The organism is Bradyrhizobium sp. PMVTL-01 (assembly GCF_051861855.1).
Taxonomy (GTDB): Bacteria; Pseudomonadota; Alphaproteobacteria; order Rhizobiales; family Xanthobacteraceae; genus Bradyrhizobium.
The window spans coordinates 7,917,706-8,028,255 of record NZ_CP193982.1; the positions used below are offsets into that span (position 1 = coordinate 7,917,706).

The following is a 110,550-nucleotide window of genomic DNA, read 5'->3' on the forward strand; positions in this document are numbered from 1 at the left end:
GCCGCCGGTCAGCACATTGATGAAGGATTGCGCCTGCGCGCAAGGTGCCGACGCCGCCAGAGCAAGAGCCGCGGCCACGCCGAAGAACGTCCGTTTCATGATTTCCGTACTCCCCAAACCGGCGGCGAAATTGGCCGGACGTGGGATGCGGGTCAACCCATCCGAAAGGCAAAACAGGACTGCGGTAAACAGTCGTTCCGGCTGGACTTTGGGGAACCGGGCGGGTGCGGCGAGGTGGCGCAGCCGCCCGCAGCACATCCTCGAGACGCCCGCTTAACGGCGGGCCGCCCTCAGGATGAGGACGGAGTGCGTGGCAACAATTTCCACAAGCAAAGTTGCCGCCCAGCCTCCTCCCGAGGAGACCGCGGTGCGGTCGTCTCGAGGCGCACGCGCAGGCCCCCGCAAGCGGAGAGGGAGTGCACCGTCAAACGGTTACTGGAACGTCATGTCCAGGCACTTGGAGATGTCGGAGCCGAGCCCGGAGGAGATGATGATGCAGCCGCGCACTTTCTGCGCGGTGACGTCGGCGGCCCAAACCGAGTAGCCGCCGGGACCGAAAAAGGAGTTGGTGTTCGGCGGCTCGGTCTCGGTGGCGTCGAAATCGTACTTGCCGTCGGTCTCGAAGATGCGCGGCTTCTTGGTGCAGCCGCCGTCGGTCTGGACGTTGATGACCTCCTTGTTGTCCCGGGTCAGCGCCAGCGAAACCTGGCAGCGGAAATATTCCGAGGTCCTGGTGTTGAAGAGATAGGTGTAGGACTTGCAGGTCGCCGTGTTGAGCTTGCCCGGAGCAAGGCCGCGGCTGCAGGAAATCCGCTGGTTGTGGCTGAGCTGGTAGTCGTCGGCCTGGGCAGGCGGCGCCAGCGCCGTCAGCGACAATGCAGCAGCCCAGCAAAGTTTGATCACATGGCGCATCCGAATCATCCCCACCAATATTTTTGTCGAATTGCGTTCTAGACGGAAAGCGGAACATAGTCGCGAGGGGACGAAGGGAAAATCACAAACCGCTGGGCGAGACGTGATGCGCCGCGGCGCTTTCGCGAATTGACCCGGAAATACCGTTCGTGATTTGTTCAAAAGGACATCCCGAGGATGGAAGCATGGCATTTTCACTGAAGACATTTGCAATCGCAGCCGCGCTCGCGGCACTCGCAGCTCCCGCATGGGCGCAATCTCAGCCGACGCCCTGGGAGCTCAAGCCCGACACGGGCTACGCCTATGACAAGGACGGCAAGACCTATTCCTACAAGATGGGCACCAGCAATGCCGGCGAGCTCTTGAAGGGCGCCAAGAAGGTGCCCAGGGGCACGCTGTTCTTCATCGGCCACAACGGCCAGCTCTACATGCGCAGCGGCCCGTATCTGGAAGGCGACGGCAAGTTCAAGTTCGGCCCGGATCAGTAGGAGCCGCCGTCACGGTGCGCTCCCCGTTCTCTCTCCACGCATGAGATTGTCGAGGCACCTGTAACCCTCACCCGGACTGCATCTGACGATGCAATCCGGACTCTCCCCGCAAGTGGGGAGAGGTGAAGAAAGCGGCAGCGCCTAGAGCGGTTCACGGATTTATTGAATCGGAAGGGATTCCGGGTCTGGGACGAATATGATTCAAGATGCTGGCTGGGCTGGAGGCCAGCATCCGATGGTCCGACCAATTTCCAACGATTTGCGTAAGCGTGCGGTATCCGCTGTTGCCAAAGGTGAGAGCTGCCGATCTGTGGCGGAACGGTTTGGCGTTGCTGTCTCGTCAGTTGTGAAGTGGTCACAGCGTTATCGAACGACCGGCTCGGTAGCGCCTGGCAAGATGGGTGGTCACCGCAAGCCTGTGCTTGATCCGCACCGCGCCTTCATCGTCGAGCGGATCACTCAGACGCCGCACCTGACGCTGCATGGTCTGAAGGCGGAACTGGCAGCCCGTGGGGTCAAGGTCTCACACAATGCGGTCTGGCTGTTCCTGCGCCGGGAAGGGCTGCGGTTCAAAAAAAACACTGTTCGCCCTCGAACAGGCTCGCGCCGACGTCTCTCGTAGGCGCTTGCGTTGGCGAGCCTGGCAGGCCGGGCTCGATCCGGGCCGGCTCGTCTTCATCGATGAGACCTGGATCAAGACCAACATGGCCCCTTTGCGAGGCTGGGGACCCAAAGGGGCGCGCCTGCGCGGCTTCGCTCCGCACGGTCACTGGCGTACCCTCACATTCCTCGGCGCGCTCCGCCATGACCAACTCACGGCACCCTGCGTCTTCGATGGCCCGATCAACGGTGAATGCTTCCGTGGTTACGTAAAGCACATTCTCCTGCCAACCCTGCGTGAAGGCGACATCGTCATTCTCGACAATCTCGGAAGCCATAAGTCGAAAGCCGTCAGGCAAATGATCAAGGCTGCTGGCGCCAGACTCTGGTACCTGCCGCCATACTCGCCCGACCTCAACCCAATCGAACAGGCCTTCTCCAAGATCAAACACTGGATGCGGCAAGCTCAGAAGCGCTCAATCGAGGAGACTTGGCGCCATATCGGTCACCTCGTCCAAGACATCCAGCCTCGCGAATGCGCCAACTACTTCGCCAGCGCCGGTTATGCTTCAATCAAAATGTGAAACGCTCTAAAACGCCGCCGCCAATTCCCTGGCGCCGGGTTTGCTGCTGTTCGAGTCCATCCGATCATCGGTCACCGCAAGCAGCTTCGCCACCGTGTTGTGGCGGATTGCGACCGGGTTGCGCTCGTAGCCGCCGCGCTGGAAGAAGTTCGAGGTCGGCACCTGCTCGCGCATGGCCTGCGGCATGGTCACCATGTCGAGACCGGTGCCGTCGCCGGTGAGGTTCATCATCTCGAGCTCGGCCGCGGTGAGCGGGCGCGTGTAGCCCTTGGCGCGTGCGAACAGCACCGAGGTGAGCAGCTTGTGGGTCTGCAGCATCGGCCCGACGTCGACGTCCAGCACCATGGCGTGCATGGCCCAGCCCTGCGCGGTGTTGCCGATCTTCTCGTGCTCCGACCAGGTGTCGGGCACCGACTTGGCATGAGCCACCATCTTCTTGAGCACCGCGAGCTTGTACTCGAGCGCCTGGCGCGCAGGCCCCGACGTCCGCGCCACCTTGTCGGAGAGCGCACGGATGAATTCGTGACCCTGCTCGGCGAGCAGCTCGACACTGTTGGTGGTGAGCAGCTGGTTGTAGCCGATAGCCGTCGAGATCGCGCGCTTGCCGCCATGCTCGATGCCGGCCTGCACGTCGTAGCTGCCGGTGCCGCCGGTCTCGAATGAATAGACCCGCACCGCCTGCTCGCGCGTCAACCCGGAGGCCAGCGCATAGCGCGCATAGGCGCGCTTGAACTCGACCTCGCTGGATGGCCGCTGCGGCGTGAACTGGTAGAGATCCTGCGCCGCGCGCAGCAAGTCCGCAACGACGGGAATCGGCTTCTTGGTCGGTCGATCCGGCGTTTCCTCCGGCTCCGGGTCCACCGGACGCTTCGGCCCGGTATAAACAGGCGGATGCTCCAGCACGTAATCGTCGAGCGTGATCTGCTGCCCGCTGCGCCGCTTGGCGTTGCGGCCTTTCCGCTTCTCGGAGATCTGGCTCCAATAGGCCCCGGCCTCCTCGTCGAAGGCCGCGCGCGCGGCCTGATATTCCTGCAGCTTGCGGCGATATTCGAGCACGGCGGGCGAGGCGCCACCTTGCGCAAAGAACTGCGACAGCAGCTGGGCCCTGGCGTTGCTGATGGAAGGCGGCAGCGCGTCGGCCTCGCCACGCGCGGCGGGCACGAGCAGAACGAGCGCGAATGGAACCGCAATCAGGCTTTTTCGAATCGATTGATGCATGCTGCCCTCTTAGCAGGCATCCGGTAACCGTCACGTTAACGTGCCGTTTACCATCGTCACTTCCAGGCGAACACCGGCTGTTCCAGCTCGGCCACGCGGGTCTGCCGCCCCGCCAGCACCTCGCGGAACTGGTAGATCAGCGCCGCCGTCGGCGCGTGGATCAGGCTCGCCTGGTGATGGAAGCGGATCACCCGGCGGCTGCTTTCGGGGATCGCGACGAAGTCGAAGGCGTCATCGCGCTCGATCGTCGCGAGCGCGATGCGGTGTACCGAGGCGACCTCATCGGGGTTCGGTTGGATCGCAGCGCTGCCTGCGGCCCAGACCACGACCGGGGTGATCAAATAGCCGGAGCGGGTCGGATAGTCATCGAGCGTGCCGAGCACGTCAGTGCCGGTGAGGCGAAGGCCGAGCTCCTCGTCGAGCTCGCGCAGCGCCGCCTCGACCGGCGTCTCGCCGGCATCGCAGCGCCCGCCGGGCAGCGCCCATTGGCCGCGATGGGCGCGCAAGCGCGACGTGCGCAGCGTGAGCAGGAACGCGGTGTCGTCGCCCTCGCCCGCCGCGGTCAGTGCGACCGCCACCGCGGCGCGCTTCAGCGCCGGCGCCGCATCGTCTTCCGGCAACCGCGTGAAGGCCGCGCAGGCAGCCGCGATATTCCGCCGTGTGGCATCGTCGAACGGTCTCATCATGCTTGACTACACCACGTCCGGCCCCGATGAAATGAGAACGAAAGCTCGCACGGGAATGGACGACGAGATGACCAACAAGGCCGCCGCCGCAAGGCTCAAATCAGAGGGCTGGAGCATCCTGGAGACCACGGGCTTCATGCACCTGATCGGCCCGTTGTGGGAGCGCAAGGTCGACGGCCAATACGAATTCGCACTCGCCACCGAAGACAAGCACCACAACCGCCGCGGCATGGTCCAGGGCGGCGTCATGATGACCTTCGCCGACCGCACCTGCGGCATGACCGCCCGCTACACGTCCGGCAAGGAATTCATGGCGACGGTGCAGCTCGACACCCATTTCGTCGAAGCCGGCCAGATCGGCGACATCCTGATCTCCCGCCCGCGCGTGGTGCGCTCGACCCGCAGCCTGATCTTCATGAGCACCGAGGTGACGGTGGACGACCGCTGCATCGTGATGGCGAATGGGGTGTTCAAGATTCTTAAGGGGCCGAGGTAGAGAGGTTGCCACTATCGCAGCCACATACTCGCGTCATCCGGTGAAGGCCGGGACGACGTCGAGGAGATACCGCGCCGCCTCCAACCTCGTCATTGCGAGCGCCAGAAATCTCTCCGCGGATGCATCTCTGGATTGCTTCGCTGCGCTCGCAATGACGGCGGTGGCTGGCTATGCTGCCCTCCATCAAAATATCAAGGACTCGCCCATGCAATACCGCCAGCTCGGCCGCACCGGCCTGAAAGTCTCGCCGATTTGTCTCGGCACCATGATGTTCGGCGGGCCGACCGATGAAGCCGCATCGAAGCGGATCATCGACAAGGCGCGCGGCGCGGGCATCAACTTCATCGACACCGCGGACGCCTATTCGAAGGGCGCATCCGAAGAGGTCGTGGGACGCGCGATCGCCGGCAACCGTCACGCCTGGGTGCTCGCGACGAAACTTGCCAACCTTATGGGTGACGATCCCAACCGCGGCGGCCTGTCGCGGCGCTGGGTGTTGCAGGCCGCTGATGAAAGTCTCAAGCGGCTCGGCACCGACCACATCGACATCTATTATCTGCACAAGGAAGACCATGCGACGCCGCTGGAGGAGACGGTGCGCGCGATGGGCGATTTGATCCGATCAGGCAAGGTGCGTTATTTCGGCGTCTCGAACTATCGCGCCTGGCGCGTCGCCGAGATCTGCAACATCTGCGACCGGCTCGGCATCGACCAGCCCGCGGTGAGCCAGCCCTATTACAACGCCATGAACCGCATGCCCGAGGTCGAGCACTTCCCGGCCTGCGCCTATTACGGCCTCGGCATCGTGCCCTACAGCCCGCTGGCGCGCGGCGTGCTCACCGGCAAGTACAAGCCGGATGCGGCCCCGGACAAGGATACGCGCGCCGGCCGCAACGACACCCGCATGATGCAGACGGAGTGGCGGCCGGAATCGCTGCAGCTCGCGCAGGAGATCAAGGCCCACGCCGAGACAAAAGGCATCACCGCCGGCGAGTTCGCTGTCGCCTGGGTGCTGAACTCGGCGTTCGTGACCTCCATCATCGCCGGCCCCCGCACCGAGCAGCAGTGGGACGACTATGTCCGCGCACTCGACTATCGCTTCACCGCGGAGGACGAGGCGCTGATCGACCGACTGGTCGTGCCGGGCCATCCCTCGACGCCGGGCTACAACGACCCGGCCTATCCGATCGAGGGCCGCCGCGCGCGAACGAGCTAACAGCAGGAGACGACGATGCCGCATGAAGATCGCTACGGTCTTCCGCTCTCAACCGCATCCCACGATGCGGCATCCGCTTATCGCGAGGGCATCGACCTCATGCTCTCGGGCTGGACCGGTACGGCAGAGACGCTGGAGCGCGCGATTGCGGCTGATCCGGGCTTCGCGCTGGCTCACATTGCCCGTGGCCGTGTGCACGCTTTCTACCAGCAGGGCGATCTGGCGCGGCAGAAGGCGGCGACGGCGCGCGAGCTCGTTGGCGGGCGCGGCACCGAGCGTGAGCGCTCGCATGTGGAGACGTTGGCGCTCGCGATCGAAGGCCGACTGCCCGAGGCGATCGCGACGATGTTGAAGCATGTCGAGAGCTGGCCGCGCGATGCCGTGGTGCTGTCGCTGCCGCTCGGTGCCTTCGGCCTGTTCGCCTTCTCCGGCATGGCCGATCATGACCGCGCGCGGCATGAGCTGTGCGAGCGGGTCGCACGGCACTATGGCGAGGACTGGTGGTTCCTCACCATGTCCGGCTGGGCGATGACGGAGAACGGCGACGTCGCGCGCGGGCGCGCCGTCACCGAGCGCGGCTTCAACCTCCGCCGCGCCAACGCCCACGCCGCGCATGCGGTGCTCCATGCGATGTTCGAGGACGGTTCGATCGAGGAGGCCGATCGTCTCGTCGACGACTGGATCTCCTCTTACGACCGCGCCGGCATCCTGCACGGCCATATCCTGTGGCACCAGGCGCTTGGCGCACTTGAGCATGGCGATGCGGCACGCGCGCTCAGGATCTATGCCGACGTGCTCCAGCCTTCGGCCACGCAGGCGCCCCCGCTCAACGTCGTCACCGACGGCGCCTCGCTGCTCTGGCGCCTGTCCGCCTACGGCCACGCCGTGCCCAAGGCGCTGTGGCTCGAGGCCGACACCGCCGCGCAAAAACTGTTTCCGAAATCGAGCCTGCCGTTCGCCGACGTCCACATGGCGCTGTTCGCTGCGGCAACGCAAAACAATGAGGCGCTGGCGGCGCGGCTTGCCGTGATCGAGCAGCGGCTCGCCGACGGCAAGCTGCCCGCCGGTCCCGTGGTCCCCACGATCTGCCGCGCACTGGCCGCCTTTGCCGACGAGGACTATGCGGTCTGCGTGCAAATGCTCGCGCCCGTCCTCGGCGAGGTCGTGCGCATCGGCGGCAGCCACGCCCAGCGCGAGCTGATCGAGGATACTTTCATCGTCGCGTTGATGCGCAGCGGCGACCTCTCTCGCGCGCGCACCCTGCTCGACGCCCGCCTGCACCGCCGCCCCTCCCTGCGCGACATGCGCTGGCAGGCCGCGATGGCTTAGCTCCGCCACGAAAAAACACCGGCCTGACCATCGTCACGGCAGACGAGGTGATCGCATCTTTCGCGCCGAAGTGATGGCAACAATGCCATCAAGGCGGATGATGCGACAATAAATCTCACGACGCGCGATCATCATGACGCGCCAGACATCGCACGCTGCGTCGTTTCGACGCCCGCACTGGCCGGAACGCAGCCGGCACCTACGTGTTGTCACACGACATTCAACTGGAGTGACGACATGAAGTATCTCATTGCCGTGATCGCCGTCGGTGCTGCGGCGCTGGCCGGCGGATCGGCGGCGAAGGCGGGCAACACCACGAGCGCGAGGCCGAACGCGCCGACCGACATCAGCGCGCAGCACCGGCACCATCACGGCTACCGCCATCATCACTGGCGCCATCACCACAACGGTTATTATCGCCCGCACTATCGGAGCTATGGCTATTACCCACGCCACCACGGCTATTATGGCGGCGGACCGTACGGCTATTACGGCGGCGGCCCAAGCGTCACGTTCGGCTTTGGCGGCAGCCGCTGGTAAATTGGCCGGCACGGACCAACGAAAGGCCCGCGAGTCCGCGGGCCTTTTTCATCCGCGCAACATGATCTCCGCCGTCGCCAGCCCGCTCGCCAGCGCGGCCTCGACCGTACCCATGTCCCGGCCGCGATAGAGCGCTTCGCCCGAGAACAGCACGGCACCATCGGCGCGCGCGAGAATCGCCTGCGCCTCGCGCGTGCGCGGCGTCGCCCAGGAATAGGCGCCGCGGGCGAAGGGATCATGCGTCCAGTTGGTCGCCGCCGCCGCAACGAGCTCGCGCGCGACCTCCTCGCGGGGCTGGCCGAAGATCGTGGCGAGTGAGTCCAGTCCAGCGTCGACCAGTCCTTGCGAATCGAGATGCGACAGCTCCGCCGTCCGCGGGCCGCCGAACCAGCCGGTGAGCACGGGATGCGCGTCCGGATAGCGCGTCCACCACACCGGAATGACCTGGTCCGACAGCAGGAAGGTCATGTCGGCGAGGTCGGGCTTGAGCTCGCGCCACCATGGCCGCGCGAAGCGCAGCAGGATTTTGATCACGCTGCCGAAGCCGATGTCTTCGGCGGCAACGGCCTTCGTCCGCGCAGCCGCGGGCAGAGCGATGTCTGGCAATAACGGCAGCGGCACGGTGACGATCACGCGATCGCAGCCGTGCGCATCGCCCTTGGCGCAACGGACGACGAGGGCGCCGCCCTCTTCGATGATGGCCGTCACCACGCAGCCGAAGCGGATCGCGGCGCCATGCCCGCGGCACTCTTCCGCAAGGAATTCGGTCAGCGCGCCATAGCCGCCGACGATCCGCGCCTGGGTGTGGTGCCCGCCGTCCATCCATTCCTCGCGCAGCGCCAGGATGGAGGCGCGCGCCGGATCGGCCGCATCGTAACCTTCGACCATGCGCTCGATGGAATGGCGCAGCCGCTCGTATTTTGGTCCGGCAAAGTACCGCCGCAGGAAATCGGCGACGGTGAGATCATCCTTCAACGCCCCGAGCACGGCTTGCAGCTCCGCCTCGTACTGATCGTGGCGCTCCTCGCGCGAGAGCCCGATGCCGTCAAAGCTCCATTGCGTGCCCGCGATCTCCCGAAGGGCCAGCCCCGCCTCGCGCAGCAGGGCGCGCGTGACCGGCGCCTCGCCATGGATGAATTCGGCGCCGCCATCGGCGGGATAGCCGAACTCCGCTGCCGGCAGCGGATGAATGCGACCACCGCAGCGCTCGCGCGCCTCCAGAATGGTCACCCTCTTGCCGGCGCGCGCGAGTTCACGCGCCGCCATCAGGCCGGCCGCCCCCGCGCCGACGATGACAATGTGCTCTGGCATATCGGGCATGACGGCGCTTTACCTGGCCGCGCATTGCGGATCGTTCTTGATCTGATAGCGCAGCAGCAGGACGCCACCGCCAAGCTCCCGCACGCTCTCAAGCGTCATGGCGGCAAGCGGCGCGCGCTTGTCGCTGTCCGCTTCCGTCGAGTCGAAAACGAACGGTGCGCCCTTGGTGCCGTCGATCGCGGGACTGAGGATCAGATTGAATTCGTCGAGCAGGCCGGCGCGCAGGAAGGCGCCATTGGCGACGCCGCCGCCCTCCACCAGCAGCCGCTTCACCCCCAGCTCGTGATTGAGGATGTCGAGCGCCAGCGCCAGGTCAATTTCGGACTTGCCGGCGAAGATGTAGGACACGCCATCGCCGCGCAACCCTCCGAGATGCGAATCCGGCACGCTCTCGGCCAGCACCACCACGATCGGATCGCCGCCGATGTCCGAACGGCCCCAGCCGATCTTGCCCTGCGCATCGAGTACGACGCCGTAAGTCTTCGCGTCGCGCCGCGCGAACCAGTTCTGACGCGGAAACGTCTCGCCCGACATTTCGGGATAGGGCTTGCCTTTGGCGAACTCCGAGCCCGTGACGCGGCCGATCACCCAGGCATCGCCGCCGAGTTCCTCGTGGATCTTCTCGAACCAGTCCGTGCCGGCGCCCTTCGGACGCCAGCGGCTGGGATGCGTGCGGCCGTCGAGGCTCGAATGCATCAGGCAAATGACATACGGCTTCATGCAAATCTCCGGATGAGGCTCACGCCGCCGTTCCGCCCCCGCCGTCGGCCTTGGCGCGATCGTTGACGATCACCGCGAGCGGATTGAGCTTGGGCGGCGCAACGAGCTGCAGCGTGTTGGTGTCGTGATGATTGAACGGCGCGCCGCGCACGAACAACTCGGTCTGGATCAGATAGGTCCAGCTTCCGTCGTCGTTGAAGATGATGTCGCAGCGGTAGGAATCGGTGCGGAAGGCCTGTTCCAGGAAATCGGTCGAGCAGATCCCGTAAGTGGTATCGCCGCGCTTGGCGGTGACGGAGATCTTGCGGTCATCCGGCGCTGCCTTGCCCGAGGCCAGCAGCACCTGCCCGCGCGGGATCGCCAGCGTCTGCATGATCAGACCGGTCGCAGGCTCCCACAGCCAGTAGCCGACCTGGTCGTGGAAGGTGATGTCTTCTTCCGGCGTGTTGATGTGAATGTGATAGCGCAAGCCATAGAAAAGCTGCGGGCCGTTGGCCTGCGGATCGATCGCGTCCATCCTGATGCGCTCGATGAAGGTGCGCCGCTCCGGCCCCTCCGCCTTCGGATTGATGTCGATGCCCTTGTCCGCCTGCCACGTGCCGGCAAGTCGGCGAAGCGGGCCGAGATTGGCGAGGGCGTCGGGCGAGACGTCCTCCGGCTCGGTGAAGATGTCGGCGGGAATGGGCAGCATGGGAACCTCGCGTCGTTGCGGGAGGCAGCAATAGCACAAGGCCAGCGCAAAACTACCGGGAGGGAACCGGAAGCCGTGCCGGACGTTGTCGGCCGTCGAGTCCTCGAAACCCGGGCTCGGTTGGGCAACGATGCCCATGTCACGCGTCGCGGGGAGTCCGGTGCTGTCTGAGAAAGCCGCTCGACAGTCAACTGACCTGAGCTTCCTTGCCGACGGCGGCGAGCTGGGCGCGATGATGCGCGCCCTGGACTGGTCGGACTCGCCACTCGGCCCCCCTCATCGTTGGTCCCAGGCCCTGAAGACGACGGTCGGCATGCTGCTGGCGGCGCAAGCCCAGATCGTTCTGTTCTGGGGGCCCGATTTTGTCGCGCTCTACAATGACGCCTATGCGCCGGGCATCGGCGCCAATCATCCCCGCGCCCTCGGCCGCCCGGCGATCGAGAATTGGGGAGAGCTGTGGGACGATCTCGAACCGCTGCTGGCGGGCGTCCGCCGAACGCGGACGACATTCGCCGCAAAGGACCGCCCCTTCTACGTCGAGCGTCACGGCTACGGCGAGACGAGTTACTGGGACGTCTCTTATTCGGCCATCCCGGATGACGATGGCTCGGTCGGCGGCGTCCTCTGCATCGTCTCCGAGACGACCGAGCGTGTTCTCGGCGAGACCCAGCTGCGGGCCAGCGAAGCGCGCTACAGGGAGCTGAACGCCACGCTCGAACAGCGCGTGGCCGAGCGCACCGCCGAGCGGCATTTGCTTGCCACGATCGTGGAAACCACCGACGGGCAGATTCAGGCCCTCGATCTCGACTACCGCTGGCTCGCCATCAACGCGTCCTGCGCCGATGCCTATCAGCGCATCTTCGGCAAGCGGCCGAAGGTCGGCGATTCCCTGCACGAATTCCTCGCCGACCGGCCGGAGCATCTTGCTGCGGCCACGGCGATCTGGAGCCGCGCGCTGAGCGGCGAAGCCTTCACCACGATCGAGGAATTCGGCGATCCCCGCTTCGACCGCCGCGTCTACGAGATGAAGTTCGAGGCGCTGCGCGCGCCGGACGGCACACGTATCGGAGCGTTCCTGACCGGGATGGACGTGACCGATCGCCTGGAGGAGCAGGCGCGTCTCGCACAGGCGGAGGAGGCGCTTCGTCATGCCCAGAAGATGGAGGCCATGGGCCAGCTCACCGGCGGCGTCGCGCACGACTTCAACAATCTTCTCACACCGATCGTCGGGCTGCTCGACCTGTTCCAACGCAAGGGCATCGGCGGCGAGCGCGAGCACCGCCTGATCGCCGGCGCAGCGCAGGCAGCCGAGCGTGCCAAGACGCTGGTGCAACGCCTTCTCGCCTTCGCGCGCCGGCAACCCCTTCAGGCCGTCCCGGTCAACATCAGCCGGCTCGTTGCCGAGATGGGCGACCTGATCTCGAGCACGACCGGACCGCAAATACAGGTGACGGTGGATGCGCCCGCAGGACTTCCCGAGGCGATGGCCGATCCCAACCAGATCGAGATGGCGATCCTGAACCTCAGCGTGAATGCACGGGATGCCATGCCGGACGGCGGCAAGTTGCGCATCTCGGCCAAGGCCCGCACGGTTGAGCGCGCGCACACATCGGGACTGACGCCGGGAACCTATGTCTGCATCTCGGTCGCCGATACCGGCGTCGGCATGGACGAGGAGACACTGGCTCACGCCGTCGAGCCGTTCTTCTCGACCAAGGGCGTCGGACAAGGCACCGGTCTCGGACTTTCGATGGTCCACGGCCTCGCGTCCCAGCTCGGCGGCGCGCTCACGATCAGGAGTGCCGTGGGAGCCGGGACGACGGTGGAGTTATGGCTGCCGGTGAGCCAGATAACCGCGGGCGCGATCGACAGCGTCCCTCGGCCGAAACTGCAGCCGCTCCCCGCCGGCACCGCGCTTCTCGTGGACGACGAACCGCTGGTGCGCATGAGCACCGCCGAAATGCTGGGCGAGCTCGGTTACACGGTCGTCGAGGCAAGCTCGGCGGAAGACGCCCTTCAGCGCGTGAGGGAGGGCCTTCGGCCGAACCTGCTCATCACCGACCATCTCATGCCGGGCATGAGCGGAACCGACCTCGGCCGTATCCTGCGCAACCAATATCCCGAACTCCAGGTCCTCGTCGTCTCAGGCTACGCCAACAGCGAAGGCATCGCGCCGGACCTGTCACGGCTGACGAAGCCATTCCGCAGCGACGAGCTGGCGGCGAGCCTTGCGAACCTCACCAAGGTGGCGCAGTAGGCCGCCAGGCGCGACCAGCGCCATTGGAGATCACGAGCCAATGGCCTGCATCAGCGAAAGAGGCACGCAAGGGCCGCAATCGCGCGCCTTCAGCCCGCCTTCGTTCCCGTGACGGCCACAAGCGCCTGGACGAGACGATCGAGATCGGCCTCGTCGGTGTAGAGCGCCGGCGTCACGCGAATGCATTGGCCCTACGCGACGCCCGCCCGGCGAACCGTCAGGACCTTATGCGTGTCCCTGAGCTTCGCACGATGGCGTCGCGCGGGCGGTCGCGGGAATGAGGGCGGTTGATCGCCGCCCTCAGACGGAGACCGCGCTCAAGCCGCTTGCGACATTGATTTCGCACGCTTCTCGAGCAGGCCGATCGTCGACACCAGATTGTCGCGTCGCGCGCGAAGATTGGCCGCGAGCAGCGGATAGGTCGGCTGCTTCACGTCGAACACCCCGGCTCTCGCTTCTTCCTCGAGAATGTCGGTGTTCAAGAGCCGAACACGCCACCACAAATCCGCGATCAATGCATCGAGCTGGAGTTCACCAGCACCAGAACGGGACACTTCCTGCATGGCTTGCCTCAACCTGAAACGGCCACCTCTGTTGGGGCCTGGACTGGTCCTGACTGAGCAAGCGGAGTGCCAGGAATGGGCGGGCCGAGATCCGGGTCAGGAGCGAGCTGCGCGATGGTCCGGTTGCCCGCATGAACCGTTGAACGCAAGCCAGGCGCAGCTCGCGGCCGTCGTTCGGCTGCGATGAGGATTGGGGAGATTCAGCGGGCAGGCTGGATGTTGCGCCAGTCAGAAAGGCTACGAACTCGTATATTGTTGAAATTGCTGCATAAATTTAAATTGCGGGGAGCATCGGCTAGCTTCGTCCTCCCAACGGGTTTCCGCCGAGTTTACGATGGACGCAGCTTGGCAGCTGCGCAACGGGCGCGCTCCGAGCTGCCCATCGCCAAAGCCACGCAGGATTCGAGACCAGACTTCGAGACTGGCGTAGGCCCCGAGGGCGGCTCGCTGGCGGACCGCACTGATTCGGATAATGATCGTTGCCGGTCGTCTTGGCTTCTTCGGCGACCACGCCCATCTCGTCAAATCCCCAATGCTTCGCAGCCTTTCTGACGCAACTGGTTTACCGCGGGTAAGCTTTGTGCAATGAACGATGTCACCGCTCGAACGAACGCCGATGCCTTGACCGAGAGACGCCTCGCTCACACAAAGACTCGAGAAAGCCCGCCACGCACCGATGTCGGGACGATCATCCTCCATTGGGCGACCGCGCTCGCGTTCGTCGTAAGCCTCGTTACCGGCATACGCATCGCAGCGGACGCGCTGCACGCCCCCTTCTCGAAATGGCTCGCTCCGGTCCTGCCGCAGGGCGAAATCTTTTCCTGGCATTTCCTCGCGGGGCTGGCCCTCTTTTTCTGCGGGGCGGCCTACGTCGCCTACCTCGCGCGCAGCGGCCTCCTCGAGCGTAACAGCCCCAGGAAGACGCGGATCCTCGCGTTGCGCGCCCCGGCTCGCCTCAAGTGGGGAGCCGTCAACGTCATCCTGCATTGGTTCGTCTATGCGCTCGTGATCTTCCTCACGGTGACGGGCGTCATGATGTATCTCGGCTATGGCGGCTGGTGGGCTTATCTCCACTCGACGGCCGCCTTCGTCGCGCTCGTCTACATCTTCGCGCATGTCGCCGCGCATTATCTCCATGGCGGCTGGCAGCAGATTTTCCGCGTGTTTCGGCCGACGCCGCTCGCGATCACGAAGGCCGTGCGGCCGAGGCCTCTTCTCGTCGCCGCTGCAATCGGGGTAGCCGTCGCGTGCGGCGTCGCCGGGCTCGACTGGGCGACGCGCGATACGCTCGTCATCGCGCGGGTAAGCGCCGCGCCCAAGCTCGACGGTGCCATGGGAGATCCCGCCTGGTCGCGCGCGCTCCCCGTCTTCATTCGCACGCAGCAAGGTGCCAATCTCGGCGGATCGGGCGAATCGCTCGTGGAGGTGCGCGCCCTGCACGACGGGCAGAAGCTCTATTTTGCCTTCCGCTGGGAGGACCCCACGCGCTCCCTCCGCCGCATTCCGATCATCAAGCAAGAGGATGGCTGGCACGCCCTCGACGAACGTGCGGGTCTGCAAGACGCCTCCGACTTCTACGAAGATAAACTGGCGGTCATTTTCTCGGATAATCCATCGCTCGGCGGCGCAGGCGCGACGGATCTCGGCGCCAACCCGCTGCCCGGCAAACCGATGCCGATCAACGGCCGGGGCTTCCACTTCACGACGGATGGCAGCTACATAGACATGTGGCAGTGGAAGGCGTCGCGCGGGGGCATGCTCGGACGCGTCGACAGCCAATATATCGGCCCGCCCTACGCCCCGACCCTGGACGAGCAGAATTACAATGCCCGCTATCAGGGCGGCTATTGGAATAAGCCTGGCCGCACCCTTTATTCGTATAACTTCAAGTTCATCCACCGGGACGACAAAGGGCCCGTCACGGTTCTGCGGCTGCCCAAGGACTTGAAGGCGCAAGTCGCAGCCCTCGGCAAGTTCGATCTCAATCCCGACAGCAGCGACGACGAGAACGGCCGCTGGTACATGTTCGACTGGGAGAGCGAACCCTACACGCCAGAGGCCGACGCGAGGATTCCCCTCGGCACGATCCTGCCTGGCGTGATCATTGCCGGCGACAACGAAGGAGAGCGAGCCAATGTCTCCGGGGTTTCAAAATGGAGCAACGGACATTGGACGCTCGAGCTGACGCGCAACATGAAAAGCGATGGCAGATATGACAAAGCCTTCGTGCCAGGCAAAGATCTTTACATGTGGGTCGCTGTCTTCGACCATACGCAGACGCGGCATGCGAGCCATAACCGCCCGGTGCGTGTCGTGTCGGAAAATTAGGGCTCTCGGCGACGTGCGCGACCGGAGGCCACTCCCAAAGGCCTCGCGATGAACAGGCACTGTCGGCTCGTCATCAACGGCAAGCTCGTGGAAGCCCGCGCCGGCGAAAGCCTGATCGACGCGGCGCTCGGCGGCTCGATTCTCGTTCCACACGACTGCAGATCTGGACAATGTCAGAGCTGCCGGGTGACGGTCGTTTCGGGCTCGGTCGATGACGGCGGCTCGGGCCATGGCCGCACTGTGCTCGCCTGCCAGGCAGCGGTCGCAGGCGACGCCGAGATCGAATTCGAAGAATTGCCGCTACCTGAGAAGCGGGCGGCCGCCGTCACCGAGATCAACCAGCTCTCGTCGGAGATCGCCGAAGTCGTGCTGACGACTTCGGCGCCGCTCGAGTTTCGGCCGGGCCAATATGTGCGCGTCAAGTTTTCCGGCTATCCTGCGCGCGAGTTCAGTCCGACCTTCAGGCTCGATGGTTCCTTCAAGCAAGTCGAGCTTGTCTTCCACATCCGGTGCCTGCCTGACGGCACCGTGTCGGGGCAGCTCGGCAAAGCCATCAGGCCCGGCCATAAAGCGCATGTGCAAGGCCCCTTCGGACAAGCCTACCTACGACAGGGGCAGGGGCCGCTGGTGCTGGTCGCCGGCGGAGCTGGCTGGGCCCCGATCTGGGCGCTCGCCCGCTCGGCGCGCTCGACCCAGCGCAACCGCGAGATGGCGGTCGTCGCCGGCAGCCGGGATGCCGACAATCTCTATATGCTTCCCTCGTTGCAGTGGCTGATCGACGACGGAGTCCGCGACGTCATTGCGACGACGGAGGTCGGGTCTACCCTGCCGATCAGGCCCGGGCGCCCATCGCACTACCTGCCCCTGCTTGGGCTGGAGGATACGGTCTATGTCGCCGGCCCGGTCGGTCTCGTCGAGATCGTGAAGAACAAGGCGCGCTCGGCCAATGCGCAATGCTACGCCGATCCTTTCCTGCCGAGCTCTCAAACCCCGTCGCTGATGGACAAAGTCACCCGTCTATGGCGAAGCCGGGAGCAGCCTCATCGCCCCGGTCTGTGAGCCGATGCCGAGTTCGGCAGCGTGGGCGGCCGCCGAGTCTCGGCGCCTCACGGCTTGACGGGCAGACTGCCGAGGCTGGTGATGACGTCGGCTGCTTTCTGCGCATCGGCAAAGCGCAGAAAGGCCAGGGCGTCCGGATCCTGCAACGTATTTAGATAGATCAGCGCCAGCACCACGCTCGAGGGATAATCCGCGTCCGTCGGGTAGTGGCCGTCCACGCGAAGCACCGTGAGCCCCTGTTCCAACGGCCGCGAGAAAGGACCGAAGCCGATCGCGCCTTGAACTTCGCGAACCGTCTCGATCGCTTCCTGCGTGGTCGTCGCTATCTTCGATTTCTCGGTGATCTCGAGATCATGCCAGCCGGGCATGCTGGCCCGTAGCACGGTGAGAGTGCTGTCCTGGTCCTCGCGCCGCACGACGCGGATGCGCATATCGGCGCCGCCCAGCTCCTTCCAATTGGCAAGGCGGCCCGAATAGATCGCAACGAGCTGAGCGCTTGTGACGGCACTCACTCCGCAGCCGGGATGGACGATGAAAGCCGAGGGCAGGCGGGCGATCGCCTTGTAGACGATGCCGGAAGCCACCTCGGCGTCGGTCAGGCGGCGTGCGACGCGCCCCAAGATCGCCTTGCCGGACCCCACGGCCGCGATGCCTCCGCCAGAACCGATGCTCGGCGGGACCTCGATCTGTGCCGATCCCTCCTGCTGCATGAAGCTCGCGGCGATGGCGCGCAGGACATCGATGCCGTCTCCGGTCCCGACGATGTCGAGCTTGCGTGTTTCGGCGGCAGCGGCATTCACCACCGCAAGGCAAAGGCCCAATAGGGCTGCCATTATCCTCGAAAATGCCATTGCAGACCCCTTCGAACCAAGAGGTGCACAATCTGGCAAAGAAACCTAAACCTTCTGTTGTCGCAACGCCGTGCCTTTTGGAATCATCAGTGTGGCGAACAGAAAGTGAAAGCACACAATCTGATGGTTTCGAAAAACCAATTGGTAATTAACTAGCCACAAATAGACGACAAATAGACGATTTAGAGGGTGTCACTCGCCTAAGTTCGGCGCCTTGAAGACAGCTCAGTGGGGGCCTCAGTGAGCGACATTGATCGGCCCCCGCAAGTTCAGGGTGCTGACAGGTGGTGGCGACCGACACCGATATGGCGAAGACATCGAAGACGCCGTCCCGCTGGCGTCGTTGGGCTGTTCCGTCCGGAGTTCGTTTCCCCTCGTCTATCGCCATGCGCCTCGTTGCCGTCGTGCTCGCGACCGGCGTGCTCGGGCTCGGCCTCATCGGTGGCTTGACGGCGCTACGCCTGCAGCAGCAACTGGGGCATCAGGCTGCGGCACTGGGCGAACTCTCGGAAGACCAGCTTGCTCATCGCCTCGACGGCGAGGCGCAGTTGGCGCGAGCGCGAATCGAGGTCCTCGGCGCGGAAACCGCGTCGCGCCTGCGCCAGATCGCTCAGCGCGCCGATATTGCAAAGGCGGTCGCCTCGAACAACGATGTGACGATCCGCGAGTTGCTCAGCGTCGTTGCTTCGACCTCCAGCTTCGAAAGGCTGATCGCCTTCGACGAAACCGGCCGCGTGATCGGTGCCAACACGCCACTCGACCTCCTCGCTCTGAACGGGGCGATCGAGGGGACCGACCTCTCCGTCAATCTCAGGTCGATCCTCAAGCACAATAGCCGCTCGCACCCGCGAGGTGAGGAAGGCACCTATGAGCTCAAATCGGCTGAACTGTCTGCGCTTGGCCTGCCGGAGCGCCGCACTATAGCGCACACCGCAATCGAGCCCGTGTTCGACGACTTCGGCGACCTCATCGGCGCGCTCGTCGCCATCCGACCGCTCGGGCGCACGGAGCGGACTCTCGAGAACTTCACTTCGCTAGCCAATGCCGGCGTGGTCATCATCATGGGTGACGACAAGATCGTGTCTTCCGCGGGGCCTGAAGGGGTGAAATTCAGCAGCGCCAGGACGCGTTTGGGCGGACTACAGCGCTCGGATGACGGAAACTACGTCGCGCGCTGTGTCGAATACGAGGCTACGCTCAAGGTGTGTACGTTCGCGAGCGCAACGCTCGTGACGACGACACGCGATCAGATGTTCCAGATCGGCGCCGCACATACCCGCTCGCTGATGTGGCAGTTCCTGGCATCCGCGGCGCTGGCGCTCGGTGCCTTGGTCGTCGCGCTGTTGGTCGCCGTAAGGCACTTCACGAAAGGACTTTCGGAGCTCGCCAAGACCGCCCAGGAAATCGCGGGAGGCAATCTCGACGTTCCGTTCCGCGCAACGGGCATCGGCGAGGTTCGCGGCCTCGGCCTCGCATTCGAGCGAATGCTGACGCACTTGCGCGCCAGCACGCGAAGAATTCGCCAGCTCGCTTTCTACGATACGGTGAGCCGCATTCCCAATCGGGAGAAGATGCGCATCGATGCGCCGGCGCTCATCGACGCTGAACAAGGCGGGGCGCTGTTGTTCCTCGACCTCGATGGCTTCAAATCCATCAACGACACTTTCGGGCACAAGGCTGGCGACGAGCTGCTCAAGTTGGTGGCCGAGCGCTTGAGCAATTTGCTGGCGTCCAAGGTCGCTGCCGGCAAAAGTCTGCTCGCCCGGGTCGGAGGCGACGAGTTCGTCGCCATCATCGCCGGGGTGAAGACGGTCGAGGCCGCGAGCCTCTGTGCCCGCGAGATGATCGAGACGCTGCAGGTTTCCTTCAAGCTCCAGAGCAACCATGCGACCATCGGCGCCAGCATCGGCGTTGCAATCTGGCCCACCCACGGCACCACCTATGACGATCTCCTGATCCGCGCCGACCTTGCGATGTACGTCGCGAAGAGCTCGGGACGCAACACCCACGCGTTCTTCACTCCGGATCTCGCCGAGGTCGCGCGTGCCCGGCATGCGCTCGAAACCGATCTCGCCCTCGCGATCCGCAATGAAGAGCTCGTCGTCCATTACCAGCCCAAGGTGTCCTGCGTGAATGGCCGCATCGTGGGCGTCGAGGCGCTGGCGCGCTGGCATCATCCGAAGGAGGGCAACATTCCTCCTCAGCGCTTCATCAAAATCGCGGAAGAGATCGGTCTCATCATGGAGATCGACCGCTTCGTGCTCAGGCGCGCGCTCGCCGAGATCGGGGGCTTGATCCGGGCCGGCTCAAACCTCGTGCTTGCCGTAAATGTCGCGGCGACGGAAATCGAGGACCCGCTGTTCATCAAGGATATCGTCACGACCGTTCGCGAGGCCGACTTCCCGCCGCGATACCTCGAGATCGAGGTCACGGAGTCGGTAGCGATGCGCAATCCTGATGTCGTGCGCGAGAGAATAAGCCTCCTCAGGCAATTGGGAATACGCTTCGCAATGGACGATTTCGGAGCCGGCTATTCGAATCTTTCGACCATGGCGAGGCTCCCCTTCGACGCCGTGAAGCTCGATCGCACGCTCGTCGCGGGTGTCGCGGAAGACCGCGAGAAGCAGACGATCCTTCGCCTTGCGCTCGGACTTGCGAACGAATTGGGGTTCGAAACGGTGGTCGAAGGCATCGAAACGGCCGAAGACCTTCGGTTCGCGGCCGAAAACGGCGCGACCATGGCGCAAGGTTATATTTTCTCTCCGCCGGTATCGCTCGATGAGTTCACCGTCCTGCTCCAGCCGACCCTTTTGGCTTCGACGGTCGAAGTGGCGCCCAGGCGACACGGAGCGGAGCGGCAGGCTGCCATCCGCTGAGCCGTCGGCTTTCCGGTCCTCGGCCACGCATGCGCATGAACGTTCGCGTGTCAGCCGAACTTGTAGGGAAGCAGGCGTTCGCCAAAAGCTTCGCCTCGCCAGATCAATTGCAGGCCCGTGACGATTTCCGCCGGGGGGGCCATTCGAGGGCGGGCGAACCGTCATCGTGGCAGCACCTCTGGGCCGGCTACCGCTCTTCGCGCGCGCGGGCTCGATCGTTCCGATTGAAGACGGCAGGGGGCTGAAAGCAATCGTGTTCGGCGCGCCCGATCGCCGTGGTTCCGGGCTTGTCTATGTCGACGATGGCGAGACGTCGGATTGGCGCAAGACGGGCAGGACGATCGAATTCCGCCTGCGCCGCGACGATACTGGCCCCGTGCTCGATGTCAGCTGAGCAGAGCTCTCGGCACCAATCCGCGTCCGCGGCGTCGGCGTGCCGAATCTGCGCCTTGCCGGCACAGTCGAGTGAGCCGCGTTTGGCGCACCTGTAGCGAGGTCTGAGGGACGTTGGCGGGCTCAAGGCAAGGGCTCTGTCCGCAGTTCGTGGAGTTGACCTGCCCTTATTGGCGACATCTTGAAAGAACTGAAACCGCACGGCGCAGGATCGCCCTCAAGCGCCTGCAGCAGCCGCCGACTTGGACACGGCCGGCTTTCGACCAGGCTCAATAAGGCAACCCCGAGTTCCTGGCCGCTCACCAGGTGAGTACACATTCGGGATAGGCAACTCCGGTCGATGACGTACCGAGGAGAGCTCGCTCAGCGCGACCCTGCGCTGGCTCCTCTACGTTCCTGTCATTTGCCATTCCTAGCGGGTCAGCGCGACCTGCTTGAATGCAATCATGAGAGCTTTTTCGAGTTTTCCCTGCATCCCCGAGAGAATGCCGTACGCCTCCGACCGAGGCATGGTCGGCTTGTAATGCCGGTGCTCGATCAGGGCGGCGAAGATGTCGGCAATGGTCAACATTCTCACGATATCGGCGATGCTCTCGGCAGAGAGCGCGTCCGGATATCCGCTGCCATCGAGATATTCATGATGATGCCGGACTGCATCCAGGATCTCGGCCGAAATTCCAGTCTGAGCTTTCAGAAACTCGTACCCCGCCACAGGATGCGTCTCGACAAGCGCCCGCTCCTCGGCATCCAGACGTCCGGGCTTGTCCAGGATCGCCAAGGGGATCTTCGCCTTGCCGATGTCGTGAAACATGGCGGCCGAGTACAGCCGCTCAAGATCGGTTCTCTTCAGCCCTAGGCTAAGGCCGAAGTCGATGGCTACGCCGGTAACGAGGAGGCAGTGCTGGTAAGTCCCCTCGTGATGGCGCCGCACGGCGGTGAGCCATTCAGCGAGGCCGCGCTCGGTGATCCGTTCGGCGATCCCCCTGCCAGCATCTATGGTCGCCATCACGTCTATTGGCTCGCCGAAAGACGCCGCAGCAAACATCGATCCGATCGCAGCAGCCGCGACCTCCACCGCATTGTCTTCCTGCGTCGCGCCAGTTGGTGAAGCAGCCTCTGAGTTTCCTCGATTGGCCAATGCCGCGAAGAGTTTGGCCGGATTAATTTTTCCCGTCACGGCGAGCGTAGCTCCAAGGGCATAGGCCTGTGAGATGCAGGCGTGAGAGGGCTGCTCGATCAGGAATATGCGCTTGGAAACTTTGGCCGTCCGCGCACTTCTCCTCTTCAGAGCGGCGATGTTTTCGATCACACGCAGATCGGCCCGCACAACCAATGCGTCAGGCAACTCCGAGAGCTTCGAGTCGACATCCAGTCGCTCCCCTGCGATCTGAAATCTTCGATCGAGCAGGCTGCAAAGCTCAGACAGCTTCGCGGCATTATCAGCCAGAACATGCACAAACATGAGAGCCGCCTCCGAGACGCTGACCGGCGTCTTCACGCCCAAAACGATCCCTGATCCTCAGGCGGTTCGTTCAACCACACCAGTGCCTCGCGCAATCTCAGGAACATCACTCGCTCCTCAGAGGGAGACGATCGGCCTCCTCCGGAGAGATAGAGGATGAAGCCCTTGCTGTCGTGATGAAAGAGGGCCTCTTTGGCTTCGCAAGTTGCAAGAGACGGAACGTCGATGAAAGACACCGTTCGCGAGGAGACTAGCTGCATGGGTTGCTACCGGTCATTCAAGGCTGGATAGGATTCCACTCACCGCGCACGAGCGAGATGATCATCCTTGCTGGCCCCTTTCTTCCTCGTCTTGCCGGTGACGAAGTGGACACCGACATGTGCTCCATTGATCCAAACCAACTCGCATCGGCGAAATGCCAGCCCGGTGGAGGATAGAACGAGGAAGAACTCCTGAGCCTTGAGCGCGTCGGTAGAGCCCTCCACCTCGAGCTTGGCGCCCGTGTCCGAAATATCGAGCAGCGCGCAGCTTCGGCGCCACGTTCCATCCACGCCCATGATATTGACCAGGTGCTTATGTTCAAAGTGAACGCGGGCTGCCTTTCGATTGTTCCACCACATCGCACCCCCCGGAGTAACGGTACGTTCAAATGAGCAGTTCTCGATGGACATGCGCAGCTCGCTGCGCGCAGCCGCGATTAGCTGGCCATCCGTTCGGACTGGAGCTGCAACTGGCTCGTCGTCCGCTCGGCAATCGGCCGAGCGACAATCGGATGCAGGCGTTCGCGAGATCGGAAATGAAGATCGCTTGGCGCAGATACACTGTTGCGTGAATCTCTATTGAGATGAGCGAGGCCATGTGCGTCAGAATACTGAATGGAGAGCAGTGTGAGTGCCGTGGCCTAGCTGGGGATTGGCGAGGACGACTGAATTTCAGGACAGTAGACATATGGTTCTCAATAGGTTTGGGCTTCACGGCCAGAGGAGCAAAATGGATAACAACAAACCGACGGGACGCGCGGACTGGATCTCGCTGGTGAGCCCGGCTTCGACCAGGAGGAGTGCAGCTAAAACCGCACTGTAGAATGCCCCGTGTTCCCTGACATAATTCTCACGTAGTAGTTGTTAACGTTGTTCTAAGTCTCCTGGCAGTCCAGGGTGTTATGATACCAACTGACGCCAGAAAAATGAGATGGACGTTCGGCAGCACCGGGCCAAGCGCTAACGGCGAACACCTGGTTGGCCGCTTCGTCCACGACCGAGCTGCTCAGCGACGGGCCACTCGCGAGCAGCCGCCCAAGCGGGTGGACTACCTTTTGCGCTACACGCGAGACTTTCCGCTTGCCGTGGTCGAGGCTAAGGCCTGCTACAAATCCGCAATGGATGCCGTGCAACAGGCGCGCAGCTACGCAGAAATGCTCGATCTCAAGTACGCCTATGAAGGGTGGGACCCTGCCAACGCCCCCCTTTGGGTAGAGTTCTGCGAATTAGTGGGGACGGAGCCAGCCCTCCCTCTCCTGCGCCTGCTTTGTCAAAGTTATAAATCCCATGGACAAACAGGAACAGATAGCAACCAATCGTGTCCCACCACCGCCATCGGTGGGACAATACCTCGATTTTATGTTGCTGTTTCAGGTGCTTGCTTTTGGAATGGTGCCCAGGGAGGGAATCATACGCAGTCACCGACAGGAGGAACCGCTCTTTGTGCTCAGTATGATGGTCTGATGCGTGGGACCATGGCAGAGGTTGGCTACTCCCGACCCGCACTGGATCGCGGGGAGCCCCGCCTGGCTGGCGATGTGCTGCGATGATCAGGCGAGAGCCTTGAAATCGTATGAGATGCGTCCAGCAGGCAGGTAGAACAGAGCGATAACCGCGCCGGCCCTGACCTCGGGATGGTGCCTGCTGCCCGGATCGGGTGCCGTCCAGCCCGGTCCCTGCCATCCCTGTAATCCCTTCAACTCCGCCCCCTTGTTCAGGGGCACGACGAGGTTGAGCTCGCCATAGGGATGGCCGTGATAGCCGTGATACTGGCCGCGCAGCACGTCGTGGTCATCTTCGTCCTTGGAGCGGCGCGGATCAGCGCTGTTCACGTAGACAGCGGTGATGCTGAACTGGAAGGTCTCAGCTGTCGGCTCCAGAATGCGACTGCGCCGGTATTGGGCCGTCCACCTCCGGGTTTGCCGCCCCCCTCCTCGACCCCGATCTCGATCAGGCGGGCGAGATGGCGATGGAGCGCACTATCTTCCCCATATGTTGTGTTGAGCCAGCGCTCCATCTCCGCGCCGGGTGTCGCGTCCTTGACTTCCCGGAGAAACGGAATGCTACGCTGATGAGTTCTTCCCGGCTTCCCATGGTGATCTCCTCTTCGACTAAGTTTTACACTTCGAATCCCTGAAACGTGGCGAACGCATCAGTATCCGGCTCGTGGCATCAATGTTTCCCGTCCCTCGATCTTGGCCGACGGAAATGCAGTACACCAAGGAGGGATTAGTTCGGCCAAGCTGAGCCAAGGATGATCGAGCAGAAGTTCTGACGGACATAGTTCATGTCCTTCAGCGACAGGACGTCGGCCTTCACGTTTCCGAACGTCGTCAGCGGCTTCTTGATAATTCCGTTGGCGAAGTGATCGATGATGTTTTCCTTGAAATTCGGCTCGCGCGGATGATGAATGCAGACATGGTCGCGCTGTTCATGCGTGAAGTCGTGATAGGCGATGCCGAGCACGTCCATCTCCACACCAGCGGTCACCAGCGCGATGGTCGGGCGCATATGCTCGGGGATTCCGGGCGTGGTGTGGAGCGCGATGGCAGTCCAGACATCCTCGATGTCACGCTCGGGCACGCCGTAGCTTTTCATGAATTTGCGGGCGGCATTGGCGCCGTCGACCTCGAAGCGCAGATCGGGGCTCGAATATTTCTCGGTGAGGCCCATGTCGTGGAACATGGCGCCCAGGTAAAGCAGCTCCGGATCGTATTTCAGGCCGCGGCGGTCGCCCGTGAGCGCGCCCCACAGGAAGACACGGCGACTATGGTTGTAGAGCAGGTCGTCTTCGGTATCGCGCACGAGCTGCGTGGCTGCGCGCGCGATGGCGCTGTCGGGCACGCGAATGCCGGCGATGATTTCGGACATGGAGCAATCTCCTTGGCTGGATAACGGCTGGCTGCTTGTCCGGATTAGGCAACAGAGCTCTGCTCCGGACAACAAGCGGGAGGCTACGGATCAGGACAGCCGTACGTCGTTTCCTGACAAAGGGCCGCTCGGAGCTTCAGCGCAGTAGGAGCCCGCAGTTTCGTCCTCGGATAGCTCGCGAACTATTCCGGTTCTGCTCGCCGGAAGCTGGCGCGGTATTGGACAGGGGTCACGCCGAGACGGGTGCTGAAGACAATCCTCATCCGATCTGCAGATCCGAAGCCGCAATCGAAGGCAATGGCCTTCAGCGGTCGGTCGCTTGCTTCCAGCATCATGCGCGCGGCATCAATACGGGCGCGCTCGATGAATTCGTGCGGTGTGGTCCCGGTCACCTGCCTGAAATGCCGAGCCAGGTTCCGGGGGCTCATGCCGGCCACAGCGGCAAGCGACTCCAACGTGTGGCGATCCCCAATATTGGCCATGACATGGTCCTGGATGCGTGCGATTGGCGATTCCGGATCGGCAGGTGCCGTGAGATAGGGACTGAACTGCGATTGTCCGCCCTGGCGCTGGGCAACGACAACCAGCCGCTTGGCGACCTTGAGCGCCGTTTCCGCGCCGTGCCGCTGCCCGACGAGCGCCAAGCCCAAATCTATCCCCGCAGTCACACCAGCCGCGGTGATCAACCGTCCATCGCGGACATAGATCAGATCCGGTTCGACTTTTGCCTTCGGAAACCTTGCCGCCAGCGCCTGTGCATCCTGCCAATGGGTCGTGACTCGCCGATCGTCGAGGAGGCCGGCATAGCCGAGCACAAAAGCCCCTGTGCAGATCGATCCATAGACGCTGGAGCGCCACGGCAGCTCCTTGACCCACTGAAGCAGGCAGGGTTCGGGCTCCACTTTCGGTGGCGTCGGAGTGCCGGCCACCAGAACGATGTCGAAGCCGCCCGCCGCCTCCTCGAAGGTCAGGTCGGCGACCATGCGTATGCCGTTCGACGCGCGCAGCGGATTGCGGTGAGCAGCAACCAATACCGTTTCATAGCGGTCCGCGCTGCCGAGAAACGCGTTCGCCTCACTGAACACATCCATCGGCCCAGCCACGTCTAGCGCCTGGACCCCCTCACAGACGACGATTGCGACAGCTTGTACCGGCACCTCTCTGTCTCTCCAGTCTAGCGCCCCATTATGCAACTAGTTCCGGAGACTGCAAAAGTCTTGGCACGACCAGCGAAGCAACAACGAAACGTCTACCGGTTGGCTCGTTGGCGCAGCCGCCAACCAGTAGCCCCTGCAGCTGCTCAATTGAGCATCACGGCCACAGGCGAGCTCGTCGCGCAATCTTCGTGATCACGGCCCCTTGTCTGGCGTCGTCAAGGGCCCGTTCTTGGAATCGACGACGAAGATTGCCAGTAGGCTGGCAGGCTCCTTGTCGCTGGCGTTCTCGCTGATGGTGTGATGTGAGCCGGGCATTTCGTAAAACCCTTCGCCTGCGTGATAGACCTTGGCGGGGTCATTGCCGACTTGGCTGCGGATGGCCCCGGATAACACATAGGCGTAGATAAATGCCGAGGCTGCGTGGTGATGAGCCAGCGATTTGCCTCCGGGAGGATAGTTCACCGTCACAGCAACTATTTTCTTTCCTTCGACATTCGGGAGTGCGTGCTCGAACGCGACTTTCACCTCCTCCCGCTCCTGCGCGATCGCGGGTGAAGCTCCCAAGGCGATCGCTAACGCTATCAGCGGCACGAAGGCCGCTCGCATTGCTCTCCTCACTAGTTTTGCTGTCGTATCTCGAGGGTTTGACAGCGCGCCAATCCGATAGGAAAATCCACTGATCGACATCATAGCACTCCTCTTCTAACGAGCTCGCGCAAACTAGCTGGAACCAAGATGCAGGGCCGATGGCCGGCGGCGGGAAAACCGACGTGCAGGTCCCGCGCGAGGGCGGGTAAAAGCCCGGCGATCATGGACCCCTCGGTGCCGATGGCAGAAGCGCCGAGAGTTAGCCAGATGAGGGAGGCTAGCGAGCCGACGCCGGTAGCTTGCGCGCGATCGGGGGCGAGCTCCTGGAGCACAAGATAGGTTCTAGTCATGATTGTGAGCCTGGTGCTGGGAATCCGGGAAAGGAGAAGCCGCGATCAGGTCGCAGGCGTTGGGACTCTTGAACCCCGGCATGAAACGTTCGCAAACGGCGGCGTTGACGGTGCCATACGTGGTCGCTGGCTTGTGCGCAAAACCGGCGAAATACTCCTGAATGAAGCCTTCTTTGAAATTGGTGCGCGGGTACTTGGCGACGATTTCCTCGCGCAGCTCCGCGGGAAATTGCTCGAACCCCACTCCAATGACATCGAGAAGGACACCGGAATTGAGGAGCGCTACTTCAGGACCCATGTACTTCGGGATGCCGGGAGTGGTATGCAGCGCGATTGCTTCCCAGACGGTCTGCACCTGATCTTCAGCGATGTTGTGGGTGTTAAGAAACTGTCGGGCCGCATTTGCGCCATCGACCTCGAAGCGCTCGTCTGAGCTCGAGAACTTCTTGATCAGGCCGAGATCGTGAAATGCGGCAGCGACGTAAAGGAGTTCACGGTCGAAGCGCAGATTCCTCTGACGACCCTGCTCAGCCGCGAACAGGTAGACGCGGATCGAGTGATTGAAGAGCAGATCGGTGGAATGTTCGCGCAGGATGTCTGTCGCCTCTTTCGCGAGCAGGGAATCGGGAACGACGAGAGCATTGGAGAGATTTTGGGTTGTCATGGTTGCGTCCTTTCAAGAGTTACTGTGAGGCTTGGTTGTGCGTTGCGCGCGCAACTGCGAAATTGTGCTGATCAACTCGCTCCGACGTCGAGCACGATCTTTCCTTTCGGCTGAGGCCGCACGCGTTCCAGCATCAAATGAGCCTCGCGCGCATCCGCGAGGGGTAAGACTGCCCCTACCTTTGTTCGTAGTTTTCCACCATCGATGAAGCGAGCGATCTCTGTCAGGTATTGGCTCGTGACGTTGACCAGAAAGAAGGCGGCTTCAACACCGTAGCGCTTTGCAAGATCCTGATCCGGGCAGGACACTGCCGAGATCAGCTTGCCGCCGCGACGAAGGACCCGGAACGAGCGGCTTTGTGTTTCGCCGCCGACCAGATCAATCACAGCGTCCGCGTTCTGAACTTCTTCCTCGAAGCGCTGCGTCCGGTAGTCGATCACCGTGTTTGCGCCGAGGTTGCCCGCGACGGAAATATCGCCCATCGATGCGGTCGCCACGGTTTGCAAACCCGCGTGACGGGCCAGTTGAACTGCATAGGATCCGACATTGCCGGCCGCACCGTGAATGACCACCGTTTGACCCGCTTTGAGTTGGGCGTGATCAAACAACGCCTGCCATGCCGTCACGGCAACGACAGGAACGGACGCGGCTTCGAGATGGCTTAGCGAGCTTGGCTTGCTCGAGACCATTCCTGCGGAAGCCACAGCGTACTCGGCGTACGCACCGATAAACTGCGGATTCGTAACACCATAAACCTGATCTCCCACACGTAGTTCGGAAACGCCCGGCCCCATCGCGACGATTTCACCGGACAGATCCGAGCCCAAAGTGAGGGGAAGCGGTTGCGGCAAAGCGCTCTTGCCGGATCTGATCCAGCCGTCCCATGGGCCAACTCCAGCGGCCGCAACTTTGACCAGGACCTCGCCAGGACCTGGCTCGGGTCGCGGCAAGCGCTCGAACTTCATGACCTCTGGCGACCCAAACTCGTGCACGCGCCAGGCCATCATTGTTGAATGAGTTCGCTCTTCGTTTGCTTGAGGAACAATGCTGCTCGCGGTCATCACATCCTCCTTGCGCTCAGCGCGTCATGATTGCCGTCGACCGTTCGGGGCGATTGATGGGGACGGGCTTATCCGTATGTCGCAACGAGTCGTGCCCCGGACAACGAGCACGATCCCGCGGATCAGGACAGCCGTACGTCGTTTCCTGACAAGGCCCCTCCGAACGTTCCCGGAGCGGTTTCGCCGTCGGATGCGATCTAATCCGATTCCACCCAGCCGAAGCTGCCGCGATGTTGGACAAGGGTAGCGCCGGGGGGCTCACCCTCAGCTGGTCCCGATCCGAAGGCGTGATCGGAAGCTGCGGGCTTCAGCCGCCGGTCCCTTTTTCCAGCATCATACATGCGGCATCGAAGCGCGCGGCGGATCGGATGAGGGAGCCATCAATGCCGTTGGCAGTCTGCGCTGCGAAAGCATCAAGAGCGATAAGCATCTTCGGGAGGTGGTCAACCTCCCATCAAGGCGCACAACGACAGGATCGCCGAAACGTCGTATGGCCGGATGGAGAGTCAGCTGGAGCGCGACCGGATAACCGATGAGGACGATGCTTAGGGCGTCATCGCACTTTCGATTTCCGAATATCGAGTACCCTTATTCAGGAAACACTCACGATTTTTCCCATCGCGGCTTCGGATTACTGGTCAATTGCCGTCGTCTTGCGTGGAGACGGCAATGCGCAGCGTGGCGCCGCGGTCCGGCCTCTCACGCAATGACCTCCCACCAAATCGTAGTTCAGCGTGGAAAAGCGTGGAAATGGTGCCCAGGGGCGGAATCCCACTTACCCCGCAACCATCTGAAACGGCTTTAGAATTTCTGCGCGATTTTTCGACCATTCCAGCAGCCGTGCCGTCAGCATTGGTCGCTGTCTCTCCGCTACGCCGAACCCGCAAGGCTCGACTGTCGGATGGGCCGCCCGGGGCCCATCAACGGCCCGGTTCGCGGGGCCTTGGCCCGCGCCGGTGTGGCTGTATCATTGCCCAAGGCGCGGGGCCGGTCGGCCAACCGTCGCCGGACACCATCACCACCGCCGTCCGGCTTGCCCCGCGCTACCGGCATGCATGCAGGCGGTGGAGGGTGGCAGTCAGTGGCATATACTCCAGTTTGGGAGCCGCTTGCGGATGCGCTCAAGCGCGTCATGGCGACCGGCGTGAGCGAAGACGAGGCAAAGACTGATCTGTGCCGCGCAGTCGCTGATCGAAAGATCGATGTTAGGGTCAGGATCGCGGCGAGCGATTACGGCATGCGAGGCCGGACCTTTTCTGACGGCAACGTTGGTGTACCTGCGCATCTTGAGCCTCGGGACTTCGATTGGGTGCAGTCACGCCCATTAAAACCATGGTTGATTGGACCAAAGCGGGGCGAGCACTACGCGTGGGATTGGGAAAATCGGCCGCTCGATCTGATCGAGCTATCGACGGGTGAGGTGACGAAAATCCTTTGCACGGGTCACCCACCTCATCTCCGTCCACCGGACCGGCGCATCGAGGGCCGGCCCTCGCCGGCAGCAAGAAGCCTCGCAACGAGTCAGACCACCGCAAGGCCGACAAGAGCGCGGCCGGCGATCGAACGCGCGCAACGCATTATCAACGAGCTCTATCCAAACGGCGTGCCCGACCAGACCATCGTACCGAATACGACCCTCTGCCAGCAGGTTGGCGCGAAGCTCATGGAATATAAGCTGCCCGCTGTTTCAGACGACACGATCTTGAGAGCGGCGGGTCGCCGCAAATAACGCAAATACGGCATTGCGCTCATTGCTGTTGTTGCAGCGTGCAATCTAACACCCTTGCCCTATGGTCATCATCGGCCGCAAGCGGTCGCCGGGACGGCCGCAAATGGCGAGGGTTCACATGGATCAGTTACTTTATACAATTCCGGAATGTTGCCGGTTAGCCGCGATCGGACGGACCAAATTCTATGAGCTAATCGCCAAAGGCGAAATTCCAATTAGGAAAATCGGCAAGAAGTCGGTCGTGGCAGCTGCCGATCTCCGGCGCTGGGCTGCGCGGCTGCCAGTCATGGAAGCGACAAAAATCGGCCGAGGCGAGTCCGAGCGATGACCGCCCAAATCACCAATCGACACGAGCCATCCCAACGCCTGAGCATTCGAGAAATCTAGATCATGACCGCAGCCGCACCCACCATTGCGATCCGCACGCATCTCGATGCGTTCTTCGCCAAGATCGATCCGATGCGCGGCCGGTTGATCTTCGCGATCGACGCGACCGCCTCGCGGCAACCGACCTGGGACACGGCCGCCGGGTTGACGGCGCAGATGTTCGAAGCCGCGGCCGACATCGGGGGGCTCGACGTGCAACTCGTTTACTACCGTGGCCAAAGCGAATGCGTCACCTCGCGCTGGCTGTCGAATGCCAAATCGCTCAGCCGCATCATGTCCAGCGTGATTTGCCGCGCCGGGGAGACACAGATCAAGCGCGTGCTTGCGCATGCCAACAAAGAGAATCAGCGCAAGAAGATCGATGCGCTGATCCTGGTCTCTGACGCCTGCGAGGAAACTCCCGGCGATCTCTACACCGAAGCGCGCAAGCTAGGCGACGTGCCGGTCTTCCTGTTTCAGGAAGGCGATGACAAGCGAGTCGGCGAGATCTACAGCGAACTCGCCGGCATCACCGGCGGAGCCGTGGCGAAGTTCGACGCCAGGGCAGCCCAGCGGCTCGCGGATCTGCTGAAGGCCGTAGCTGCATTCGCCGCCGGGGGCGCCAAGGCGCTTGCTGCGCAGAACAGCGAGGCAGCGAGACTGCTGCTCACCCAGCTCGAGAAATAGAGGATGTGCCATGCTGGAGATCATCACGGCCGATGAACGCTTGCGGGAGCGCCGCGGCGCCAAGGTCCTGATTGTCGGCCCCACCGGCGTCGGCAAGACGTCGCTGCTGCGCACGCTGGATCCTGCACGCGTACTATTCATCGATATCGAGGCTGGTGATTTGGCCGTGCTCGACGTGCCGGTCGCGACCATCAGGCTCGACGACTGGCCGACCGCACGCAATCTCGCCTGTCGGATTGGTGGACCAAATAAGAGCTTCCCGCCGACAGCCTGCTATTCGCCGGCGCATTATGAGGCGGTTGGCGGCAAGCTGGAGCTCCTCGATCAGACCGACATCGTGTTTGTCGATTCGCTCACCGCAGTGTCCCGACTCTCCTATCGTTGGGCCGAGCAACAGCCGGAGGCATTCTCGGAGCGCACCGGCAAGAAGGACGTTCGCAGCACATATAGCCTGCACGCGCGGGAGATGATTCTCTGGCTCAATCAACTGCAGCACGCCCGTGCTAAGCATGTCGTCTTCGTCGGCATCCTCGAGCGCGTTGTCGATGACTTCAACGTGGCAACGTGGCAGTTGCAGACCGAGGGCAACAAGACCGGCCGGGAACTTCCCGGCATCGTAGACCAAATCATAACGATGCAGTTCATCGATCTGGGCGACGGCAAACCGCCGATGCGCGGCTTCGTTTGCACCGCGCCCAATACATGGAATTATCCTGCAAAGGACCGCTCCGGGAAACTCGAACCGATCGAAGAACCAGATCTCGGCAAATTATTCACCAAGCTCACGAACTTAAAAACAGGAGATCTAAAGCCATGTCCGAATACGACTTGAACGATGCCGACACGCAGCGCACGATTGACCTCATTCCGGCGAACACGATCGTCACGCTACAGATGAAGATCCGCTCTGGTGGTGCTGGTGATGGCTGGTTGGCCAAGGCCGCCGACGGCGCCAGTGAAGGGCTCGACTGTGAGTTCATGGTCGTCGAGGGAGAATATGCCAAGCGCAAACTCTGGCAGCGCTTCACTCTGCACGGCACGACACCAGGACACACGGAAGCCGGTGAGATCTCCCGCGCGAAGCTAAGGGCGATACTCGAATCGGCGCGCGGGATCCGGCCGGACGACAAAAGTGAAAGCGCACAGAAAGCCCGCACGGTGACCAGTTGGGGCGACTTCGATGGCGTGCGCTTTATCGCCCGCCTTGGTGTGCGACTGCCGCGCGATGGCTACGCAGCCAAGAACACGATTGCGGAAGTCATCACGTCAGAGCGCAAGGAATGGAAGCAGCCAGAGCAGATCCACGGCAAGACTTCTCCGACTGCGGCGCCAGCATCAGCCGCACAACCGGCTAGCGCAATTGCACGGCCGCAATGGGCGGGGTGATAGCCATGGGAGAGATCTCGAACCGTGAAGACGAATGGCAGCGGAAAGCGATTTCCGCGGCCATCGCCGAGGCGCGCAAGATCGTGCTCGGCAATAATCTCCTTATGCACACGCCGGCGGGCAGCCTCAGTGACTTGCAATGGGGCTGGATCCTTGCCGCCGCCCTGTTCGGCTGGATTACGACGCGCTGCGAGCAGGCGATCGCCGAAGAGCTCGATCAGCAACAGGCCGTGCGATCGTTCGAACGCTCACCATCGCCGGACGAGATTGCAGTGGCACGCGCGATCCTGCCGGCGCTGGCCGACCAGGCCGACATCGAGTGGTCACAGCCAGCGACGGCGTGGTCGAAGGACACCATGGCCAACTTCGTGCTGCTGGTACGGCAGCTGCTTGAGCAGGCTCAGTTCGCCCGCGATCGGCGGGTGGGTGGGATCCTGCGCAAATCAGACTTCAACGAGAAAACCGGCGATGCCATCCCTTTCTAAAGGCATCGCTATGTGCTGACGCTGCAGCCCCTGCCTGGCATCCGCGCGCGCCGCGCTGGTTGCTCAAGTGATTGCTGCGGCAACGTGGGCTGCGCTGTGTTGATCGACGTGAAGATAATCATGAGCGTCCTGGATTTCAATTGCTCGAATCTGTCGGACCGCCCGCTCAATCGGCTGATCAACCACCTGATCGAGGCCACCGAGCCGCCGAGCGAGAACTACCGGCATTATCTCGGCGCCAGTGCAATCGGTTCGGAGTGCTTGCGCAGGGTGCAGTACGATTGGATGTGTAATCCGGTATTCCCGGCGCGCATCCAGGATATCTTCGCCCGCGGGCACTTCTTCGAAGAAGTCACGCGCCAGCACCTGGTCGCCGCGGGGTTCAAATTCGCGCCAGCTGATCGCCTCGAATTTGTGGCCGCCGACGGCCTGTTTCGGGGCCATGCCGACGGCATCATCATTAGCGGACCCGAGCTGCCGAATCTCCAATATCCTTGTGTGTGGGAGCATAAATGCCTGAAGGCGAAGAGTTGGCGCGCGATCGAGCGCGACGGTCTGGTCGGGCTCTACGAGATCTACGCGGCGCAAGTCTCGATCTATCAAGCTTATTTGGATTGTACCAACCCAGCACTATTCAGCGTCGTCAACGCCGACACCTGTGAACGCCTGCATATTCTGGTGCCGTTCAACGCGCAACTAGCACAGATGATGAGCGACCGTGCGGTCATGATCATCGTGGCGACGCGCGCCGGCGAGTTATTGCCGCGGATCACCGAGGATGCGGACAGCTGGCGTTGTCGCATGTGCCAACACCGCGAACGTTGCTGGAGACAACGATGACTGCAGTGCTGAACGAGACAATCGCAAAGCGGATCGCGGCAGTCTTTCGCCGACTCGGCTCCGACTTTGATGGTGAGGTGGTGGCTGCGGCAGCCGCGCTGAAACGCATACTCACGTCTGAAGGACTGTCGATTAACGATCTCGCTATAGTCCTTGAGAACTGCAACGGCGAAATTGAGGAGCGGAAATATTCCGATAGAGACGCCGAGATCATATTCGCCCGTGGCGTTGATAAGGGGCGCGCCGAACAGCTGCGCGCGCAACAAGCACCACCGGAATTTTACGATAGCGATGGGGAGCCGCGCTGGAACAAAATTGCACTGTTCTGCCAGCGCAATCATGCACGCTTGCGGAACGAGTGGGAGCGCGCCTTCATCGATGACATGGCCGGCATGACGTTGTTGCGCGAGCCGAGCACGGAGCAGGCCAAGTATCTGCTCGCCATCTTCGTCAGACTAGGCGGGCACTATGACCCCTAAGCCATGCATTGAGGAGACCGGGAGGAATGATCAGGAGACACAATAATGATGGCAACAGTTTCAAAGCCACGGACCTTTCATTCCGATCTTGCGAATCTGCCAGCGGCCTTGCTGCCACTCACCAAGTTGAAGCGCTGGGTGGTATGGAAATGGCAAGAGCGACAGGATCAAACCGGCAAGGTTAAATGGACCAAGCCGCCATTCCAGGCGCGTCATCCAAATAGCAAAGCCAAATCCAACGATCCCAGCACCTGGGGCAGCTACGAAGATGCGACGCTAGCCTTTGCCCATGGGCAGTGTGATGGCATCGGCTTCATGCTGAAGGACAGCGAGCTTGGCGCCATCGATCTCGATCACATCCGCGACTGTGCCACTGGCGAACTGCTGCGGTGGGCGGAAGACGTGTTTGTCGAGGCCGCCACTGCGGGCTGCTATCTGGAGTGGACAGTGTCCGGCGCCGGCGCGCGGATCATCGGAATCGCCCCCGGGCCAACAGCGCCGCGACGGCGCCGGTGAAGCCGAGCACCAGCGACGCGCAGGCTCCATGCTTCCCACCCCGGCGAGTCCCACGAGCCACTCCTTCACTACCGGCTTCCTTGCCGACTGGAGACGGCATGGCGAGCAGGCGCTGCGCCAACTTTGCGAAGAGCACCCGGCAGCCTATCTGCGGCTCGTCGCTAGCCTCGTCGCGAGCCAGAGGCGCGATTAGGGTAATCCGGAGAGGGCGAATAGCCGTTCCGGATTGAGCGCGCTGACAGTGTCAGCCTGATAGTAACGATCGATTGCCACTCCACTCAGCAAACGCCCTCGCCTGTCCCGTTTTCGACCCCTTCACCGCAGTGGCTCGCCGCCAGCCTTAAAAGTATCATGCCGCCGAGCGTGCCGCCAACCTGCTGGGAGCAACGTTGAGCAGGCGCGCCACGGCGCTCTGCGCCTCACCGGCATCGATCAGCTTGATCGCCTGCCGCTGTTGATGCTTGGTCAGCTTCGACGGTCGACCGAACTTAACGCCCGCTTCTCGCGCGCCGTATGCCAACGTCGGTGCGCGCCTTGATCAAGCTGCGCTCGAACTCAGCCAGTCCGCCCAAAACAGTCAGCATCAACTTGCCGTGCGGCGTGGCGGTTTCGATGGCGACGTGGTCAATCGAGAAATTTGCGAGGAATTTCGACGAGCCGGTCCCGGTCCCACCTGCGGCGGCATAAAGCCGAGATCTTGGCCGTTCTGTCCCATCCGGTTGCCTTCTCAGCAGCGCATGAACCACAGGTCCGCGAGACCAGGCTGCTAGGGCGGCTTCGGAAGCTGTGAGGCAACGGCTGAGTATCGAACGCTTTATTGCTGTTACTACGACCGAAGGGGCGAGGTGTGCCGCCACATGTCTCGCCCGAGCTTCGATCCGCCTCTCCACCCTTCCATCGGTAGTTGTTCGCCCTATAGGTCAGGCGTTCTGTCATTCTCGTTCTGAGCCGGACCGTCTCCTCTTGCCCGCGGCTGTAATGTACAAGGATAGCTCGCGTATCGCACGCGGCATTGCGTTTGCATTTCTCAGGAGGTTTGAATGAGATCCTTTGCGCGATTGAGATACATTCCCACATTCATTGTGCTGCTATTTCCTCTTTCCGTAGCGCTTGCGCAAACTCCGGCGGCGAATCCCAAGGAAGCGGGCTTTGCAATCGAAGGCGTAGCGCGCATCGACGCCTACCTAAAGAACGAAGTCGAGACTAGCAAAATTGCTGGCGCGATCCTGATGATCCAGCGCAAGGGAGAGACTGCTTACTTTAACAGTTTTGGCGTTCGTGATCCCGCTACGAAGGAGCCGATGACGCCCAACACGATTTTCCGCATCTATTCGATGTCGAAACCCATTACAACCGTGGCAGCTATGATGCTCGTCGAGGAGGGCAAGCTGCAGCTCGACGAACCGGTATCGAAGTATATTCCCTCCTTTGCCAATCTGAAGGTCGGCGTGGAGACAAAGAGCGAGGCTGGCACGACCCTCGAGTTGGTCCCCGCCAAGAAGCAGATCACCATTCAGGACCTGATGCGCCACACCTCCGGCCTGACCTACGGCTTCTTTGGTGAAGGCATGGTCAAGAAGACCTATGTGGAAGCCAAGCTGTTCGAAGGCGACTTCGACAACGCAGAGTTTGCAGAGCGGATCGCGAAGCTACCACTCGCCTATCAGCCCGGAACCACATGGGACTATAGTCATTCCACCGACATCCTCGGCCGGGTAGTGGAAGTGATCTCAGGCAAATCGCTCTATCAGTTCGAAAAGGAGCGCCTGCTCGATCCATTGGGAATGAAAGACACGAGCTTTTACGTAACAGACCCGGCCAAGAAGTCGCTGGTCGCCGAACCTCTTCCAACCGACAAGAAGATTGGCGCTTCCGACATGTTTGATCCGCGCACCCCCATGAAGTGGGAGCCCGGCGGGCAGGGAATGCTGTCGACCGTCGGAGACTACGCCCGTTTCACCCAGATGCTGCTCAACGGCGGCAACCTGGATGGCAAGCGATATCTTAGTCCGAGGACGATCGCCTACATGGCCTCCAACCATATCGGGCCGGGCACTGGTGTTACTCCCGGTCCCTATTACCTGCCGGGTCCGGGTTATGGCTTTGGCTTGGGGTTCGCCGTTCGGACCGAACCCGGCGCGAGCGCAGTTGAAGGATCCGTTGGCGAAATGAACTGGGGAGGCGCTGGCGGCACTTACTTCTGGATTGATCCGAAGGAAAACATGTTCGTTGTGTTCATGGCGCAGGCGCCGTCCCAGCGCATGAGAATTCGGAACGCGCTGAAAAATCTCGTGTATGGCGCGTTTGAGAAGTGAGCCTCGCGTCGAACCGCCGCACAGGCGGCGGTTCGCTTTTGTTTAGAAGAGCCCGGCTTGCCACGTTGGCATTGACAAGGGGCGGTTCCTGTTTTGGCAAACCTACGGATTCCACGCGCTGACTGAATAGCGTTGTAAGGAGCCATGCTGCGGCAGCAGCTGCTATCTCAGGCGAGACGCACCCGCGGCCGCCGCGCTTAGCGTTCTCGCGGCGGGCGAACCCAACCTTCCGCCACCGCCACGCGGCGGGTGCGGTGATGCAGACCGACTATGCCGGCCCGCCGGTGGAGGTGACCGATCCGCAAACCGGCGAGATCCGTCAGGCGCAGATATTTGTCGCGGTGCTCGGGGCCTCGTCGCTGACCTTCGCTATGGCGAGCTTCGGTCAGCGACTGCCAGATTGGATCGAAGGCCAGACCCGGGCCCTGTCGTACTTCGGCGGAGTCCCCAAGGCGATCGTCTGCGACAATCTGAAGGCCGGGGTCGTCAAGGCGTTATGGTTCGAGCCGACGCTCAACCAAACCTTTGCCGCCATGGCCGAGCACTACGACACGACGATTTTGCCGACCCGCAGCCGCAAGCCGCGCGACAAGGGCAAGGTTGAAGGCGCGGTGCTAATTGTTGAGCGCTGGATTCTGGCACGGCTGCGCCATCGGCGGTTCTTCAACCTGACCGATCTCAATGCCGCGATCGGCGGTTTGCTGGAGGAGCTGAACAATCGGCCGATGCGGCATATCGGCAAATCCCGTCGGCAGCTGTTCGAGGAGATCGAGCGCGAGGCGCTGGCGCCGCTGCCGAGCGAACCATTCGAATACGCCGAGTGGAAAACCGCGAAGGTCCATCCCGATTATCACGTCGAAGTCGACAAGACCTTTTACTCGGTGCCGCACCGACTGATCGGCCGTCGGGTGGACGTCCGGCTCACGTATCGAGCCGTCGAGATCTTCCAGGATCACACGCGTGTCGCCAGCCATGTGCGCCGCTCTCAGCGCAGCGGCCATGTCACCGTGAACGAGCACATGCCCAAGGCCCATCAGCGTTACGCCAATATGACACCGGCGAGTTTGATCAAGATGGCAGCGCGGGTCGGCGTCAACGCCGCCACCCTGGTCGAGCGGATGATGGAGCGCCCGCATCCCGAGCAGGGTTATCGCTCCGCCATGGGGATCATCGCCCTGGCGCGGCGCTACGAGCGCAACCGGCTGGAAGCGGCCTGTGAGAGGGCGCTCGCCATCAACGCGATCAATTACTCCTCCGTGAGCGCCATCCTCAAATCCGGGCTGGACCGCGCGAGCCCTGCCGCCGAGCCCATCAAAGCCACGCCCTCCCACGCCAACATCCGTGGCGGCGCCTATTATCAATGAAGGAAAGGAATGCTCTTAGCTCCCTTCAACGACCAATTGGATCCCGATTGGTCCTAACGCTCTGGAAATGCTAAACTATTGAGCTGAGAGCGGGGCGATTTGCTCCCGTTTGCTGTTAACGCATTACAGTTGCGGTGGAGGCCACCGTGAGAATTGATCGAGCCTTGCAAATCGCAAGTCGGGCCCGCGTCAGGCGATATGCTTTGCCGCCGGGGACTGGCGCGACGACGCCGACATCGCCGTCATCCGAGCGTGATGCGCGTGGTCGTTTCTTGCAGGGCCATGTCGGTGTGAGCCCTGGTCGGCCCCGGCGCGACGAGCTGCGAGAGATGTACATGGACGATCTCTTCCATTCCTGGCGCTACGGCGGTCGCGCGGCGATCCGGCAACTCATCAAGCAGCACCCGGCCACGTATTTGCGCATCATGATCAACGTGGTCGGCAAGCTGCCCAAGCCGAGCGACTGAGATGGACGCGCCACCGAACGAACTGCTTGACGCGCGCATCGCCAAACGGAAGCGGCAGAACGTACAGCGAGTACTGCGTTGTCGGAAGCGCAAGCAGGCTGGCACCCACTGTGTGCGCATCGAGGTCACGGATTGGGCCGAGACGCTCGACGCGTTCGTCCGGATCGGCGTGCTCGCGGCTGAGCAGCGCAACGACGATAAGGCGATAGAGGCTGCCATCGCGGCTTTATGCCGGCGGGGATATCGCGCCATCAAAGCCGAACGAGAGACGAATCGAGATGACAATCGATCGGGCAATGCTGTCGCCTCCTGCTAGGCGCTCCCAAGCTTCCTTACGGGATTGGTCTGCATCTATCTCGGTCACGTCGCCGCGATAAGGGCCATACCTCCCCTAAAGTACCCCCGCCGTCTTTGGAACGGGGTGCACCACCTTTACCACCACCATTCCCCGCACCATTCCCCGTCTGCTCTTAGCTCCCTTCAACGACCAATTGGATCCCGATTGGTCCTAACGCTCTGGAAATGCTAAACTATCGAGCTGAGAGCGGGGCGATTTGCTCCCGTTTCCATGTTAACGCATTACAGTTGCGGTGGAGGCCACCGTGAGAATTGATCCAGCGTTGCAGATCGCAAGTCGGGCCCGCGTCAGGCGATATGCTTTGCCGCCGGGGACTTATGCGTCGACGCCAACATCGCCGTCATCCGAGCGTGATGCGCGTGGTCGTTTCTTGCACGGCCATGTCGGTGTGAGCCCTGGTCGCCCCCCGCGCGATGAGCTGCGGGAGATGTACATCGATGATCTCTTCCATTCCTGGCGCTACGGTGGGCGCGCGGCGACGGCGGCCATGCCGGGGATCAACATCGCATCACGAGATTCACTAATGAGGACTTTCGTTCGGTTTCGCCCACTACGCTTTGTTTTTGCAATCCTTGTCGTGGCTGGTCCCGCTGCCGCCGATGACGACGCGACGCGTTGCTCCCGCGAGGCTGGCGACGTCGCCATCGCTGCCTGCACGCGTGCAATCAACTCGGGCGCGGGACAACCTTCAATAAATTACAACAACCGAGGCTTAGCCTATCGGAGAAAAGGCGAGAATGATCGTGCGATTGCTGACTACACCGAGGCGCTAAGGCTAAATCCCAAATATGCGATTGCGTACAACAACCGGGGTTTAGCGTTCAGCGAAAAAGGCGAGAATGATCGGGCCATTGCCGACTACAACGAGGCGCTACGGCTAGATCCCAAATATGCGATTGCGTACAACAACCGAGGTTTAGCCTATTGGAGAAAAGGCGAGAATGATCGGGCCATTGCCGACTACAACGAGGCGCTACGGCTAAATCCCAAGTATGCGGTTGCGTACTCCAGCCGAGGCTTAGCCTACAGCGAAAAAGGTGAGAATGACCGTGCGATTGCCGACGAGACTGAGGCGTTACGGCTCGATCCGAAGCTTACGGTGGCGTACAACAACCGAGGCTTAGCCTATTGGAGAAAAGGCGAGAATGACCGTGCAATTGCCGACGAGACTGAGGCGTTACGGCTCGATCCGAAGCTTGCGTCTGCGTACAACAACCGAGGCTTAGCCTACAGCAAAAAAGGCGAAAACGACCTTGCGATCGCCGACTACACGGAGGCGCTACGGCTAGATCCCAAGCGTGCGGTTGCGTACTTCAACCGAGGCTTAGCCTACAGCGAAAAAGGCGACAGTGACCGTGCGATCGCCGAGTACAACGAGGCGCTACGGCTAGATCCCAAGTACGCGGTTGCCTACGTCAATCGTGGGCTGGCTTACGAGAAACTTGCAGATTTCGCTAGAGCGCGGGCTGACTTCAGCACTGCGCTTGGATTGTCACAAAATGCCACTGAAAGGGTGCTGAACCAGGCGCGGGAACGCCTTGCCGCATTGCCTTCGGCCGCAACGGCATCCAACCTTGCTACAGCAATCATTTCTTCCACCGCCGTGAATAATGACCACCGTGTCGCACTTGTTATAGGGAACTCAATCTACGAAAACGTGGCCGCACTACCCAACCCAGCGCGCGACGCAAACTTAGTCGCCGACGCTTTGAAACGCACCGGCTTTCAAACGGTAACTTTGTTGACCAATCTTCGAAAAGACGCCTTGGTTAGTGCCTTGCGCGCTTTTGCGGCCCTTGCAGAAACAGCGGATTGGGCGGTCGTGTATTATGCCGGACATGGCATGGAAGTTGGCGGCGTCAACTATCTTATTCCGACCGACGCCAAAATTGCCGCGGATCGCGATGTTGGATTTGAAGCCGTACCGCTTGAACAAGTTTTGAATGCAGCGGAACGCGCCAAAAAACTGCGCCTCGTAGTTCTAGATGCCTGCCGCGACAACCCATTCGCCAGCCAAATGAAGCGAACGCTAACTGTTGCGTCGCGTTCGGTATCGCAAGGTCTCGCCGCTGTTGAGCCGGAGCCGGGAACATTAGTGGTTTATGCCGCCAAGGATGGCGAGACTGCGCTTGACGGTGATGGAATTAACAGCCCGTTCGCGACCGCGTTCGTCAAAAATCTTCCAACGCCCGGCCTCGAAGTCCGCAGGCTATTCGATTTTGTTCGCGACGATGTCATGGAGGCGACCGGTCGCAAGCAAAAGCCCTTCAGCTACGGCTCGATCTCCGGAAGGCAGGACTTTTATTTCGTGGCAACCGACGCTCAGACGAGAGTTGTCGAGCGTACCGCACTGAGCGATGTGAGAACGTCCGTCTTTACCTACTATAGCCTTACGCCAGATTGTAATCAGAGTGGCGCTATTACCGTGCGAGTTCTGAAACAACCCTCGCAAGGAACGCTGGAAATTGCACGTGATCGTGGTTTTACAAGCTACCCTGCGGACAATATCCGGGCCAAATGCAACACGCAGGAAGTTGAGCTCACACGAGTATGGTATAAATCAAACGCCGATTTCAAAGGGCGTGATCAGGCTCAATTGGAAGCCTTTTTCACCAGCGGAAGCTCGATAAAGACCACACTTGAGATTACGGTGAAGTGAAGTCAGTTGGCGCGATAGCTGCTTTGGAATGCGCCTGTCGTGTCAGTGCTGGTCGGGCGCCGTAATAGATCGACCTCCTCTAGTCGGCCCTACCCCTGCCGTTACATAGACACGCATACATCAAGGAGCAAATTGTATGACCCGATCGATACCCAAGCTGGCCTGACGACATCATTGAATGGCCGGAGCGCTTTACTCTCATGTCGGGCCTGGGCCTACATCTGCGCGGACCCTCGCCCTGCCCAGTCATGTCGCGCAGCTCGCGGAGGATCACGATCGCCATGCGACACTGGCACTCGGTCCGGCCGCTTCATCTTCATGGTGGTGGCCAACACGACCCAGATGGCCTTGTCGAGATCGATCTCCTTTCCAGCTCGCAAGCCGCCGCTCGCCGGGACGGACGAACAGAAGCCCAGAGCTGAGCGCCGGGCGCGTGATCGCATCAGCCCGGTCGGCCTCAGTCGGCACGGAGGCCCGGAAGGTCAGCTGACTCCGCAGCTTCCCCAATGTTGACTCGCCGCCCGCCTCGCCGGCATCTTCGGTGCGAGCGCCTGTCACCAAAGCCTCGGATGCTATACTTGCGTTGGTTGCCTTCCTTAAGCGACAGGTGTAACGTCCCTATCGTCTTTCGCTTTGCGTGTATTTCACTAGCCGTAATGGCGGCTTTTCCCATTTTTTAGCCTTGTCGAAGTTTAGTTGGAGAAAGGCTGTGGACTGGATGATGGTGGCAGGCGCTTTGCTGTAGGCGGGACGGCACCTATGTCCGGTCGGGGTCTCGCAAAATGTAGTAGTACCGCGCAGCCTGCTAACACTGGCGGCGTTTCGCTCCGGGTAAAGCAGCGTGGTCGCGCGGCCAAAACGCCAGCGCGAAACCTTATCACTGAGCGTAAATACGTCTCAATTCTTCGAGCCGATCTTCACCGCTCGTCCGACTTGGTGGCCGAACTCGGGGTCGAAGAATCAATTGCTCGGCTGGCACCAGCGCTGGAGCAAATGCGAGCTGCCGTGCATCAGCAGAATGGCATCATCCACCGGGAAATGGGCGATGGGCTGTTCGCAGTGTTTGGCGCGCCGATAGCCGACGACCTGCACGCGGTTATGGCGTGTTTGGCGGCGCTCGACCTGCTTTCGCGCATAGAGGCGCTTGGCGATCCGGGAATCCGCGTGCGGGTTGGCGTGCATTCCGGCTTGGTCGTCGCTGGGCCGCGTCAACTCGATTACACCCGAAGCTATGATTTCGATGGGCCGCCGCTCATCATGGCGGAGCGGCTGCAAGCGGCCGCTGCGCCGAACCAAGCGCTTGCCTCAGAGATCTGCCGAACGTTGGCCGCAGGCTATGTCCAGTTCGGAATTGGCCAGACACACGTCCTGAAGGGCTTTCCGCAGCCCGTGACGGTCCATCCTATCGAGGCTATTGGTGAACTCTCGAAATGGCGCGTTCATTTGGCGCGTGGAAGCACGGCTTTCGTTGGCCGGACGGTAGAATTCTCGCGCATCCTGTCGCTCGCTGATGCCGCGGCAGCGAATAGGGCGGGTACCTTTGTTGTTGTGACCGGCGAGCCCGGAATTGGCAAGTCGCGGCTCGCACATGAGACCATGGACGCGCTACGTGGGCGCGGTTGGCAGTCGATCGATGTGGAGTGCAGCCCTATTCTAGGGCACTCGCCTTACTCGCTCCTGAAGAATCTCCTTGGCGATGTGGTGGCAGGATTGCAGGAGGCCGACATGGCGGCTCTTCGAGCGGAGCTTTCGGCCGCCCAGATGGCCGGGTTGGAGGTGGTGCTGCATGGGCCACCTGAGAAATCCAACTCAGTTTGGGCCGGGTTGACGCCCCGGGCGCGGGGGCGGGCGATAGTCGCAATGGCGTGCGCGGTAATGCTGCGAAAGGTCGACCAACGACCGACTCTGTTACTGATTGAGGATCTGCAATGGGCGGACGAGGCGAGCGCTCCCGCGATCGAGGCCATTACGGCTCTGACTGAGCGACTACCGCTGGTGATTCTGACAACGGCACGCAATGAGGGCGTACCAGCTTGGGTCGAAGGGCGGCTGCCAGTGCTGCTGCCGCTTGCGCCCCTTAATCATGCCGCTGGGATGGCGATGCTCGATCAGATCCTCGGTTTGTCCCCGCGTCTAAATCGATTGAAGACGCGCATCCTCAACCATACCGGAGCGATGCCCCTTTTCATCGAGGAAGTCTGTCGCGGCCTCGCCGAGACTCACAAGTTGACGGGCAGCTGGGGTGCGTTCGAGCCGGCCTCGGTGGACGCCGGGCTCGACGTTCCGTTGACTGTCCAGGGCGTGATTGCCAGCCGCATCGACCGGCTCTCGCCGATCGAAAAGCGGCTCCTCCAAGTCGCGGCCGCCATCGGGCCCGAGGTGCCGAGCCGGCTGCTGCAAACGGTTTCGGCACTGCAGCAGGCTGCTTTCGGCAAGGCGCTGTCGGCGCTGGTCGCAGCCGGTATGCTCGTTGCGCTGCCCGAGGTGACGGCCACAAATGTCTTCCCTCACGAATGTGTGCGGCAGGTTGCCTACGATGCTGTTCTTGGGTCGGACAAGACGGCGCTGCATGGGCAGATCCTAGCGGAGCTGGAGACCCAGCTGGGGCATGAGCAGGGCAGATCGGATCTGATGGCCGCCGTCGTGCACCATGCGCTGCAAGCCCGCGAATGGTCGCGGGCCGCAGATAATGCTGCGATCATCGCAAGGCAGTGCTTGGCGCAATCGGCGCTGCCCGATGCGACGCGATATTTCGCAATTGCGATTGAAGCAATTGATCATCTGCCGGTCTCTCCCGAGCGCGAAGCAAGGGCGGTCGACCTCAGGATCGAGTCGCGGCTTGCCTATGCAAACCTCGGTCAGCTCACACGATGGCTCGAGCTGGCAAAGGAGGCCGAGGCGCGCGCCGGAGCTGCAGGCGATAGGACACGGCAGGTCTCCGCGCTTGCGGTGCGAGCAGCAGCTTTGAATTTCTGCGGGCCACCCACTGAAGCGGTGGAGACGAGTGAAACTGCTGTGAGGGAGGCAGCCCGGAGCGGCGAAGCGGGATGGCTGGGGTATGCTGAATATGGACTGGGGCAAGCGCGGTACGTTGCTGGACAGTACAGCAAAGCTGTGGAGGCGCTGACCAGAGCCTATGAGCGGTTCACGATTGGGGGTGCCTCAGCGCCTCCGGGCGGAAGCAGCAGTCACCTTGCGCTGCTCAGCAGCATGATGACGTGCATCATTGAGGCTGCGCGGGGTGATCTGAATGCCGCGGCCGCCGCGCAGGACCGGGTGGAGTCCATTGCCGCGCAAGTAGGCGGCACTCTAAGTGAAATTGCAGCGGGCTTCAGCCGTGGTGTGCTTCTACTATGCAATGGCGAGCTCGAGGCTGCTGAGACCACATTGGCGCGGGCGTCACAATTGGCGCATCAGCACGACGTGAACCTTTTCGTACCCGTCTTGGGATGGCAGCACGGGCTAGCACTTTTGCGGATCGGACGCAGGGAGGATGCTCGCCACGCCTTCGAGACTGCGAAAGAAGAGGCAGCAAAGCTTGGACATCGCTCGGCGGAGCTGCGGGCGGAGATGGGATTGGCGCTCTGCGACGCCACATCCTTGGCCGGCCGCTCCGCTGCGCTGGAGAGAGTGCGTCGATGCGAGCAGACGGTACAGCAGTTGGGATATGAGCCCATACGGTTGGAGGCGTTACATATCGAGGCTGCACTGAGGCAGGCTATGAATGACGAAGGATGGCGTCCCACGCGGATGGCGGCCGAACGCATAGCAAACCAACTCGGAGCAGAAGGGCTACAGCGCGAGATTGTGCACGTCCTAGCGCGAACAATTCTGCCGACTATCGATGCCTCGCGCATGCGTGGCGATATATGACGCGACCCTGAGGAGGAAAAATGGCGAAGGACCAAGACGAGACGAACGCAAAGCCAGCGTCTGTTGATATGGCCGTCGACCGGCGCGTTGTGTTGGGCGGTGCTGCAGCTGCAGCTTTAACGGGGAGCATGCCCCATGTTGCTTTAGCCCAGCGACTGACAGGGGGTGAATTGCACACTGATGCCGGGGTCTATCAGAATCCAATATTTCTCAACACCTTCAACAACAACAGATACAAAAATCCCCAGTCCGTTCATCAGCAAATCCATGACGTCCTTTTTCCAAACAACAGGGCAGGTTTGCAATGGGGTTTTTATCAGCAGCAACTGGCGCCAGATCCGAACGATTGGGGTGGTCAGTACAACTTTGATAGCTGGCCAATCTTCCGGGACGAAATGCGGCACGACCTCGAAAAGCAACGTCCTTTTTTAAAGAATTCTGAAAACGTGATGGACCCGTTTCATCCCGCATCCCCGCCCGCGCTCAACTTTCTCGATCATTTAGACGAGGCCATCCGGATAGCTCTGTGGGATCGGAGTGACATTCAAGTCATCATCGATGTGAAAAAGGCGAAGCGCCGCCACCACGGCCTGGTCACCAAATGGAATCCCGATCCGCATTCGGGCATGCCCCCAAAGAAGTTTACAATACAGGTCGAGTGCCCGGATGGCGGTTGGCAAGGTTTCGCATTGTGGCGCAATCCAACCCCGACCAGCATGCCAATAACGAAGCTTGTCTCTACTTGGCAGGTGCCATCACCTCCAACCAACGTCAACGGGCAACAGATCATATTTCTCTTTAACGGCCTTGAGAGTGTACCTGCGCCAAACCTAGCAGGAGGAATTTTGCAGGCGGTCCTCCAATGGACCAATGCTGGATGGTTCATCCGAAGCTGGTACGTGACTTCGGACTTTGATCCTGTTCTCCACCCACAACTGCCAGCATCAAACCAGTCTGTGGATCAAGCCCACATGACAGACGGTCGTTGTTATTCTACCGCGATTTCCGTTCAACCCGGGTCGAGCGTGACCGGCACCATTACCGGAAACAAGGACGGAAGCGGAAAATTCCGTTACTCGTGCTCGATAGTGTGCAACGGGCAACAAGCCAACCTAAGCATCGACGATGTGCCTGAGATGATTTACGCAGTCTGCGCGATCGAAAGTTATGATGTGAATAACCCCACGAGCGATTATCCAGGCTATCCGAACCCGATAACGATGTCCTCCATCGATTTGCAGGTTCAAAATTCATCACTGCCTTCAATAGCGTGGACGCCGAACAAAAAGCAGGGCAAAGACTATGAGGCGGCACCTATGAACAACGGACAGCGCGTTGACTTTAAGCCAACGTGATGACGATGGATACGCGCGGCCGACGATTGCTGTTGCCCGAAAGCAAAGCTGCCACTCCTGATCGAAATGTTGCCTGACGTCGAGGCCAGAGGGACTCTCGCCAACAAACCCAAATCCCTGTCGGAGTTCGCCACGTAGCGGACCCGACCTATGCAGGGCTGGCGAGGAGTCTGGGGCCGCGAAGACAGTTACCCCAGCAAATGTATGCTTATGCAGAGAACAAAACCCGGCCCGGCGCGCGAAGCACTAGCCTCGAGGCGAGCAAAGGCTAGAATTGAGAGACCAAGAATGGCTTGATGCGCCCCTCGACCAGCGAACCGCGCTGAAGCTGATCGAGATAGTCCGCCCACACCTGCATCATCTCAACCCGCTCATTCCAGAACTCCGCCGCGTGCATATAGGCGCGGCGGACATCATTCTCTTCCATGTGCGCCAGTTGCCGCTCAATGGCATCGGGATTCCAGCGCCCCATCTCATTCAGCAGGGTCGAGGCCGTCGCCCGGAAACCCGACACGCTGACCTCTTCCTTGGAGTAGCCGAGCCGGCGCAGCGCGGCATTGAGCGTGTTGTTGCTCATCGGGCGGCGGACCGAATCGACCGCCGGGAACACGAACTCCCCCTTCCCCGTCAGGCCCTGCAGTTCGCGCAGGATCACGATCGCCTGGCGCGCCAGCGGCACGCGGTGCGGCCGCTTCATCTTCATGGTCGCGGCCGGCACGACCCAAACCGCCTTGTCGAAGTCGACCTCCTTCCAGCGCGCCAGCCGCAATTCGCCGGGCCGGGCGAACAGCAGCGCCGAAAGCTGCAGCGCGAGGCGCGTGGTCGGCTGCCCGCTATAGCCTTCGATGGCCCGCAGCAGCGCGCCGAGTTCTTTCGGCTCGGTGATGGCGGCGCGGTGGTTGACCTTCGGGGTCGTCAGCGCCCCGCGCAGATCGACTGAAATGTCGCGAGTCGCGCGGCCGGTCGCGATCGCATAGCGGAAAACCATGCCGGCGACCGCCCGCAGCCGGCGGGCGCTTTCGTAACGCCCGCGCTGTTCGAATTTCCGCAAGGCATGGAGCAGCTCCGGCGCAGTGACCTCGCCGACTGGACGATCGCCGAAGGCGGCATAGGCCGGCTCCAGGAGCCATCGGTTTTTCTTCAGCGTCGCTTCCGAGCGCTCCTCCCGTCGCTGCTTCTCCAAAAACTCTTCCGCGACCTCGCGAAACGAGTTGCCGCCGGCGGCCTTGGCGATCTTCTCGAGCCGGCGCTCGAGGCTGGGATCCTTGCCGGTGGCGAGCAGCTTGCGGGACGCCTCGCGCCGCTCGCGGGCCTCGGCCAGGGTCACGTGCGGATAGGCGCCGAGCGCGATCTGCTTCTGCTTGCCGTTGAGCCGGTAGGCAAAGCGCCACAGCCGGCTGCCGTTCTTGCAGACTAGCAGATACAGACCGTCGAAATCGGTGAGCTTGTAATCGCGCTCACCCGGCTTGGCGCTACGGACCTTGGTGTCGTTCAGCATGGCGTCCTCGTGCTGGCATGGCCGAACAAAAGCGGATTCGGTGCCAGCAAAACTACCAGCCGTGCCAGCGGTTGCCAACGAACGGAACCGGACCCGCACGCGCGCCTGTGGATGTAAGTCTCTGAAATCGTTTCGGGAAAAGACGTCAGCGGACGCCTGCGAACAGAGGTGAACACCGGTATGGTGCCCAGGGGCGGAATCGAACCACCGACACTGCGATTTTCAGTCGCATGCTCTACCAACTGAGCTACCTGGGCGTGCTCCAAGAGAGGGGCCAAAGCCCATCGAGCGGGCGGTTTATAGTGGGCCGGGAGCTGCCTGTCCACCCACGCTTCGCCTTTGGCTTCGCGGGGCATGGCCCGGCTGTGCACAAGGTGGGAGAGCCTCGCCGCGGCTGGCGCGCGGCGCCTTGGCCATTCGCCTAAATGATTGAAATCATATGACTATTCAACATCATCCACTTCGTCGTCGCGGCCGGGAATGACGTAGGAGCCTTTTAGCCAGCGGTTCAGATCGACGTCGCGGCAGCGCGAGGAGCAGAACGGGCGGGTGGCCTGCGCCTGCGGCTTGCCGCAGATCGGGCAGGTTTTGAGCGGCCCGGCGGGCTTTTTGACCTGGTCGTCCATGAGATGCGCAGCTTGCACGGGGTGAGGGAGTTCAAGCGCCTGTCGGCGAGCGGGTTCCTGGCGCAGCGGCACATGCGCCACCGCCCGGATCCGGCCGGGCCATTCTACTGTGCATGGGGTTGTTTTCGAGGTTTTTGTCGGCGCGACCCGGCGGTCAAACCGCAGTGGAGTTGAGCCAGCCGAAGCGGATCGGAAAGCCCTCGCCGCCGAGCAGCGTCGTGGTCTCGTAGAGCGGCAGGCCGACCACGTTGGTGTAGGAGCCCACCATCTTCACCACGAAGGAGCCGGCGATGCCCTGCACGGCGTAGCCGCCGGCTTTGCCGCGCCATTCGCCGGAGCCGATATAGGCTTGGATGTCGTCCTCCGACAGCCGCTTGAAGCGGACGCGGGTCTCGACCAGGCGCTGGCGGAAGGCCTCGCGCGGCGTGACGAGGCAGATCGCGGTGTAGACGCGGTGGTTGCGGCCCGACAGTAGCCGCAGGCACTGCGCGGCCTCGTCGACGAGATTGGCCTTGGGCAGGATGCGGCGGCCGACTGCCACCACCGTGTCGGCGGAGAGGATGAAGGCGCCGCGCAGCTCGTCATCGAGCTGCACCGATTTGAGCGCCGCATCGGCCTTGGCCCGCGCGAGGCGATTGGCGCAGGCGCGCGGCAGCTCGCCCCGCCTCGGCGTCTCGTCGACGTCGGCCGGCCGGAGCGCGTCCGGCTCGATGCCGGCCTGGTTGAGCAGCGACAGGCGTCGCGGCGAACCGGAGGCAAGTACGAATTTGGGGCGGCCGAGCATCAGGTGATTTGGGGGATGAGGCAGGGGATGAATTGCGCGCGGAACCTATCGGAAGGGGGCTGATTTCACAACCCGGGAACCCGGACTTTGCTGATTCGAGGTGTGTCCGACATGCGTGTGCCCTCAGTCTGTGACGCGGGTGTTACGCCCGCCGTGCGCTACCCGCTCGCCGCGCCGACCTTGGCGAACCGCCGGCGAATGCGCAGCAGGAGCTGGTCGCAGACCTCGCGGTAGGCGGCGAGCTTCTGGTCGCGGCTGCCCTCGATGGTGGTGGGATCCTGCGTCGGCCAGTATTCGACGTCGGCGGCGAGCGTGCGGGTCAGCTCCAGCGCCTTGTGGTGCGCTTCCGGCGAGAGCGTGATAATGAGGTCGAAATTCAGGCCCTCCCAATCCTCCAGCTCCTCGAAGGTCTGGGGCTTGTGGCCAGAGATGTCCTGACCGAGCTCGCCCATCACGGCGACCGCGAACGGATCGAGCTCGCCCTTCCTGGCGCCGGCGGACTTCACGTAGAGGCCCTGCGGAAACATGTGCTGCAGAAGGCTCTCGGCCATCGGCGAGCGCACGCTGTTCATCGCGCAGGCGAACAGCACCGATTGCGGATCGCGTGCGCGTGGGGGCGCAGCCATCGCTTACGCTCTTTTGTTTTTGCGCATGATCCGATCCGAAAACCGGTTCCCACTTTCCGGGATCATGCGCGCTTATCCTTTCCAATGAAGGACAGTAATGAGCGTGAACAGCCGGCGCGAGGTCTCGAAGTCGACCCGCACCTTGCCCTTCAGCCGCTCCTGCAGCGTGCGCGATCCCTCGTCATGGATGCCGCGGCGGCCCATGTCGATGGCCTCGATCTTGTCCGGGGTCGCGGTGCGGATCGCCTGGTAGTAGCTGTCGCAGATCATGAAATAGTCCTTCACGATCCGCCGGAACGGCGTCAGCGAGAGCAGATGCGCGACCACTGGCGTGCCGTCCTCGCTGCGGATGTCGAACATCAAGCGGTTGCCGGTGATGCCGATATGCAGCGTGAACGGCCCCTTCCCGTCGGCGCCATCGGGCGCGAACAGGTTCTGCTCGATCAGGTCGTAGATCGCGATCGCGCGCTCGTGCTCGATGTCCGGCCCGGAGCGGCCGATCGAGTCCTCGTCGAGGGTGACCGCGACGATGCGATTGCTGGACTCGTCCTGTTCGGGCGGCTTTGTCATGGCAGATTGAGGCGCAATCCAATCGAGCGCGAGTGGGCATCCAGCCCCTCCGCCTTGCCGAGCGTCATCGCGGCGGGTCCCAGCGCGCGGAGCTGATCCGGCCCGCATTTCAGGATCGAGGTGCGCTTCATGAAGTCGTGCACCGACAGGCCCGAGGAGAATCGCGCCGAGCGCGCCGTCGGCAGCACGTGGTTGGAGCCGCCGACATAGTCGCCGATCGCCTCCGGCGTATGTGCCCCGAGGAACACCGCGCCGGCGTTGCGGATCCTTGCGGCGAGCGCATCGGGATCGACGGTCATGATCTCGAGATGCTCGGCCGCGATCGCATCGGCGAGCGGAATGCAGTCGGCCAGATTCTTCACGATGATGATGGCGCCGAAATCGGCCCACGAGCTGCCTGCGATCGGCGCGCGCGGCAGCGTCTTCAGCTGCGCCTCGACGGCCTTTTCGACATCGGCGGCAAGCCGCGCAGAATCGGTGATCAGGATCGATTGCGCGCTGGCATCGTGCTCGGCCTGCGCCAGCAAATCGGCGGCGATCCAGTCGGCATTGCCGGTGTCGTCGGCAATCACCAGCACCTCGGAGGGACCGGCGATCATGTCGATGCCGACCTTGCCGAACACCAGCCGCTTTGCGGCGGCGACATAGGCATTACCAGGGCCGACGATCTTGGCGACCGGCGCGATCGTCGCGGTGCCGTGCGCGAGCGCGGCGACAGCCTGCGCGCCGCCGACGCGGTAGATCTCGGTGACGCCGCCGAGATGCGCGGCGGCCAGCACCAGCGGGTTGAGCTTGCCGTCGGGCGAGGGCACCACCATCACGAGGCGCGAGACGCCGGCGACCTTGGCGGGCACCGCGTTCATCAGCACCGAGGACGGATAGGCCGCGGTGCCGCCGGGCACGTAGAGGCCGGCGGATTCGATCGCGGTGTAGCGCCAGCCGAGCTCGACGCCGAGCGGATCGGTGAAGCGCTCGTTCTTCGGCAGCTGGCGGCTGTGGTAGGTCTCGATGCGGTCGCGCGCGAGCCTGAGCGCATCGAGCGTCGCGGCATCGCAAGCCTTCACCGCAGCATCGATCTCGGCGGCCGTGACACGCAGGCCGGATACATCCAGCTTCAGCCGGTCGAATTTTGCGGTGGCCTCGAGCAGGGCCGCATCGCCACGGCTCGCCACATCGTCGACGATGGCGCGCGCGGCAGCCTCCACGTCGGCCGAAACCTCGCGCTTGGCGGCGAGGAAGGCCGCGAATCGCTGGTCGAAATCGGCGCTGCTGCGGTCGAGACGGACGGGCATGTGCGGCTTGGCTTCCGGCTGGTCTTTGGGCGGATTGGCTCACCCGGGCCCCTGCTCAATGGCGCGGCGGCTCCCGGCCGTCAACCCTTGAGAGGTGTCGTCTCGGCGGCGGCCCAGACGACACCTGAGCAGGTTTGGCTGGTATACCGCAAAGCGCCACCTCACCCCTCCCCTTCGACCTCCACGCCCGTTCCCAGATCGTCCGCCCCCAGATCCGTCAGCTCGCATTCCAGGCATTCGACGTCGAGGCGGATGGCGCCGCCCTGGGCGAACAGCAGGAGGGCGCTGCCGCCGGGCTCCTCGGCGCGGCCGTCCTGGGGGTGAAACTCGATACCGACGAGATCCAGGACCTTGTCCAGCGCGCCCATGTCGATGTTGCGCGCTTTGCAGGCGAGCACGCGGTCGAAGCGGAGCGCGGCGACCAGCCGGCGCGGCTCGGTCGCGCCGTCCAGCGTTTGCTCCCAGTCCAGCCGGCTCATGCCGACCACCAGTCGCTTCTCGCCCTGCCGCCAGATGATGTCAGAGGCCTGCACGCGGGCATCCTGGACATGGGCCGAGATCACGGCGAGATCGTCGGCATCGAGCGCGATCATTTTGAGCTGGGGAGACATCGCCGGCGCTTCTCCTTCGGGGCGGACGGGGCTCAACGCGCGCAGGCGCCGAAATTTCCTCACAACTAACGGGCCGGCCGGCGAGATGCTATTGATATCCTCCATTTCCAGCACCTTCCGGGGATCCCCTTCCCGGGCAACATGGATCATGGCGCGGCCCATCTGCTCGGTCGAGGTGACGGGCTGCTTATAGGAGAAGGTGGCCCGAAGCGCCGGGTGAGCGGTTCTAGCCACGAAAACAGATGTGGATCGTCGCTCGCGGAGACAGACCACTCACCCGTCTCGCCGCTCCGCGGCGAGCCACCCTCTCACAAGGGCCCACAAGGGGAGAGGGTAAGATCAGCTCACTCCCTGAAGAACGCCAGGAGGTCGGCGTTGATGGTTTCGGCGTGCGTGGTCGGCATGCCGTGGGGGAATCCTTTGTAGGTTTTCAGGATGCCTTTCTTGAGCAGCTTGGCCGAGAGCGGCGCCGAATCGGCGTAAGGGACGATCTGGTCGTCGTCGCCATGCATCACCAGCACGGGGACGTTGATCTTCTTCAGGTCCTCGGTGAAGTCGGTCTGCGAGAACGCGACGATGCCGTCGTAATGCGCTTTCGCGCCGCCCATCATGCCCTGGCGCCACCAGTTCTCGATCACCGCTTCCAGTGGTTTTGCGCCGGGGCGGTTGTAGCCGTAGAACGGGCCCGCCGCGATGTCGCGATAAAATGCCGAGCGTCCGGCGGCGAGCTGGGTCTGGAAATCGTCGAACACGCTCTTAGGCAGGCCACCGGGATTGGCCGCGGTCTGCACCATCAGCGGCGGCACCGCCGACAGGATCGCCGCCTTCGCGACGCGGCTCTCGCCGTGGCGCGCGATGTAGTGCACGACCTCGCCGCCCCCGGTGGAATGGCCGACATGGATGGCGCTCTTGAGGTCGAGATGCGAGGTGAGCGCGGCGAGATCGTCGGCATAATGGTCCATGTCGTGACCGTCGGCGACCTGCGCCGAGCGGCCGTGACCGCGGCGGTCATGGGCGATGACGCGATAACCGCGCGTGACGAAGTACATCATCTGCGCGTCCCAGTCGTCCGACGACAGCGGCCAGCCATGGCTGAACACGATCGGCTGGCCCGAGCCCCAGTCCTTGTAGAAGATCTCGACGCCGTCCTTGGTGGTGATGGTGGGCATGAATGGCTCCTTCCGTGAGAATCAATCCGGGGCTCGAAAATTGCGAGCCGGCGAAGCGGAGATGGGTGTGCGATATCACGAGGTCGATGCCGCGCACCGACCTGAAACGTGCGTTCAAGCAAACGTCATCGGCCTGTAGCGGCGCCAGGCGCCGATCGTGAGCACGACGAAAAACACCAGCACGATGCCCTGCACCACGGCGAACACGGGGCCGGAGGGCGGCGCCGGCGGCACGGCGGGCGCGAGCGCCGCGAGCGCCGGCACCTTCAGGAACGACTGGATCACCAGCACGAAGACGTTGAAATAGAGCGAGATCATCGCGGTCACGATGTAGACCGGACGCCAGACGCCTTTGAGCTTCATGCCGTAGAGCGCGACGCAGGCGATCGCAAGCAGCACCAGCGAGATGATGCCGATGATGTGCGAGGGCAGCAGCTCTTTGAACGGAAACAGGAAGCCGGTCGCGCTGGTGAGAATCGTGAACAGCAGGAAGATCGCGGTGAGGCCTGGCATCGGCTTCGAGCCGAGCAGGCCGAACATCACAACAAGGCCCGCGACAATGCCGATCAGGCTGATGATGACATGGACTAACGTGAAGGCGGGCAGGCTCAACCCAAGGACCATGACATCTCTCCTACGCTCTGCATTGAGTTCGGGAGAATGGTATTACGCTCCTCATGAGATTGCCACCTGCGTTGACGCCACACGCTTGTGCAAAGCCATGCGTCATCGTGCGAATCGACAAACGCATGGCTGAATTTTTTTGTCGCAAACGACGGCAGGCTTTCGACGAGAGTTGAACCGATCCCTCAGACGTCCTTGGTGTCGAAGATCAGCAAATCGGCGCCACCGCTGGCGAATTTCGGCACGTCGGCGCCGGTCGCCTTGCCTTCCGGACTGGCGAATGCGGCCTGAATGTCAGCCACACTGTCGAAGGTGAGAATGGCGACGAGATGGATTCCGGAAGGACCTGCGGGAGATGCGACCGGTCCCTTGCTGACGGCGTATTTCTTCAGTCCGGGAAGTTTTTTCGCGAGCGGAATGTGGGTCTCGGCATAGTACTTGTCGAAGGCGGCAGCATCCTTGGGTGTTTTGTAGAGCACGACGATTTCAGCCATTGAGTCCTCCCGTTGAATTTTTTGTTCGCTCGTTCAGCTTTCGGTCCTCATGGTGAGGAGGCGCGTTAGCGCCGTCTCGAACCATGGAAGGCCCGTCTCATGGTTCCGGGCCTTCATCCTTCGAGACGCCGCTTCGCGGCTCCTCAGGATGAGGCGATAGTCTGCAGGATGTGGCGGAATGGCAAGCCGGATTCGGCTTGCCATTGCCTTGTCTTGTCCTTGACCTATAGTTTGAGCACGATCTCAACCGCTCCACACTTTTCGCTAATGCGCCCCTTCGGGTCCGGATCGTGCTTTAAAGCGCCGGTTTTGCGGCGTCGCCGAGATAGCCGTGCAGGGAGGCCACGACCTGCGCGCCCTCGCCGATGGCGCCGCCGACGCGCTTGACCGAGCCGGAGCGGACGTCCCCGACGGCGTAGACGCCGGGCACCGAGGTCTCGAGCGGGGCCACCAGCTTACCCTGGTTCAGCTCGGACTGCGCGCCCGTCACGACAAAGCCGCCGCGATCGAGCGTCACGCCGCAGCCGTGAAGCCAGCTCGTGGCAGGATCGGCGCCGACGAATAGAAAGAGATTGCGGATATCGGCGGAGTCCTCGTCATCCGACAGCCGGCTCTTCCAGCAGATGCGCCGCAGCAGCGAGGTCTCGTCGCCTTCGAGCGCGGTGATCTCGGTGTTGAACATCAATTCGATGTTCGGCGTCGCTTCGATGCGCTCGATGAGATAGCGCGACATGCTGGCGCCCAGGCCGCCGCCGCGGATGATCATCAGCACCTTCTTTGCGTGGCCCGACAGGAACACCGCGGCCTGCCCCGCCGAGTTGCCGGCGCCGACCAGCGCCACCTCCTCACCGGCGCAGACCCGCGCCTCCACCGGCGAGGCCCAGTACCAGACGCCGCGGCCCTCGAACTTGTCGAGATTCGCGATCTCGGGCCGGCGATAGCGCGCGCCGCTCGCGACCACCACCGCGCGCGAGCGCAAGGTGTCGCCGCAATCCAGCGCCAGCGCGAAGGTGCCGTTGGCGCGTGAGCAATCCAGCGAGCTCACCGACATTGGAATCATGATGTCGGCGCCGAACTTCTGTGCCTGGGTGAAGGCGCGGCCCGCCAGCGCCTGGCCGGAGATGCCGGTCGGGAAACCCAGATAATTCTCGATGCGCGCGCTGGCGCCGGCCTGGCCGCCAAAGGCGCGGGTGTCGACCACGGCAACCGAGAGGCCTTCGGAGGCCGCGTAGACCGCCGTCGCCAGCCCCGCTGGCCCGCAGCCGACGATGGCGACGTCGTAGATGCGGTTGTCCTTGGCCCCGCCGATCATGCCGATGGCGCGGCCGAGCTCGGTCTCGCTGGGATTGCGCAGCACCGTTCCGCCGGCCGTGACGACGAGCGGCCAATCCTCCGGCTTCGGCGAATAGCGCGCGATCAGTTCGGCGGCGTCATGCTCGCTGCTGGGATCGAGCAAATGATGCGGCTGGCCGTTGCGGGTGAGGAAGCCCTGCAGGCGCACCACTCCGGCGGAGTTCGACGGGCCGATCAGCACGGGGCCGCCGATACCGCCCTGGATCAGATTGACCCGGCGCAGGATCAGCGCGCGCATGATGCGCTCGCCAAGTTCGGCTTCAGCCACCAGCAGCGCGCGCAGCCGGTCCGGCGGGACCAGCAGCACCTCGACATCGCCCTCAGCGCGGCCGTCGACCAGCGCCGGCCGGCCCGAGAGCTGGCCGAGCTCGGCCAGAAACTGCCCCGGTCCCTGATCGATCACCGGGGTGACGTGACCCAGGCCGTCGCGCTGGGTGATGGCGACGTGGCCCGCCAGCACCACGAACATGCCCGGCCCGGGCTTGCCGGTCTCGAACAGCAGCTCGCCGTCCTTATAGTGCCGAAGCTCGCCGAAATGGCGCAGGCGCTCGATCTCGACTTGCGTCAATGTCGGAAACGTCTGCTCGGGACGTGTGAACTGCGCCATCAGCGCCTCCCGGTCGGTTCGTTGCACCTCGTGCTGCGCCATCGTCATTCCCGCTCATTCCAAAATCTAGCTGCCAGTCTTCAATCGCCGGTCTTGCCGGCGGCCCCCGCATTTGGGGAACCATTGTCGTTGTGCGAGGGCTCCCCGATTGCGGCGCGTTCGCGCGCTTGCAGCTTCCGCCGCTTCAGGTTTTCGCGCAGCGCCGATTTCAGCCGGTCGTCCCGGGATCCCCGGCCCTGTTGCGTCCGGCTCGTGCTCTTGTCGTTCGTCCGATCAGTCATCGAAGGTCCATCGCCACGATCGGCCATAACATGCCCAACGAACATGGCAGCTCAAGAGGCCGGTGCGATCCGATCGTGCGAAACTCGAAATGGATCGACTCCGGGCCCTGGGCCAACTGGCCAGTTGGGCGGGCATATCGGAGCCCGAATAGGCGGAAAGTCCGTCGTTTCGAGCGAAAATGGGCATTTTGGCCACGATATCGGGCCGATTTTCTCGTTTTGACGGGTCTTGCAAGCTTGCACAGGAGGGGGGCTTGTGGCAGATATCGGCCCGCTTGGTAGGCCCTGTGGCGGCCGATTCTGATCCCAGCACATGCTGCCGTAGCTCAGTGGTAGAGCACTCCATTGGTAATGGAGAGGTCGACAGTTCAATCCTGTCTGGCAGCACCATTCTCTTCGTTCAATCAGACATGAGACAGCATTCTCGGGGCATCTCACGCCCGAGTTTTGCGGTTTTCCTTGCCCCTCTTCCTTGGAGAGCAACTGTGCTGGAAGTAGCCCGGTGACCGGCCGGCCTCAAGGCTGGCGCTGGCGCGCCCCCGCCTGCGGCGGCTGACGGCCTTGCCCCCGTCCGCTCACCGGTCTTTTGGCTTTGCAAGCGCTCGGTCGAGGACCGAGCGCGGTGGGCACGCTCGCTCAGCTCAGCGCGTAGCGGCCAGGATCCCATTTTTGGGGTCGTGCGATCATGGTGTTGAGGATGCTGATCAGCTTGCGCATGCAGGCGATGATGGCAACCTTCGGCTCTTTTCCCTTGGCAATCAGGCGCTGATAGTAGGCCTTCAGGACGGGATTGTTGAGCGTGGCTGCGCCAACACAGGGCATGTAGATGGCGTTGAGGAGTTGCAGAGTGGTGAAGGCGCGCCTAAGTTTGATTGATTTTAGGATGCGCTTGGTAAGCCAAAGCGAACATGCTGCGCCGGGATTGGTTCAGAAGGCGCATGCCCACATCTTGAAGGGGCGCAGGGAAGGCCGGATGCCGGCTGGCACCCACGGTCCGCTGTACGGAAGCACACGCAGGAAACTGCACAGCGGCATACAGGTGAAGCCCAACACACCCTCGTGCCGCCGCCAACCGCAGATTGATCCTTACGAGGAGGAAGCCTACCGGCTATGGGCGTTGAAGCGGCGGAACAGGCCGTGAGGTCTAAGCAGCCGATGTCGAACGCAAGATCATCTCAGCTACAGCGCGCTACTATGCTGAATACGAGCGACCCCGATTAGCGCATCCCGAGTAACAAGACGGGCGAGTTGTTCTTCCGTTAGATGCTCTGTCCCTTCAGGTCGCATTGGCAACACGAAATATCGCGTCTCGCCACTTGTATCCCACACGCGGATATCTGTGGCGTCGGGCAACTGGAGCCCCATCTCTGCCAGGAGAGTGCGAGCTTCTCGGACCACGCGCGCGCGATATGGCGGTGCCTTGTACCAAGCTGGCGGCAACCCCAGCAACGGCCACGCCGTACAAGAACACTGTGTGCAAACAATTACGTTGTGCGTTGTGGCCGTGTTCTCGACCGCTACCATCTGCCGACCTTCTGGTCCGTCTATCCCAAGTTCTTTAGCAGCAGCGGTCGCATTGGAGAGAAGACGCTCCCGAAAATCAGGATCAACCCATGCTCTCGCCACAACCCGCGCACCGTTATCAGGTGAAAGCTCTTCCAAGGCACGATGCGCCAGCGCTTCGGCTTCGCCGGCCTCTATCAGTCCGCGATCAACGAGTGCGTCACGCAGGGCAAAAGCTCGTCGTTCAGGTGTCGCTGCAGGTTGATTTGGATGCGGTGCACTCATTGCGCCTCCAGGTAGCTCTCAAACAGTTCGACGAGTACCGTCTGTGCAGGGTCGCCCTCGTTCCAGAGATGCGTCGCCGCGAATTCAACGGCATAACTGTGCTCGCGACGTTTGACGGTCGAATGGGCCCGAAGTTCAGGATAGTAGGCGAGCGGATAAACAAGCCGGATCACGCCTTGCTTGCCGCGAACATAAGTGGGGCAACGTGTATGTCCCGGGGTTGCCTCTGCGATAACGCGCACAGCGTCGCCCGGTGAGAAGCGTGCCTCGGGTGCTTCAGAATTTTCGGTTTGCAAGACTTGAAGCGCCGCGACGGGATCGGACAACGGCACGCGACCGCCGGCACGGTGCTCAAGATCATCAAGAGAAACCGTTCCCTTCTCAACGAGCAGGGTGGTGACGCCCGTGAGCATCCGCTCGTAATACCGGGCGGCGAGATACCAAGATGGGGTCATCCTCTCGACGGCATGTCGGTAGGTATCAGGCTTGTAGGCGCGGAGCTTGGTGATCGCGAGCATGTTGAGGGCCCACGCTAACCCTTCCCAATGATGGTGAAAGGCAGGCTCGTTCGCTTCGCGCGAGACCTCGCCAAAGCCGGACTTTCCGCCAAGGTCATGCGGCCCGTTCATGCGATGACATCTTCTCACGAAGCCGTAAAATCGGCAACGCAAGCTGGTGCCATGGCGAGTGCTTGTTTTGATTGGGTCAGGTCAGCTGACGGACGGCACTACGCCACATCGCTCATCTCCCCGCCTTTGTGTACCGACCCGCAAGAAATTTAGGTGAACTTGAAAAAATGCAAACATCCTCAAAGTCGGCAGTCGCGCGTCCGCCCAGTCATTCACGCCCTCAAAGGACCCGAGCCCATGGCAGCGGAATATCCGTTAGCCACCGCTGTCAAACCGCGTGATGTTCGGCGCGGGCGGATTGGGATATCTCTTGAGCGTTGCCTTGTACTCATCGACAGTTTTGAGCGCCGGTCCCGATACCCAGCCAAACATTGCCGCTACATTGAGATCCTCATGTGGGTCCATTTCAATGTTGAAGATCTTCGGATATCCCGCCATCGGAGCGCTGGCGGAGAACATGCCGGGCAGCCGCTGAGGTCCAATGCCGGTCGGATGAATGTCAGTGAAATAAATGCGCCACTGCTTCCAGCGTAGCAACAAGTTCTCCACCGATAAAGCTCAACATGCTTTCGCGATGACCTGTGGTCGTGTTGCCGAGTAAGACTTCGGTTTGATCGACGCCGTCAATCGCCCGGTCTGTTGGCATCTTGCCCCCGACGATATGGGCGAACGTCGGCAGGAAGTCCATGATCGAGAACATCGCGTATGTGGTCGTGCCCGGCTTGACCTTGCCGGGCCAACGGATGATCGCCGACGTCCGTATCGCGCCCTCTGTCACTTCGCCAAGTTCGCCGCGAAACGGACCAGAATTACCCATGTCCGGCGTCCCTTGGTTGCCGTGTTCGCGTGCCGTTTGCCCTTGCGGCCCATTGTCGGAGGCGAAGACGACGATGGTGTTATCGTCAATGCCCAGTTGCTTCAGCGTGTCGAGTATCTGGCCGACGTGATAATCTCCCTCCATTATCTTGTCGCCGTAATTTCCAATCCGCGACTTGCCCTTGAACTGCTGCGAGGGCAGGTTCGGGAAGTGCCCCATCGAGAACGGGAGGTAGAGGAGGAAGGGCTTCCCAGCGGCCCTTTGACGCCGCATGAAGTCAATTGATTTCTCCACCAACTCATGATCGATGTTAGCACGCACGTCCTCCGTAAATGGCTTCACCTTCTGCAACGGCCCGGCTGGCTTCGCCTCAACGATCTGCGGCCCAGTCTTTAGCATTGTCTCATAAGGCTCATTGATCGAGTGCGTTAGGGCGATGGTCGTCGTATAGGTCGCCGCATCCCAGCTAATGTCCGGCGGGATACCATAAAATTCATCAAAACCGTGCGCGGTCGGCAAACTGTGAGGTGCGCTTCCAAGGTGCCATTTCCCGAAAATCGCTGTGGCATAGCCAACACTCTTGAACAAATCGCCCATGGTGAAGGCGTTAGCAGGAAACGTATAGGGACTTCCCTCGATGGCAATTAGCGACAGACCGTTGCGGATCGAGTATTGTCCGGTCATAAGCGCGGCACGGGAGGGCGTGCATGCTGGCTCCACTAAGAATTGGGTGAGACGCATTCCCTCCTGAGCCAGTGCATCGAGGCGCGGCGTCGCAGCCCCGCGCAACTCGCCGCCGCCATATGACCCAAGATCGCCATAGCCGACGTTATCGGCGAGAATAAAAACAACGTTGGGCTGATTGCTTTTTTGCGCAAAGGCAGTCGCCGAGCCCATCAAAGCAAGCAGCGTCACCGCTGAAGCGTAGCGCCTAAACGCTGTGATTTTCATGGTGATAGCTCCATAAGCTGTACCCGGCTGAAGGGTAGCCGCCGCATTTAACCCGCTCAAGCGCAAGGGACCTTGCCACGCCAAGGCGTCAGGCCACAGTAAGGCCGTACAGCGCGCCGGAGCGGCAGGGCTACAGGAGCCCGCGCCAGCGCTCAGGCGGCCACGCTGCGCGGCACGACGGGCAGCCAAGGGCGGTTAGCAATGACCCGGGGGTCGCGTAATCCGGCCGAGCGCGCACAGGGCCTATTAGGGCCCGGCGCGTACCCGGCGGACCTTTCCTTTCCCAACAATTATCGAAAGATGCCTTCATTTTCAGGGGTTTACGCCAACCTTCCCCAACCCGAAAAATCAGTAGACGCAAGGACCACACGGTTTTGCCGTACGCTGTTGCGCCGTCCGTCAGCACACCGCCAGAACCTCACGAGGTTCATCTCGCCCTGGTCCCGCCTCGTGTGCCCGACGCAAACGCGTCCACCGCACCCCGATCCACGTTCGTTACGACGTACGATCGCCCCTTTCCGGGGACCGGGATGGCGCGATAATGCCGCCAATCCGAATATCGGAAAAAGGATTGACGGATTTTTGGTCGGGGCAGGTGTTTTGCCCGACGGGTAAATTGGCCTGCATGGAGAACACAAGCCCGACGACACGTCCCAACGACCTGATGCCCAGACTCCGACCTGCAGGGCCGCGAGGTAAGGTTAATTATTCCTTTCGATTGTCGATAGAATTCTATCCATTATCGTCTTCTCATTCATGACGAACCAGAGGCTCCGATAGTGTTTGCGTTTTGCCTGATCGTGACTGGGACTGTGCTGCTTCTGTCCGGCCTGGTTGCCTTCGGCTTTCATAGAAACTCGCTGCACTCGATGGCGTTGCTCTAGCCGTTACCTGCCTCCCTGAACGTCCGGATCTCTCGGGCCGAGACGCGAGCATACGCGGCAGGATTGCCGCTGCCTTCAGGGGCTTGCAGCGAAGCCGCGAGTTGCGGCTCATCGACGCGCCTGAACTGCGGCCTACTCCTTACCGACGTTCGAACTGCCTAGCCCAAGGCCTGCCCCCGGTCGCGGGGCCATGTGGTGGCGAGCCCTTCGGGAAGATGCAGTCGCACTGTCCGATTGCCCTCCAAATTCATGGTGATAGTCTTACCTTTCGCGGTCTGTCCGGGAGGACACAATGGGATGGTTTGACGGGCTGTTTGGAAGGACGTCGGCGCCTACGACCCCACTCTTTGCGAGATTCGGGCGGAAATCACGGGCCCCGACTGATCCTGATCTTCTGAGGATTGCCAAAGACCGAAAAGGGCATGTCTCGAAGAGAGCCGTGAGAGACGAATATAATCGGCTGCTCCTGGAGAAGTACGCGCACGATAAGTCGTGACGTCCAGTTCGCAGCATGGCGGAGTGAAGCGAATCCCGTCGAGGTCTAGCCCGTGACGAAGCATGATCGCGTTCGCAAGCGCTCTACCCATCATCCTGCGCACGGTCAATGGCCGTAGCGCATCTGCTGCTCGGCGAAGCGATCGTCGGCTCGGCGCAGCCTTCGGCACAGCTCGCGATTGATGTTTTGCAGAACGATCACATAGGCGTGGATGTCGGCCTTGTAGCAGGCATAGAGCTTTCGGGCCGTCAGTTCGTACAGCACGGTCGGGCTCTCCGCGACCACCGTGGCCGAGCGATTTTGCATTTCGATCAGCGTCATCTCGCCGAAGAAATCACCAGGCTCCAGACGGGAGATCGGGACGACGCTCCCGGAGACGACGCGTTTGCTCACCGCCAGCCGACCGGACTTGACGATGAACATCGAGCGTCCCGGCTCGCCTTCGGCCACGACGGTTGCTCCGGCGTCGTAGCGGCACTCGACCAGCATCGAGATCAGCAGGTCGAGGCTTGGATCCGACAGACCGCCGAAGAACGGCGTCGCCAGCAGGAACGCTTTCAGATCGGGGGCCGTGACAGTCATCGCGCAAGGATACGCCCCGCCGCCATCTGCGGCAAGCAGAGCACCAATCCGCCATCAGTTCCGCCCGACGCGCTGCCCCGCAATGCCCTCGCCGCGGAGCGCCCGTCGCTTTCGCCACACCTGCAGATCAATCATGACTTTTGTAGTCGCCGCGAGGACGAGCGCACAGAGCGCCGCCTTCGAGATCGTCTCCATCGTCCCCTCGATCAGCAGGCAATGAGCCACGGTGCCTGCGACGATGACGACCGCGAGCGGCATGTGAAGGAAGCGCCAGGTTCGCGGCCGCAATCCCAGGCGCCGACGCAGCAAAGCCAGCAGCGCAACGATGAAGATCGCCCACATGGCGGTCACGCCAAAGGGAGAGAACGGCGTCGGCGATGTGTAGGAAAGGGCATCGATCATGTCGGGCGGGCTGGTGATCCAGAGGCCGGCGACATGGATCACGATCGCCAGGGCAAGCGCGCCGCCGATCCAGTGATGGGCGCGCCGTCCGCGATAGGCGGACAATCCCGGCAGGTAGCCGCCGATCAGCAGGGGCTGAACCAGCACGAGGCCGAGGGCGACGATGCCGGCAAATCCGGCGAGGATGTAGACGGGCCCGCGCCATGCGAGCTGCTCGCTTGCCGCAGCAAGCACGATCGGCACGCCGATGACCAAGGCGAGAGTGGCCCAGATCAGGATCGCCCGGACCGTACTCCACCTCATCGATTGCAATTCGATCAGGCCGGCTGCAGAACGAAATGCGCCTCGAGGCTGGTCTCTTTCGCGCTCCGCATCACGGGGCGCAGGAAAACGGTCTTGAACTCACCGCTGTCATAGGCGAGATGGCCATGCGGCTGGCCGAAGATCGGAATGATCTGCGGCATCTCGAGCCGGAACTTGCCATCCTTGTCGGTGAGCGTGGCGCCGTGACTCTGCGGCTCGTGCTCCTGGCCTTCGACCGTGTGCGCCCAGATCTGGATGCGCTGTCCGGCCAGCGGGGCGCCGTCGCCGGCGCGGCGGACGGTGCCGCTCATCCAGAAGCCGCCCTTGCCGATCCGGTCCACGATCGCCGCGCCCTTGCGGTAGTTGTTCGCTCCGCCCGACATCGACTCGGTCGGCGCGAGGCCGTCCGCGCGGGCCGGCAGCAGGAGCCCGGAGAGCCCGCTTGCGAAAACCCCGGTTGCAAGGACGGAGCCGCCGGCGGCGAGGAGGGTGCGGCGGCTGAAGACGACCACGGCCATGTCAGTTCCTCCTGGCGCCCAGGCAATGACTTTGCCGAGGATACAACAACAGGCGCAAAACGCCCAGCTGGGACAAAGGGCGCAACAGGTCGCAATAACAGTGTTGTGAACGGAGGGGCGAACTGCTCGGACAGCTTCGTAGGAGGGCGGAGCGAAACCCATCGAGGCCTTGCCTCGAAACATGATGGGTTGTCGCAAGGCTCTCCTCGTCCGCGTGCTATTCAGCCACGCTTGCCCTGTTGTCGTTCAAGGCGGAGCCTTTGTGCTCTCATGCGTTTTATCTCTTCATTGAGAGCGTCGGTTTTTTCATCGATGCGTGAATTCGCTGATTTCGGCTCGTCGCGTTGACGTATCTTTTCGAGTGCTTTCTCAACCGAGAGCTTGGTCGTATCGGCCATGATACCTCTCCAGGAAGGAATCGAAGCAAACCAATGCGGGAAGTGAAAATGAAGACCAGTTTCGAACGTTGACGTAAGTCAAGCCTGCGCTGGAAGTCCGCTGGGTCAAAAACGCCATCTGGGCGTCCGTCGGCCACCCACGACAGTTTCGAATGGCATCGTTGCGCCGGTGTCCAATCGGCGCTGCAACGGCTAACATTTGGGCCGGACGGTATTACATCACAAGGCCCGGCGCGTTGCGCCCCTCACCGGACCTCTCGCATGATCCCCTTCTCTGTGCTCGACCTCGCTCCCATCCGTCAGGGCGGCGATGCGTCGCAGGCGTTTCGCAATTCGCTCGACCTTGCCCGGCATGCGGAGAAATGGGGCTTCAAGCGGTTCTGGCTGGCCGAGCATCACAACATGACGGGCATCGCGAGCGCGGCGACGTCGGTGGTGATCGGGCACGTCGCGGGCGGGACGAAGACGATCCGCGTCGGATCCGGCGGGATCATGCTGCCGAACCATTCGCCGCTGGTCATCGCCGAGCAGTTCGGCACGCTTGAGTCGCTCTATCCCGGACGGATCGATCTCGGGCTCGGGCGCGCGCCGGGCACGGACCAGTTCACCGCGCGGGCGCTGCGGCGCGACCTCGCCACCACGTCCGAGAATTTTCCGCATGACGTGTTGGAATTGCAGGCGTTGCTCGGCGACGTGCAGCCGAACCAGCCGATCCGCGCCGTGCCCGGCATGGGGACGAAGGTGCCGCTGTGGATCCTGGGCTCGAGCACCTTTGGGGCGCAGCTTGCGGCCATGCTCGGCCTGCCCTTCGCGTTCGCCTCGCATTTCGCGCCGCAGATGATGATGCCGGCGTTGCGCGAATATCGGGCGCGCTTCGAGCCCTCGGCGCAGCTCGACAAGCCTTATGCGATGGTCGGCGTCAACGTGTTCGCCGCCGACAGCGACGTGGAAGCGCAGCGCATGTTCTCGTCGCTGCAGCAGCAGTTCATCAACCTGCGCCGCGGCACGCCCGGTCCGCTGCCGCCGCCGGTGGACGACATGGATGCGCTGTGGTCGCCGGCCGAGAAGGCCATGGTCGGCCAGTCGCTGTCCTGCTCCGCGGTCGGCTCGCCCGGCGCCGTCGAAGAGAAACTGAAGGCGCTGATCCTCGAGACCGGCGCGGACGAATTGATGACGACGGGGCAGATCTACGACCACGCCGCGCGGCTGCGCTCGTTCGAGATCGCGGCCGCGGTGCGGGATAGGTTGGCGAAGCAGCCGGCGGGGTGAGCGGGATCGCGCTCCGAGGGAGATGTGCTCCCTCCCCGCAAGCGGGGCGAGGGAGCGCACTGGCAATGAGGCTGGAGCTCGCTTCAAACCCAGCACTGTCAATGGCTGACTTCGCACACGTTTTTATGGCACAACGGCCGCCATCATCGACCGACCAACGAGGCCACGCATGCCCGCGCCAAAGCCGCCTGCCTTCGAGACCCTGAGCCTGCATGCGGGCCAGCATCCGGATCCCACAACCGGTGCCCGCGCGGTGCCGATCTACCAGACCACGTCCTACGTGTTCCAGGATTCCGACCACGCCGCCGCGCTGTTCAACCTGGAGCGCGCCGGCCACATCTATACGCGCATCTCCAATCCGACCACCGGCGTGCTGGAGGAGCGGCTCGCGGCGCTGGAAGGCGGCGTCGGCGCGATCTGCACGGCGAGCGGCCAGGCAGCGATGCATCTGGCCATCGCGACGCTGCTCAATGCCGGCGACCACATCGTGGCGTCGAGCTCGCTCTATGGCGGCACCATCAACCTCTTGGCACACACGCTGCCGCGCTTCGGCATCACCACCACGTTCGTGAAACCGCGCGACCTCGATGCGTTTCGCCGCGCGATCAAGCCGAACACGAAGCTCGTGATCGGCGAGACCATCGGCAATCCCGGCCTCGAGGTGCTCGATATCCCGAAGGTCGCGGCGATCGCGCATGAGGCAAAGATTCCGCTGCTGATCGACAACACCTTTGCCACGCCCTATCTCAGCCGCCCGATCGAGCTTGGCGCCGACATCGTCATGCATTCGGCGACCAAATGGATCGGCGGCCACGGCATCGCGATCGGCGGCGCCATCGTCGACGGCGGGCGGTTCGACTGGCGCGACTCCGGCAAATTCGGCGTGCTGACCGAGCCCTATGGCGGTTATCACGGCATCGTCTTCGACGAGCAGTTCGGCACCGCCGCCTTCATCATGCGCGCGCGCACCGAGGGCCTGCGCGATTTCGGCGCCTGCCTGTCTCCGACCAACGCGTTCCAGCTGTTGCAGGGCGTGGAGACGCTGGGCGTGCGCATGGACCGGCACATGCAGAACACGCACCTGGTGCTGGAGGCGCTGAAGTCCAATAAAGCCGTCGACTGGGTGCTGCATCCCTCGCTCGAGGACCATGCGGACCATCAGCTCGCCCGGACGCTGCTGCCACGCGGCGCCGGCTCGATCGTGTCCTTCGGTATCAAGGGCGGCCGGCCCGCGGGACGCAAGTTCATCGAGTCCCTGCGCATGATCAGTCATCTCGCCAATGTCGGCGATGCCAAGACGCTGGTGATCCACCCCGCCTCGACCACGCATCAGCAGATGGACGCCGAGCAGCTCAAGGCCGCCGGCATCGGCGAAGAGCTGGTGCGGCTCTCGGTGGGCATCGAGACCGCCTCCGACATCATCGACGACCTCAACCAAGCGCTGCGCATCTCGCAAAAGGTTTGACACCATGAAACCCTCCGTCAACGGCGCCGAGGTATTTGCCGCAACCGGCGGCCGCGACTTCGACAAATCCCTGCCCGCGGTGGTCTTCATCCACGGCGCCGGCTTCGACCATTCGACCTGGGCGCTGCATACGCGCTGGTTCGCGCATCACGGCTTTGCCGTGCTGGCGCCCGACCTGCCCGGCCACGGCCGTTCGGCAGGACCGTCGCTCTCGACGATCCCGGAGATGGCCGACTGGACCGCAGCGCTGCTCGCTGCGGCGGGAGCTGCGAAGGCGCATCTGATCGGCCATTCCATGGGATCGCTGATCTCGCTGGAGACGGCGGCGCGGCATCCCGACAAGGTGTCAGCGCTCAGCCTGATCGGCACCGCCGCGACCATGACGGTCGGCCCGGATCTGTTGAAGGCCGCCGAAGCCAATTCGCAGGACGCCAACGACATGGTCGCGATCTGGGGCCTCGGCTTCAACGCGGAACTCGGCGGCAGCCTCGCGCCGGGCCTGTGGATGCATGGCGGCGCGCAGGCCGTGCTGAAGGCTTGCGAGCCGGGCGTGCTGTTCAGGGATTTGTCGGCCTGCAACTCCTATACGAATGCGCTCACCGCCGCGGCGAGCGTGAAGGTGCCGACGACGCTGATCCTGGGCGAGCGGGACATGATGACACCTGCCAAGGCCGGCAAGGCGCTTGCGGCCGCGATCCCGCATGCGAAGACCGTCGTGGTGCCCGGCGCCGGCCACATGATCATGGCCGAGCGCCCCGATGAGTTGCTGGCGGCCCTGAGGAACTGAGCGGATCGATCTCCTGTCTTGCGCGTTGCGGTCAGACATCCCTCTCAACCAGAAGGGGAACTCGACCATGCCAAGACAGGAAATCATCCGCAAAGCCAGGCAGCACAAGCGTGCCGGCAAGTCGGCCAGCACGCAAGCCGGCGAATTCGTCAAGGACGAGATCGACAAGATCAGGAAGGGCAAGCACGGCGCGCGCTCGACCAAGCAGGCCATCGCCATCGGCCTGTCCGAGGCACGGCGCGCCGGCGTCGATCTGCCGCCGCCGCGCAAGGGACGCGCCAAGAAGTCGACGCGCCGTGGCGCCAAATACGCTTACGAGGTCGGCCAGGGCAAACGCACGCCGAAGCGTCGGCCGAGAGTATCGCGCGCCGTCGAGAACGTCCTGAAAAAGGAGCCACGCTCGACGGCATCGCGCGGCGCGCTGTCGAAACAGGCCAAGCAGGCGGCAAGCCGTCGAACCGCAGCGTCCCGCTCAGCCGCCGCGCGGAAAGCGAGCCACACCAAGGGCGCCAGGGTCCGCTCCGCCGCCGCAAAGAAGGCGGCGCGCACCAGGGCGCGCCGCCGGAACTGATCCCACCGTCGGCCAGTTCGAGACGATCGCATCAGAGACGACCTCCCCGCGGCGCATCCTTCGAGACACCCGCCTTGGAGCGCGGGGTGCTGGCGGCACGTCAGCGCCGTCTCGAAGGACGAGGCGCGCGCACAGACCGCCGGCGCGAAGTAATATGCGTTGGCACGGTTCAGGAACCCGGCGTCCACTTCCAGACGATGTCGGAGACGGTGACCGGCTTCGGGATCAGGCCGAGCTTGGCGAAACGATCAGCGACCGCCTGCTGGCTTGCGACAATCTCGGCATCCAGCGGTACGACGCGGAAGTTGGAGCGATCCACGAAACGCCTGACGGCCTCGATGTCGACGCCGGTCGCGTCCGCCTGCGCTTTGGCGACGTCCTCGTGGTGCTGGTTGGCCCAGACGCCTTCGGACGCGAAAGTCGTGTTGAGCTTCGCGACCAGCGCCGGATATTTTTCGACGAAATCCGTATTGGCGATGTAGAACGCATTCGGCTTGTGCACGTCCTTGTCGAAGGCGATGACGCGGGCGTTCTCCTTCAATTCGGCGAGCGCCAGATAGGGATCCCAGATCGACCAGGCGTCGACCGAGCCCTTGACGAAGGCCGCCGTCGCATCGGCCGGCGCCAGCGGCGCCGGCGTGATGTCCGACCAGGACAGGCCGGCCTTTTCGAGCGCAGCGACGAGCAAATTATGCGCGCTCGAGCCCTTGCCGAAGGCGACGCGCTTGCCCTTGAGATCGGCGAGCGTCTTGATGGCCGAGTCCTTCGGCACGATGATCGCCTGGGTGTTGCCTTCGGATTTCACTGCGGCGACGTAGCGGATCCTGGCGCCGCCGGCCTGCGCGAAGATCGGCGGGGAGTCCCCGACATAGCCGAAATCGACGCTGCCGACATTGATGGCTTCCAGCAGCGGCGGACCGAACTGGAAATCGACCCACTTGATCTCGATGCCCAGCGGCTTGAACGCATTTTCCAGTGTCTGGCGCTGACGGACCGCCGGAAAGAAGCCGCCCTTCTGCGTGCCGATGCGGATTTCCGCAGGCTTGTCCTCGGCGCGCGCGGGCGCGGCCAGGCTGGTCGCGAGCAGGAGCGTCGTTGCCAGAATGTGTCGTCGGGTGATCATAACGCGGTCCTTTCGGTGGGATCAGTTGGCGAAGAATTGCGAGTTCGCGCGACGGCTACGCTCGGAGAACACGGCACGGGCGGCGCGCTCGGCCTCGCGCGCCGACCGGAACTGGCGGCCTTCGAGACTGTCGAACAGTCGCTCGGAGGAAAAGAAGCGGAAGCCGCGCTCATCTCTCGTGATGATGCCGGCGGCGCGGTCCTGGATCTCGATGATGTAGGCGTTGGACTGGGTCTGGGACATGACTGCTCGTTCGCCGAGGTTCGGCGTTCCTGTCGTGGGATTTTCGGTGTTGGGAGCTGCTAGGAGACGGTCAGCAACAACAACAGGCGCCCGTTGCCGCCGAGAAACAGCGCCGCCTCATGCATGCTTGCATGTCGTTCGATTTGCGCTGGTGATCGGTTGTCATGGTGCGGCTTCAGGCTCGTCGAGCAGTTTCGATGTTGCAAATATCGAGCGATTGACACGATTGGTCAATGAAATGGCTATCCATATTTGCGACCGGCGCGCTTGAGCGCTTCTCCCGCCGCAAGTGCCGGCAGACGGATTCATCTCGCGATGAGTTCAACGCGCGCGAGCGGCAAGCATGATATGCTTCGAGCAACCAGAAGGCCGATGATTGGGGAGGTTCCAGGCATGGCGGATGCTCTGAAGGGGCGCACGGCGCTCGTGACCGGCGGATCGCGCGGAATTGGCGCGGCCGTCTGTCGTGCGCTGGCCGAAGCAGGTGCGGCCGTGGCGATCAACTGCCGTGAGACAATGGGCCAGGCCGAGCAGCTGGCCGGCGAGATCGGCAAGCAGGGTGGCCGCGCTATCGTCGTCGCCGCCGACGTCTCGCAAGCCGACGCCGTGACCGGGATGGTCGATCGCGTCACGGCCGGACTCGGGCCGGTCGACATTCTCGTCAACAATGCCGGCATCGCCATCACGCGCGGCATCGACGATCTCACCGAGGACGATTTCGACCGCACCATCCTGGTCAATCTGAAATCCGCGTTCCTGTGCACGCAGGCGGTGCTGCCGTCCATGCGCGCGCGGACATGGGGCCGCATCGTCAACATCTCCTCGGGCGCGGCGCGCGGTGCCGGCTCGATCGGGCCGCACTACAATGCATCCAAGGCCGGCATGGAGGGCCTGACCCGCGGCTATGCAGCACGGCTGGTGAAGGAGGGCATCACCGTCAATGCGGTCGCGCCGTCGCTGATCGAGACCGACATGATGAGCGGCCAGCCCGGCCTCGTCAGCCGCATCCCGCTCGGCCGCTTCGGCACCGCGGATGAGGTGGCGAAGGCCGTGATGCTGCTGGTCGACAATGCCTACATGACCGGGCAGACCATCGCGCTGAGTGGCGGGATGGCGTTTAATTAGAGGGCGGCGCCTCACCACATCGTCACGGCGGCCCGCTCCGGCCAGATGCGATCATACTCCGCGCCGCCGACCGTGTTCTGGCTCATCTCGGCGAGGATCTGGCCGGGCGTCGGCAGGGTCTTCGGATCGACGCGTTTGTCGGGATTCCAGAGGTCGGAGCGGACGATGGCGCGGGCGCACTGGAAGTAGATTTCCTCCACGTTCATCACCATCACGCTGCGCGGCGCCTTGCCCTCGACCTTGAACGAGGCCAGCAGCTCCGGATCGATCGACAGATGCGCGCGGCCGTTGGCGCGCACGGCGTTGCCGGAGCCGGGGATCAGGAACATCAGCGACACCCGGGGATCGCGCACGATATTGCGCAGCGAATCGATTCGGTTGTTGCCGCGGCGGTCCGGCAGCATCAGCGTCTTGGGATCATGGATGCGGACGAAGCCGGGCAGATCGCCGCGTGGCGAGCAGTCGATGCCCTCGGGCCCGATGGTCGCGAGCGCGGCGAACGGCGCCTTTTCGATGAAGACGCGGTAGAGCGGCGTGACGTGGTCGGCGACTTTCACGATCGAGGCGTCATTGGTGACGCCGTAGATGGCTTCAAGCTGTTGGACCGTTTCGATCACCGTCATTGCACTCTCCCTCCCGTGCCGGCTATTCGTGCCAGCCTTCATTCCTGATCACGCGCACCAGCTGGCGACTGTGATGGTCGGCACCACCGGCATTGAGGATGGTGACGTCGGCTTGCGCCGCCGCATCGTCCACGCTGCGCGACAGCCGCTCCGTGATGTTGCCGTCGCTGTGCCGGGCGCGCGCCGCGAGCCGCTGGGCCAACACCTCCGGCGGCGCCGTGATCGCGACCACCACGACATTGGCATAAGCCCGGCGCAGCGCGCCGATCACAGTGCGCGAGACGTTCGCGACGACCGCACGGCCGGCGCGGATGTCATCGTTGATCTCGAGCGGCAGGGCGTAGGAATGGCCGTGCGCCTCCCAGTGCACTGCGAAATCGCCGTGCTCGCGCGCGCGGCGGAATTCGTCGGGGCTCACCGCGATATTGTCTTCATCGGCCGAGGAGGCGCGCGTCACGACACGGCGCGGAAAGACGATGTCATCATCGTCGCTGCAGGCCACTTGCGCCAGCCGCAGCAAGGTATCCTTGCCGGCACCGCTGGGACCGACCACGAGCACGAGCCGGCCGGGGCCGATCGCACCCGCCTCGCCCTCGGCCATGGTCGCGGTCTCCCTCATGCGACGCGGTATCCTTCGCGCCAGACGCTGCGGACCACCGGCACGCGGCCGGCAACGTGCACGCGGATCAGATCGGCGCGCTTGCCGGTTGCGACTTCGCCGCGATCGGTGAGGCCAACCGCCTCGGCCGGTGCCTTGGTCACGGTGCGAACCGCCGCCGGAAGGCTGATCGCGGGCACGTGCTCCGGCAGTTGCAGCGCGGCCATCAGGAGGCTGGACGGGATGTAGTCCGACGACAGGATGTCGAGCAGGCCTTCGCGGGCGAGATCGACCGCGGCGATGTTGCCGGAATGCGAGCCGCCGCGAACAACGTTCGGCGCGCCCATCAGAATGTCGATGCCGGCTTGGTGCAGGCCGCGCGCGGCCTCCAGCGTGGTCGGGAACTCCGCCACCGACACGCGGTCGCGCACGGCATCCGCGACGTTCTCCTCGGTGGTGTCGTCGTGGCTCGCCAGCGGGATCCTGTACTCATGCGCCAGCGCAACGATCTCGCGCATGTTGGCGGCGGCGTAGAGCCTCTGATATTCGAAGCGCTTTGCGAACAGCTCGTCGAGCTCGGCGTCGGTCTTGCCGCCGCCCTTGCCGCGATAATAGTCGCGCAGCTTGATCTCGTCGCGGAACTGGCGCTGGCCAGGGGTGTGGTCCATCAGCGACATCAGCTTGACGTCGGGTCGGTCGACCAGTTCCTTCGCTTCCTCGACCACGCTCGGCATCGGGATCTCGCAGCGCAGGTGCAGGAAGTGGTCGGCGCGCAGCAGGCTGGCCTCGCGCGCAGTGGTGATCGCGGCGGCGAGCACGCCGGCGCGGCCATCGACCTCCTCCGCCCCGTCCTCGCGCCAGACCCGGAGCGAGTCGAACACGGTGGTGATGCCCGAGGTCGCAAGCTGGCCGTCATAGGAGATGACGGCGGCGACCGGATTCCAGAACACCTTTGGCCGCGGCACGTAATGCGCTTCGAGATGATCGGTGTGCAGCTCGATCAGGCCGGGCATGATGAGGTCGCCGCCGGCATCCTCGGCGCCCGCGGGCGCCCTGCTCTCACCGATCTCGGCGATGCGTCCGTCGGCAAGCGCGAGCCAGCCCTGCTCGATCACCCGGTCCGCCAGCACGATCCTGGCGTTGGCGATCACTGTGTCCTTTGGCTTCATTTCCATGTCCTTCAGGCGGCGGCAAAGCTGGTGACGTCGACGATGCGGTCGGCAATCAAATGACGGATTTCGTCGTCATGGACAATGGCCACCATGGCGACGCCCTGTCGTTTCTTCTCGGCGACGAGTTCGACCACCACGGCGCGGTTGGCGGCATCGAGCGATGCGGTCGGCTCATCCAGCAGCAGGATCGGCAGGTCGGAGATGAAGCCGCGCGCGATGTTCACGCGCTGCTGCTCGCCGCCGGAGAAGGTGGCGGGCGGAAGCTGCCAAAGTCTTTCGGGAATGTTGAGGCGATGCAGCAGCTCGCCGGCGCGCGCCTGCGCATCGGCTCGCGCCAAGCCATCGACGATCAGCGGCTCGGCAACGACGTCCATGGTCGCAACGCGCGGCACGGCCCGCAGGAACTGGCTGACATAGCCGATGGTGGAGCGGCGGATGTTGAGCACCTGCCGCGGCTCGGCGGTGGCGAGATCGACCACCGCGCCGCGATGGCGGATACCGATGCGGCCGCTGTCGCAGCGGTAGTTGCCAAAGATCATCTTCAGGATCGACGATTTGCCGGCACCGGAAGGTCCGGAGAGCACGACGCATTCGCCGGGATTGACCTGGAAGGTCACGCCCCTGACGACCGGCAATTCGATGCCGCCTTGCAGGTGCATCGTAAAGGTCTTGCCGGCGTCAGTGATGTCGATCATGGCGGTCATTGAAAAACTCATATTGTAAAGTTCATGGCGGCAGGATCGAGGAGACTAGGAGCTGGGTATAGGGCTCACGGGGATCGTCGAGCACCTGGTCGGTGAGACCGGTCTCGATGACGCGGCCACCCTTCATCACCATCACGCGATGTGACAAGAGGCGTGCGACCGCGAGATCGTGGGTGACGATGACGACGGCGAGGTGTAGCTCGGCAACGAGGCTGCGCAGGAGGTCGAGCAGGCGGGCCTGCACCGATACGTCAAGTCCGCCGGTCGGCTCGTCCATGAACACCAGCCGCGGCTCGGTGACGAGGTTGCGAGCGATCTGGAGGCGCTGGCGCATGCCGCCGGAATAGGTGCGCGGCGCATCGTCGATGCGCGCCGTGTCGATCTCGACGCGGGTGAGCCAGTCCGACGCGGTGTCGCGGATGCGGCCGTAGTGATTCCAGCCCACCGCCATCAGCCGCTCGCCGACATTGGCGCCGGCCGACACCGCCATGCGCAGGCCCTGCGCCGGATCCTGGTGCACAAAGCCCCAGTCGGTGCGGAACAGGAAGCGGCGCTCGGCCTCGCCGAGGGTGGCGAGATCGCGGGTGGCGCCGTCGCGCATCCGGTAGGACACATGGCCCGAGCTCGGGGCGAGCTGGCCCGACAGCATCTGCAGCAGGGTCGACTTTCCCGAGCCGGATTCGCCGACAATCGCCAGCACCTCGCCCGGATAGAGCGAGAACGACACGTCGCGGCAGGCGGCGATGCGGCCGAACGACTTGCTGAGCGACTCCGCAACCAGCAGCGGCTGGTCGTTTTCAAGCACGTCGAGATCACCCATGTGCGCCCGCCTTCTCCTTGTAGGGAGCAGCACTCAGGCTGCCGTGATGGCCGGCGGCCTGGCGGCCCTCGCAATAGTCGGTGTCCGAGCAGACGAACATGCGGCCGCCCTTGTCGTCGGTCACGATCTCGTCGAGATAGGAGTTCTCCGCGCCGCACAGCGCGCAGGGCGCGTTGAAGCGGTAGGGCTCGAACGGGTGATCCTCGAAATCGAGCGAGACCACCTGGGTGTAGGGCGGGATCGCGTAGATGCGCTTCTCGCGGCCGGCACCGAACAATTGCAAGGCCGGGCAATTGTCCATCTTGGGATTGTCGAATTTCGGCGTCGGCGACGGGTCCATCACGTAGCGCGCGTTGACCTTGACTGGATAGGCGTAGGCGGTGGCGATATGGCCGAAGCGGGCGATGTCCTCGTAGAGCTTCACGTGCATCAGGCCGTACTCGGCGAGCGCATGCATGCGCCGCGTCTCGGTCTCGCGCGGCTCGAGGAAACGCAGGGGCTCCGGGATCGGCACCTGATAGACCAGCACCTGGTTCGCGTGCAGCGCCGTCTCCGGGATGCGGTGACGGGTCTGGATCACCGTCGCCTCGTCCGTCGCCGTCGTCGTCGCAACGCCGGCGGTCTTGGCGAAGAACTTGCGGATCGAGATCGCATTCGTGGTGTCGTCAGAACCCTGATCGATCACCTTCAGCACGTCCTGGGGTCCGAGGATCGCGGCGGTCACCTGCACGCCGCCGGTGCCCCAGCCATAGGGCATCGGCATTTCGCGGCTGGCGAACGGCACCTGATAGCCGGGGATCGCGATGGCTTTCAGGATCGCGCGGCGGATCATCCGCTTGGTCTGCTCGTCCAGATAGGCGAAGTTGTAGGCGGGCGCGTTCATTCCGCGGCCTCCTTCATGGCGTCGGGCGCATTGGCATCGGCGAACTCCTGGCGCAGCTTGCGCAGCAGGCCAAGCTCGGACTGGAAGTCGACGTAATGCGGCAGCTTCAGGTGTTCGACGAAGCCGGTCGCCTGGACGTTGTCGGAATGCGACATCACGAATTCCTCGTCTTGCGCGGGGGCGAGCGCCTCCTCGCCGAGCTCGCGAGCACGCAGCGCGCGATCGACCAGCGCCATCGACATGGTCTTGCGTTCGCTCTGGCCGAAGGCGAGGCCGTAGCCGCGGGTGAAGCACGGCGCTTCCTTCGCAGAACCCTTGAACTGGTTGACCATCTGGCACTCGGTGAGCTCGATCGCGCCGAGCGGCACGGCGAAGCCGACGTCTTCCGCGAGAAATTCGACCTCGACCTCGCCGAAGCGGATCTCGCCGACAAAGGGGTGATTGCGGCCGTAGCCGCGCTGCGTGGAATAGCCCATCGCCAGCAGAAAGCCTTCGTCGCCGCGCGCGAGGTTTTGCAGGCGCAGGTCGCGCTCGGCCGGAAAATTCAGCGGCTCGCGGGTGAGATCGCCGACATTGGCGCCGTCCTCGGCTGGCGGCGAGGATTCGATCAGCCCATCGCGGCCGAGAATGTCGGTGACGCGCGGCGTCGCCGCAGCGGAAGCTTCGGCCGTCGCCGGCGTCTCCGGCACAAAACCTTCAGCGAGCGACGGGTCGAGCAGGCGGTGTGAATAGTCGAAGGTCGGACCTAAGATCTGGCCGCCGGGAATGTCCTTGAAGGTCGCCGACACGCGCCGCTGCACCCGCATCGCGCCGGTGTCGACCGGCTCGCTGGCGCCGAAACGCGGCAGCGTGGCGCGGAAGGCGCGGACCAGGAAGATCGCCTCGATCAAATCCCCGCGCGCCTGCTTGATGGCGAGCGCCGCGAGCTCGCGGTCATAGAGCGAGCCTTCGCTCATGACGCGGTCGACTGCGAGCCCAAGCTGCTCCGAGATCTGATCGAGGGAGATTTCCGTAACGCTTTGATCGCCGCGCCGCTTATGCGCGAGCAGGCGATGGGCGTTCTCGATGGCGCGTTCGCCGCCTTTGACTGCGACATACATGCTTCAGCTTCCCTTGCTCACGACGCGCGTGGTGCGGGGGATCGCGACCACGGCGTCATCGGCGACCAGCACGACGTCGATGCCGCGCGGAAACAGTGCTTCGTTCATATGCAGGCGCTCGAACAGGTCGAGCTTGATCGACGCCTGCAGCGTCGCGAAGCCATCGATGCCGGGACCGCGCAGCTCGAAGTTGCAGCCGGAATTGAGGCTGTCGACCTGAATGATCACCGTGGTCGAACGATCAGGATACTCGCCGGTGCCGAGCGCGAAGCGCTCGAGCGAGGGCAGCGCACCGCCATCGCTGATGAGCGCGAATGAAGCCACCGATGAATCCTGCACGACCGGCGCGCCGGTGTGGAATTTCAGCCACTTGGTCACGTCGGAACTCTCCGCCATCCGCGCGTCGAGCCAGAGCGGCGTATCGTGGTCGAACAGCGTCAGCGCGATCGCGGCGGTACCGCGCATCATCACGCCGGGCGCGCCCGCCATCGGCACGATGCGCTGAACGGAGCCCGGCCGCGCCATCGCATCCATGACCGAACGAAAGGTCGATTGCGCCGACAAGACCTTGTCGGCGAAGCCCGGCGGCAATTCCGCAATCGTGGTCATGACCTCACCCCTCACCGCGCACCATGGTGTAGAAATCGACCTTCGTCGCGGCGGTCTCTTCCGCCGCCCGCGTCCGCCTGACCATCAGCTGCTCGCGCAACGGCGCGATAACGTCGCGCTCGACCAGCCCGCCGAAATCGCGGGACTGCACCAGCGCATCGCACAGTGCGATCAGCCGCGCCTTCTCACCGTCGCGCCCCAGCGCGTAGCCGAAGCCGACCTCGCCGCTCGCGAGCCGCACCGCCGCGCGCGACACCGTGGCTTCGCCGAGGTTGAACGGTGCGCCGTCGCCGCCGACCCGGCCGCGCAGCATCACGAGGCCGTTCTCCGGCGCACGCAGATTCTGATGAGCCGGCAGGGCGAGATCGCGCAGGCGAGCGGCGATCTCGCCCGCCTCCGCGTGCGCCAGCACGGCCATCGCGGCCTTGCGCTGGGCTTGCTGGTTATTGTGCTGGGTCACCTGATCCATCGAACTTTTGAGAACTTGCCGAATCCAAGTTGTCTATGATAATAGACAACTTCATACGGGCGCGCCATGACTGTTTCGTGACACAGATGTGATTTTCGGGCTAGGCTCACCGACGACATGAGCATGCAGGACACAGCCTCGTCGGGCGTCGCGCTGTGGCGCCTCGTTGCCGACGGCATCGAGCGCGGCATCGCCGACGGCCGCTTCGCGGCCGGCGACAAGTTGCCGGGCGAGATGGAGATCGCCGAAACCTACCGCGTGAACCGCCACACGGTACGACGCGCGCTGGCCGCGCTTGCCGAGCGTGGGCTGGTGCGTGCCGAGCGCGGCAGCGGAACCTATGTCGAGGCGCAGAAGCTCGCCTATCCGTTGCGCTCGCGAACACGCTTCTCCGAGATCGTCGGCGCCGATGGCCGCGAACCGCATGGCCGGCTGATCGAGGCGACCGATGACGTCGCGACGCGCGAGCTGGCGCGGGAGCTGGGACTGAAGACCGGCGCGCCGCTGGTGCGGATCGAGGCGATCCGGCTTGCCGACCGCACGCCGATCTGTGTCTCCACCACCTGGCTGTCGGCGGAACTGTTTCCGGGCGCAGGCGAAGTGTTCGCCGCAACGCGCTCGATGACGAAGCTGCTCGAGCATTTTGGCGTCCGCGATTATCGCCGCGGCGCAACCCGGATCACCGCCGGCATCGTCGACGCCACCGACGCCGCGCGGCTCGACCTACCGCTGGGGCGGCCGATCCTGGTCGTCGACGCCACCGACCACGATCTCGCCGGCAAGCCGCTGGTGACGAAGCATTCGCGGTTTGCCGCGGAGCGGGTGGAGTTCCTGGTGGAGAACGGGTGAGTTGCCTGTTCTCCCTCTCCCCGTTCTTACGGGCCGCGACGAGCTTCGCTCGCGCTGAGAGGGTTGGGGTGAGGGGCCGCTTCCGCAATGACGGTGAGAGACGGACTCGCTGAGGGTCCCCCTCACCCGGAATTTGCTTCGCAAATTCCGGCCTCTCCCCGCAGGCGGGGAGAGGCGAAAACCTCAGGCCACCGCCCGCCTTCCGATGATTGCAAACCGCAGCTTGCCCGAGATGAAATCGATCGCGGCGACCGCGACCAGGATCATCAGGATCAGGAACGACACTCTCTGCCATTCCAGCACGCGGATCTGCTCGGCGAGTTGGAGGCCGATGCCGCCGGCACCGACGATACCGATGATGGTGGCCGAGCGCGTGTTGGATTCGATGAAATAGAGCACCTGGCCGGCGATCACGGGCAGAACCTGCGGCAGCAGGCCGAAGCGGATCTCGTGCAGCGCGCTCCCGCCGGAGGCGCGAATGCCCTCGACCTGCTTCTGGTCGGCGCCCTCGATCGCCTCCGAGAACAGTTTTCCGAATGCGCCGAAATCCGACACGGCGATGGCGAGCACGCCGGCGAACGGGCCGAGGCCGACGACGTTGATCCACACCAGCGCCCAGATCAGCGTGTCGACGCCTCGGATCGAATCCAAAAAACGGCGAACAGGAAAGCGCAGGATCTGTGAGGGTATGACGTTGCGCGCCGCCAGCAGGCTCACCGGAAGCGCGAACACCGCCGCCAGCGTGGTGCCCAGGAGCGCGATCGAGAGCGTCTCACCCAGCGCCTCCAGATAGACCGGCAGCGAGGAGCCGGGATCCGGCGGGATCATCATCAGGCTGATCCAGCCGAGCTGGCTGAGGCCGGTGAAGAAACGCGACGGCGAGAAATCGAGATCGACGAGGCCGTAAGTGAGGATCGCGAATGCCGCAACGATCATCGCAGGTGTTGCGAGCCGCGCCGATGCCGGCCTTTCGAACACGTCGGGATAACGCGCGCGAATCTCGCGCGTATCGACCTCCTGCGGCGTCACGTCCGCGCCTCCTTGCCGAACAGGCGGCCGCGCAGCCAGCCGGTGGTGATGTCGATGATGAAGACGGTGATGATGATGGTGAGCAGGATGGCACTGACGTCCGAATAGTAGAACTTGCGGATCGCGACGACGAGCTCCTGGCCGATGCCGCCGGCACCAACAAAGCCCATGACTGAGGCTTCGCGGACATTGATCTCGAAGCGCAGCAGCGCATAGCTGGCATAACCCGCGGTCACCTGCGGCAGAATCGCAAAGCGCATGCAGGAGAGCCAGCTCGCACCGGTCGAGCGGATGCCTTCGACCGGCTTCATGTCGGCATTCTCGACGATCTCCGAGAACAGTTTTCCCAGGGCGCCCGTGGAGTGGATTGCAATCGCCAGCACGCCCGCCATTGGCCCCAGGCCGAAGGCAATCACGAAGACCAGCGCGAAGACGATTCCGGGGACGGTGCGGGCAAATTCGAGCAGGCGCCGCACCGTGAAGCGGAGCCAGGACGCGGGCGAGGTGTTTTCAGCCGCGAAGAAGTTGAGGGCGAAGGCGAAGGTCGCGCCGATCAGCGTGCCGACATAGGAGATCAGCAGCGTCTCACCCAGCATCTTCAGCCATTTGCGCCAGCCCCACAGCCATTCGCCGAGATCGGTCCAGACCCGTTGGCCGCTGTCGAGCGTGAGGATGCGGTCGAAATAGCTGACGAAGTTGCCGAAATAGGTGAACAGCGTGCGCAAATTCACTTCGGCGCCGATCGCGGCGAGAACCAGCGCTGCGGCAAAGACCGCAGCGCCCAACAGCAGACGAAGCCGCCGGCGCGAGACCGCCTGGCGATAGGCGGCATTCAGCGCGGCAAGCTGCTGCTCGGGAAGGATGGAAACCGCTACGGTCATTGGGTCATTGCGCGTGGTCGTTCACAAAGAGAAAGAGCCGGGTCCATCGACCCGGCTCAAGTGGCTCGTCCCGAAAGCTCAGGACGCCTTCTTCTTACGCAGCGCATCGACGAACTTGATCAGCTCGATCGTGCCGTCCCAATCCTTGGTGGTGGCGGGATGAAAACCCTTCTTCTGGCCATCCTGGAGGCGGTCGAAGGCCGCCTTGTCCTTGGCCGGCGCGTCGAAGAACGCCTTCGCGATCGCCGCCTTGGCCTCCTCCGGGAGGTCGGAGTTGTAGGCGTAGGGGCCGTTGATGATGGGCGCCGACTTGTGGATGATGCGGAAATCGTCCTTCTTCATCGGCGAGCCGTCGGCGTTCTTCAGCATGCCCTTGGTCAGCATCTGCGCCAGCGTCGAATCGTCGTCGCTGGTCCACTGGTTGGCGGCAACATCGACCGTGCCCTGCGCCAGCGCCAGCATCGCGTTCTCATGGCTGCCGGTGAAGACGACCTTGCCGAAATAGCTGTCGGCGTCCGCGATGCCCATCTTGTCGAGCTCGAAGCGCGGCACGTTGTTGCCGGAGGTCGAGTTCGGGTCGACCAGGCCGAGGTTCTTGCCCTTGAGCTGGTCGATGCTCTTGTAGGGGCTGTTCGCCTTGACGAAAAACACCGAGTAATAGCCGGTCGAGCCGTCGGCGTTGATGTCGTTGGCGAAGGCGTCGGTCTTGACGCCGGTCAGGCGGGCGCGCGCGAACGACGCCGAGCCGTAGCTGGCGATATGAATGTTACCGGCGCGCTGGCCCTCGATGACGGCGGCGTAGTCGTTGGCGATGCGCAGCGTGACCTTCACGCCCAGCTCCTTGGAGAGATAGCTCATGAACGGCGCCCAGCGCTCGGTCACGCCCGAGGCGTTTTCCGCCGGAATGACCGCGAAGGTCAGCTCGGGATATTTTGCTTTCCAGTCCTGGGCGGAGGCAGAAGCGGTGAAGGCAAGCGCGGCGGCGCCGGCAAGGATTAATCTGCGAGTGATCATGATACCCTCTTCATCGGTTGGGGTCGGTTGACTCAAAACTGGCAACTGAACAGGTGCGACGCGGCTCAGGCCGCCGCGGCGGTTCCCAGCGCCGGCACGCCCTCGGGCGTCGGGACCGGCATGCCACCCATGACGTCGGCGGCTTCGAGATCGTAGAGCTCACGCGCGACATGATCAGTCAGCGCGGACGGCGCGCCGTCGAACACCACGCGGCCGGCGGCCATGCCGATCAGGCGGTCACAATAGGTGCGGGCGAGATCGAGCGAATGCAGGTTGCAGAGCACGGTGATGCCGAAGTGCTTGTTGATGCGCAAAAGCGCATCCATCACGATCTTGGTGTTGCGCGGATCGAGCGAGGCGATCGGCTCGTCGGCGAGGATGATGTCGGGCTGCTGCACCAGCGCGCGCGCGATGGCGACGCGCTGCTGTTGACCTCCGGAGAGCTGATCGGCGCGCTGGGCCGCCAGCGAAGCAATGTCGAATTGTTCGAGCGCCGACATCGCCAGCGCCTTGTCCTGCTCAGGCCAGATCTGCGACAGCGAGCGCCAGGCGGGCATGGTGGCGAGACGCCCCATCAGGACGTTGGTGAGGACGTCGAGCCGACCGACCAGGTTGAACTGCTGGAAGATCATCGCCGCGCGGGCGCGCCATTGCCGCAGCTCGCTGCCGCGCAGCGCGGTGACGTCGGTGCCGTCGAACAGGATGCGCCCTTGCGTCGGCGTCACCAGGCGGTTGATGGTCCGGAGCAGCGTCGACTTGCCGGCACCGGATCGTCCGATCACACCGACGAAACCGCCGGGGGAGATTTGAAACGAAGCGTCGTCCACCGCGGCTTTTGCGCCAAAGCGGCACGTCAGACCTTCAACCACCAGCATGCAGGGGCTCCAGAGTAGCTGGAAGCCACCGCTAACGCCGGCGCTTGACACTCGTGTGACACGCGCATTGCGATGCGGCGATCCTGCACACCTCATCCCCTGTCATCGCTGCGTCATGATATTGTCATCAAGTCCCTCGAAGAGGATTGCCTACCCTCGAACGTTCGGACGCAACATGGTCGGCAAGGTGCTTTCAGTCCGACCGACCATCAATGCTTCCGCCAAGTTGTACGAGACCCGGCTCGGCGCGCGGCGGTTCTCGGAAGAGATCGCCGACCGGCTCGCAAGGCTCGCCTGGTGGGACTGGGATCACGACAAGTTGCGTGAAGCCCTGCCCCATTTCCGCAAGCCCGGGATTGAAGATTTCCTCGCCGCGTATGAAGCACGAGCAAATTCCCCTCGCAGCAGCAAGAAAAGCGCAATCGCGTGACAGACATTTTCCTTGAAGGCGGCCGGGCCCTGATCGGCACCGAGATCGTCGAAGCCTCTCTGAGCGTGTCCGGAACTGATATCGCGGAGATCGACGGCTCGCGCGGCCGGACGCGGCTCGGGATCGATGCGCGCAACCTGCTGGTGCTGCCTGGCATCGTCGATCTGCACGGCGATGCCTTCGAGCGGCAGATGATGCCGCGTGCCGGGGTCGATTTCCCGATCGACGTCGCGCTCGCCGACAGCGACCGCCAGGCGATCAGCAACGGCATCACCACCGTGTTCCACGCCACGACCTGCTCGTGGGAGCCGGGCCTGCGCAGCGCCGACAACGCGCGCGGACTGATGGAGGCGATCGAGCGGCAGCGTCCGCAATTCGCGGCCGACACCCGCTTCCATCTGCGCCACGAGACCTACAATCTCGACGCGGAGGCAGAGATCAGTCAGTGGCTCATAGAGGGTCGCGTCGACCTGTTCGCCTTCAACGACCACATGGACGGCACCGTGGCCGACTTGGCCAAGCCGCGCAAGCGCAACCGCATGGTTGAGCGCACGGGGCTGTCGAGCGAGGCGTTCGACCGGCTGGTCGAGCGCGTGGTCACACGCGCCGCCGAGGTGCCGGCTTCGGTATCGAGGCTCGCCGCCGCAGCCCGCGGAGCGGAGGTGCGCATGCTCTCGCATGACGATGCGAGCCCGGCGATGCGCCGGGAGTTTCGCGAGCTGGGCGCCGACATCGCGGAATTCCCGATCAACGAAGAGACGGCGCGCGCAGCGGCAGGCCATGGCGATGCCATCGTCTACGGCGCGCCGAACGTCGTCCGCGGCGGCAGCCACACCGGCTGGACCAAGGCATCCGACATGATCGCCAAGGGGCTCTGCTCGGTGCTGGCGTCCGACTATTACTATCCCGCGCAGCTGCTCGCAGCCTTCCGCCTCGCCGCCGATCGCGTGCTGCCGCTGACGCAGGCCTGGGATCTGGTCTCGGCCGGCCCCGCACGCGCGACCGGCCTCGCCGATCGCGGCGAGATCGCGGAGGGACGCCGCGCCGATATTCTGCTCGTCGACGACAGCGTGCCGCTACGGCCGCGGATCATCGCGGTGATATCGGGTGGAAAGCTCGTGCATCTCACCGATGCGACGCGGCTGCTCAGCGCTGCGCCGCGCGAGGCTATCGTCGCGGCCTAAATTGGTTATGCTGAGGTGATGACAGGTTTTCCCCGCTACGCGATCTATTTTGCCGCAGGCGCCGACAGCGCCCTCTCCCGGTTCGGCGCCGAATTGCTCGGCTACGACGCCCACACCGGTGACGAGCTGCCGTTTCCGCAGCAAGCACTGCATGTCGTCCCGGACTGGCGGGACGTCAGCGCCGATCCCCGCAAATACGGCTTTCACGCCACGCTGAAGGCGCCGATGGCGCTGGCGTCGGGCAAGACCGAGGCCGGGCTGATGGCCGCCTGCGCCGCCTTCGCGGGCAAGGCGCGGCCCGTTCCGGTGATCCGCCCCGTCGTCGATGCCATCAGCGGGTTCATCGCCGTGATTCCGACCGAGCCGGTCGAAGCGCTCCAAGAGCTCGCCGCCGATTGCGTCCGCAATTTCGACGCCTACCGTGCGCCGCTGACGGCGGAAGAACGCGCGCGGCGCAAGCCCGAAAAGCTCAGCGAGCGGCAGCGCGACTATCTCGCTCGCTGGGGCTATCCTTACGTGATGGAAGAATTCCGCTTCCACATGACGCTGACGGGGCGGCTGGATGCGGAGCGGCGCGGGCCGATCCTGGCGATGCTGCGGGACCGGTTTGCGGCGCTGAGGCTCGATGCGCTTGAGATCAATCGCATCACGCTGTTCAGGCAGGATGGCGCCAAGGCGCGCTTTCGCATCGTCGGCGAGTGGGCTCTGGCGCGGTAGACATCAGCGCCAGCTCGCAAGATTGAACAGGAGCGCCACGGCGCCGACCAGAACCAGGCTGGCCGCCCAGACTGCATCCAGGTTGAACCAGCTCCGCGAGACGAACTTCAATCCCAGATAGCGGTAGACCAGCCACGCCAGACATCCGCCGGCACCGACCATGGCGGTCACGTGCACCAGGGACACCAGCACCGCCATCCCGAGATTTGCCTTCATCAGCGTGCCCGCGGCCTCATGGCCCGCATCGAGATCGAAAGCCTGGCAGAGCCCGAGATAGATCGGCACGAGCATCAGGGCGGCGCCGTGAGCAATGGCGACGGCAAACGACCAGAGCGCCAATTGCGTTGGCGGAATTCGTGCCAGCGCGCGCGGATGACGCCGGTCGATCAGCCGATAGACGCCGAAGCCGATGACGAGAAGGCTCGCACAGAGCTGGATCGGACGCTGCCACGCGGCCAGCACGAGCAGGAACGCGAATGGCAGCAGCACGAGAAGTGTGGCCAAGAGATGCCCGGCCCCCAGGGCCCACAACGCGCGGAAGAGCGCGCGAGGGCTCTTGTCCAGGAGTCCAGCCGAAACCGCGAGCGGCCATCCCATTCCCGGATTGACCCCGTGGTAGAGACCGCTCGCAACGAGCGCGAGCCACAGCCAGCCAAGCGCCGGGCTCGCATGCGTCCCATCTAGACCGACGGGTAGCAAAAGGAGTCGGTCGAACAATCGCCGCCCTCGAGCCTGATCTGGTGCGCACGATATCCGTCGGGGAAGCTCACGAAATAGTCCCTGTCGAGCTCGAGGCCGCCGTTGCGACCGACATTGGCCATGACCTCCACGCCCGGAACCCCGTCGGGATAGAACTGATCGTCCCAGGTGGAATAGAGCGAATTGGTCCAGTACACGCGCCGGCCGTCGCGGCTGATCTCGACCATCTGCGGCCCCGCTGCAAAGGCCTTGCCGTTCGGATGGGGCGTGCGGCGTGCGATGCCGCCAATGTGGACGGAGCCCGCAAGCTTCGGCTTTCTGGGATCGCTGACGTCGTACTGGCGCATCTCACCCGTGCCCCAACACGAGACATAGAGAAACCGGTCATCCATCGACAGGTCGATGTCCGTCACGAGCGGCGGCACGGCGCCAAATCCCTGCAGCAGCGGCGGCAGCTTCTCCTTGGGCGCGGGTTCGGGAGGGATCGTCGCCGTCTTCTCGGCATGGAATTTTCCACCCTCGCGCCACCAGGTCCAGATCGATGCTTCGAGGTTGGTGGTGTCGACCACGACGCCGACGAAGCCGTATTCGCGAACCGGATCGTGCGCGGGCCGCACCTCCAGCGCCATCTGATGGTTGGCGCCGAGGTCGATGGTCTGGACGTTGCGACGGGCGCGAAGGTCCCAGAAGTGGAGACGATGGCCGTATTTATTCGCAAGCAGATCTTCCGGGACGATCCCGTTCTCGAACTGCGGTGGCAACGCCCATTCGCTCGTCACCATGTAGTCGCGCGGCAGATTCCACCAGAAATCATAATGCAGTGTCTGCGGACCTCGGTCGATCTCCCATCGTCCAAGCACCTCGAACGTCTCGCAATCCATGATGAAGACGCCTGGAGGTCCGTTGGTGCCATCCTTGCCGCCGCCGCCCAGCGTGCTCACATAAATGCCGTCCGGCCCGCAATGGATGGTGTGTGGCCGCGAGTAACCGGTCTTCTTGAAGACCTCCTCCGGTTCGATGATCTTGTGGATCTTGGCCTTGGTCGGATCGGGCTTGGTATCGATGATGTAGATCCGCGACGAGCGCAGCCCGGGGATGATGAGATAGCGCCGCTCGATGAAGGCGTGTCCGGCGAGCGGCGACAGGGCGGAAGAGCAGGCATTCCAGCCGAAATGATGAAACTCATCGCCCCTGTTGGGCATCGTCACGGTGTGAACGATCTGGCTATAGCTCGGCGATCCCGGCTTGACGTCGATGACCGCGAGAGCATCCGGCTTCGAGAAATCCGGACTGAGCAGCAAGGTGTAGGCAAAGTTCTCCGCAGGCGCTTCCATCGCAAGCTTGGGCGATGCGTGAAAGGTGGGATCCGGCCTCATCGTCATGGCACTGCCTCCCTGTTCTGTCGGTTCGCTCCAACCCGGCTCGGGATAACGGCATAATGAAGAGGTGTTTACGCGATGTCTTGGGATGCTCCGCAGAGCCGGTTGGCGAACCTAGAATATGTCATCGCCGGCCCGGGGGAAACCGGCCGAACCGCGCTAATTCGACGCCTTCGGCCGAGAATGGGGCAGTTGCCTGCTCGCTTGCCCGGGACGACGTTGTGGGGGGAAATTGGCTCAACTGGTTCCGTGATTGCGAGCGAAGCGAAGCAATCCAGGCCTTCTCCGCAGATTCGGTCTGGATTTTGCTTCGTCGCAAGGGCTCCTCGCAATGACGGCAGAGGGGCTTACTTGCCCCACCGCAGCGCCAGTGCATCGCGCTCCTTGGCGAGCTCCAGCAGTCCCGCGCGCGTCGCCGGATGCAATGGCTGCAAGGGATGCCGCACGGCCTCGGACTTGATCACGCCGCCGGCCTGCATCATCACCTTGCAGGCGATCAGGCCGCATTGGCGATTCTCGTAGTTGATCAGCGGCAGCCAGCGCTCGTAGGCGGCTTTCGCCTTTTCGCGGTCGCCGGCGAAATAGGGATCGATGATTTGGCGGATGCCGTCCGGATAGCCGCCGCCAGTCATCGCGCCGGTGGCGCCGGCGTCGAGATCGGCGAGTAGCGTGATCGCCTCCTCGCCGTCCCAAGGGCCCTCGATGTCCTTGCCGCCGGCCTCGATCAGGTTACGGAGCTTTGCGGCCGCGCCCGGAACCTCGATCTTGAAATAGCGGATGTTGGAGAATTCGCACGACAGCCGGGCCAGCAGCTCGACCGACAGCGGCGTGCCGGCGACCGGCGCGTCCTGGATCATGATGGGAATGTTGATCGCGCCCGAGAGCACCTTGAAGAACTCGACGATGCCCTTCTCGGGGACGCGGAAGGTCGCGCCATGATAGGGCGGCATCACCATCACCATGGCGGCGCCAGCGGCTTCGGCCTGCTTGCTGCGCGCGGCGCAGACGGCCGAGCTGAAATGGGTCGTGGTCACGATCACGGGAACCCGGCCCGCGACATGCTCCAGCACCGTATGCATCACGGTTTCGCGCTCGGCATCGGTGAGCACGAACTGCTCGGAGAAGTTGGCGAGGATGCAGATTCCATGCGAGCCGGCGTCGATCATGAAGTCGATGCAGCGACGCTGGCCTTGGAGGTCGAGCTCGCCGCGCTCGTCGAAGATGGTGGGCGCGACCGGGAACACGCCGCGATAGGGGCGCTGGGCCTTGTGTGAGGTGACCGGCATCGAACTCTCCATCCTCAGGTGTCTTGCGTCTGTCCTCGCGAAAGCGGCGCGGCGGCACAGATGTAGCCGCCGCGCGGACCGGCGGCAATGCCCGCGCGACGCTGGGATGGAGGACGAGCGAAGTTACGCGGTCTTCACCGTGCCAAGGAAGCCCTCGACCGCGACGCGGAGCCGATCGGCATCGGCCGACATCTTCTTCACGGATTCCGAGAGCACCGTGCCGGCATTGCCGGTCTCCTGGTTGAGCCTGGCGACGCTGCCGATGGTATCGGTGACCTCGCGGGTGCCTTGCGCGGCCTGCTGGAAATTGCGCGAGATCTCGGTGGTGGCGGCGCGCTGCTGCTCGACGGCGGCGGCAATCGCCGTCATCTTCTCGTCGATGCCGCTGATGGCGCCGCCGATGGAGCGGATAGCGGTCACCGCCTGGCCGGTCGCGCCCTGGATCTCCTCGACCTGGCGGGAGATCTCTTCGGTCGCCGTTGCGGTCTGCGCCGCGAGGCTCTTGACCTCGCCGGCGACCACGGCGAAGCCGCGGCCGGCCTCGCCCGCGCGCGCGGCCTCGATGGTGGCATTCAGCGCCAGCAGGTTGGTCTGGCCGGCGATGGCGTGGATCATCTTCACGACTTCGCTGATGCGGCTCGCGGTCTGGTCGAGGATCTCGACCGTCGCGTTGGTCTGCTCGGCCTGCGCCACGGCCTCGCGGGCTTCGCGGGCGCTCGACTGCACCTGCGCGGAGATCTCGCCGACGGAGGCGGAGAGCTCCTCGGTCGCGGCCGCGATGGTCTCCAGATTGTTGGTGGCCTGCTCGGCGGCGGAGGACACCGCCGCGGTCTGGCTGCTCGATTCCGCAACGAGCGAGCGCACGCCGGTTGCGGTCGCATCGAGCTCCTTCGTCGACGCCACAACGCTGTGAATGACGGCCTGCACGGTATCGTCGAAGCTGCGGCACGCCGCATCCACCGTGCCGGAGCGGGCAAGCTGCAGTGCCTGCTGCGATTCGCGCTCCTGGCCAAGACGCTCCGCGGTCGCCGCGCTTTCGCGCAGGCTTTCGAGCGCCGCCGCCATGGTGCCGAACTCGTCGGGATATTTGGACTGCGGAACCGGTGTCGCATAATCGCGCGCGCCGATCCGCGCGATGGCGTCAAGAATGGCGCGCACCGGGCGCATCAGGCGGCTGCGCACCACATAGACGCCGGCCAGGGTCACGGCGAGCGCCAGCAGGAACGCGAGCGATTGCACCACGAGATTGGTGAGGGCCTTGGCCTGGATCGTCTCCGCGCGCGCGATCGACTGGTCAAGGGCCTTGTTAGCGATGGCGACGATGGGCGCGAACGGGGACTGGCACAGCGCATTCCATTCCGAGGCAGACATCGCGGGCTTGCCGCTGCCATCGAAATTCTTCGTGAGGTCCCCGATCTGCTTGAGCACGCCATCGGTCTTGGCCTTCGCGTCCGACGCGGCCGTCACCAATTCAGCCGTCACATCGGGCGCGGCCAGTAGCTCCGCCATGCCTGCCCAGCCGGATGTGATGGTGCCATCCCACTGCGCCAACGACCTCTTCTGGGCGTCGTCGAGCGGCTTGCTGCTGTTGACGTTGGAGCGAACCGAGGAGCAATGGATGCCATAGCGGTCGCGCACCTGCCAGGCGAAGCGGCGGACCTGGATCATGCGCGCGATGTAGGGATCGTTCATCCAGGCGCGGTTCGACACCGCCGCGGAGGCGAGGTTCGCGGTGTCGATGACCTTGGTGACGGCATCGTACCAGGAATTGGTGCGCTCGATCTTGCGCTCGGCGCGCGGACGCTTGGCTTCGTCGTAGAACAGCTGGAACTGCGGCGCGGCGTCGTTCCAGCGCTGCTTCAGCGTGCTGGCGAGCTCATCGCGGCGCGCGAAATCGACGGTCGCGAGCGCGGCGCTGATGCCGTCATAGCCGGCCTCCTCGGCCTTTTCGGCTTCGACGAGTTTTGCCTTGGGATCGTCCTCGCCAAGGATGGCACTCTGGGCGTCGCCGCGATTCTGGCGAAGCGCGAGGACGCCATGGAAGATCGCCTTGTCCGCGGCAGCGAGGCGGGCCATCTCCAGGCTCTCGCTATAGCGGCCGAAGGCGCCGACCATCTGGATTGCGGTGCAGGTCAGCGCACCGCTAGCCAAGAGGGCCATCAGCACCAGCAGGAGCGTGCTTACCGATTTCTTAAGAAGTGCCATGAGCGAGGCGGGCCTATTCGTCGATAGAGGCCACCTTGCATCGCGACATGCCAATGTTTCGTTAAGGTTATCGTCAAACACCCGCTTTCCGGCCTGCCGCGCCGCCGCCCGCCAGGTTCCATTACGCGACCTTCGTGAAATCCGGCGGGCGGCGCTCGGCGAAGGCCGTGAAAGCCTCGCGTGCCTCGGACGTGCGCAGGCGCTGCGCGAACTGCTCGCCCTCGGCCTGCATCTGTGCGACCAGTGCTTCGCCGTTCCGCATCAGCTTCTTGGTGGCGGTGAGCGCGCCGGCCGGCTGGCGGGCGAGCCGCTGCGCCAGCGCGAGCGCCTCTGCATCGAGCCTGTCGAGCGGAACCACGCGGTTGGCGAGACCCCATTCCAGCGCGGCCCTGGCCGGCACGGTCTCGCCGAGCGCGAACATCTCATAGGCGCGCGCATGGCCGATGCGCGCCGGCATCAAGAGGCTGGACGCCGCTTCCGGCACGAGGGCGAGGCTGACGAAGGGCGTCGACAATTGCGCGTTGTCGGCGAGCACAACGAGGTCGCAATGCAGCAGCATCGTGGTGCCGACGCCGACGGCGCGGCCCTGCACCGCCGCGACCAGCGGACGGGTGCAGCGCGCCAGCGACTGGATGAAGCGGACGACGTTGCGGCTTCCTTCCGACTTGCCGGATGCGACGGCCGCGAACTCGCCGACATCGTTGCCGGCAGTGAACATGTCGCCCTCGCCGCGGATCAGGATCACGCGGGCGGACGGATCGAACTCGGCCGCTTCGATGGTGTCGGCGAGCTTGCCATACATCGCATCGGTCAGCGCGTTCTTCTTGTCGGGACGCGCCAGCGTCAGGGTGAGAATTCCGCCGTTGTTCTCAACTCGCACATGCTCGGTCATTGCTCTCTCCTTATTCCTCTGGGTCTCTTGGAAACTTGTCCTGAATGCTCGTCAGCCAGCGCGCGACGATGTCGATCTCCGCGGCTGTAAATCCATCCGTCAGCGCCGCGTTGATCCTGGCCGCGTCGGTCTTCGCCTGCGCCAGCACGGCACGTCCCTTCGGCGTCAGCCACACGCGGAAGGCGCGCCCATCCTCGCGATCGGGCCGGCGCTCGACCAGCCTCGCCGCAGCGCTGCGATCGACAAGCCCGGAGATGCCGGCCGGTCCCATGTCGAGCGCCGCGCCCGCTTCGCCCATCAGCACGCCGTCCTGCTTGCCGAGGATGAACAGCAGCCCGGCCTGCGCCGGCGTGACCTCATTTCGCGGTTGCGCCGCCATCCAGCGCTGCAAGCGCCGCTGTGCGACGTTGAGCAGGTAGATCAGCCGGTGATGCCTTGCCTCGGGCGATTTATTTCGCATGCGAAATATATATAGCCGAGCGCCGGCCGGTTGTCAAAACCTGCCGGAGCTAACTGCCCGACGGCCCGCGACAGCTGTCGAGCAGAATTGCGGCGCATGCCTTCGCCCGCCTCTCGATCTCCTTCCGCGAGGGCAGTGTCAGCCCGGCGTAGATCGCCGCGCGCTGCGGCGCCGAGACCATCATGCCGATCATCATTCCGGCGGCTTCATCGACGTCATCAAGTGCGATGCGCTTCCTCTTGACTTGATCGCGGAGCCAGCCCGCGAGCGCCGCCGCGGTACGGGAGATGCCATCCCTGTAGAAGTTCGCGGCAAGCTCTGGAAACGTGGCTGACTGTTGCAGCACCATACGCTGCAGCGCCACGACCTCTGGATCGAGCGCGAGATCGGCACAGGCGACAAGCACGGCAGCCAGGCTGGTTTCGATGTTGGCCTGATTGTTGGCCTGAAGATTGACGTCGGAGAGCAACCGGTCGAGCCGGTCCGCGCACATCGCCTCGAACAGCGCCGCCTTGCCCGGAAAAAGCCGATAGAGAGTCTTGGTGGAGATGCCGGCGCCGCGCGCCAGCTCTTCGGTGCTGGTTGCTGCGTAGCCGTCGACGGCGAAGGCGTGCCGTGCCGCCTCGATGACGATGCGCCTCGTCTCGTCGTCGCTGCGTACCGGCGGCCGCCCGCGGGGGCGGCCTTCTGAGGACGGTTTTGCCTGAGCCATGTTTTTAGATGATGCCTGTCATTCCATTGACTCTCCCCAAGCTAGTCCTATTTTGGAAATCGTCAAGTTTCCTAATTCAGGGAGCCGGCCATGACCGTGCACACCAACCCGTCCAAGACTGAAACCATCGTGGTGCCGACCAGCCCGCCCGAAGGCATCCTGCCCGCAGCGCCGGTACCCGCCCCGCGCCGAAAGCTGAACCTTCGCAAGCTGTTGCTGGCGGGCGTGGCCGCTGCCGCCCTCGCCGGCGCGAGCTGGTACGGCTACGAGTACTGGACCGTCGGGCGTTTTCTCGTCTCCACCGATGACGCTTATGTGAAGGCCGACAACACCACCATCGCGCCGAAGGTCAGCGGTTATCTCGACCGCGTCCTGGTCGGCGATAACGAGCATGTGAAGGCCGGCCAGGTGCTGGCGCGGATCGACGATCGCGACTTCCGCGTCGCGCTCGACCAGGCCAGGGCCGACGTCGCCGCCGCGAACGCGACGGTGACGAGCAAGCAGGCCCAGCTCGAGGTTCAGGAAGCGGTGATTGCCGCCGCGAAGGCGACCATCGATGTCGACACCGCCGCGAAGACCTTCGCGCAGCAAGAGAACAAGCGCTACACGGATCTCGCCAAGACCGGCTATGGCAGCGTGCAGAATGCGCAGCAGGCGCAGGCGCGCGATGCCGGCGCCGACGCCGCGATCGCGCGCGACAACGCCAACCTCATCTCCGCACAGAAGCAGATCGACCTCCTCAAGGCCGAGATCGTGCAGGCCAGGGCCGCCGCCGCGCGCGCAGCCGCGGTCCAGCAGCAGGCGGAGCTCAATCTCGGCTACACCACGATCGTCTCGCCGATCGACGGCGTCGTCGGCAACCGCACCTTGCGCGTCGGCCAATATGTGCAGGCGGGCACGCAGCTGATGTCGATCGTGCCGGCCACGGGCACCTATGTGGTCGCCAATTTCAAGGAGACCCAGCTCACCCATGTCCGCGCCGGACAGAGCGTCGAGATCGAGGTCGACACGTTCCCGGGCCAGCGCGTGCACGGCCACGTCGATTCCATCGCGCCGGCCAGCGGCCAGGAATTCGCGCTGCTGCCGCCCGACAACGCCACCGGCAATTTCACCAAGATCGTGCAGCGCATTCCCGTGAAGATCGCGCTGGACGCCGAGACCGCGCCTGCGATCGCGCTGCGGCCCGGCATGTCCGTGATCCCGACGATCGCAACCCGCTCAGCGCCGACCGCCCAGGCGGCAGCGACCAAAGCGAAACCCGTCTCCGGAGGGTCGTACCATGTCAAACAGCCTCTCAATACCGACGCCGGCACAAGCAATTCCGGCCGCGACGCCTGAGCGCGTCGCTGCCGACTCCAATCGGGCCAGCGCCACGATCTGGATCGCCGTGTTCGCCGCGATGATCGGCGCCTTCATGGCGATCCTGAACATCCAGATCACCAACGCCTCGCTGCTCAACATCGAGGGGGGCATCGGCACCGGCGCCGACAACGGATCCTGGATCTCGACGTCCTATCTGATCGGCGAGATCATCGTCATTCCGTTGACCGACTATCTGTCGCGGGTGTTCTCGTTCCGCAACATCATCCTGAGTTTCGCGAGCCTGTTCGCGGCCTTCTCCGTCGCCTGCGCCTTCACCCACGATTTGCCGTCGATGATCGCGATGCGCGGCCTCCAGGGCTTCTTCGGCGGCGTGCTGATTCCGATGGCGTTCACGCTGGTCTTCACCAAGCTGCCGAAGGGCCAGCAGCCGATCGGCCTGGCCATGTTCTCGCTCGCCGTGACCTTCGCGCCCGCGATCGGGCCGACCATCGGCGGCTATCTCACCGAGAATTACGGCTGGCAGACCATCTTCTATGTCAACGTGATGCCCACCGCCATCATGGTGACCATCCTCTTCTTCACCCTGGAGCGCCAGCCGATGAATCTCGGTCTGCTGCGCGAAGGCGACTGGTTCGGCATCGCGACCATGGCGATTGGCCTTGCCTCGCTTCAGGCCGTGCTCGAAGAAGGCAACAAGGACGACTGGTTCGGATCGCCCTTCATCGTGCGGCTCGCGATCATCGCCGCGATCAGCCTGTCGCTGTTCATCTATATCGAGCTCGTGGTCGAGAAGCCGCTGCTGCGCCTGCGGCTGCTGACGCAGTGGAATTTTGGAGTCGGGACCATTGCCGCGGTGTTCCTGGGCTTCGCGCTGTTCGGCTCGGTCTATCTGTTGCCCGCCTATCTCGGCCAGGTGCAGGGCTACAATGCCGAGCAGATCGGCAACGTGCTGGCCTGGACCGGCCTGCCGCAACTCCTCTTGATTCCTTTGGTGCCGAAGCTGATGCAGCGTTTCGATGCCCGCTACATTGCGACGGCCGGCCTGCTGCTGTTCGCCGCGAGCTCGTTCATGAACATCATGATGTCGCTCGACTACTCAGGCGATCAGTTCTTCATCCCCAACGTCGTGCGTGCGGTGGGCCAGGCCTTGACGCTCGCGCCGCTCTCGGCGCTGAGCCTCGGCAGCGTCGCGCCGCAGGATGCGCCCGCCGCCTCCGGCATCTCCAACATGATGCGCAACCTCGGCGGCGCCATCGGCACCGCGGTGCTCGCCACCATCGTCACCAAGCGCGAGCAGTTCCACTCCAACATCATCGGCCATTCCGTCACGCTCGGCCGCGAGGAGGTCCGTGATCGCATCGCTCAGATGACGAATTACTTCATGGGCCACGGTGTCCCCGATCCCAATGCCGCACGCGAGCAGGCCATCATCGCGCTTGGCAAGACGGTGAAGCGCCAGGCGCTGGTGATGGGCTATTCCGACACCTTTGCCGTGATCGGCGTGGTGCTGGTGCTCGCCGCGATCGCCGTGATGCTGACGCGGCGGGTGAAGGGGGCGGGTGGAGGTGGTGCGCACTAACGTCCCTCCTTCAATTGTTATATGTCGCGGCCGTCCGCGCCTGGCGGCCGCGTTGTTTTACTGATTATTCAATCATAGATCGCGCGTTAGCCGTTATGAATAGCATGAGTGGCGAGAACGAGCTTGCCCAACTCGTGATTCATAGTGACGACGATACGCCGGACCTGTTTGTGAAGGATCTGCTTCGTCAGTCCTTGGCAAATCGGAGCGGGAGGCGGCCGTGCTGATCACTCAAGTCGAACAGAAGCAAAAGGCGGTTTGCGGACCTTACCCTCACTGCGCGCAGAAATAGCTCGACGTCTCCTTTACCGACCCCGCCTTGTAGTGCGGCCAGGCCGGCCAGCGGCACAGTGGCAGGGCGCGGACGACAGGAAACGCGGGCGCTTCGACCTTCTGCTCGGTCACTTCGAGGTCGCCCGGCGCCTGGTCCTTCTCGACCCAGTCGACCAGCACGCTGAGCATGTCGACATTGGCGGGCGCGCCCGACCCGACATGATCGACGCCGGGCGCGGTGTAGAGCCGCGCGAACTGCGCCGTCGTCGCCGTCCCCATCAAGCGCTCGACGTTCTCGAAATAGCGGATGCCGGCATAGGGGCTTTGCGCATAGTCGGCCATGTGCTCGAGGATGATCAGCTTGCCCTTGCGCTCGCGGAAACGGCTGAGATCGGGATCAGTCGAATCCATCAGCCTGGAGACTTCGAGCAGCCGTGCCTTGTGGTCCTCGGGTTTGTAGGTGGTGACGTCGAGCTTGGGATCGCGCGCGAACACATATTGAATGCCGCCGGCGCCGTAGATCCAGGCAATGCCGTTGTTCGGCGCGGGCGGCTGCGCCGGCGGCGCGGTGCCCAGCCACCAGGCGACCCAGCCGCCGGTCGGGCCGATTGCCGGCGTGTCCTCGCCCGAGACGCCCCACCCCGGATAGTCATCGAGGCCGTTGGCGAGCACGAAGGGGAATTTATAGGTCGCGTGCAGCGTGTTGATCGCCTTGATCTGGGGATCGGTCAGGCACTGATCGCCGCTCTTGCCGGGCTCGCAGCGCAGCGTCTCGATCTTGAACGCCGCCTTGCAGCCGACGGGATCCTGCACCAGCGCGTCGTCGGAGCCGTCGGCCTTGTCGCACGCCGCGCGCACGGCCTCGCCAACGAGCTTGACCTGCGCCGGGTTGATCCAGCCCTCTCCCATGGTCACGAGGCCCGACCGCATGCCGGCGTGCTGCAGGCCGACCCAGTTGATGACGGGGACGCGGGCGAAGATGCCGTCGAAATCGTCGGGGTAGCGCTGCGCCATGGTGAGGCCTTCGCGGCCACCCTCGGACGAGCCCATGAAATACATCTTTTCGGGCTTCCTGCCGTAGGCGCGCTCCATCAGGGTCACGGCCGCGTCGCGCACCTTCTTGTAGGCGCGGTGGGCAAAATTCTCGAAGGCTTCGTCATTCAACGCGAAGACCTGAGGCAGCTCGCCAGGCTTGGTCTCGTGACCTGAATCGGTGCCGTAGGTGGCGAAGCCGCGCGCGAGCGGCGATGGCTTGTCGAACGGATAGGCCGGCGGCAGCGCAAGGCCGGTGATCAGCATGCCGTTGAAGCCGCCGCCGCCATATTGCACCGAGCGGCCGTTCCATTCGATGGGCAGGTTGACCTGGAATTTGATCGGCGGCGCATTGGGGTCGACCGGGTCGATATGGCCGAGCACCTTGCAGAAGCCGGGATTGGCAGGGGTGACGCGCCCCGACGGCGTCGGGCCGCGCTCGGCAACGGCGAGCGGCGACGGCGACTGAAACGCCGCGGCATCGATCTTCATGGCGTCGGTGCCGCCGACCAGCCCCTTGCAGACCGTCTCGGCATCCTCCGCCAACGACAGCGCCGACGCGCCGCTCGCGCTGATTGCGGCTGCGGTGCCCACGAGCCATGCACACAACTTCGCTCTGTTTCGCGTCATCGTTTCCACCCGGCTTGTTCCGTTGGTTCGAAAGTTGGCCGCATTCAATGCAACCTTCGCCCGTCCGTCAATCGCTGATGCCTGCTTTCCGTCAGAACGAGCCCAGCGCGCTACCGAGGGCAATCACCGCCACCAGCGCCAGGAGGGACGTCACGATGCCGACCATGACGATGTCGAAATAGCTGTCGCGATGTGTCAGGCCGCAGATCGCGAGCAGGCTGACCACCGCGCCGTTGTGCGGCAGGATGTCGAGTGTCCCGGCGCCGATCACCGCCACGCGATGCATCAGCGCAACGTCGATGCCGGTCCGCGCGGCCAGTTCGACATAGGTCGGGCCGAGAGCCTCGAGGGCGATGGTCAGGCCGCCCGATGCCGATCCGGTCAGCGCAGCCAGGATGTTGGTCGCGACGGCGAGCGAGACCAGCGGTCCGCCCTGGATCGCCAGCACCCAGTCGCGCACGATCGTGAACGCCGGCAGCGAGGCGACGACCGCGCCGAATCCGACGAGGCTGGCGACGCTGAACGCCGGCAGGACCGATGCATTGGCCCCGGCGTCCATGGTCCGGCGCAATGCCGACAGACGCGCCCAGTTCAGCGCGATGGTCGTGACGATGGCCGCAGCCAGCGCAACCGCAACCGACCACACGCCCGCGACGGCCGCGAGCCTCGTGTCACCAAAGCGTTGCTCGGCGAGATAGCTGACATCGAGCCGCGGCAGCACCACGAGCGACATCAAAAGATTCACGGTGACGACGACGACGAGCGGCGCGATGGCGTTCAGCACGGGCGGTGGCCGCTCGCTGCGATGACCGTGCTGGAGTTCCGCCGGATCGAACTCGCGCGCGGTCGTCGCGCGTTCGCGCACGAGCTCGTCCGCGGCGGCGCGCTCGGCCGAATCCTCGACGTCATCGCCATAGCCCTCCCCGGCACGGCGCGCCGCAGCTTCGGCGCGATGCAGCCACCATAACCCCGTGCCGAGCATGATAAGCGAGGCAACGATGCCGAGGCCCGGCGCGGCAAAGGGCGTCGTGCCGAAGAACGGCATCGGGATCGCATTCTGGATCGACGGCGTGCCCGGCAGGGCCGACATCGTGAAGGTCGACGTTCCCAGCACGATGGCGGCCGGGATCAGGCGACGCGGGATCGAAGCCGCGCGAAACAGCGAGCGTGCCATGGGAACGATGACGAAGAACGCGACGAACAGGCTGACGCCGCCATAGGTGACCAGCGCGCCGGCGAGCACGACCGCCAGAATCACGCGGTGCTCGCCGAGCCGCTCCGCCATGAAGTCGGCAACCGACGTCACCGCGCCGCTGTCATCCATCAACTTGCCGAAGACGGCGCCAAGCAGAAAGATCGGAAAGAACTGCGCCAGAAATCCCGCCGCGTTCACCATGAAAACCTGGGTCAGGTTCGCGAGCAGCGGCTCACCGCCGAACAGCGCGGCAACGAGGGCCGCGAACGGCGCGAGCAGCAGGACGCTCCAGCCACGGAAGGCGAACAGGACGAGCAGGCCGAGCCCGACGAGGAGGCCGAGGAGACCCATGCCTCAGCACTCCGCCAGCAGGACGTCGAGATCGGCCGTCGATCGCCGCCCGATATCGGCGCCGTGCTCGGCGAGGAAGGCGTCTGCCGCCATACGCCCCTCGGCGCGCAGCATCGAGACGAACTCCCACTCCGCGTTGAGCTTCGACGAGGCGCCGAACTTCGCCAGCATGTCGCTCTTGATCCGGTGCATCCGCATCTTCGCCCAGCGCGCGCCCTCGCCGCTGCCGGGATCCGCCGCCTGTCGCAGCAGCGCGATCATGCGCAGCTCCTTCATCAGCGGCGAGTTGAACGAGATTTCATTCAGCCTGTTGAGGATTTCAGCCGCCGTCCGCGGCTGCTCCGGCCGCTCGGTCGGATTGATCTGGACGAGGATGGTGTCGTGCGCGTCGCTCTCGCGAACCAGCGGCGTGATCGTCGGGTTGCCGGCGTAACCGCCGTCCCAATAGGGCTCGCCGTCGATCTCGATGGCACGGAACATGGTCGGCAGGCAGGCCGATGCCAGCAGCACATCCGCCGTGATCTCCGCGTTGCGGAAGATCCGGCCGCGCCCGGTGCGCACCCGCGTCGCCGTGATGAACAGCTGGATCGGCGAGCGCACCAGGCGTTCGAAATCGATGCTCTCGGCGAGGACCGCGCGCAGCGGATTGTAGCCGGTCGGATTGAGATCGTAGGGCGACAGCACACGCGACATCAGGTCGGTGAGGATGTAGAAGGGCGACGTATCGAGGGTCCAGCGCCCCATCAAGCGGTCGAGCGGCGAGCGTTGCAGCAGGCTGAAGGCCGCGGCCTTCGACACACGACGCCAGTATCGGTCGAGCGCCTCACGTGCGCCCTCGGCGCCGCCCGCCGTCCAGCCGTCCGCCAGCACCGCCGCATTCATCGCGCCCGCGGAGGTTCCGGAGATCGCGGCGATGCTGAGCCAGTTTTCCTCCAGCAGGCGATCAAGCACGCCCCAGGAGAAGGCGCCGTGCGAACCGCCGCCCTGCAGCGCGAGATCAATCAGTACGGCGTCCCGTTCCATGGCGGACACTCACGCAGCTGAGGCTCAAATTGGACATGATTGGAACACGTCGAATTCGGCCACAGTGTGGGAGCAGTCGCCGCAAGATGCAACCGGAACGAGGGGATCTTTAGTGCTCGAATACCAGCCGTGCGCCGATGGTGCCTTCGAGCGCGCGGATCTGCGCCAGCAGCTCGCCCGAATCCTGGCCGCCGAGATCGGCGTCGAGCACGACGTAGCCGAGGTCGCCGGCGGTCTCCAGATACTGCGCGGCGATGTTGATGTCGCGCTGGAGGAAGACCTCGTTCAGCCGCCGCAACATGCCGGGCACGTTGCGATGGACGTGGCTGAAGCGCGCGCCGGAGGGACGCAGGTGCAGCTGCACTTCCGGGAAGTTCACCGCGCCCATGGTCGAACCCGTGATGAAATAGTCGACCAGTTTCCGCGCGACTTCCCCACCGATGCGCTCTTGCGCCTCCTCGGTCGAGCCGCCGACGTGCGGGGTGAGGATGACGTTGTTGAGGCCCTGCACCGGGCTCTTGAATCGCTCGGAATTCGAGGACGGCTCGACCGGGAATACATCGATCGCGGCGCCGGCGATGTGACCGTCGCGCAACGCAGCCGCGAGCGCGTCGAGATCGACCACGGTGCCGCGGCTGTTGTTGATCAGGAACGAGCCCGGCTTCATCGCCCGCAGCTCCCTCTCGCCGATCATGCCTGATGTGTCCGGCGTCTCCGGCACGTGCAGGCTGACGACGTCGCTCTGCGCCAAGAGCTCTTCGAGCTTCTCGACCGGCTCGGTGTTGCCGTGGCGGAGCTTGTCGGTGCGATCGTAGAAGATCACGCGCATACCCATGGCTTCAGCGAGCGTCGAGAGCTGCGAGCCGATATTGCCGTAGCCGACGATGCCGAGGGTGCGGCCGCGCACCTCGCGGCTTCCGGCCGCAGATTTGTCCCAGCCGCCTCCGTGGGCCGACACCGAGCGCGGAAAGATCTGCCGCAGCAGCATCACGATCTCGCCGATCACGAGCTCGGCAACGCTGCGGGTGTTGGAGAACGGCGCGTTGAACACGGGGATACCGCGCTTGCGCGCCGCCAGCAGATCGACCTGGTTGGTTCCGACGCTGAAGCAGCCGACCGCGAGAAGCTGATCGGCGGCCGCGAGCACGTCGTCCGTGATCTGGGTACGCGAGCGGATGCCGAGCAGCGACACGCCCTTGAGCGCCCGGCGCAGGTCCTCGCCGTCCAGCGCCTTGGTCAGCCGCTCGACATTGGTGAAACCCGCGCTCCTGAACAGGTCCACAGCGCTGTCATTGACGCCTTCGAGCAGCAGCGCCTTCGCGCTGCGCTCAGGGCTTTGGCCTGGGGCTGGCATAGTATCTCCTGAAATGGCGGCTTTGCCGCAGCTCATAGACCGCGGACGGTGCCCGGCACAATAGGGATTGGATACGGGAGGAAGATGGGGGACCAGAGGTGTGCTTGGCATCCCACCAGCGCCACCTCAGAGTGACAGTGATAGACCATCGCTCTGGTGCGAGGCAGCCAGTCGCATCAAATCACATAAAACCCGTGCGTCCCATCCAGCCGGAGTTGCTCGACGAGGCCGTACTCCCAGTCGAGATAGGCCTGCATCGCGGCTTGCGCGACGTCAGTGCCCTCATAGGGGCGGCGGTAGCGGTGGGCAGGATCCGGCTTCGGCAGCACCAGTGGCGGGCCGACGTCCAGCGCGCCGTCATAGCCGCCCTCGCGCACATAGACTTCCCAGCCCATCTGCGCGAGCCAAGACGCCGTCATGTCGGCGCGCACGCTCTTGTCGTCGGTGAGCACAATACGCGCGCCCCGCACCGGCGCGGCCATGTCGGTCTCCTGGACCAGCTGGCCGCCCGGATAATGACGGAAGCCCGGGAGATGACCGGCCGCATATTCCTCGGCATCGCGCACGTCGAAGCGGAAGAGCGTGCGGTCGGACTGCGCGACAAGCGCCGCCATCTCGCCCGCACCGATGTGGCGGACGCCGGCGCGATAGGCGACGTCGCGGGCTTTGGCCGGGCCGCCCTCGAAGGACCCGATCGCGCCGCGCCTGTCAGCGCCGTGATTGAGCGCGTGCCGCGCCAGCGTCCAGCCGATCGTGCCGTTGCGCAGCGCCCGCACCTTGTTCGGCACGCCGGCATTGATCAACGACTGCGTACCGATGATCGAGCGCGTACGGCCGGCGCAATTGACGATGATGGTGGTGTCGGGATCGGGCGCGGCCTGCCCCGCCCGCAGCACCAGCTCCGCGCCGGGCACGCTGACCGAGCCCGGGATGTTCATGGTCGCATATTCGTCGAAGCGGCGGACGTCGAGGATGGCGATGTTGGCCTTCTCCGCGATCAGCTTGGCCACCTCGTCGGCGCTGAACGATGGCGTGTGACGGCGGGCCTCGACCAGCTCGCCGAATGCCTTCGAATAGGAATTGACGTCCTCGAACACCTGGTAGCCCGCCTCGCGCCAGGCCTTCAGCCCACCCTCGAGCGCGCTGATGTTGGTGTAGCCGAGCGCGGCAAGGCGTTCCGCGCCGGTCGCAACCAGCCCCTCGCCGTCATCATAGAGCACGATTGCCACGTCCTTGCGCGGCAGCCGCACCTCGGCCTCGACAGCGATCCGGTCCGCGGCCATGTTGGCGGCGAACAGCGGATGGCCGGTGGCAAAGGCGGCCTCATATCTGAGATCGAGCAGCGCAATTTCTTCACGCAGGAGCAGCGCGCGGCGGATATCGGCGGGGGTGACGGTCGGGATCGTCATCAGACATGCAGCCTTGGAAGTTTGAACGGTCGCTTTTGGCCGATTGCAGACCGCTTGACCAGCCCGGTAAGGGCATGCCCTCCCGCCCTGCGGCGTGCGATCCCGCGGAGCTGCGGAAAGAAGCATGTTGTCCGCAGGGGCTGGGCGGGTAAAGTTCCGATTCGTGCGTTGAGGGGGCAGCATGCGAATCATGAAATTTCTGGTGGTGTTTCTGGTGCTTCCGGGTGCAGCCATCGCCGCGCTGACCAACGCGGAGCGCAAGTCCCAATTCGAGCGGGCGATGGCTTCAATCGTCGCAGCGACGACGCCGACCGTGTTCGGCTTTGTCCGCGACACGCTGATCAAGGACTATATCGCCTGCAAACCCAACAAGGGGCAGGCCGTGGAGCTCGTCGGCGCGCGCTATTTCCGGTCCTGTGAACACGAGGACGCATCGATCGCCGGCGAGCGCTCGCTGGAATCGTGCCACTTGCGCTATGGCAAGCCATGCGCCCTGCTGGCGGTGAACGAAGAGATCGTCGTGGAAGGCGAGCTGACGGCGCGGGACATGCCGCGCCTGCATTATGCGGGCAAGTATGACCTGTCCCAGATCCCGATCATCCGGCGGGTGACGCGGCAGCGCGCCGACGTACAGAACTACGACAAGGCCATGGAGCCCAAGGCCATGGCGATACACCCCTGGGGCAAGTTGTTCATCTCGGCCGGGGATCCAACTCTGCAGGACGCACAGAGCTCCGCACTCGCAAAGTGCAATAGCGATCCCGCGCGGAACGGCAGGGATGGCGGCTGCTTTGTCTACGCCGTCAACAACGACGTCGTTATCGGTGAACGGCGCATGCAGCCGAAGTGACCTGACGACGCCGGATGACGCCAGACGATCGAGGTACCGGCCCCTCACTCGCCCGGAACGAGGCGCGCGAGCGGCGCCCGCGCCGGCCGCCGCAGCTTGCGGCGCGACAGGTAAAGCAAAATGCCGGTGACCGAGAACAGCGGCATCAAGCCCGCGGCAATCATGAACGCGAGCTTGCCCGGCCACCCCAGGATCGCGCCGCGATGGATGTCGTAGATGGCCGCGATGGTCTTCTCGCCGAAGGTCTTGTCGAGATAGCGCTCCGCGGAAACCAACTTGCCGGTGATGGCGTCGATACGAAACTCGTCGCGCGTGGCCTCGAGCGTCATGTCTTTCGCCCACGACCGGATCCGTATCACGGTGCCGGGGCTGGGCGGAAGCGTCAGCAGCGCCCGGGAGAAGCGGCCGCCCTCCTCGCGTTGGAACGTCGTCCATGCCCGGTCGAAGCTCATCTGAGCCGGCCCGGAGTTGACAGTTGCGCGCGGAGCCTTCGCGGACATCCTGGGCTGCATCTTCGCAGCGCCGACCTCGGGGCGCGACAGCAACCACACGACGCCGTCCTTGTACCAGTCGAACGAGTACCACAGGCCCGTGAGCGTCATGACAAGATAGACCGGAAGAACCCAGGTACCGATGACTGCATGCAGCGAGCGATGCAGCCCGCGCCCGCCGAGACCGAGATTGGGCTTGAGCCACATCTTCACGCTGCTCGCGCGGCGCGGCCAGCGCAATACGAGGCCCGAGAGCAGCATGACCATGAGGCCGAGCGCGACGACGCCGGTGACCTGGCGTCCCCAGCCTTTGGCGTCGCCGGGGATGAGCAGCCAGCGATGCAGCCTGCGAACGGTCGCGAAGAATTCTTCCCCGCGCGGCGCACCCAGCACGCGCGCGTCATATGGGTCGACATAGAGCGACGTCGGCCGAGCGCCCTGCTCGTCGCGGGCGAAGCGGACCCGCACGGCGGCGGCCGGATCGCTCGACAGCATCACGGCCGAGACGTGGCCGACGTCCTGCCCCGGCTTCAGCCGCCCGACAAGCTCATCCGGCATCAGTGCCGGCATCTCGCGCGGCGCGACCTGCATGATGCCGGCGTTGAGATGATCGACGATCTCGTCCTCAAAGCTCATGACCGCGCCAGTCAGCGCGATCAAGGCAAGCAGCAGCGCGAGCGCCAGGCCCGCGATGGAATGGACCTGGAGCAGAGCGGCCTTGATGGTGCGGCCCAGCCGCGCTCCCATGGCTAGAAGCTCACCGTCGCCGACAGCGAGAAGCGCCGGGCATCGGCCATAGCGACGGCTAAAGCGCTCCCGGTGGTGGACGTATAGTAGACCTTGTCGAACAGGTTCTTGACGTTGAACTGATAGGTCACAGGCAGGTTGTCGATCTCCGTGTCGTAGGTCGCAAAGACGTCAGCGACGGTATAGGCCGGCAGAAAGAATGAGTTGGCGGAATCGGCCGGCCGGTCACCGACATAGTGCGCGCCGCCGCCGAGCCGCAGTCGTCCGGGCAACCGCTCGCCGAAATCGTACACGAGATAGAGCGAGGCCGTGTTCATCGCGGCGTTGAACAGCTTGGCGTTGCCGACATCTGGATCGTTGATCAGGCGCGCATCGGTATAGCCGTAACTTCCGATCATGCTCCAATCGCCGGTCAGCTTGCCGGTCACGTCCAACTCGACTCCGCGCGACCGGGCTGCGCCGGACGTTCGCGCCGAAACCGTGCCGTTGCCGAGATCGTCCCTGACCAGCACATTCTTCTTCTGGATGTCGTAGAACGCCAAGTTACCCGACAGCCGCTTGTTGACGTCGAATTTGAAGCCGGTTTCCCACTGGGTGCCTTCCTCGGGCGGGAGATTCCCCGTGACCACGAAGCCTATGGTGGTGCCCGCGAACGGCGCAATGGTCGAGGTCGGCTTCAGCGATTGCGTGTAGCTCACGTAATACGAGAGCTGGTCGTTCAGCTTGAAGATGACGCCGCCGAGCGGCAGCACCTTGTCGCCCGCCAGATTCGTGTTCGTCATGAACTTCGGCCGGCCTTTTCCGGCGAGCTGCTCGTATTCCATCCAGCGCACGCCGCCGACCACGGACAGCCAGTTGTTCACATGGAACGTGTCCTGGGCGAAGAAGCCGCGGGTGCCGAGCTTGTCGGTCTGCTCGCTGTCGACTGCGGAAATGGTCGTGCCCGGCATGACCAGCCCGTAGATCGGGTTGTAGAAGTTGAAGCTCGGGGTGGCCTGGCGGATCAGGTCGTGGCGATCAATGGTGCGATACAGCGCCTCGCCGCCGAACAGGATCTCGTTGCGGAAGCCGCCCACCCAGACGTCACCCTGGAGATAGGAGGTGCCGTAGCTGGCGTTGCTTAGCGAATTCCGGGTGCCGTCGTTGCTGCGGGTCTCGACGCCGGTCCTGGCATTGACGTTGGTGATGCGAAGCTGATTGGCGCTGTAGGTCTCGGTGTTGTAGCTGTAGGCTGCCGTGACCTTCCAATTGTCGTCGAGCTTCTGCTCGACCGAGCCCTGTATCAGGTCGGAGGTGCCCCACATGTTGTTGAACGGCTCGTCGAGCCGGCGCGTCTTTGGAATCGCCAGCGGTGCGCCGTTGACGAAAGCCGTGCCGCGGTCGAAGGGATAGATGAATTCGCGATGCTCATAGGTCAGCTGGACCGTCGTGGCGTCGCCGTACCAGGCCAGCGACGGGTTCACCAGCATTTCCCTGTGACGGCCGAAATTCCGCCAATAGTCCTCGCCGACCCCGTAGCCGATGAAGCGATAGGCAAGACCGCCGTCGCCGATCGGACCGGTGATATCGAGCGTGCCATCGGCCCCGTTGCGGTTGTTCGCGTAAGTCGAGCCGAGCAGCGTGACCGAGCCATGCTGATAGAGCTCCGGACGCTTGCTGATGGTGTTGACGATGCCGCCGGGGTCCATGATGCCGTAGAGCAGCGAGGCCGGCCCTTTCAGCACCTCGACGCTTTCGACAGCGGCATTGAGGCTGCGCCCCTGCACCAGCGGCATGCCGTTGCGCATGATCGAGCCGTCGCGATTGTCGCCGAAGCCGCGGCGAATGACGGCGTCCTGCGTGCCGGCGAGCGTGTTGGTCTGGGTGATGCCCGAGATGTTGATCAGGGCATCGTCGATGTTGCGCGGGAGCTGATCCTTCAACACCTGCTCCGGCACGATGTTGACGGACTGCGACGTGTCGAGCGGTAAAGCGCCGCTGCGCAGCGTCGTCGCGCTCGGCATCGCGCGGTACCCCAGCTTTGCGGCCTGTTGCGCCGCGGCTTCGGCGGCGGCGCGCTCCGAGCGCGTCGGCACCGCAGGCGCGGCCGTGGCGCTGCGGCTGCGCTGGCGCGCGGCGGCCGGCGTGTGGCGCGAAGCCCCCTCCGATGCGCGTGCCGTTTTCGGCCGCGACGCCGGGGCTTCCACCGTTACCGGCGGCAGAGCCGATTGCGCCTGCGCACTCGTCGTGTTGGTGGGAGTTTCGATGAGCAGCACCGCTGCACCGATGAGAAGACCTGCACGGCTCTTGCCGGCACGGGTTCGATGGCCGCTGTCGCGCTGGCCATCCACGAAGGCACGCACTTTCATTCCACTTCAAGTCAAGAACGTTGAAGTGTGCGCGTGTAACAGTTGCCGGGATCGAGGAGAACCGTAGCGGAGCTTGAATCGCTCTAGTGTTGAATCGTTCTAAGCGCAGAGCAGCGCCGAATTGCGATCTCCGATTGATGGCACGTTTGATCGCGACACGCTGCGCGAGAGTTCGCAGTGAGCAGGTCGCAATGCTGCGCGATCTCACGCGATGGCGGGAGCGACCAACTCGTCGAGCTTGCGTTTGAACGCGCTGCCGCCGGACAGGGCGCGGAGCGGCGGACGCACGCGCAGCCAGCCGGCATCACCCGTCTGCGCCGCGAGGATCGCCTTCAATGTCGGGACCAGGGACGGCGTCTTCACCACGACATCGATCGCGGCCTGCATGCGCTCTTCGACTTCCTTGCCGTCAACCATGCCCTTGACCAGCTCGGGCACGACATTGGCCATGCCGCAGATGGTGCCGGCGCCGCCCGCGGCGATCGCGCGGGTGATGTCGGCTTCGTTGCCGACCGTGATGGCGAGCTCTGGCGCGGCGGCGCGGAACGCCTGGAACTGCTTGAAGTCGCCACTGGAGTCCTTGAGGCCCGCGATCACCTTGCCGTAGCGCTTGCGCAGGCTTGCGGCGACCGTCGTCGGGATCGCGACGCCCGAGACTTGCGGGATGTGATAGAGCGAAGCGCGCAGCCGATCGTCCGCGACGCCGTCGATGACCGCGGCAAAGGCATCCTCGATACCCTCGGGCGTGACGTTGCGATCGAAGTAAGGCGGCAACAGCAACACGTGGCGCAGGCCGAGGCCGAGCACGGCACGCGTCAGCGCGATGCTGTCGGTGATGGCGGGAAAGCCGCCGCCGATTCCGATGCGCTCCGCAGCGACGCCGCTCTCGAGCAGCGCCTCGATGGTCGCGATGCGTTCGGCGGCATTGAACGAAGTGCCCTCACCGGTGGTGCCGAACAGCACGACGCCCTCGACGCCTTTGCTGAAGAGTTGCTTGGCATGCGCGGCGAGCTTTGCGGAGTCCACGCTGCCGTCCGTCGCCAGCGGCGT

Annotated in this window: 107 protein-coding genes, 2 tRNA genes and 2 pseudogenes (2 of these 111 cut by a window edge); 40 read left to right on the forward strand and 71 right to left on the reverse strand. The window is 63.6% G+C overall.

What is annotated here, in order from left to right; genetic code table 11:
* A protein-coding gene (locus ACRQ5Q_RS38165; RefSeq protein ID WP_439371438.1) for a TAXI family TRAP transporter solute-binding subunit crosses the window boundary here: on the reverse strand, positions 1-99 show its start. The gene continues 852 nt to the left of window position 1, outside the view; only the first 99 of its 951 coding nucleotides appear in the window; it begins with the start codon at positions 97-99; the stop codon falls past the left edge of the window.
* A gap of 333 nt (positions 100-432) precedes the next feature.
* Positions 433-912, reverse strand: coding sequence for a hypothetical protein (locus ACRQ5Q_RS38170; protein WP_439371439.1), 480 nt, complete (start codon positions 910-912; stop codon positions 433-435).
* A 185-nt stretch (positions 913-1,097) separates the two neighbouring features.
* Here ACRQ5Q_RS38170 and ACRQ5Q_RS38175 point away from each other — a divergent pair, with 185 nt between their 5' ends.
* Both ACRQ5Q_RS38175 and ACRQ5Q_RS38180 read left to right on the forward strand, forming a co-directional pair.
* Positions 1,098-1,400, forward strand: coding sequence for a hypothetical protein (locus ACRQ5Q_RS38175; protein WP_439371440.1), 303 nt, complete (start codon positions 1,098-1,100; stop codon positions 1,398-1,400).
* Between the two features lie 235 nt (positions 1,401-1,635).
* Positions 1,636-2,584 (forward strand): IS630 family transposase gene (locus tag ACRQ5Q_RS38180; RefSeq protein WP_439368321.1). Its coding sequence is split into 2 segments (ribosomal slippage): positions 1,636-1,971 and positions 1,973-2,584, totalling 948 coding nucleotides; the frame shifts between segments, so codons are not numbered across the junction.
* 6 nt (positions 2,585-2,590) lie between these two features.
* Here the strand turns inward: ACRQ5Q_RS38180 and ACRQ5Q_RS38185 are convergent.
* Together ACRQ5Q_RS38185 and ACRQ5Q_RS38190 are read right to left on the reverse strand one after the other, a co-directional pair.
* Positions 2,591-3,802, reverse strand: a complete 1,212-nt coding sequence (locus tag ACRQ5Q_RS38185) for a hypothetical protein (protein WP_439394940.1) — start codon at positions 3,800-3,802, stop codon at positions 2,591-2,593.
* Positions 3,803-3,858: 56 nt separating this feature from the next.
* Entirely contained in the window at positions 3,859-4,488 is a 630-nt protein-coding gene (locus tag ACRQ5Q_RS38190; protein WP_439371442.1) for an NUDIX hydrolase, read from the reverse strand.
* Between the two features lie 55 nt (positions 4,489-4,543).
* On the opposite strand from ACRQ5Q_RS38190, the gene ACRQ5Q_RS38195 reads away from it, so the two are divergent.
* From ACRQ5Q_RS38195 to ACRQ5Q_RS38210, 4 genes are all read left to right on the forward strand, one after another.
* On the forward strand, positions 4,544-4,984 hold the full coding sequence (locus tag ACRQ5Q_RS38195) for a PaaI family thioesterase (RefSeq protein ID WP_439399940.1): 441 nt from the start codon (positions 4,544-4,546) through the stop codon (positions 4,982-4,984).
* 205 nt (positions 4,985-5,189) lie between these two features.
* Positions 5,190-6,200 (forward strand): aldo/keto reductase, encoded by a 1,011-nt coding sequence (locus ACRQ5Q_RS38200; protein ID WP_439394941.1) that lies wholly within the window; start codon positions 5,190-5,192, stop codon positions 6,198-6,200.
* A 15-nt stretch (positions 6,201-6,215) separates the two neighbouring features.
* A complete protein-coding gene (locus ACRQ5Q_RS38205) occupies positions 6,216-7,529 on the forward strand; it encodes a tetratricopeptide repeat protein (RefSeq protein WP_439394942.1) in 1,314 nt (437 codons plus the stop codon).
* A 237-nt stretch (positions 7,530-7,766) separates the two neighbouring features.
* On the forward strand, positions 7,767-8,069 hold the full coding sequence (locus ACRQ5Q_RS38210; RefSeq protein ID WP_439394944.1) for a hypothetical protein: 303 nt from the start codon (positions 7,767-7,769) through the stop codon (positions 8,067-8,069).
* 48 nt (positions 8,070-8,117) lie between these two features.
* Here ACRQ5Q_RS38210 and ACRQ5Q_RS38215 read toward each other — a convergent pair whose 3' ends face one another.
* Genes ACRQ5Q_RS38215 through ACRQ5Q_RS38225 form a run of 3 tightly spaced genes read right to left on the reverse strand, consistent with a single transcriptional unit; the run spans position 8,118 to position 10,800 of the window.
* Entirely contained in the window at positions 8,118-9,389 is a 1,272-nt protein-coding gene (locus tag ACRQ5Q_RS38215) for a flavin monoamine oxidase family protein (protein WP_439394946.1), read from the reverse strand.
* 9 nt (positions 9,390-9,398) lie between these two features.
* Entirely contained in the window at positions 9,399-10,109 is a 711-nt protein-coding gene (locus tag ACRQ5Q_RS38220) for a RibD family protein (protein ID WP_439394948.1), read from the reverse strand.
* A 19-nt stretch (positions 10,110-10,128) separates the two neighbouring features.
* Positions 10,129-10,800, reverse strand: coding sequence for an FABP family protein (locus ACRQ5Q_RS38225; RefSeq protein WP_439371447.1), 672 nt, complete (start codon positions 10,798-10,800; stop codon positions 10,129-10,131).
* Between the two features lie 136 nt (positions 10,801-10,936).
* On the opposite strand from ACRQ5Q_RS38225, the gene ACRQ5Q_RS38230 reads away from it, so the two are divergent.
* Positions 10,937-13,057 carry an ATP-binding protein gene (locus tag ACRQ5Q_RS38230; protein WP_439394950.1) on the forward strand — a complete coding sequence of 707 codons (2,121 nt, stop codon included), beginning with the start codon at positions 10,937-10,939 and terminating at the stop codon, positions 13,055-13,057.
* 317 nt (positions 13,058-13,374) lie between these two features.
* On the opposite strand, the gene ACRQ5Q_RS38235 is transcribed toward ACRQ5Q_RS38230, so the two are convergent.
* A complete protein-coding gene (locus ACRQ5Q_RS38235; RefSeq protein WP_439371448.1) occupies positions 13,375-13,620 on the reverse strand; it encodes a hypothetical protein in 246 nt (81 codons plus the stop codon).
* A gap of 585 nt (positions 13,621-14,205) precedes the next feature.
* Between ACRQ5Q_RS38235 and ACRQ5Q_RS38240 the strand changes: the two genes are divergently transcribed.
* Positions 14,206-15,948 (forward strand): ethylbenzene dehydrogenase-related protein, encoded by a 1,743-nt coding sequence (locus ACRQ5Q_RS38240; RefSeq protein ID WP_439394951.1) that lies wholly within the window; start codon positions 14,206-14,208, stop codon positions 15,946-15,948.
* Positions 15,949-15,996: 48 nt separating this feature from the next.
* On the forward strand, positions 15,997-17,007 hold the full coding sequence (locus ACRQ5Q_RS38245; RefSeq protein WP_439394953.1) for a 2Fe-2S iron-sulfur cluster-binding protein: 1,011 nt from the start codon (positions 15,997-15,999) through the stop codon (positions 17,005-17,007).
* Positions 17,008-17,054: 47 nt separating this feature from the next.
* On the opposite strand, the gene ACRQ5Q_RS38250 is transcribed toward ACRQ5Q_RS38245, so the two are convergent.
* Entirely contained in the window at positions 17,055-17,858 is an 804-nt protein-coding gene (locus ACRQ5Q_RS38250; RefSeq protein ID WP_439371451.1) for a substrate-binding domain-containing protein, read from the reverse strand.
* A gap of 386 nt (positions 17,859-18,244) precedes the next feature.
* Between ACRQ5Q_RS38250 and ACRQ5Q_RS38255 the strand changes: the two genes are divergently transcribed.
* A complete protein-coding gene (locus ACRQ5Q_RS38255; RefSeq protein ID WP_439394955.1) occupies positions 18,245-20,734 on the forward strand; it encodes a bifunctional diguanylate cyclase/phosphodiesterase in 2,490 nt (829 codons plus the stop codon).
* 166 nt (positions 20,735-20,900) lie between these two features.
* Positions 20,901-21,128: a hypothetical protein gene (locus tag ACRQ5Q_RS38260; RefSeq protein ID WP_439394957.1), complete on the forward strand. Its 228-nt coding sequence runs from the start codon at positions 20,901-20,903 to the stop codon at positions 21,126-21,128.
* Between the two features lie 411 nt (positions 21,129-21,539).
* Here ACRQ5Q_RS38260 and ACRQ5Q_RS38265 read toward each other — a convergent pair whose 3' ends face one another.
* From ACRQ5Q_RS38265 to ACRQ5Q_RS38300, 8 genes and pseudogenes are all read right to left on the reverse strand, one after another.
* Positions 21,540-22,589 carry an HD-GYP domain-containing protein gene (locus ACRQ5Q_RS38265; protein ID WP_439399941.1) on the reverse strand — a complete coding sequence of 350 codons (1,050 nt, stop codon included), beginning with the start codon at positions 22,587-22,589 and terminating at the stop codon, positions 21,540-21,542.
* Positions 22,590-22,888: 299 nt separating this feature from the next.
* Complete coding sequence (locus ACRQ5Q_RS38270; protein WP_439375732.1) at positions 22,889-23,209, reverse strand: PilZ domain-containing protein; 321 nt, start codon at positions 23,207-23,209, stop codon at positions 22,889-22,891.
* Between the two features lie 1,190 nt (positions 23,210-24,399).
* Positions 24,400-24,943, reverse strand: a pseudogene (locus ACRQ5Q_RS38275) (4-hydroxylaminobenzoate lyase).
* A gap of 135 nt (positions 24,944-25,078) precedes the next feature.
* Positions 25,079-25,720 carry an HD domain-containing protein gene (locus ACRQ5Q_RS38280; RefSeq protein WP_439371455.1) on the reverse strand — a complete coding sequence of 214 codons (642 nt, stop codon included), beginning with the start codon at positions 25,718-25,720 and terminating at the stop codon, positions 25,079-25,081.
* A gap of 182 nt (positions 25,721-25,902) precedes the next feature.
* The gene (locus ACRQ5Q_RS38285; RefSeq protein ID WP_439371456.1) at positions 25,903-26,877 is read right to left on the reverse strand and encodes a GlxA family transcriptional regulator; all 975 of its coding nucleotides are present in this window, start codon (positions 26,875-26,877) and stop codon (positions 25,903-25,905) included.
* Positions 26,878-27,069: 192 nt separating this feature from the next.
* Positions 27,070-27,483, reverse strand: a complete 414-nt coding sequence (locus tag ACRQ5Q_RS38290) for a cupin domain-containing protein (RefSeq protein ID WP_439375733.1) — start codon at positions 27,481-27,483, stop codon at positions 27,070-27,072.
* A gap of 324 nt (positions 27,484-27,807) precedes the next feature.
* A complete protein-coding gene (locus ACRQ5Q_RS38295; RefSeq protein ID WP_439371457.1) occupies positions 27,808-28,479 on the reverse strand; it encodes an HD domain-containing protein in 672 nt (223 codons plus the stop codon).
* A gap of 71 nt (positions 28,480-28,550) precedes the next feature.
* A complete protein-coding gene (locus ACRQ5Q_RS38300; RefSeq protein WP_439371458.1) occupies positions 28,551-29,540 on the reverse strand; it encodes an NADP-dependent oxidoreductase in 990 nt (329 codons plus the stop codon).
* A 1,132-nt stretch (positions 29,541-30,672) separates the two neighbouring features.
* On the opposite strand from ACRQ5Q_RS38300, the gene ACRQ5Q_RS38305 reads away from it, so the two are divergent.
* The 9 genes from ACRQ5Q_RS38305 (at position 30,673) to ACRQ5Q_RS38345 (ending at position 36,028) form a co-directional block, all read left to right on the forward strand.
* Positions 30,673-31,269 carry a hypothetical protein gene (locus ACRQ5Q_RS38305; protein WP_439394959.1) on the forward strand — a complete coding sequence of 199 codons (597 nt, stop codon included), beginning with the start codon at positions 30,673-30,675 and terminating at the stop codon, positions 31,267-31,269.
* A 118-nt stretch (positions 31,270-31,387) separates the two neighbouring features.
* Positions 31,388-31,597, forward strand: a complete 210-nt coding sequence (locus tag ACRQ5Q_RS38310; protein WP_439394960.1) for a helix-turn-helix domain-containing protein — start codon at positions 31,388-31,390, stop codon at positions 31,595-31,597.
* 62 nt (positions 31,598-31,659) lie between these two features.
* Positions 31,660-32,322 (forward strand): VWA domain-containing protein, encoded by a 663-nt coding sequence (locus ACRQ5Q_RS38315; RefSeq protein ID WP_439394962.1) that lies wholly within the window; start codon positions 31,660-31,662, stop codon positions 32,320-32,322.
* A 10-nt stretch (positions 32,323-32,332) separates the two neighbouring features.
* Positions 32,333-33,154 (forward strand): ATP-binding protein, encoded by an 822-nt coding sequence (locus tag ACRQ5Q_RS38320; RefSeq protein WP_439394964.1) that lies wholly within the window; start codon positions 32,333-32,335, stop codon positions 33,152-33,154.
* Complete coding sequence (locus ACRQ5Q_RS38325) at positions 33,136-33,708, forward strand: hypothetical protein (RefSeq protein WP_439394965.1); 573 nt, start codon at positions 33,136-33,138, stop codon at positions 33,706-33,708. The genes ACRQ5Q_RS38320 and ACRQ5Q_RS38325 overlap by 19 nt, the downstream gene beginning before the upstream one ends.
* Positions 33,709-33,713: 5 nt before the next feature.
* On the forward strand, positions 33,714-34,193 hold the full coding sequence (locus tag ACRQ5Q_RS38330) for a hypothetical protein (RefSeq protein ID WP_439394967.1): 480 nt from the start codon (positions 33,714-33,716) through the stop codon (positions 34,191-34,193).
* A 12-nt stretch (positions 34,194-34,205) separates the two neighbouring features.
* The gene (locus tag ACRQ5Q_RS38335; protein ID WP_439394969.1) at positions 34,206-35,033 is read left to right on the forward strand and encodes a hypothetical protein; all 828 of its coding nucleotides are present in this window, start codon (positions 34,206-34,208) and stop codon (positions 35,031-35,033) included.
* Positions 35,030-35,512: a hypothetical protein gene (locus ACRQ5Q_RS38340; protein WP_439394970.1), complete on the forward strand. Its 483-nt coding sequence runs from the start codon at positions 35,030-35,032 to the stop codon at positions 35,510-35,512. Before ACRQ5Q_RS38335 ends, ACRQ5Q_RS38340 begins: the two co-directional genes overlap by 4 nt.
* A 45-nt stretch (positions 35,513-35,557) precedes the next feature.
* Entirely contained in the window at positions 35,558-36,028 is a 471-nt protein-coding gene (locus ACRQ5Q_RS38345) for a hypothetical protein (protein ID WP_439394972.1), read from the forward strand.
* Between the two features lie 349 nt (positions 36,029-36,377).
* Here ACRQ5Q_RS38345 and ACRQ5Q_RS38350 read toward each other — a convergent pair whose 3' ends face one another.
* Positions 36,378-36,548, reverse strand: a complete 171-nt coding sequence (locus ACRQ5Q_RS38350) for a helix-turn-helix domain-containing protein (RefSeq protein WP_439394974.1) — start codon at positions 36,546-36,548, stop codon at positions 36,378-36,380.
* Complete coding sequence (locus tag ACRQ5Q_RS38355) at positions 36,517-36,612, reverse strand: recombinase family protein (RefSeq protein WP_439399942.1); 96 nt, start codon at positions 36,610-36,612, stop codon at positions 36,517-36,519. The genes ACRQ5Q_RS38350 and ACRQ5Q_RS38355 overlap by 32 nt, the downstream gene beginning before the upstream one ends.
* Positions 36,613-37,068: 456 nt before the next feature.
* On the opposite strand from ACRQ5Q_RS38355, the gene ACRQ5Q_RS38360 reads away from it, so the two are divergent.
* The 7 genes and pseudogenes from ACRQ5Q_RS38360 to ACRQ5Q_RS38390 all read left to right on the forward strand — a co-directional run bounded on the left by ACRQ5Q_RS38360 (position 37,069) and on the right by ACRQ5Q_RS38390 (position 48,419).
* Complete coding sequence (locus tag ACRQ5Q_RS38360; protein WP_439394976.1) at positions 37,069-38,343, forward strand: serine hydrolase domain-containing protein; 1,275 nt, start codon at positions 37,069-37,071, stop codon at positions 38,341-38,343.
* Positions 38,344-38,570: 227 nt separating this feature from the next.
* Positions 38,571-39,707, forward strand: a pseudogene (gene istA / locus ACRQ5Q_RS38365) (IS21 family transposase); the annotation flags it as partial.
* A 335-nt stretch (positions 39,708-40,042) separates the two neighbouring features.
* The gene (locus ACRQ5Q_RS38370; RefSeq protein WP_439394978.1) at positions 40,043-40,174 is read left to right on the forward strand and encodes a hypothetical protein; all 132 of its coding nucleotides are present in this window, start codon (positions 40,043-40,045) and stop codon (positions 40,172-40,174) included.
* A gap of 1 nt (position 40,175) precedes the next feature.
* Positions 40,176-40,490, forward strand: a complete 315-nt coding sequence (locus ACRQ5Q_RS38375; protein WP_439394980.1) for a hypothetical protein — start codon at positions 40,176-40,178, stop codon at positions 40,488-40,490.
* A gap of 286 nt (positions 40,491-40,776) precedes the next feature.
* Positions 40,777-43,191 (forward strand): tetratricopeptide repeat protein, encoded by a 2,415-nt coding sequence (locus ACRQ5Q_RS38380; RefSeq protein WP_439394981.1) that lies wholly within the window; start codon positions 40,777-40,779, stop codon positions 43,189-43,191.
* A gap of 759 nt (positions 43,192-43,950) precedes the next feature.
* Entirely contained in the window at positions 43,951-47,064 is a 3,114-nt protein-coding gene (locus ACRQ5Q_RS38385) for an ATP-binding protein (protein ID WP_439394983.1), read from the forward strand.
* Positions 47,065-47,084: 20 nt separating this feature from the next.
* Entirely contained in the window at positions 47,085-48,419 is a 1,335-nt protein-coding gene (locus ACRQ5Q_RS38390; protein WP_439394985.1) for a hypothetical protein, read from the forward strand.
* Positions 48,420-48,687: 268 nt separating this feature from the next.
* On the opposite strand, the gene ACRQ5Q_RS38395 is transcribed toward ACRQ5Q_RS38390, so the two are convergent.
* The 13 genes from ACRQ5Q_RS38395 to ACRQ5Q_RS38455 all read right to left on the reverse strand — a co-directional run bounded on the left by ACRQ5Q_RS38395 (position 48,688) and on the right by ACRQ5Q_RS38455 (position 58,954).
* A complete protein-coding gene (locus ACRQ5Q_RS38395; protein ID WP_439394987.1) occupies positions 48,688-49,917 on the reverse strand; it encodes a tyrosine-type recombinase/integrase in 1,230 nt (409 codons plus the stop codon).
* 181 nt (positions 49,918-50,098) lie between these two features.
* Positions 50,099-50,174 (reverse strand) — tRNA-Phe (locus tag ACRQ5Q_RS38400).
* A gap of 186 nt (positions 50,175-50,360) precedes the next feature.
* Entirely contained in the window at positions 50,361-50,543 is a 183-nt protein-coding gene (gene yacG / locus ACRQ5Q_RS38405; RefSeq protein WP_080135149.1) for a DNA gyrase inhibitor YacG, read from the reverse strand.
* Positions 50,544-50,697: 154 nt separating this feature from the next.
* A complete protein-coding gene (locus ACRQ5Q_RS38410; RefSeq protein WP_128919266.1) occupies positions 50,698-51,327 on the reverse strand; it encodes a Maf-like protein in 630 nt (209 codons plus the stop codon).
* Positions 51,328-51,485: 158 nt separating this feature from the next.
* Entirely contained in the window at positions 51,486-51,953 is a 468-nt protein-coding gene (locus tag ACRQ5Q_RS38415; protein ID WP_018646417.1) for an arsenate-mycothiol transferase ArsC, read from the reverse strand.
* 72 nt (positions 51,954-52,025) lie between these two features.
* Positions 52,026-52,523, reverse strand: coding sequence for a UPF0262 family protein (locus ACRQ5Q_RS38420; protein ID WP_439371460.1), 498 nt, complete (start codon positions 52,521-52,523; stop codon positions 52,026-52,028).
* A complete protein-coding gene (gene hisD, locus ACRQ5Q_RS38425; RefSeq protein WP_439371461.1) occupies positions 52,520-53,815 on the reverse strand; it encodes a histidinol dehydrogenase in 1,296 nt (431 codons plus the stop codon). The genes ACRQ5Q_RS38420 and hisD overlap by 4 nt, the downstream gene beginning before the upstream one ends.
* 161 nt (positions 53,816-53,976) lie before the next feature.
* Complete coding sequence (locus tag ACRQ5Q_RS38430) at positions 53,977-54,426, reverse strand: DUF2948 family protein (protein ID WP_439375734.1); 450 nt, start codon at positions 54,424-54,426, stop codon at positions 53,977-53,979.
* Between the two features lie 344 nt (positions 54,427-54,770).
* Positions 54,771-55,595: an alpha/beta fold hydrolase gene (locus ACRQ5Q_RS38435; RefSeq protein WP_439371462.1), complete on the reverse strand. Its 825-nt coding sequence runs from the start codon at positions 55,593-55,595 to the stop codon at positions 54,771-54,773.
* A gap of 114 nt (positions 55,596-55,709) precedes the next feature.
* Positions 55,710-56,219, reverse strand: a complete 510-nt coding sequence (locus ACRQ5Q_RS38440; protein ID WP_439371463.1) for a hypothetical protein — start codon at positions 56,217-56,219, stop codon at positions 55,710-55,712.
* 185 nt (positions 56,220-56,404) lie between these two features.
* Complete coding sequence (locus ACRQ5Q_RS38445; RefSeq protein ID WP_035706504.1) at positions 56,405-56,713, reverse strand: EthD family reductase; 309 nt, start codon at positions 56,711-56,713, stop codon at positions 56,405-56,407.
* A 295-nt stretch (positions 56,714-57,008) separates the two neighbouring features.
* On the reverse strand, positions 57,009-58,715 hold the full coding sequence (locus ACRQ5Q_RS38450; RefSeq protein WP_439399943.1) for an FAD-dependent oxidoreductase: 1,707 nt from the start codon (positions 58,713-58,715) through the stop codon (positions 57,009-57,011).
* Between the two features lie 38 nt (positions 58,716-58,753).
* Positions 58,754-58,954: a hypothetical protein gene (locus ACRQ5Q_RS38455; RefSeq protein ID WP_439371464.1), complete on the reverse strand. Its 201-nt coding sequence runs from the start codon at positions 58,952-58,954 to the stop codon at positions 58,754-58,756.
* 315 nt (positions 58,955-59,269) lie between these two features.
* Between ACRQ5Q_RS38455 and ACRQ5Q_RS38460 the strand changes: the two genes are divergently transcribed.
* Positions 59,270-59,344, forward strand: a tRNA-Thr gene (locus ACRQ5Q_RS38460).
* Between the two features lie 246 nt (positions 59,345-59,590).
* On the opposite strand, the gene ACRQ5Q_RS38465 is transcribed toward ACRQ5Q_RS38460, so the two are convergent.
* The 9 genes from ACRQ5Q_RS38465 to ACRQ5Q_RS38505 all read right to left on the reverse strand — a co-directional run bounded on the left by ACRQ5Q_RS38465 (position 59,591) and on the right by ACRQ5Q_RS38505 (position 66,722).
* Positions 59,591-59,776 carry a hypothetical protein gene (locus tag ACRQ5Q_RS38465; protein ID WP_439394989.1) on the reverse strand — a complete coding sequence of 62 codons (186 nt, stop codon included), beginning with the start codon at positions 59,774-59,776 and terminating at the stop codon, positions 59,591-59,593.
* A gap of 357 nt (positions 59,777-60,133) precedes the next feature.
* A complete protein-coding gene (gene nthA / locus ACRQ5Q_RS38470; RefSeq protein WP_439394990.1) occupies positions 60,134-60,742 on the reverse strand; it encodes a nitrile hydratase subunit alpha in 609 nt (202 codons plus the stop codon).
* A complete protein-coding gene (nthB, locus tag ACRQ5Q_RS38475; protein WP_439394992.1) occupies positions 60,739-61,371 on the reverse strand; it encodes a nitrile hydratase subunit beta in 633 nt (210 codons plus the stop codon). Before nthB ends, nthA begins: the two co-directional genes overlap by 4 nt.
* 255 nt (positions 61,372-61,626) lie before the next feature.
* Positions 61,627-61,908 (reverse strand): hypothetical protein, encoded by a 282-nt coding sequence (locus ACRQ5Q_RS38480; RefSeq protein ID WP_439394994.1) that lies wholly within the window; start codon positions 61,906-61,908, stop codon positions 61,627-61,629.
* Positions 61,871-63,139: an arylsulfatase gene (locus ACRQ5Q_RS38485; protein ID WP_439394996.1), complete on the reverse strand. Its 1,269-nt coding sequence runs from the start codon at positions 63,137-63,139 to the stop codon at positions 61,871-61,873. The genes ACRQ5Q_RS38480 and ACRQ5Q_RS38485 overlap by 38 nt, the downstream gene beginning before the upstream one ends.
* A gap of 1,485 nt (positions 63,140-64,624) precedes the next feature.
* Positions 64,625-65,101 (reverse strand): Crp/Fnr family transcriptional regulator, encoded by a 477-nt coding sequence (locus ACRQ5Q_RS38490; protein WP_439394997.1) that lies wholly within the window; start codon positions 65,099-65,101, stop codon positions 64,625-64,627.
* A gap of 54 nt (positions 65,102-65,155) precedes the next feature.
* The gene (locus ACRQ5Q_RS38495; RefSeq protein ID WP_439371470.1) at positions 65,156-65,806 is read right to left on the reverse strand and encodes a ferric reductase-like transmembrane domain-containing protein; all 651 of its coding nucleotides are present in this window, start codon (positions 65,804-65,806) and stop codon (positions 65,156-65,158) included.
* Positions 65,807-65,820: 14 nt separating this feature from the next.
* Positions 65,821-66,324, reverse strand: coding sequence for a Twin-arginine translocation pathway signal (locus ACRQ5Q_RS38500; protein ID WP_439371471.1), 504 nt, complete (start codon positions 66,322-66,324; stop codon positions 65,821-65,823).
* A gap of 221 nt (positions 66,325-66,545) precedes the next feature.
* Positions 66,546-66,722, reverse strand: coding sequence for a hypothetical protein (locus ACRQ5Q_RS38505; RefSeq protein WP_439371472.1), 177 nt, complete (start codon positions 66,720-66,722; stop codon positions 66,546-66,548).
* Between the two features lie 261 nt (positions 66,723-66,983).
* Between ACRQ5Q_RS38505 and ACRQ5Q_RS38510 the strand changes: the two genes are divergently transcribed.
* From ACRQ5Q_RS38510 to ACRQ5Q_RS38525, 4 genes are all read left to right on the forward strand, one after another.
* The gene (locus ACRQ5Q_RS38510; RefSeq protein ID WP_439394999.1) at positions 66,984-67,991 is read left to right on the forward strand and encodes an LLM class flavin-dependent oxidoreductase; all 1,008 of its coding nucleotides are present in this window, start codon (positions 66,984-66,986) and stop codon (positions 67,989-67,991) included.
* Positions 67,992-68,160: 169 nt separating this feature from the next.
* Positions 68,161-69,456 (forward strand): O-acetylhomoserine aminocarboxypropyltransferase, encoded by a 1,296-nt coding sequence (locus ACRQ5Q_RS38515; RefSeq protein WP_439371474.1) that lies wholly within the window; start codon positions 68,161-68,163, stop codon positions 69,454-69,456.
* A gap of 4 nt (positions 69,457-69,460) precedes the next feature.
* Positions 69,461-70,243, forward strand: a complete 783-nt coding sequence (locus ACRQ5Q_RS38520) for an alpha/beta fold hydrolase (RefSeq protein ID WP_439395001.1) — start codon at positions 69,461-69,463, stop codon at positions 70,241-70,243.
* A gap of 67 nt (positions 70,244-70,310) precedes the next feature.
* Entirely contained in the window at positions 70,311-70,814 is a 504-nt protein-coding gene (locus tag ACRQ5Q_RS38525) for a DUF6496 domain-containing protein (protein WP_439371476.1), read from the forward strand.
* A gap of 169 nt (positions 70,815-70,983) precedes the next feature.
* Here the strand turns inward: ACRQ5Q_RS38525 and ACRQ5Q_RS38530 are convergent, their stop codons facing one another.
* Both ACRQ5Q_RS38530 and ACRQ5Q_RS38535 read right to left on the reverse strand, forming a co-directional pair.
* A complete protein-coding gene (locus tag ACRQ5Q_RS38530; protein WP_439371477.1) occupies positions 70,984-71,937 on the reverse strand; it encodes an aliphatic sulfonate ABC transporter substrate-binding protein in 954 nt (317 codons plus the stop codon).
* A 21-nt stretch (positions 71,938-71,958) separates the two neighbouring features.
* Positions 71,959-72,180: a hypothetical protein gene (locus ACRQ5Q_RS38535; RefSeq protein ID WP_439371478.1), complete on the reverse strand. Its 222-nt coding sequence runs from the start codon at positions 72,178-72,180 to the stop codon at positions 71,959-71,961.
* Positions 72,181-72,573: 393 nt separating this feature from the next.
* Between ACRQ5Q_RS38535 and ACRQ5Q_RS38540 the strand changes: the two genes are divergently transcribed.
* Positions 72,574-73,305: an SDR family NAD(P)-dependent oxidoreductase gene (locus ACRQ5Q_RS38540; RefSeq protein WP_439395003.1), complete on the forward strand. Its 732-nt coding sequence runs from the start codon at positions 72,574-72,576 to the stop codon at positions 73,303-73,305.
* A gap of 11 nt (positions 73,306-73,316) precedes the next feature.
* Here the strand turns inward: ACRQ5Q_RS38540 and ACRQ5Q_RS38545 are convergent, their stop codons facing one another.
* The 9 genes from ACRQ5Q_RS38545 to phnG are packed head-to-tail and all read right to left on the reverse strand — an operon-like array spanning position 73,317 to position 80,283.
* Complete coding sequence (locus ACRQ5Q_RS38545) at positions 73,317-73,928, reverse strand: pyridoxamine 5'-phosphate oxidase family protein (RefSeq protein WP_439395005.1); 612 nt, start codon at positions 73,926-73,928, stop codon at positions 73,317-73,319.
* 22 nt (positions 73,929-73,950) lie between these two features.
* Positions 73,951-74,547, reverse strand: a complete 597-nt coding sequence (gene phnN / locus ACRQ5Q_RS38550) for a phosphonate metabolism protein/1,5-bisphosphokinase (PRPP-forming) PhnN (protein WP_439371481.1) — start codon at positions 74,545-74,547, stop codon at positions 73,951-73,953.
* Entirely contained in the window at positions 74,544-75,701 is a 1,158-nt protein-coding gene (locus ACRQ5Q_RS38555; protein ID WP_439371482.1) for an alpha-D-ribose 1-methylphosphonate 5-triphosphate diphosphatase, read from the reverse strand. Before ACRQ5Q_RS38555 ends, phnN begins: the two co-directional genes overlap by 4 nt.
* 5 nt (positions 75,702-75,706) lie before the next feature.
* Positions 75,707-76,402: a phosphonate C-P lyase system protein PhnL gene (gene phnL, locus ACRQ5Q_RS38560; RefSeq protein ID WP_439371483.1), complete on the reverse strand. Its 696-nt coding sequence runs from the start codon at positions 76,400-76,402 to the stop codon at positions 75,707-75,709.
* A gap of 22 nt (positions 76,403-76,424) precedes the next feature.
* Positions 76,425-77,222 (reverse strand): phosphonate C-P lyase system protein PhnK, encoded by a 798-nt coding sequence (gene phnK, locus ACRQ5Q_RS38565; RefSeq protein ID WP_439371484.1) that lies wholly within the window; start codon positions 77,220-77,222, stop codon positions 76,425-76,427.
* The gene (locus ACRQ5Q_RS38570) at positions 77,215-78,105 is read right to left on the reverse strand and encodes an alpha-D-ribose 1-methylphosphonate 5-phosphate C-P-lyase PhnJ (RefSeq protein ID WP_439395007.1); all 891 of its coding nucleotides are present in this window, start codon (positions 78,103-78,105) and stop codon (positions 77,215-77,217) included. Before ACRQ5Q_RS38570 ends, phnK begins: the two co-directional genes overlap by 8 nt.
* The gene (locus tag ACRQ5Q_RS38575) at positions 78,102-79,205 is read right to left on the reverse strand and encodes a carbon-phosphorus lyase complex subunit PhnI (RefSeq protein ID WP_439395009.1); all 1,104 of its coding nucleotides are present in this window, start codon (positions 79,203-79,205) and stop codon (positions 78,102-78,104) included. The genes ACRQ5Q_RS38570 and ACRQ5Q_RS38575 overlap by 4 nt, the downstream gene beginning before the upstream one ends.
* 3 nt (positions 79,206-79,208) lie before the next feature.
* Positions 79,209-79,814, reverse strand: a complete 606-nt coding sequence (gene phnH, locus ACRQ5Q_RS38580) for a phosphonate C-P lyase system protein PhnH (RefSeq protein WP_439395011.1) — start codon at positions 79,812-79,814, stop codon at positions 79,209-79,211.
* Positions 79,815-79,818: 4 nt separating this feature from the next.
* Positions 79,819-80,283 (reverse strand): phosphonate C-P lyase system protein PhnG, encoded by a 465-nt coding sequence (phnG, locus tag ACRQ5Q_RS38585; protein ID WP_439371488.1) that lies wholly within the window; start codon positions 80,281-80,283, stop codon positions 79,819-79,821.
* A gap of 117 nt (positions 80,284-80,400) precedes the next feature.
* On the opposite strand from phnG, the gene phnF reads away from it, so the two are divergent.
* Positions 80,401-81,132, forward strand: a complete 732-nt coding sequence (phnF, locus tag ACRQ5Q_RS38590; RefSeq protein WP_439371489.1) for a phosphonate metabolism transcriptional regulator PhnF — start codon at positions 80,401-80,403, stop codon at positions 81,130-81,132.
* 183 nt (positions 81,133-81,315) lie between these two features.
* Here phnF and phnE (ACRQ5Q_RS38595) read toward each other — a convergent pair whose 3' ends face one another.
* The 4 genes from phnE (ACRQ5Q_RS38595) to phnC all read right to left on the reverse strand — a co-directional run bounded on the left by phnE (ACRQ5Q_RS38595) (position 81,316) and on the right by phnC (position 84,931).
* Complete coding sequence (gene phnE / locus ACRQ5Q_RS38595; RefSeq protein ID WP_439395013.1) at positions 81,316-82,161, reverse strand: phosphonate ABC transporter, permease protein PhnE; 846 nt, start codon at positions 82,159-82,161, stop codon at positions 81,316-81,318.
* Positions 82,158-83,042 carry a phosphonate ABC transporter, permease protein PhnE gene (phnE, locus tag ACRQ5Q_RS38600; RefSeq protein WP_439371491.1) on the reverse strand — a complete coding sequence of 295 codons (885 nt, stop codon included), beginning with the start codon at positions 83,040-83,042 and terminating at the stop codon, positions 82,158-82,160. Before phnE (ACRQ5Q_RS38600) ends, phnE (ACRQ5Q_RS38595) begins: the two co-directional genes overlap by 4 nt.
* Before the next feature lie 78 nt (positions 83,043-83,120).
* Positions 83,121-84,056: a phosphonate ABC transporter substrate-binding protein gene (gene phnD / locus ACRQ5Q_RS38605; RefSeq protein ID WP_439395015.1), complete on the reverse strand. Its 936-nt coding sequence runs from the start codon at positions 84,054-84,056 to the stop codon at positions 83,121-83,123.
* Positions 84,057-84,121: 65 nt separating this feature from the next.
* Positions 84,122-84,931: a phosphonate ABC transporter ATP-binding protein gene (gene phnC / locus ACRQ5Q_RS38610; protein ID WP_439395017.1), complete on the reverse strand. Its 810-nt coding sequence runs from the start codon at positions 84,929-84,931 to the stop codon at positions 84,122-84,124.
* Positions 84,932-85,106: 175 nt separating this feature from the next.
* On the opposite strand from phnC, the gene ACRQ5Q_RS38615 reads away from it, so the two are divergent.
* The 3 genes from ACRQ5Q_RS38615 to ACRQ5Q_RS38625 are packed head-to-tail and all read left to right on the forward strand — an operon-like array spanning position 85,107 to position 87,262.
* A complete protein-coding gene (locus ACRQ5Q_RS38615; protein ID WP_439395019.1) occupies positions 85,107-85,361 on the forward strand; it encodes a hypothetical protein in 255 nt (84 codons plus the stop codon).
* Positions 85,358-86,545 (forward strand): alpha-D-ribose 1-methylphosphonate 5-triphosphate diphosphatase, encoded by a 1,188-nt coding sequence (locus ACRQ5Q_RS38620; protein WP_439395021.1) that lies wholly within the window; start codon positions 85,358-85,360, stop codon positions 86,543-86,545. The genes ACRQ5Q_RS38615 and ACRQ5Q_RS38620 overlap by 4 nt, the downstream gene beginning before the upstream one ends.
* 18 nt (positions 86,546-86,563) lie before the next feature.
* Positions 86,564-87,262: a DUF1045 domain-containing protein gene (locus ACRQ5Q_RS38625; RefSeq protein WP_439395023.1), complete on the forward strand. Its 699-nt coding sequence runs from the start codon at positions 86,564-86,566 to the stop codon at positions 87,260-87,262.
* A gap of 3 nt (positions 87,263-87,265) precedes the next feature.
* Here the strand turns inward: ACRQ5Q_RS38625 and ACRQ5Q_RS38630 are convergent, their stop codons facing one another.
* From ACRQ5Q_RS38630 to ACRQ5Q_RS38660, 7 genes are all read right to left on the reverse strand, one after another.
* A complete protein-coding gene (locus ACRQ5Q_RS38630; RefSeq protein ID WP_439375736.1) occupies positions 87,266-87,859 on the reverse strand; it encodes a hypothetical protein in 594 nt (197 codons plus the stop codon).
* Between the two features lie 83 nt (positions 87,860-87,942).
* A complete protein-coding gene (locus tag ACRQ5Q_RS38635; RefSeq protein WP_439371497.1) occupies positions 87,943-89,343 on the reverse strand; it encodes a selenium-binding protein SBP56-related protein in 1,401 nt (466 codons plus the stop codon).
* A gap of 344 nt (positions 89,344-89,687) precedes the next feature.
* Entirely contained in the window at positions 89,688-90,626 is a 939-nt protein-coding gene (locus ACRQ5Q_RS38640; RefSeq protein WP_439371498.1) for a dihydrodipicolinate synthase family protein, read from the reverse strand.
* Between the two features lie 123 nt (positions 90,627-90,749).
* Positions 90,750-92,831 carry a methyl-accepting chemotaxis protein gene (locus tag ACRQ5Q_RS38645; protein ID WP_439395025.1) on the reverse strand — a complete coding sequence of 694 codons (2,082 nt, stop codon included), beginning with the start codon at positions 92,829-92,831 and terminating at the stop codon, positions 90,750-90,752.
* A 121-nt stretch (positions 92,832-92,952) separates the two neighbouring features.
* On the reverse strand, positions 92,953-93,723 hold the full coding sequence (locus tag ACRQ5Q_RS38650) for an enoyl-CoA hydratase (RefSeq protein ID WP_439395027.1): 771 nt from the start codon (positions 93,721-93,723) through the stop codon (positions 92,953-92,955).
* A gap of 10 nt (positions 93,724-93,733) precedes the next feature.
* On the reverse strand, positions 93,734-94,183 hold the full coding sequence (locus ACRQ5Q_RS38655) for a MarR family winged helix-turn-helix transcriptional regulator (RefSeq protein ID WP_439395029.1): 450 nt from the start codon (positions 94,181-94,183) through the stop codon (positions 93,734-93,736).
* 49 nt (positions 94,184-94,232) lie between these two features.
* Complete coding sequence (locus ACRQ5Q_RS38660; protein WP_439395031.1) at positions 94,233-94,895, reverse strand: TetR/AcrR family transcriptional regulator; 663 nt, start codon at positions 94,893-94,895, stop codon at positions 94,233-94,235.
* A 90-nt stretch (positions 94,896-94,985) separates the two neighbouring features.
* On the opposite strand from ACRQ5Q_RS38660, the gene ACRQ5Q_RS38665 reads away from it, so the two are divergent.
* Together ACRQ5Q_RS38665 and ACRQ5Q_RS38670 are read left to right on the forward strand one after the other, a co-directional pair.
* Positions 94,986-96,233: an HlyD family secretion protein gene (locus tag ACRQ5Q_RS38665; protein WP_439371503.1), complete on the forward strand. Its 1,248-nt coding sequence runs from the start codon at positions 94,986-94,988 to the stop codon at positions 96,231-96,233.
* Positions 96,175-97,797 (forward strand): MDR family MFS transporter, encoded by a 1,623-nt coding sequence (locus ACRQ5Q_RS38670; protein WP_439371504.1) that lies wholly within the window; start codon positions 96,175-96,177, stop codon positions 97,795-97,797. The genes ACRQ5Q_RS38665 and ACRQ5Q_RS38670 overlap by 59 nt, the downstream gene beginning before the upstream one ends.
* Before the next feature lie 273 nt (positions 97,798-98,070).
* Here ACRQ5Q_RS38670 and ACRQ5Q_RS38675 read toward each other — a convergent pair whose 3' ends face one another.
* The 5 genes from ACRQ5Q_RS38675 to ACRQ5Q_RS38695 form a co-directional block, all read right to left on the reverse strand.
* On the reverse strand, positions 98,071-99,732 hold the full coding sequence (locus tag ACRQ5Q_RS38675) for a tannase/feruloyl esterase family alpha/beta hydrolase (RefSeq protein ID WP_439395033.1): 1,662 nt from the start codon (positions 99,730-99,732) through the stop codon (positions 98,071-98,073).
* Positions 99,733-99,823: 91 nt separating this feature from the next.
* A complete protein-coding gene (locus tag ACRQ5Q_RS38680; RefSeq protein WP_439395035.1) occupies positions 99,824-101,278 on the reverse strand; it encodes a GntP family permease in 1,455 nt (484 codons plus the stop codon).
* 3 nt (positions 101,279-101,281) lie between these two features.
* A complete protein-coding gene (locus ACRQ5Q_RS38685; protein ID WP_439371507.1) occupies positions 101,282-102,301 on the reverse strand; it encodes a patatin-like phospholipase family protein in 1,020 nt (339 codons plus the stop codon).
* 109 nt (positions 102,302-102,410) lie between these two features.
* Positions 102,411-103,655: a phosphoglycerate dehydrogenase gene (serA, locus tag ACRQ5Q_RS38690; protein ID WP_439395037.1), complete on the reverse strand. Its 1,245-nt coding sequence runs from the start codon at positions 103,653-103,655 to the stop codon at positions 102,411-102,413.
* Positions 103,656-103,831: 176 nt separating this feature from the next.
* Positions 103,832-105,064, reverse strand: a complete 1,233-nt coding sequence (locus tag ACRQ5Q_RS38695; protein WP_439371509.1) for a rhodanese-like domain-containing protein — start codon at positions 105,062-105,064, stop codon at positions 103,832-103,834.
* Positions 105,065-105,245: 181 nt separating this feature from the next.
* On the opposite strand from ACRQ5Q_RS38695, the gene ACRQ5Q_RS38700 reads away from it, so the two are divergent.
* Positions 105,246-105,914 (forward strand): hypothetical protein, encoded by a 669-nt coding sequence (locus ACRQ5Q_RS38700; protein ID WP_439395039.1) that lies wholly within the window; start codon positions 105,246-105,248, stop codon positions 105,912-105,914.
* Positions 105,915-105,958: 44 nt separating this feature from the next.
* Here the strand turns inward: ACRQ5Q_RS38700 and ACRQ5Q_RS38705 are convergent, their stop codons facing one another.
* The 3 genes from ACRQ5Q_RS38705 to ACRQ5Q_RS38715 form a co-directional block, all read right to left on the reverse strand.
* Positions 105,959-107,152 carry a PepSY-associated TM helix domain-containing protein gene (locus ACRQ5Q_RS38705; protein ID WP_439395041.1) on the reverse strand — a complete coding sequence of 398 codons (1,194 nt, stop codon included), beginning with the start codon at positions 107,150-107,152 and terminating at the stop codon, positions 105,959-105,961.
* A 2-nt stretch (positions 107,153-107,154) separates the two neighbouring features.
* A complete protein-coding gene (locus ACRQ5Q_RS38710; protein ID WP_439395043.1) occupies positions 107,155-109,500 on the reverse strand; it encodes a TonB-dependent siderophore receptor in 2,346 nt (781 codons plus the stop codon).
* 204 nt (positions 109,501-109,704) lie between these two features.
* Positions 109,705-110,550, reverse strand: the 3' portion of a protein-coding gene (locus tag ACRQ5Q_RS38715; protein WP_439395045.1) for a dihydrodipicolinate synthase family protein. It continues 39 nt past the right edge of the window; 846 of the gene's 885 nt are visible here — the last part of the coding sequence; its start codon lies beyond the right edge, outside the window; its stop codon occupies positions 109,705-109,707.

Excerpts from the sequence above, each read along its gene's own strand:
- ACRQ5Q_RS38170 (WP_439371439.1), bottom strand. The coding sequence starts at position 912 with ATGCGCCATGTGATCAAACTTTGCTGGGCTGCTGCATTGTCGCTGACG.
- ACRQ5Q_RS38175 (WP_439371440.1), top strand. The coding sequence starts at position 1,098 with ATGGCATTTTCACTGAAGACATTTGCAATCGCAGCCGCGCTCGCGGCA.
- ACRQ5Q_RS38185 (WP_439394940.1), bottom strand. The coding sequence starts at position 3,802 with ATGCATCAATCGATTCGAAAAAGCCTGATTGCGGTTCCATTCGCGCTC.
- ACRQ5Q_RS38190 (WP_439371442.1), bottom strand. The coding sequence starts at position 4,488 with ATGATGAGACCGTTCGACGATGCCACACGGCGGAATATCGCGGCTGCC.
- ACRQ5Q_RS38195 (WP_439399940.1), top strand. The coding sequence starts at position 4,544 with ATGGACGACGAGATGACCAACAAGGCCGCCGCCGCAAGGCTCAAATCA.
- ACRQ5Q_RS38200 (WP_439394941.1), top strand. The coding sequence starts at position 5,190 with ATGCAATACCGCCAGCTCGGCCGCACCGGCCTGAAAGTCTCGCCGATT.
- ACRQ5Q_RS38205 (WP_439394942.1), top strand. The coding sequence starts at position 6,216 with ATGCCGCATGAAGATCGCTACGGTCTTCCGCTCTCAACCGCATCCCAC.
- ACRQ5Q_RS38210 (WP_439394944.1), top strand. The coding sequence starts at position 7,767 with ATGAAGTATCTCATTGCCGTGATCGCCGTCGGTGCTGCGGCGCTGGCC.
- ACRQ5Q_RS38215 (WP_439394946.1), bottom strand. The coding sequence starts at position 9,389 with ATGCCCGATATGCCAGAGCACATTGTCATCGTCGGCGCGGGGGCGGCC.
- ACRQ5Q_RS38220 (WP_439394948.1), bottom strand. The coding sequence starts at position 10,109 with ATGAAGCCGTATGTCATTTGCCTGATGCATTCGAGCCTCGACGGCCGC.
- ACRQ5Q_RS38225 (WP_439371447.1), bottom strand. The coding sequence starts at position 10,800 with ATGCTGCCCATTCCCGCCGACATCTTCACCGAGCCGGAGGACGTCTCG.
- ACRQ5Q_RS38230 (WP_439394950.1), top strand. The coding sequence starts at position 10,937 with ATGTCACGCGTCGCGGGGAGTCCGGTGCTGTCTGAGAAAGCCGCTCGA.
- ACRQ5Q_RS38235 (WP_439371448.1), bottom strand. The coding sequence starts at position 13,620 with ATGCAGGAAGTGTCCCGTTCTGGTGCTGGTGAACTCCAGCTCGATGCA.
- ACRQ5Q_RS38240 (WP_439394951.1), top strand. The coding sequence starts at position 14,206 with ATGAACGATGTCACCGCTCGAACGAACGCCGATGCCTTGACCGAGAGA.
- ACRQ5Q_RS38245 (WP_439394953.1), top strand. The coding sequence starts at position 15,997 with ATGAACAGGCACTGTCGGCTCGTCATCAACGGCAAGCTCGTGGAAGCC.
- ACRQ5Q_RS38250 (WP_439371451.1), bottom strand. The coding sequence starts at position 17,858 with ATGGCATTTTCGAGGATAATGGCAGCCCTATTGGGCCTTTGCCTTGCG.
- ACRQ5Q_RS38255 (WP_439394955.1), top strand. The coding sequence starts at position 18,245 with ATGCGCCTCGTTGCCGTCGTGCTCGCGACCGGCGTGCTCGGGCTCGGC.
- ACRQ5Q_RS38265 (WP_439399941.1), bottom strand. The coding sequence starts at position 22,589 with ATGTTTGTGCATGTTCTGGCTGATAATGCCGCGAAGCTGTCTGAGCTT.
- ACRQ5Q_RS38270 (WP_439375732.1), bottom strand. The coding sequence starts at position 23,209 with ATGTGGTGGAACAATCGAAAGGCAGCCCGCGTTCACTTTGAACATAAG.
- ACRQ5Q_RS38280 (WP_439371455.1), bottom strand. The coding sequence starts at position 25,720 with ATGTCCGAAATCATCGCCGGCATTCGCGTGCCCGACAGCGCCATCGCG.
- ACRQ5Q_RS38290 (WP_439375733.1), bottom strand. The coding sequence starts at position 27,483 with ATGCGAGCGGCCTTCGTGCCGCTGATAGCGTTAGCGATCGCCTTGGGA.
- ACRQ5Q_RS38295 (WP_439371457.1), bottom strand. The coding sequence starts at position 28,479 with ATGACAACCCAAAATCTCTCCAATGCTCTCGTCGTTCCCGATTCCCTG.
- ACRQ5Q_RS38300 (WP_439371458.1), bottom strand. The coding sequence starts at position 29,540 with ATGACCGCGAGCAGCATTGTTCCTCAAGCAAACGAAGAGCGAACTCAT.
- ACRQ5Q_RS38305 (WP_439394959.1), top strand. The coding sequence starts at position 30,673 with ATGGCGACCGGCGTGAGCGAAGACGAGGCAAAGACTGATCTGTGCCGC.
- ACRQ5Q_RS38310 (WP_439394960.1), top strand. The coding sequence starts at position 31,388 with ATGGATCAGTTACTTTATACAATTCCGGAATGTTGCCGGTTAGCCGCG.
- ACRQ5Q_RS38315 (WP_439394962.1), top strand. The coding sequence starts at position 31,660 with ATGACCGCAGCCGCACCCACCATTGCGATCCGCACGCATCTCGATGCG.
- ACRQ5Q_RS38320 (WP_439394964.1), top strand. The coding sequence starts at position 32,333 with ATGCTGGAGATCATCACGGCCGATGAACGCTTGCGGGAGCGCCGCGGC.
- ACRQ5Q_RS38325 (WP_439394965.1), top strand. The coding sequence starts at position 33,136 with ATGTCCGAATACGACTTGAACGATGCCGACACGCAGCGCACGATTGAC.
- ACRQ5Q_RS38330 (WP_439394967.1), top strand. The coding sequence starts at position 33,714 with ATGGGAGAGATCTCGAACCGTGAAGACGAATGGCAGCGGAAAGCGATT.
- ACRQ5Q_RS38340 (WP_439394970.1), top strand. The coding sequence starts at position 35,030 with ATGACTGCAGTGCTGAACGAGACAATCGCAAAGCGGATCGCGGCAGTC.
- ACRQ5Q_RS38345 (WP_439394972.1), top strand. The coding sequence starts at position 35,558 with ATGATGGCAACAGTTTCAAAGCCACGGACCTTTCATTCCGATCTTGCG.
- ACRQ5Q_RS38355 (WP_439399942.1), bottom strand. The coding sequence starts at position 36,612 with ATGCTGACTGTTTTGGGCGGACTGGCTGAGTTCGAGCGCAGCTTGATC.
- ACRQ5Q_RS38360 (WP_439394976.1), top strand. The coding sequence starts at position 37,069 with ATGAGATCCTTTGCGCGATTGAGATACATTCCCACATTCATTGTGCTG.
- ACRQ5Q_RS38370 (WP_439394978.1), top strand. The coding sequence starts at position 40,043 with ATGGACGATCTCTTCCATTCCTGGCGCTACGGCGGTCGCGCGGCGATC.
- ACRQ5Q_RS38375 (WP_439394980.1), top strand. The coding sequence starts at position 40,176 with ATGGACGCGCCACCGAACGAACTGCTTGACGCGCGCATCGCCAAACGG.
- ACRQ5Q_RS38385 (WP_439394983.1), top strand. The coding sequence starts at position 43,951 with ATGTCCGGTCGGGGTCTCGCAAAATGTAGTAGTACCGCGCAGCCTGCT.
- ACRQ5Q_RS38390 (WP_439394985.1), top strand. The coding sequence starts at position 47,085 with ATGGCGAAGGACCAAGACGAGACGAACGCAAAGCCAGCGTCTGTTGAT.
- ACRQ5Q_RS38395 (WP_439394987.1), bottom strand. The coding sequence starts at position 49,917 with ATGCTGAACGACACCAAGGTCCGTAGCGCCAAGCCGGGTGAGCGCGAT.
- yacG (WP_080135149.1), bottom strand. The coding sequence starts at position 50,543 with ATGGACGACCAGGTCAAAAAGCCCGCCGGGCCGCTCAAAACCTGCCCG.
- ACRQ5Q_RS38410 (WP_128919266.1), bottom strand. The coding sequence starts at position 51,327 with ATGCTCGGCCGCCCCAAATTCGTACTTGCCTCCGGTTCGCCGCGACGC.
- ACRQ5Q_RS38415 (WP_018646417.1), bottom strand. The coding sequence starts at position 51,953 with ATGGCTGCGCCCCCACGCGCACGCGATCCGCAATCGGTGCTGTTCGCC.
- ACRQ5Q_RS38420 (WP_439371460.1), bottom strand. The coding sequence starts at position 52,523 with ATGACAAAGCCGCCCGAACAGGACGAGTCCAGCAATCGCATCGTCGCG.
- hisD (WP_439371461.1), bottom strand. The coding sequence starts at position 53,815 with ATGCCCGTCCGTCTCGACCGCAGCAGCGCCGATTTCGACCAGCGATTC.
- ACRQ5Q_RS38430 (WP_439375734.1), bottom strand. The coding sequence starts at position 54,426 with ATGTCTCCCCAGCTCAAAATGATCGCGCTCGATGCCGACGATCTCGCC.
- ACRQ5Q_RS38435 (WP_439371462.1), bottom strand. The coding sequence starts at position 55,595 with ATGCCCACCATCACCACCAAGGACGGCGTCGAGATCTTCTACAAGGAC.
- ACRQ5Q_RS38440 (WP_439371463.1), bottom strand. The coding sequence starts at position 56,219 with ATGGTCCTTGGGTTGAGCCTGCCCGCCTTCACGTTAGTCCATGTCATC.
- ACRQ5Q_RS38445 (WP_035706504.1), bottom strand. The coding sequence starts at position 56,713 with ATGGCTGAAATCGTCGTGCTCTACAAAACACCCAAGGATGCTGCCGCC.
- ACRQ5Q_RS38450 (WP_439399943.1), bottom strand. The coding sequence starts at position 58,715 with ATGGCGCAGCACGAGGTGCAACGAACCGACCGGGAGGCGCTGATGGCG.
- ACRQ5Q_RS38455 (WP_439371464.1), bottom strand. The coding sequence starts at position 58,954 with ATGACTGATCGGACGAACGACAAGAGCACGAGCCGGACGCAACAGGGC.
- ACRQ5Q_RS38465 (WP_439394989.1), bottom strand. The coding sequence starts at position 59,776 with ATGCCCTGTGTTGGCGCAGCCACGCTCAACAATCCCGTCCTGAAGGCC.
- nthA (WP_439394990.1), bottom strand. The coding sequence starts at position 60,742 with ATGAGTGCACCGCATCCAAATCAACCTGCAGCGACACCTGAACGACGA.
- nthB (WP_439394992.1), bottom strand. The coding sequence starts at position 61,371 with ATGAACGGGCCGCATGACCTTGGCGGAAAGTCCGGCTTTGGCGAGGTC.
- ACRQ5Q_RS38485 (WP_439394996.1), bottom strand. The coding sequence starts at position 63,139 with ATGAAAATCACAGCGTTTAGGCGCTACGCTTCAGCGGTGACGCTGCTT.
- ACRQ5Q_RS38490 (WP_439394997.1), bottom strand. The coding sequence starts at position 65,101 with ATGACTGTCACGGCCCCCGATCTGAAAGCGTTCCTGCTGGCGACGCCG.
- ACRQ5Q_RS38495 (WP_439371470.1), bottom strand. The coding sequence starts at position 65,806 with ATGAGGTGGAGTACGGTCCGGGCGATCCTGATCTGGGCCACTCTCGCC.
- ACRQ5Q_RS38500 (WP_439371471.1), bottom strand. The coding sequence starts at position 66,324 with ATGGCCGTGGTCGTCTTCAGCCGCCGCACCCTCCTCGCCGCCGGCGGC.
- ACRQ5Q_RS38505 (WP_439371472.1), bottom strand. The coding sequence starts at position 66,722 with ATGGCCGATACGACCAAGCTCTCGGTTGAGAAAGCACTCGAAAAGATA.
- ACRQ5Q_RS38510 (WP_439394999.1), top strand. The coding sequence starts at position 66,984 with ATGATCCCCTTCTCTGTGCTCGACCTCGCTCCCATCCGTCAGGGCGGC.
- ACRQ5Q_RS38515 (WP_439371474.1), top strand. The coding sequence starts at position 68,161 with ATGCCCGCGCCAAAGCCGCCTGCCTTCGAGACCCTGAGCCTGCATGCG.
- ACRQ5Q_RS38520 (WP_439395001.1), top strand. The coding sequence starts at position 69,461 with ATGAAACCCTCCGTCAACGGCGCCGAGGTATTTGCCGCAACCGGCGGC.
- ACRQ5Q_RS38525 (WP_439371476.1), top strand. The coding sequence starts at position 70,311 with ATGCCAAGACAGGAAATCATCCGCAAAGCCAGGCAGCACAAGCGTGCC.
- ACRQ5Q_RS38530 (WP_439371477.1), bottom strand. The coding sequence starts at position 71,937 with ATGATCACCCGACGACACATTCTGGCAACGACGCTCCTGCTCGCGACC.
- ACRQ5Q_RS38535 (WP_439371478.1), bottom strand. The coding sequence starts at position 72,180 with ATGTCCCAGACCCAGTCCAACGCCTACATCATCGAGATCCAGGACCGC.
- ACRQ5Q_RS38540 (WP_439395003.1), top strand. The coding sequence starts at position 72,574 with ATGGCGGATGCTCTGAAGGGGCGCACGGCGCTCGTGACCGGCGGATCG.
- ACRQ5Q_RS38545 (WP_439395005.1), bottom strand. The coding sequence starts at position 73,928 with ATGACGGTGATCGAAACGGTCCAACAGCTTGAAGCCATCTACGGCGTC.
- phnN (WP_439371481.1), bottom strand. The coding sequence starts at position 74,547 with ATGAGGGAGACCGCGACCATGGCCGAGGGCGAGGCGGGTGCGATCGGC.
- ACRQ5Q_RS38555 (WP_439371482.1), bottom strand. The coding sequence starts at position 75,701 with ATGGAAATGAAGCCAAAGGACACAGTGATCGCCAACGCCAGGATCGTG.
- phnL (WP_439371483.1), bottom strand. The coding sequence starts at position 76,402 with ATGACCGCCATGATCGACATCACTGACGCCGGCAAGACCTTTACGATG.
- phnK (WP_439371484.1), bottom strand. The coding sequence starts at position 77,222 with ATGGGTGATCTCGACGTGCTTGAAAACGACCAGCCGCTGCTGGTTGCG.
- ACRQ5Q_RS38570 (WP_439395007.1), bottom strand. The coding sequence starts at position 78,105 with ATGAACGCGCCCGCCTACAACTTCGCCTATCTGGACGAGCAGACCAAG.
- ACRQ5Q_RS38575 (WP_439395009.1), bottom strand. The coding sequence starts at position 79,205 with ATGTATGTCGCAGTCAAAGGCGGCGAACGCGCCATCGAGAACGCCCAT.
- phnH (WP_439395011.1), bottom strand. The coding sequence starts at position 79,814 with ATGACCACGATTGCGGAATTGCCGCCGGGCTTCGCCGACAAGGTCTTG.
- phnG (WP_439371488.1), bottom strand. The coding sequence starts at position 80,283 with ATGGATCAGGTGACCCAGCACAATAACCAGCAAGCCCAGCGCAAGGCC.
- phnF (WP_439371489.1), top strand. The coding sequence starts at position 80,401 with ATGAGCATGCAGGACACAGCCTCGTCGGGCGTCGCGCTGTGGCGCCTC.
- phnE (WP_439371491.1), bottom strand. The coding sequence starts at position 83,042 with ATGACCGTAGCGGTTTCCATCCTTCCCGAGCAGCAGCTTGCCGCGCTG.
- phnD (WP_439395015.1), bottom strand. The coding sequence starts at position 84,056 with ATGATCACTCGCAGATTAATCCTTGCCGGCGCCGCCGCGCTTGCCTTC.
- phnC (WP_439395017.1), bottom strand. The coding sequence starts at position 84,931 with ATGCTGGTGGTTGAAGGTCTGACGTGCCGCTTTGGCGCAAAAGCCGCG.
- ACRQ5Q_RS38615 (WP_439395019.1), top strand. The coding sequence starts at position 85,107 with ATGGTCGGCAAGGTGCTTTCAGTCCGACCGACCATCAATGCTTCCGCC.
- ACRQ5Q_RS38625 (WP_439395023.1), top strand. The coding sequence starts at position 86,564 with ATGACAGGTTTTCCCCGCTACGCGATCTATTTTGCCGCAGGCGCCGAC.
- ACRQ5Q_RS38630 (WP_439375736.1), bottom strand. The coding sequence starts at position 87,859 with ATGGGATGGCCGCTCGCGGTTTCGGCTGGACTCCTGGACAAGAGCCCT.
- ACRQ5Q_RS38635 (WP_439371497.1), bottom strand. The coding sequence starts at position 89,343 with ATGACGATGAGGCCGGATCCCACCTTTCACGCATCGCCCAAGCTTGCG.
- ACRQ5Q_RS38640 (WP_439371498.1), bottom strand. The coding sequence starts at position 90,626 with ATGCCGGTCACCTCACACAAGGCCCAGCGCCCCTATCGCGGCGTGTTC.
- ACRQ5Q_RS38645 (WP_439395025.1), bottom strand. The coding sequence starts at position 92,831 with ATGGCACTTCTTAAGAAATCGGTAAGCACGCTCCTGCTGGTGCTGATG.
- ACRQ5Q_RS38650 (WP_439395027.1), bottom strand. The coding sequence starts at position 93,723 with ATGACCGAGCATGTGCGAGTTGAGAACAACGGCGGAATTCTCACCCTG.
- ACRQ5Q_RS38655 (WP_439395029.1), bottom strand. The coding sequence starts at position 94,183 with ATGCGAAATAAATCGCCCGAGGCAAGGCATCACCGGCTGATCTACCTG.
- ACRQ5Q_RS38660 (WP_439395031.1), bottom strand. The coding sequence starts at position 94,895 with ATGGCTCAGGCAAAACCGTCCTCAGAAGGCCGCCCCCGCGGGCGGCCG.
- ACRQ5Q_RS38665 (WP_439371503.1), top strand. The coding sequence starts at position 94,986 with ATGACCGTGCACACCAACCCGTCCAAGACTGAAACCATCGTGGTGCCG.
- ACRQ5Q_RS38670 (WP_439371504.1), top strand. The coding sequence starts at position 96,175 with ATGTCAAACAGCCTCTCAATACCGACGCCGGCACAAGCAATTCCGGCC.
- ACRQ5Q_RS38675 (WP_439395033.1), bottom strand. The coding sequence starts at position 99,732 with ATGACGCGAAACAGAGCGAAGTTGTGTGCATGGCTCGTGGGCACCGCA.
- ACRQ5Q_RS38680 (WP_439395035.1), bottom strand. The coding sequence starts at position 101,278 with ATGGGTCTCCTCGGCCTCCTCGTCGGGCTCGGCCTGCTCGTCCTGTTC.
- ACRQ5Q_RS38685 (WP_439371507.1), bottom strand. The coding sequence starts at position 102,301 with ATGGAACGGGACGCCGTACTGATTGATCTCGCGCTGCAGGGCGGCGGT.
- serA (WP_439395037.1), bottom strand. The coding sequence starts at position 103,655 with ATGCCAGCCCCAGGCCAAAGCCCTGAGCGCAGCGCGAAGGCGCTGCTG.
- ACRQ5Q_RS38695 (WP_439371509.1), bottom strand. The coding sequence starts at position 105,064 with ATGACGATCCCGACCGTCACCCCCGCCGATATCCGCCGCGCGCTGCTC.
- ACRQ5Q_RS38700 (WP_439395039.1), top strand. The coding sequence starts at position 105,246 with ATGCGAATCATGAAATTTCTGGTGGTGTTTCTGGTGCTTCCGGGTGCA.
- ACRQ5Q_RS38705 (WP_439395041.1), bottom strand. The coding sequence starts at position 107,152 with ATGGGAGCGCGGCTGGGCCGCACCATCAAGGCCGCTCTGCTCCAGGTC.
- ACRQ5Q_RS38710 (WP_439395043.1), bottom strand. The coding sequence starts at position 109,500 with ATGAAAGTGCGTGCCTTCGTGGATGGCCAGCGCGACAGCGGCCATCGA.